This window comes from Pilimelia anulata (assembly GCF_014647895.1).
Lineage (GTDB): Bacteria > Actinomycetota > Actinomycetes > Mycobacteriales > Micromonosporaceae > Pilimelia > Pilimelia anulata.
This window is the reverse complement of sequence record NZ_BMQB01000011.1, coordinates 1-114,552: the sequence shown is the minus strand read 5'-3', so window position 1 is coordinate 114,552 and position 114,552 is coordinate 1. Positions and strand designations below refer to the sequence as shown.

Below are 114,552 nucleotides of genomic sequence, written 5' to 3'. Positions count from 1 at the left end.
TGCCGGTACTCCCGCTCCCGCAGGATCAGGACGTCACCAGGCGTCAGCACTGCTGTCCCGCTCCGGGCGCAGGGTCAGGGTCGAGCCGCCGCACGCGGGACACCATCGGTTCCTGATCTTGGTGAAGAGGAACCCGATCAAGAAGCCGACACCCAGTCCGATCACGAACGACCACCACATACCGAGAAAGGTAGGAGTGCCCCGGTCCGCGGATGAATAGTGTTGAGCGATATTGAGCTTGACTACAGTGGACCAATTGACCACGATGGGAGCGCTGGTGACTCCGCCGCGTGAACCGAGAACTCACGCCGCAAGAGTTCGTAGCGGCGATCGAAAATTTCGAACGGTCGCGCTGGCGTATGGAGTTTCAGCGATACTACGCGAGCGATACCGAGTCGGACGAGTTCAGCACGTGGGCCGCGGGCGGGCCGATCGACTGGGCGGCCGATGATGAATGGATTGCCCGCATCCGGAGCATGACCGATGAGGGGAAGGACATCCGACGCATCAAAGTCGTCGATGAACCCCTCACGAGTACTGGCGTTGGGTCCATCTCCAACAGCACAGGTTCCACGCTGCCGGCGACAGGACCCGGTGGAGTACCCGCAAGAATTTGATCGGCGAGCTGTTCCCGCCCACCGACTTCTACGTGCTCGACGGACGCCAACTGTTGTTCCGGCACTTCGACTCCGAGCTTCGCCCCGGCGGCTTCACCTTGACCGACGACCAAGATTCAGTAGAGAGGACTACTCGATCTTTTCTGCGGGCGTGGGAGTTGGCGACAGACCACGATGACTACAGACCCCCGATCGGCGGCTGAGGAAGGCCGCAGAGCACTGGGTGCCCGGCTTCGGCAGATCAGAAAGCCTGCGGGTCTGTCGGGCCGGGCGCTTGCTGCTGCCTCGGGTATCCATTTCACCTGGATCTCGAAGATCGAGCACGGGCACGTCGCTCCCACAGTGACCCATGTGCGGAACTGGTGCGATGCCTGCGGGGCAGCGGACCGGGCTGACGACCTGATTGCCGAGCTGCTGACGATCGAGGCTGCGTATGTCGAGTGGAAGAGTCGGGTCAAGCAGGGGATGCGCAACTCCGGGGACGCCGGGTACTCGGCACTCTGGGAGAGCACAGGGCTCGGGTTTACGCCAACTCCAACTGCGGGTTCTGGATGTTCGACGAGTCCTCGGTCTACGTCGAACTTCCCACGGCCGAGCTGAAGGTCACCCGACCCGGTGAGATCGCGCTGTATCGCAGAATCTTCGAAGATCTTCAGGCCGAGGCGCTCTACGGCACGGCGGCCAGAGATCTCATCATGGAGGTAGTCGGAGGTCTGGGTTAGTTGTCTTCTCGGCGGGCGTCCCGGCCCGCCTGCGCCGCGCCGCAGCGAGGTGGTGGGCGGCGATATCGGGCAGTCCGCGGGTTCGGTCAGCCGACGCCGGTCGGGGTGAGCGCCGCCGCGCCGAACGACACCGCGAACCGGCGGCACCAGATCGTGACGCTGGTCAGCGCCCCGAGGTCGGCGGACTCCGGGATCGGGTACACCTGGTCGCCGCGGTTGCCCTTCAGCGGGCCCAGCTCGAGCCGGCGCCCGTCGTCGAACACGCGCCAGCCCGCGACGCCCGGCAGCACCGGCCGGTCGGTCAGCCACACCCGCAGGTCCGGGCCGTCCGACGTGCGCAGCCCCACCAGCAGCAACTGCCGCCGGCCGTCGGCCAGCCGGACGGCGCGGACGCCGCCGCTCGTACCGTGCTCGTGGCTGACGAACGTGCCGGTCGCGAGCAGGTGGTTGCCCGTCGCCGCCGGGCCCGGGGAGCCGGTCGCGGCGACGCTGGGCAGCGCCTCGCGCACCTCGGTGTCCGTGACCAGCCGCCAGGGCTCGAACCAGTACAGGCCGAACGCGGCCGCGGCCGCCGTGGCGACGACGACCGGTACCACCACTACCGCGCGCAGCCGGACCATGCGACCAGTCTTCCACCGCGCCGCCGCGCCGGGGCGGATTCGGCGTACCGCGGAAGGTGTGACCCCGGGCCGGCCGGACGGACCGTAACCGATGGTCGGGTGGCCGGTCGGCCGCGCCCCGCGGTGCGGTCCACCCGGGCCGTCCGCCTCGAATGCGCCCCGACCACTCTCCGGAGTGGACGCCGGAGCCCGCGACGCCGGTAGGGTCGACGAGCATGTGGCGCGCGTACGGCCGGCGCCGGGGCCGCCTACCGGCGCTCCTGCGCGGGCTCACCCGGGTCCCGTGGGGGTTGCGGTGGGCACTGGCCCGGATCGGCACCGCGCCGTTCGGTGCGGCCCGGCGCGGGCGGCTCAGCCGGGCGGCGCAGCCGCTCGCCCCGCGGTGGTCCGCCGCGCGCACTCTCGACTGGTCGGCGCCGCCCGCACACGCGCACCGGGCGGCGCCGCCGCGGGCGCCCCGGGCACCCGGTCGGTCCCTCGGCCCGCTGCCGCTGCGCGGAGTCGCTACCCCGGCCGATGTCGACCGCACCGATGTCGACCGCACCGATCGGAGAGAGCCGTAGTGGCCGCCCCCCGCACCGACGCTCCCCACGCCACCGGCCGCGCGGGCGGGCTGCTCATCTGGCTCTCCGGCGCCGACCCCGAGGCGCTGGCCAAGGTGCCGCGGGAGCGGCGCAAGTTCGTCGGCGTCGGCGGCGTGGTCCTCACCACGGCGGCGATGGCGGCGATGTCGTTCGCGTTCGCGCTGACCATGGGCGCCGGGGCGGCGCTGCTGGCGGCCGTCCCCGCGGCGCTGCTCTGGGGCCTGGCGATCATGAATCTGGACCGCTGGCTGGTGACGGCCTCGCAGCGCCGGGAGCGCTGGTACCAGAATCTCGCCGTCGCCCTGCCGCGGGTGTTCCTCGCGCTGATCATCGGCGCGGTCGTGTCGACGCCGCTGGTCCTGTTCGTCTTCCAGAACGAGATCAACGCCGAGCTGAACGTGATCGAGCAGCGGGAGCTGAACGCGCACGAGGAGCGGCTGCGCACCGACACCCGGTTCGCCCGCATCCCCGGCCTGGAGACCGAGGTCGCCAAGCTCCAGCGGGTCGTCAACGGCGGCCCCACCGACGACGACACCGTCAAGGACCCGGCCGTCGCCGAGCTGGAGAAGCAGTACAACGCGCTGGAGAGCAAGGCCCGGGCCGCCGAGAAGGCCGCGTTCGCCGAGCTGGACGGCACCGGCGGCACCGGGGTCGAGGGCGAGGGCGCGGCGTACCGGCGCAAGCAGGCCGCCGCCGACGCGGCCAAGCGCGAGCGGGACTCGGCCAAGGCCCGGCTGGACGCCGCCGGCGCGAAGCTGGCCGCCGACCGGGCGGCCAACGCCGGCAAGGTACGCGCCACCGCCGGCGGGCAGCTCACCGCGACGCGCACCGAGCTGGACGGGCTCAAGCGGCTGCGCGACCTCGAATCGGCCAAGTTCACCGACGACAAGCGCAACGACCGCGGGCTGCTCGCCCGGCTGAGCGCGCTGCAGGAGCTGACCGGGCACAACGGCACGCTGCGGGCGGCGTACCTCGGGCTGTGGGCGTTCATCATCGCCATCGAGATCCTGCCGGTGGCGGTGAAGTTCCTGATGAGCCTCGGGCCGCCGACGCTGTACGACAAGGTGCTCGCGCACGCCGAGAAGCGGGACATCGACACGGCCGAGGCGGCGTACGACCTGGAACGGGCGCTGTCGGTCCGGGAGTTGGAGATCCGCCGGCAGCGCGAGGACGAGGCCGTGGACGGGCTCGTGGAGCGGATGGTCGCGGCCGAGGTGGACGTGTACGGGCGGGCGATCGACGACTGGCGGGCGGCGAAGCTGAACGAGGCGCCGGCACCGGCGGGGTACCCGGCGGCGCATCGGCCGCCGCCGCGGGCGGGGTGGTGGCGGGGGCTGCGCGGGGGTGGCGGGGTACCGCGGCCGCGGTACCGGGAGCAGGCGGGGGCGGACGGGTACCTGCCGTGGCCGACGGAGAACGGGGAGCTGCGGGATTCGCGCGGGTCGGACCCGGGGGCGCGGGCGGGCTGACCGCGGGGCGGCTCGATGGCTGGGGGCTGGTCGCGGGGGCGGTGGGAGGGGGCGGGTGCCCCGGCAGGGGCGGTCAGGCTTGATCCCCTGCCGGGGCACCCGCCCCCTCCCACCTCGGGCCGTACGCGCCCTCGCTCCCGCCGTTGCGGGTCGGCTGGTGCGGGCCGTTACGCGGTCGGGAGGAGCAGGATCACGCGGATGGTGGTCGCTGCCTGGCCCTCGGCGGCGGTGGGGTGGGCGACGACCGTGGTCCGGCGGTCCTCCAGCACGCCGCGCAGGCGGGCGACCGCGGGGGGCTCCTGGTCGAGCGGGGTGGGGTCGTCGTCGGCGGTCGTCCACAGCAGCAGGGCGGCCTGGACGCGCGGGTCGCCCAGGCGCCGCAGCCGGTCCAGCAACTGGTTCGCGGCGTCGGCGCCGGCGGGGAGGACGAACTCCTCGGGGCGGGTCGCCGGCGGCGCTGTGCGGGGCGGCGTGGTGGGCGGCGGCGTGCGGCCGGCGGGCGCGGCCGTGCGCGGGGCCGCGGTGCCGGCGGTCAGCGCCGCGCCGGCCAGTCCGCCGACCCCCAACGCACCCGCGACCGCGGCCGCCGTGACCCAGCGCGGCCAGGTGCCGGTGGCCAGCCGGGGCCGGGGCAGCCGGCGGCCCGGCTGCGGGTCGCCGGCGTCCGGGTGGTCGTGGAACGGCGTGCTGTCGAGGCCGTCGAGGCCCGCGCGGTCGGTGGCCGAGAACCGCTCGTCGTACTGCTCCTCGTGCCGGTCGTACGGGACCACGGTGGGCAGCGCGTCGGCGGTGGCGAGCAGGGCGCGGGCCGCCGCGGGGGCGTCGGGGCCGGCGCCGAGCTGCCGGTACACGGCGATCAACTGCGGGTCGGTCAGGGCGTCGAGCCGGTGTCCGTGGAAGGTGGCCAGCGCGCCGTACAGGAATTGCCGGGTCTCGCGCTGGCCGATCCCGCGGCGGCCCAGTCCGGCCAGTACCCCGGCGAGCCAGCCCTGTGCGCCGTGGGTGTCGGCGGCGCCGGCGGCCTCGGCCAGCACCGCGGCGAGGTCGCGGAGCGCCTCGTCGTCGTCGGCGGGGTCGAGCCGCAGCACGGCGGCGGTCAGCGCGGCGGCGGCGTCGGCGGCGAGGTGGCCGACGCCCGGCAGGAGGCCGACCAGGTCGCGCACCGGGGCGTCGGCGCGGCCCAGTTCGGCCGAGGCCGTGGGGGACAGGTTTCCGTCGGGGCCGATGCCGCCGGTGATGACCGCCGGGCGGATCGGGAACAGGGCCGGATGCCGGTGCGGGTCCAGGTGGGTGTCGTGGCGCAGCCAGTCGTGCAGGGTGGCGAGCGTGCCGGGGTCGGCGAGGACGCCGCCGGGCACGGTGAACCGGGCGATCACCGCGGCCCGGTCGTCCTCCGGGTACTCGGCGACGAGCAGGGCGGCGAGCTTCTTCGACGTGCGCGCCGGGGTGCCGGCCAGCGGCAGGCCGGCGACGTTGCGGCCGGTGTGGGCCTGCGCCTCGACCACGCCCATGGCCAGTTCGGCGCGGAGCTGTACGTCGCGTTCGCGGCCGTACCGGTCCAGGGCGGCGGCCGGCTCCTGCCGGGCCCAGTCGGCGACCAGGCCGGGTTCGTCGGCGAGGCGGCGCTTGCCGCCGGCGCTGTCCAGCGCGCGGGGCACGTCGGTCCAGTGCAGGGGCTGGACCTCCAGCGCGATCACGTCCAGCAGTTCGGGCAGGCCGGCGGCGGCGCTGCGGCGGACCAGCTCGCACGGCCGGTCGGGGTGGTCGGGTGCGCCCCGCTCGGCGTGCCGGGCCAGCCAGGTCAGGGCGTCCCGGTGGCGCTGGTCCGGCAGGACGTCGGCGACCCGCTCGGGCAGCGGGCGGTCGAGCAGGTCGTCGAGCTGGCGGCCGAGGCTGCTGCCGCTCTGCCGGAACTCCGCGGGCCAGCGGGCGGCGACGAGCGGGTGGTCCCGCGGCTCGGGGAGCTGCAACGGGCAGGTCGACCAGATCCGGTCGGCCGCCAGCGCGCCGGGCACGCCCCGCAGGACCGCGGCCAGCACGGTGGCCGCCGCGGCGGGCGTCCCCGGTAGCGGCACCCGGTTCGCGCCGGCGGCCAGCGCCGCCAGCACCCGGGGCAGCGTGTCGGCGAGGTCGGCCGGGCCGTCGGGGGCGTCGGGGTGGTCGGCCGCGGCCGACCGGGCGCCGGCCGCCCACACCTCGGCCGGGTGCCAGTCGGTGGAGACGAAGCTGAACCGGCAGGTGCCGGCCATGCCGAAGCTGCCCGAGCGGCCCTGCTCGGCGAAGCACCAGAAGTCGCCGAGGCCGTCCACGTCCACGATCCGCAGGCTCCAGATCGGATGGCCGAGGGTCGAGCGGAGGCTGGCCGGGGGCTGGACGACCTCCGCGCGCAGGAGCCGGTGGGCGGTGTCCCAGAAGGCCCGGCCCACCTTCGGCTCGTCCGGCGGTTCGTAGCGGCTGAAGCCCATGCCGACCATGTCGGCGTACTGCACCCGGATCACGTCCATCTCAGCTCCGCGCCTTCCCGAGCACCGACACCAACAGTTGCGTCAACGCGGCCGAGCGGGCCTTGGCCGGTTGGAAGCGGGTACCCGCCGCGAGCGGGGCCAGCCGGTTGCCCTCGGTCACCCGGGGGACCGTGCCGAGCGGGGAGCAGAGGAACACCCGCAGGTTCAGCCACGGCTCGCTGAGGACCTTGTACAGCGAGTCGTCGTGCCCCAGCCCGTACGCGATGCCGCAGCCGACCGTCGACATCACCAGGTCGCGCAGCAGCAGCCGCCCGGCGCCGCCGGGCTCGAGCGCGCGGTCGAGGTGGGCGGCGATCGACGGTACGGCGACGGTGCGGGCCGTCAGGCCGGGCTCGGCGTCGGGGTTGCCGATGCCGATCGTGTCCGGTTCGCCGCCGTGCACCAGGCGCCAGAACGCGGCCGGGTCGGAGTAGTGGTCCAGCAGTGCGGCCGCGACCTGGCGGGCCCGGCGCTCGCGGACCTCGTCGGCGGCGGCGACACCGGCGCGCAGGTACCCGAGCAGGCTCGCCGCCCCCTCGTCGGCCGCGGCGGCCGGGTCGGCGGCGCCGTCGGTCCGGTCGGCCCAGCGCTGGGCGGCGAAGGACAGGTACACCGCCGCGCCGTAGCCGACCGCGCCCGGCTCGCCGAGGTCGGCCAGCGGGTGCCCGGCGCCGCCGGGCCGGGGGAGCGCGGCGCGGATCAGGTCGCACTTGGTGATCGCCAGGTGGATGTCGACAGCCTTGCCCTGGTCGACGGCGAACATGTTGTCCACCAGGGAGAGTTGCTGGCCGATCTCCATCTGGATCAGGTCCCGGTTGGCCCGGGTGACGTCGGCGCCGAGGGCGGTGGTGCCGGGGCGGAGGCTGCCGTCGAGGATCTCGCCGTACGAGGCGTCGGTGCCGAAGCCGTCGCGCAGCCAGTGCAGCGCGTGGTCGGAGATCAGCGGGTCGACCACCCAGAGCAGGCCGTCGTAGTGGCGGAGCTGGACGGCCTCGCGGTCGGGGGCGTCCGGCGCGAACAGCTCGCCGGGCAGGTCGGCCAGGCCGGTCCAGGTCTGCCGGCCGGCGCAGTCGGTGCGCAGCACGAGCGGCTGGCGGAACCGCAGGCCCCAGTCGGCGGCCCGGTCCGGGCCGTTGACGACCGACACCCGGATCATCCGGCGGACCGCCTCCAGCGCGTCCGGCAGGTGCTCGGCCAGGATGCCGGCGGGCATGCCCTCGGTGTTGGTGCCGGTGGGCAGGATCGCCAGGCCCTCGCTGAGCGTCTGGGCGTACTCGCGGGCCCGGACGGTCAGCGGCACCTCCTCCAGCCGCCCCAGCGCCCGCCGCCGGACCCGGGCGTCGTCGCCGCGCGGGGCCAGCCGGTGCGGGTTGTCCAGGCTCTGGTTGAGCATGCGCAGGACCAGGTACGTCTTGCCGCTGGCCGGCGCCCCGAGCAGCGCGATCATGTTCCAGTCGGCCAGCTCGTCGGCGCCGGACCGGCGGCCCGCGGCGGCGGGGGCGTCCGGGTCGGGGAAGATGTGGCCGTCGCCGCAGAGCAGGTACACGAAGGACACCTCCCGCTCGTTGAACCGCGGGTTCGGCGACTCCTCGGGCTTGAAGTTGCGGCCCAGCGTGCGGACGCGCCAGGGCAGCCGGTTGTCCCGGTCGGCGTACCCGACCTCGAGCCGGAACGACGGCGGGTCGGCGAACATCGTGTGCCGCTCGCCGGACGGCCGCTGCACGGTCACCAGCCGCGGGTCGGCGCCCAGGCCGGAGCCGCAGACCGGGCAGTTCCAGCCGAACCGCTCGGCCTGCGGGCTGCCCTGGTCGGCCGGCGTGCGGCGGCGCCAGCGGGCGATCACGCGACCACCGCCCACAGCCAGCCGGCGGCGGCGATCAGCGCGGCCGCGGCCAGGCCGAGCACGACGCCGGCCGCGGTACCCCAGCGGCGGCCGGCCCGGGCGGCGGCGTCGAGGTACCCGGCCAGGCACGGCTCGACCTCGTCCACGATGGCGGCCGGGGCGCCCCGGCCGCGGGCCAGCCACTCGCCGAGCCGGTACCCGAGCAGGTCCAGCCTGCTCGCCGGCCCGCACGCGGCGGCGGCCCGGCGGCGGACGGCGGCCAGGCGCGGCAGCGGCGGGTGCCACTGATCCATCTACTTCCCCATTCCGACGGCGCCGATGGTGATCACGAGCGAGAGGGCGGCGAGGCCGCCGCACCAGGCGGCGGCGCGGCCGACCGCGGCCCGCACGGCCAGCTCCTCGGCGGTCTCGCGCAGGGCGTGGAACACCCGCTCGATCCGCTCGCGCTTGACCGCCCGGCCGGCGTTGGCGCGGTCCCGGATGCGCGCCAGGTGCCGCTCGTACGGGCCGACGTCCGCCCGCGGCAGCGGCACCGCGGCGCCGGCGGCGGGGCGGGGGACGCAGGCGGCCTCGGCGGCCCGGACCCGGTCCAGCCACGCCCGCGCCGACCAGCCGCCGGCCTCGATCGCCGGGGCGGTGCCGGCCCGGCTGAACGGCGCCACCAGCGCCTCGATCAGCGGCGCCCAGTGCCGGTCGGGGCGGTCCGGCCACAGCCGGCGCAGCGCGGCGGCGACCAGCGCGCGGTCGTCGGCGGGGCGGGCGCCGTTGTCCTCCTCGTCGGGTTGGAGCAGGATGCGGTCCACCCAGTCCCGGCCGGCGAGCGCGGTCAGCACGACGATCGCGAAGCCGAACCGGTCCTGGGCGCGCAGCAGGCCGGGGTCGATCGCCGGGCGGTCGGCGGCGGGCAGGGCGCGCCACTCGGCGACGCCGGCGTACTCGTACCACTCGGTCGTGCGCAGCATCGTCGGCGCCGGGTGCAGCCGGACCGCGGCGTCGGTGTCGATGAGCACGTACCCGGCGGCGCCGGCCCGGGAGTACCGGCAGACGTTCGCCGGCTTGACGTCGCAGTGGGCCAGCCCGACCCGGTGCATCGCGTCCAGGCCGGCGGCCAGGTCGACGAACTCGGCCAGGTGCTCGGTGCCCGGCGACGGGCGGTAGCCGTCCCAGTCCAGCTCCTCCATCCGCGGCGAGATGGCCAGCAGGCACAGCTCGGGCGCGGGCTGCTCGTCGCCGAACCAGGCCGGCAGCGGCGAGTCGGCCCGCTCCACCACCCGCTCGACCGGGGCGGCCAGCTCGGTCTGCAGGTCCTGCAGGCTCTCCTGCTGGCCGTCGCCGCGGATGATCTGGACCGGGACGACCGCCCACGGCGGCTCGATCGGGATCCGCGCCGGCCCCTCCAGGTCGGCGTTGGCGCGCTGCAGGTCCACGGCCTGTTGGCGCAGGTGCCGGCGCAGCGCGTCCACGTCGCCGGCGGTGTCGCAGCGGTACAGCTTGACGTGCCAGTCGGCCCAGCCGTCGGGCAGCCGGTTCTGCGCGCCGGTGTACCGGACCCGGGCGGTGACCGTGCGGTACCGGCCGGACTCCGCGCCCAGCGCCGGCACGGTGAACGTGGCCGTCCGCCCGGCCCCGCGCGGCGGCTCGACGGCGAGCGCGGCCCGCCAGCCCGGCCCGCGCAGCGTGATCACCAGCTCAGCCGGCATGGCCGTCCCCCTCCTCGGCCAGCGCGTACCGCAGCAGCGACGGCGTACCGCGGCCCTTGGCGTAGCCGATCGCGCCGGCCGGGCCGAGCCGGCGCCAGCGGCCGGGCGGCAGGTGCACGCCGTCCACGGTGACCAGCACCTCGGACCGGGCCCGGGTGCGGCCGAGCCGGACCTCGCCGCCGTCGTGCACGACGGCGAGCAGCGGCCCCCGCGGTACGGCCGACATGTAGTCCGGGATGCGCACGCTGGACACCGCGCCGCCGGCGACCGGGCCGCGGCCGACGACGACCGGGGTGGGGGTGGCGACCAGCGGGTACGACCAGGTCAGCTCGTCCCCGTAGGACAGCGTGAGCAGCACGGTCGCGGCGCGGGCCGGCGCGGCGACGGGCGCCCGGCCGGGCGGCGTCGCGTCCGGCCGGCGGATCGGCGCGGTGTCGGCGTCGGGGCCGGCGACGGGCGCGGTGGCCGGGCCGGTCCCGGTGGCGGTGGCCGGGCCGGTCGCGGTCGGGCCGGTCACGGGGGCGGTGGCCCGGGCGCGCAGCGGGACGGTCGGGTCGTCGCCGCGGGCGACGGCGTCGTCCGCGGGCGGCGACGGCGCCGGGATCGGGACGGTGGCCGCTCCGGCGCCGCCCGGCTCCGGCGGGGGGCCGGCGGGCGGCACCCGCGCGGCGCCGCGGCCGGGCGCGGCGCGCGGGCGGGGTTCGGGCGCGGCGCGCGGGCCGGGGTCGGGCGCGGTACCGGCGGCGGGGGACCGCGGCGGGGCCGGGCGCGGCGCCGGGACCGGGCGGGCCGGGGTGACCGGGTCGGTCGGCGGGCCCGGCGACCAGCGGCGGTCGTCGGTGGGCGGGGCGGCCAGCGGCGGGCGGATCTCCACCCGGAAGTGCGGCGGCGGCAGGGCCGGGTCGATGAGGAAGGTGATCCGGTGCAGGTGCGCGCCGCGCAGCTCGCGGTCCACCACCAGCCGCGCGTACCGGTACGCCTCGTCCCGCAGCGGCTCCGCCGCCGCCGCGTCGGCCAGCGTGATCACCGGCCGGACGCGCAGCGACGCCGGGTCCAGCGGCAGCTCGCGGGCGCACAGGCAGTAGTCGAGCAGCCGCTGCTGGAAGTCGCGCAGCGCGGCGGCGACGAAGCGCGGTGCCGGACTCATCGGGCCCTCCCCAGTGTCGTACCGATGACCTCGGCCAGCCGCCGCACCCGGGCGGCGCCGGCCGCCTCGTCCCGGGTCTCGGCGACGGCGGCGAACGCGACCGGGCCGCGCGCCGTGTCGACGAACCCGGCCAGCCAGGCGTGCTGCCGGACGAACTCCCCCGCCGGCAGCGGCTGCCCGGCGGGGACGACCTCGTGCGTGCCGGTCTTCACCCACAGCGGCGCGCCGACCCGGGCGGCCAGGCCGCGGGCGGTCCCGTCGACGGCCGTACCGGCGAGCGCCGCGCGCAGCCGCGCGGCGGCGGGCGCGGGCAGGGCGGCGTTGGTCCGCGGCGGCGCGGCGGCGGCCGGGCGGCCGCGGTCCGGCGTGGCGGCGGCCGTGACCAGCGTCGGCTGGACGGCCCGCCCGCCGTTGGCGACCGCGGCGAGCACCGTCGCCACGGCCAGCGGCGTGCCCTGGACGGCGCCGCCGCCGAGCGCGTCGTTGCCGATCGACACCCCGTCGCTGTCCGCCGGTACGCAGCTCGCCACGCCCCCGACCAGTGGCCCGTTGGCCCACGGCGGCACGTCCGCGCAGGCGCCGACGTGCAGCCCGAACGCGCCCGCCCGGGCGGCCACCCGGGCCCAGCCGAGCCGCCGGGCCAGCGCCACGAACGCCGTGTTGCACGACGTCGCCAGCGCCCGGGCGAGCGTGATCCGGCCGCCGGCCGCGCCGGTGCACGGGCCGCCGCCGGCGTTGGTGATCGTCCGGCCGGGGGCGAGGGTGATCGCGGTCGGGGCGGGCAGGGCGTCGTCCTCGGCGGTACCCGGCTCGCTGAGGTACTCGGCGGCGATGACCACCTTGAACACCGAGCCGAGCCCGTACCACTTGCCGAGCGCCCGGTTCACCCCCGGCTCGGGCAGCGCCACGGCGGGGTCGCCGTCGACCCACCGGCGCAGCTCCGCGGTCGCCGCGTCGGTGCCGGCGGGCGGGGTGACCGCGTCCCAGCGCCAGCAGTCGACCTGGCGGGCGCGGTCGCCGTCGCGGCGGCGGCAGCGTTCGTCCGGCCGGGTGCCGTCCGGGGTGCCGTCCGGGCCGAGCCGGCCGTAGTACGGGCGCTCGTTGGTCGCTCCGCCCGCGGCGCCGGCGGCGGCCGGGGGTGCGGCCGGGTCGCCCGGGGCGGAGGCGCTGGCCAGCACGTGCCCGGTCCGGGCGTCCACGGCGACGACGCCGCCGGCCAGCGGGCCGGTCGCGCCCGGCGCGGGCCGGCGCAGCTCCGCGGCGATCGCGTGCTGGAGCGCCGGGTCGATGGTCAGGTCCAGCCAGCCGTCCGGCCCGGTTGCCGCGGGCGGGGCGAGCCGGCGGGCCAGGTCGCTGCCGGCCGTACCGGCGACGACCCGCGGGTACGACCGCTCCAGCACCCCGATGTGCGCCGGCCCGACCCGGACCAGCCCGGCCAGGTCGGCCAGCTCCAGCCCGCCCGGCGGCGGCCCGGCCAGCGCCCACTCCCCGTCCGGCCGGACCTGGCGCAGCCCGGCCCGGCCGCCGAAGCGCACCTCGACGGCCGTCCGGTTCAGCGCGATCAGGTCGGTCGAGCAGCCGCGGGCGGCCGGCTGGGGCGAGGTCAGCCCGTCCCGGTCGGCGGCGCGCGCGGGGCAGGCGGGCCGGTGCTCGTCGTACGCCGCGGGCAGTCCGCCGGCCGGCAGCGGCGCCCGGTACGGCAGCACGGTCGCGACCGCGACCAGCAGCGCCGCGGCGGCCGCGCCCACGGCGACCCCCGACCACGCCGCGAACCGGCCGGGCGGCGGCGGGGCCGGCGCGCCCGGCGGGGCCAGCGCGACCACCGCCGCGACGGCGAGCAGGATCGCCAGCGTGCCCTGCCCGCCGCGGGACAGCAGCGGCGCCGGCACGCCGGAGTGCGGCAGCAGGTTGAGCGTGGCGGCGAGGACGAACAGGTACTGCCCGACCACCATCGCCGCCACCCCCGCGGCGAACAGCTCCGCCCCCGACGGCGCACCCCGGGTGGCGTGGTCGGCCGGGCGGGCGGCCCGCAGCAGCGCGGCGCCGAGCAGCAGCACCAGCACGGTGACGGCGAGCACGACCAGCCCGCCGAGCTTGTTCCAGGCGACCGCGAGGACGAAGTCGGTCGACCCGGCCGGCACCGCGCCCGACGCGGTGTCCCGCAGCCCGCGCCCCCACAGCCCGCCGTCGGCGATGGCCGCCAGCGCCCGGGCCACCTGGGAGCGCTCGCTCTCGGCGTCCGCGGCCAGCGAGCGCAGGCAGGCGACCGTACCGTCGGCCGCCGCGCCCGCCGCCGGCGCGGGGGCGCAGCCGGAGTCCCAGCGGAACGCCCACGGGTCCCGCCAGACGGTGATCCGCTCGCCGATGTAGTCGATCAGCCCCAGCGCCACCAGCAGCCCGGTCACGGCGGGGATCAGCAGGATCCGCCCGCCGCGCAGGAAGGACCAGTACCCGCCGAGCCGGTCCCGCCACTGCAGGCCGAACCGCAGCGGCCCGGTGTGCAGGGCGGCCATCCGGGCGGCGTTGGCCCGGATCGCCCCCGCGATCACCCCGACCGTCGCCGCGCACGCCGACACCAGCGTGCCGAAGTCCTGCCGCAGCCCGCTGGCCACGGCGACGAGGAAGAACAGCAGCAGCGGGTACAGCGCGAACCGGTTCGCCCGCCACTGCCGGGCCACCCACACCCGCCACCGCTCGCCGCCGCGCACCCGCACGCCGATCGCCGCGTACCGGTGGCTGTGGTACCCGACGACCACCGCGAGGGCGGCGATGAACAGCAGCTTGCCGTACTCCGGCGTCGCCACCCCGAGCACGGTCAGCCGGGCCGACCCGACCGACTCCCCGCCCAGCGGCAGCAGGAACGGCAGCGCCACGACCGCCGCCAGCCCGACCAGCGCGGCGGCCCGCCACCGCGTGTCCACCAGCCCGGCCAGCCGCCGCCCGGCCGCGCGCAGCCGCGCCGCCGCCGCGCCCCGGCCGGGCAGCCGGGCCAGCCCGAGCACCGCGGCCACGCCGAGCAGCGGGAAGGCCAGCGCGCCCCGCCCGGTCGCCAGCGCGTCGCCGCTCAGCCCGCCGGCGAACGGCGTGCCGGGGTCGGGGACGACCGCCAGCCGTACGGTCAGCAGCGCCCCCACCTCGAACAGCACGGCGGCCGCGAGCACCGCGCCCAGCGCCGGCCCGGCGGGCGCCCCGCGCCGGCGCAGCAGCCCCCGCGCGCCCGCGACCAGCGCCCCGACGGAACCGGCGACGAACACCAGCCACAGCGTGTCCACGGACCGGCTGAGCCAGAACCCCGCGGCCACCAGCGCCAGCGGCGGCCACAGCAGCCACGCCGGGGCGGCCGGGGAGCGGCCGAGCAGCCTGCCGACGCCGACGGCGGCCCAGGCGAGGCCGGCGAGGACCAGGAGGTTCGTGCTCGCCGGGCCGGTGAGCAGGGCGCTGATGATCGGTACCTCCGCCGGTTGGTCGCGGGGCGCACGGGCGCACGGGCGCGCGACACGGGGGAGCCGGGAACGGCGACAGGGACACTCCGAACAGGAGCGTCCCCGATGCTAGCGGCGGCGGGCGGGGCGGCGGGGGTGGTCCGCGGCGCCGGCCGCCCGGACCCGGGCGCCGGCCGGGCGCACCCCGCGGCCGAACGGCCATTCGGGCCGGGGTGGCCGCGTCGGGGGCCCGGCGTGGCTCGTTACGACGCCCGCTCGGCCGGCCGGACCGCGGCTTGCTCGGTCGGCCGGCTTGCTCGGTCGGCCGGCTCGCGCGGCTTGCTCGGTCGGGTCCGGGGGCGGCGGCCGCCCGCGGCCGGATCGCGGGGCGATCGGGGCGGGCGGGTGCCTGTCGGGCTCGGCGGCGGCCGGGGCGAGCGACGTCACCCGGTGGCGTCGATCAACCCACTGTGCCGGCGGGCGCCGGGGGCGTACACTCGCGATGACCTACTACTCCTAGCTGTTCGATAGGAAAACCAGGAGGCGTGCGATGGCGACCACGACACTCCGGGACGATCACCTCGAGATCGCCCGCCGGCACGCGCTGCCGGACGACTGGCCGAGCGCGCCCCGGTTCAACCCGGTCGACCGCTGGTACACCCGCCTCGCCGCGCACCCCGACCACGAGGTGTGGCTGCTCACCTGGCTCCCCGGCCAGGGCACCGACCTGCACGACCACGGCGGCTCGGCCGGCGCCCTGTACGTCGTCAGCGGCGCGCTCGCCGAGGAGGTCGCCGACCCCGCCCGCCCGGCCCGCCCGACGGCCCGCCACCTCGCCGCCGGGGACGGCCACCGGTTCGGCCCGCGGTACATCCACCGGATCACCAACCGGTCGCAGCGCCCGGCGGTCAGCGTCCACGTTTACGGCCCCGCGCTGACCACCATGACCCGGTACCGCGAGACCCCCGCCGGCCTGGCCGTCGCCGAGGTCGCCCGCGCCGGGGAGCAGTGGTGACGGCCACGCCGCCGCCCGGCTCCCGCGGCATCGACGAGCTGCTGGCCGGGGCCCGCGCCCGGCTGGTCCGGCTCGGCCCGCGCGACGCGGCCGCCGCCCACCGCGCCGGTGCCGTACTGGTGGACATCCGCCCGGCCGCGCAGCGCGGCGAGCACGGGGAGATCCCCGGCGCGCTGGTCATCGAGCGCAACGTGCTGGAGTGGCGGTTCGACCCGCGCAGCGACGCCCGGCTGGACTTCGCCGACCGGTACGACCTGCCGGTGATCGTGCTGTGCCAGGAGGGGTACACGTCGTCGCTGGCGGCGGCGGCGCTCCAGGACCTCGGGCTGTACCGGGCGACGGACCTCGCCGGCGGCTACGCCGCCTGGCGCTCCGCCGGCCTCCCGACCACCGCCTGACCGGCCCGCGCGAGCGGGAGCGCCCCGACGGATCAGCGCCCCGCCGGGGTGGTCGGGTCGGTGCGGACGGCCGGGGCCGGCGGGCGGGGTTCCGGGGTGCTGCCCGCGGTCTTGGTGCACGCCAGCGCGACACCCGCCCCGACGATGAGGCAGACGCCGATGATGCGCTCCTTGTTCGCCATCGCGCCCCCGTCCGCTGGTGGACCCCTATCGGCGCCCGGCCGCCCCGGCCGCCCGGAACCCCCGACAACCACCCGGTCGGCCGACAGCCGCGCCGGGGCGAGCCGCACCGCGGGGCCGGCGGGATCGTCCCCGGCGTCCGGTTCGGGACAGCGCGCGACGGGCGCGCACCCCCGTGGATGCACGCCCGTCGGATCTCGCGCCGACCCGGTGCGGGTCGGCCCCCTGACTACGAGGCCCGGCCGGCGGCCCGGCGGCGGGCCAGGAACAGTGCGCCGGCGCCGGTGCCGACCAGCCCCCCGGCCAGCAGGATCAGGGCGCTCAGCCCGGAGCCGGTGACCGGCAGTGAGGTCGAGGTGCCGCTGCTGCTCGGGTACGTCACCATCGGGACCGCGGTCGTCTTCGTCGGGGTCGGCGTGGGCTTGCCGTACGTGTGGGTCGGCTTGCTCGGCGTCGGCTTCACCGACGGCGGGCAGTCGGTCGGGGTGGGCTTCGGGGCGGACGTGGTCGGGGTGACGGTCGGCGGCGCCGTGGTCGGCGGGGCCGTCGTCGGGGGCGCGGTCGTCGGCGGCGTCGTCACCGGCGGCTTGGTGTACGTGGGGGTCGGGGTGGGCGGCGGGGGCGTGGTGCCGGGGCAGGTGAAGCCCAGGGTGAACTTCGGCGCCTTGCCGTTGATCTTGGCCGACGCGCCGGTCAGCTTCCAGCCGGCCGGGGTGACGATCCAGGCCCGGCTGGTGCCGCCGTGCTTGACGATGTCGTCGCCGTCGTTGGCGCCGTCGTCGATGACGATGGTCTTGTCGGAGTGGCGGTCGCCGTCGGTGTCGAACTTGACGGTCACCGAGCGGAAGTCGCCGTGGTGGCCGCGGTACGCGGGCAGCTCGAACACCCAGACGTCCTTGCCCTGGTACGGGCCGCCGCCGATGTCGGGCTCGCAGCGGTGGGTCGGGTAGTCGACGGCCTTGATCGGCAGCTTGCCGACGAAGGAGAAGCCGCAGGCGGCGGCCGGCATGGCGGTCGCGGCGAGGACAGCGGCGGTGACACCAGTGAGGACTGCTCCGGCGCGGATCAACAAGGCAGGACTCCAAGAAGTGAGGGGAGTTCAATACTCACTTCCGGGGTGAACCGGACGGATCCCGCTGACGGTCGGTCCGGGCCGAGCTGTCGACGCGCGTTGCCCGCCCGGCTGGCCGCCGTCAGACCGGACAAAGCGGCAACGCAAGCGCGATGCCTGATAAGTCGGACTCAGCCGAAATGCGTACGGTGATTGCTGGTTCGCACGGGGTGACGGTCGCCGGGGCGCGCCGGGTTCGGCGACTTGCCACCTCCCGCGCGGGTGACCCCACCCGGCACAGTGGATGCCCACCGGGCATGGACGACCGTTGCGGGTCCCGGCTACGGTCGGAGGGAGGTACGTACGGCGACCGCCACCGCACCTTCCGAAGCGAGGCACGCCCGCAACGGCACGGCCACGACACCGGCACAGCGCATCAATGGGGGATGCTGATGACCGAGCTGATCGACCGACCCGCGACCGACCCGCCCGCGACCGACCCCGCCCGGCCCGCGCTGCCGATGGCCCGGGGCTGCCCCTTCTCGCCGCCGGCGGAGTACGGCCGGCTGCGCGCCGAGGAGCCCGTCGCCCGGGTGAACCTGCCCAACGGCGAGTGGGCCTGGGCGGTGAGCCGGCACGAGGACGTGCGCACCGTGCTCGCCGACCCGCGGTTCAGCTCCGACCGGACGAACCCGCGGTTCCCGATGCTGGTCGCCGGCGACCGGCTCGACATCGACGCGCCGCGCCCGCTGATCAGCATGGACCCGCCCGAGCACGGGCCCGCCCGGCGGGCGGTGCTGGGCGAGTTCACCGTCCGGCGGATGCAGGCGCTGGAACCGCGGATCCAGCAGATCGTGGACGAGGCGATCGACGCGCTGCTGGCCGGGCCGCGGCCGGCGGACCTGGTCCGGATGGTGTCGCTGCCGGTGCCGTCGCTGGTGATCTGCGAGCTGCTCGGCGTGCCGTACGCCGACCACGAGTTCTTCCAGCAGCGCACCGGGCGCCTGATCAACCGGAACTCCACGCCGGACGAGCGGCGGACGGCGTTCGAGGACCTCCAGCGGTACCTGGACGACCTCGTCGCCGCGAAGGAGGCCGACCCCGGCGACGACCTGCTCGGCCGGCAGGTGCGCAAGCGCCGGGCGGACGGCACGTACGACCGCCCGGAGCTGGTCAGCCTGGCCTTCCTGCTGCTGGTCGCCGGCCACGAGACCACCGCGAACATGATCTCCCTGGGCGCGGTGATGCTGCTGCGCCACCCCGACCAGCGGGACCTGCTGCGCGCCGACCCCGCCCGGACCGAGGGCGCGGTGGAGGAGCTGCTGCGGTACTTCACCATCGCCGACCTGGCCACCAGCCGGGTCGCGGTCGCGGACGTCGAGGTGGGCGGGGTGCTGATCCGGGCCGGCGAGGGCGTGCTCGCGCTCGGCCAGGCCGCCGACCGGGACCCGGACGTGTTCCCGGACCCGGACCGGTTCGACGTCACCCGGGCCGCCCGGCACCACGTGGCGTTCGGGTACGGGCCGCACCAGTGCCTCGGCCAGAACCTCGCCCGGATGGAGCTGCGGATCACCGTGGACACCCTGCTGCGCCGGGTGCCCGGCCTGCGGCTGGCCGTGCCGGCCGAGGAGCTGCCGTTCAAGGACGACTCCTTCGTGTACGGGCTGCACGAACTGCCCGTCACCTGGTGACGGCGGTGCGGGTCGTCGTCGACCGGGACCGGTGCGTCGGCGCCGGGCAGTGCGTGCTGGCCGAGCCCCGCGTCTTCGACCAGGACGACCTCGACGGCACCGTCGTGCTGCGCGCCGAGCGGCCGCCGGCCGACGCGCTCCCCGCGGTCCGGATGGCGGTGGACCTCTGCCCGGGCCGCGCGCTGGCGCTCGACGAGGGGTAGCCGCCGGGCCCCCGATCGATGGACCGCGCCGGTGGAACTTTCAGGGCACGGTAGGCTGCGGGTGTATTCGCGGACATAACGGGAGTATTCGGTGGGGCGCAGGGCAGCAGTGGTGATCACCATGCTGGTGTCCGTGCTGCTCCTGCACCCCGTTGCCGCGCGGGCCGCGCTGCCCGCCGGGATCGCCGCCGCCGACACCCCGGCCGGGCTGGCCGGCGGGTGCGGGCTGTTCACCGGTACCGACCCGGCCGGGCTGCCGCCGCGCGGCACCCGGGCCGGCGCCCCGCCGGCGCACCGGACCCAGCCGGCGGCCGACGTCGTCCTGCTCGTGGTGGAGCTGCCCGCGACCCGCTGGGGTACCCGCGGCGCCGGCGCGTACGGCACGGACGTGCCCGCCACCCCGGTCCCGGTCCGAATACTGCGCTGCTGACGGGTACGCCGCGCCCGCGGACGGTCGACCACCACCGGTGACACGCCGGCGAACGCGCTCCCACGCCGGAGCGCGGGCCGCCACCTCCACCCGCGCACACCCCCGCACCGCAGAAGGGGAGACATGCTCCCGGCCCGCCTGCGCACGCTCCGCTACGACCTGCCCGCCTCGCTCGTCGTCTTCCTCGTCGCCCTCCCGCTCTGCGTCGGCGTGGCCGTCGCCTCCGGCGTCCCCGCCGAGCTGGGCCTCATCACCGGCATCGTCGGCGGCCTCGTCGCCGGCGCGCTGCCGGGCAGCGCGCTCCAGGTCTCCGGCCCCGCCGCCGGGCTGACCGTGCTGGTCTTCGAGTGCGTCCGTACCCACGGCCTCGACAGCCTCGGCATCACCGTGCTCGCCGCCGGCGTGCTCCAGGTGCTGCTCGGGCTGCTGCGGTTCGGCCGCTGGTTCCGGGCGATCTCGGTCGCCGTCGTCGAGGGGATGCTCGCCGGCATCGGCCTGGTGCTCATCCTCGGCCAGGTCTACGCGCTCGCCGACCGGCCGACGCCGGACGACACCGTCGGGAAGCTCGCCGGGCTGCCCGGCCTCGTCGCCGGCCTCGTCAGCTCGCCGGCCGCCGCCCGGGCGGGCGCCGTCGGCCTCGGCACGCTCGCCGTGATCCTGCTCTGGCCGCGGCTGCCCGGGCCGGTCCGCCGCGTCCCCGGCGTGCTCGTGGCCATCGCGCTCGCGACCGCGGTCACCGCGCTGGCCGGCGTACCGGTGGCGACGCTGGACGTGAGCGGCCTCTGGGCCGCGGTCCGGCTGCCGGACGCCGCCGCGCTCGCCGGGCTGGCGGACCCGGCGCTGCTCGGTACCGTGCTGGCGTTCGCGCTGATCGCCTCGGCGGAGAGCCTGTTCAGCGCGGCGGCCGTCGACCGGATGCACCGGGGGCGGCCCACCGACTTCGACCGGGAGCTGGTCGCGCAGGGTACGGGCAACGTGGTCTGCGGGGCGGTCGGCGCCCTGCCGATGACCGCGGTGATCGTGCGCAGCGCCGCCAACGTCCGGGCCGGCGCGCGGACCCGGGCGTCCCGGGTGCTGCACGGCGCCTGGCTGCTGCTGTTCGCGGCGCTGCTGCCGGCGGCGATCGGGCTGATCCCGATCGCGGCGCTGGCCGCCGTCCTGCTGCACGCCGGCGCCAAGTTGCTGCCCGTCGCCCGGACCCGGCAGTGGTGGCGGGAGCAGCGCGGCGAGGCGGTGATCCTGCTGCTGACCGCGGCGGCGATTCTCGCCACGAACATGTTCGAGGGCATCCTCGTCGGGCTCGCGGCGGCGGTCTTCAAGACCGCCTGGGACACCTCCCGGGTGCAGGTCGTGGTCCGGGACGAGGAGCCCGGGCCGGTCCGGGTGACGCTGGTCGGCAGCGCGACGTTCCTGCGGCTGCCGCAGGTGCTGGAGCGGCTGGAGACGCTGCCGAAGCGGCGGACGATCGACCTGCACCTGTCCACGCTGCGCCACCTCGACCACGCGACCCGGCTGGCGCTGGAGGAGTGGGCGGCGACGCACAACGCGGACAGCGAGCGCGTCCGCATCGTCCAGCCGATCTGAGCGCGTCGCCGCGGCAGTGCGTCGGCCCCTGCGGGCCGGCCGGCCGGCGGCCTCCGGCGCGCGCCGCGGGCCGTCCGCAGTGGACGCGCGGCCGGCGGCCTGCGACGCGCGCGGTCCGGCCGCAGTGGATCGCGGTCAGGGTGGCGGGTCGGCGGCGGCGCGCAGCCGGGTCGCGAGCTGCACCCGGGACCGGACGCCCAGCTTCCGGTACACCCGGGTCAGCGTCGCCTCGACCGTCTTCACGCTGACGCTCAGCGTCCCCGCGATCTCCACGTTGCCCGCGCCGCGGCCCACCAGGTCGGCGATCCGTTGCTCGGTGTCGGTGAGCGCGACCTCGCTCGCCCGGCCGCCGGCCGGGTCCAGCCGGCGCAGCGCCGCCGCCGCCCGCCGGGCCCACGGCCGGGCGCCGACCGCGTCGAACAGCTCGCCCGCTCGCCGGATCGCCGCCCGGGCCGCCGCCCGGCGGCGCCGCCGCCGCTCGACCGCGCCGAGGGCGAGCAGCGTCCGGCCCTGCTCGATCGGCAGGCCGCGGGCCGCGAACGCCCCGGCCGCGCCGGTGAGCAGCGCCGCCGCCGCGTCCGGGTCGCCGCGCCCGGCGGCGAGCAGCCCGGCCGCGCGGTCGAGCTGCACGGCCACCCCGGACCGGTCCAGCGCCGCCGCCTCGAGCCGGGTCCGGTCGATCAGCTCGGCGGCCTCGTCGGTACGGCCGAGGGCGGCTAGGTTCTCCGCCAGGTCGGCGTGCCAGCGCAGCACCGACGGGTCGGCCACCCGCTGCGCGGCCTCCAGGTCCCGGACCCGCTCCAGCGCCGCCAGCGCCTCCACCGGGCGGTCGGTGGTGAGCAGCACCTGACCGAGCGCGAACAGGTTCCGGGACAGGAACACCAGGTCCTGCTCCTGCTCGGACGCCGCCGCCCCGCGCCGGGCGAAGTCGGCGGCCCGGTCCGCGTCGCCGCCGGCCGCCTCGGCCAGCGCCGCCGTGTACCGGGCCGGGCCGGGGGACAGCCCCGCGTCGTCGGTCAGCCCGACCGCCCGGTGCGCGTACCGCAGCGCCGCCGCGCACGCCCCCGCCCGCGCCTCCACCTCGGCGAGGCTGCGCAGGACGTCCACCGTGTCCTCCACCGCGCCGGACCGCTCCGCCTCGGGCAGCAGCGCCAGCAGCGCCGCCCGGGCGTCGCCCAGCCGGTCGTCGAACAGCGCGTGCCGCACCGCCAGGTACCGCGGCGACCGGTGCACGTCCAGCGCCCCCGCCGGCAGCGGCAGCGCCAGCGCCCGGGCCAGCACCGCCTCGGCGTCCGGCCGGCCGAGCAGCCGCTCGGTACGGGCCTGCATGGTCAGCGCGAGCGCCCGGGTGGTGACGTCGCCGCCGCGGTCGGCCAGCTCGGCGGCCTGCGCGGCCAGCGCCAGCGCGCGGGCGGGGTCGCCGCCGTTGACGTTGGCCCGGCTGGACTCCCGCACCCGTACCCGGGCCAGCAGCTCGGGGTGCGGACCGGCCTCGGCGGCGGCCCGGGCGAACAGCTCGTCGCTGTCCGCGAGGTCCTGCCCGGCGGTGTCCAGCAGGGCCAGCAGCGCGGCCACCCGGTGCGGCGGCTGCTCGCTGCGGTCCAGCACCAGCCCCGCGGCGGCCCGGGCCCGGCCCGCGTCGCCGGCCCGGGCGGCGTCCCGGACGGCGGCGAGCGCCCGGTCCAGCGGCACCCCGCCGGCGTCGGGCGTGCGCTGCGCGGCGAGCAGACTCAGCTCGGCGGCCAGCGCCCGGTCGCCGCGCCGGTGGGCCAGGCCGGCGGCCCGCTCGGCCTCGGCCGCCACCGGCTCGGCCGGGGCGTCGGCGGCCAGCGCGGCGTGCCGGGCCCGGCGCACCGGGTCGTCGTCGGCCGAGGCCAGGTCGCCGTGCAGCCGCTGCCGCTTCGCGTGCGGCAGGCCGGCGACCAGCGCCGCCGGGACCACCCCGGCCGGGAACGCCACCCGCCCGTCCACCCCGAGCGTCGCCAGGCCGGCGGCCACGGCCGCGGCCAGGTGGCCGTCGACCGCGGGCCCGGCCAGCCGGTGCAGCAGCGGTACCGTCGCCGGCTCGGCCAGCGCCGCCAGCGTCAGCGTCCGCCGGGCGTCGGCGGGCAGCTCGGCCAGCCACTCCCCGACCAGCTCGCGGACGGCCGCCGGCAGCTCCGGTACCCCCGCCGGGAGCGCCGGCTCGGCGGCGTGCAGCGGTCCGTCGGGCGCGGCGAGGCGCAGCGCCAGGGCCGGGTTACCGCCGGTCAGCGCGTGTACCCGCCCGGCCCAGCGGTAGTGCACGCCCGCCCCGGCGAGCAGCTCGGCGACCCCGTCCACGGTCAGCGGCGGCACCCGCCACACCCGCGGCGCGTCCCCGCCGAGCGCCGCCGCCCGGCGCGGTACGTCCGGCGCCCGCTCGGCGGCGATCACCGGCAGGTCGGGTACCTGGCGCAGCGCCCAGCCCAGCACCCCGGCGCTCGGCTCGTCCAGCCACTGCGCGTTGTCCACGACCAGCACCAGCGGCGGCACCCGGCCGAGCAGGTGCGCGACGAGCTGGCGCAGGTGCAGGTCCCCGCCCGTACCGGCGGCGACCGCCGCGCCCACCGCCGCCGTCCCCGGCCCGGCCGGCAGCACGCCGGCCAGCTCGGCCAGCCCCGCGTACGGGACGTCCCGGTCGGCCCGCTGCGGCCGCAGCCACACCGCCGGCGCCGGCCGGCGGGCGGCCAGCGCCGCGGCCAGCGTCGACGTACCGATCCCGGCCGGCCCGACCAGCACCACCCGGCGGTCGCCGTCGAACCCGGCCAGCGCCATGCCGCGCCCGATCAGCTCGGTATTCACGGGAGTCATCGACGACGTCACCGTTCCATACTGCGCCATTGACCGGCGCCCAACGGCATGACCAGGGGTTTCCCCAATTCCGAATCGCCGGCGCCGGGCCTAGCGTCGGCGACACCCCTCCTTACCTCTCCCCTGGAGTTCCCATGCACCCCCGAACGCTGTGGCCCGCCCTCGCCGCGGGCGCGCTGTCCCTCCCACTCGCGCCCGCCGCCACCCCGGCAGTGGCCGCGCCCGCCGCCGCACGCGCCGCGGCCGTGCCCGCTGTCGCCGTGCCCGTCGCCGCCGTGCCCGGCGTCGCGGCCGGCGGCTCGCCGGTCGGTCCGGCCGGCGCGGGCGTCGAGCCGCCCGCCGCGCTCGTCGCCGCGCTGGGCCGCGACCTCGGCCTCGCCCCCGCCGCCGCCCGGGCCCGGCTCGCCGCCGAGGCCCGGGCCCAGCGGCTGGCCGCCGCGCTGCCGGCCGGGCCGGGCGTGGCCGGGCGCTGGTACGACGCCGCCACCGGCGACCTCGTCGTCGCCGTCTCCGACGCCGGTACAGCCGCCGCCGTCCGCGCGCTCGGCGCCCGGCCGGTGACCGCCGCGCGCTCGCGGGCGGAGCTGGACGAGCTGACCTCGGCCGTACGCGACATCGTCGGCGACGGTGAGGGCGTCACGGGCTGGGGTGCGGACCCGGCCACCGGCCGGGTCACCGTGCGGGTCGACCGGCAGACCCGTACCGCCGCCACGGCGGCGCTGCTGGACCGGCTGCGGCCGCTCGGCGACGCGATCACGATCGTGGCGGTCGACGGCGCGCCGGTCCAGCAGGGCGGCGCGGTGCAGCCGGGCAGCCCGTGGTGGCCGGGCGGGGAGACGAACTGCTCGATCGGCTTCCCGGCGACGGACGCGGACGGCGGCAAGCACTTCCTGACCGCCGGCCACTGCACCAACGACCGGGACCAGCCCGCGTACGGGCAGTCCGGCAAGCAGAACCGCATCGGCACCAGCAACGCCGGCGGCAGCCGCTCGGTGAACGCCCGCGAGGGCGACATGGGCGTGGTCGCGGTGACCGAGGCGGACTGGACGCTGTCCGCCGCGGTGAACACGTGGGGCGGCCCGGCGGTCGCGGTGACCGGCTCGGTCGAGCCGCTGACCGGCCGGTCCGTCTGCCACTCGGGCAACACGTCGAAGTGGCGCTGCGGCACGGTCACGGCCGTCGACCAGACCGTCGACTACGGCACGCTGAGGATCGAGGGCCTGGCGTACACGACGGCGTGCTCGATGGGCGGCGACTCCGGCGGCGCATGGCTGGCCGGCGACAAGGCGGTGGGCCTGCACTCGGGCGGCCGCTCGTCCTGCTCGCCGGGCGGCGCCGACGACCAGTCGATCCTCCAACCGGTCAACGAGTCCCTGAAGAAGTGGAACCTCACCCTGGTGACGGCCGCTCCCTGAGCCCCGCTGCGCCGCCCGGCGGGGCGCCGCCCGGCCGGCGGCCCGGGCGGCGCGGGAGTGGGTGCACTCGTGGCGGCCCCCGGCACCACGAACGCACCCGCTCCGGGGAACGCCCCGCGCGGGGCCGCGGCCGGGCCGGGCGCCGGCCATCGACTCCGGGTGGGGGGATCGGTGGCCGGCGCCCGGGACGTCAGGCGGGCGGCGGGTGGTGGTGGATCTCCTGGGTGCCGTACATGACGCCGTAGGCGGTGCCGGCGCCGGTCGCGGTGATCCGCTGGACCGGGCCGGGGGCGGCGGGGCGCAGCCCCGCGAGCAGATCGCGCAGCGGCCCGGCCGCGCCGGGGTCGTCGGCCAGCAGGTCCGCGAGCCGTACCTCCCGGGCGACCCGGGCCCGCTCCGCGCTGCCGCCCCGGGCCAGTTCGGCGGCGGTGGCGTCCAGCCGGGCGGCGGCGCGGCGCTCCCGGTCGGCGTCGCCGCACCCGAGGGCCCGGGCGAGCCGCGGCCGGACCGTCCGCCAGGTCTCCGTCAGCACCACCTCGACGATGGCCGCGGCGCCGGCGGCGGCCAGGGCGGGAATCCAATCCGCCTCCACGCCGTCCCCTAGCGCTGGCGGCGGTACGTGCCGCCGATCGGCTCGGGACCGGCGACGCGCAGGTCGCCGCCGACCATGGTGAACTCGGCAGTGACGGCCGAGCCCGGGTCGCCGGAGTTGGCGAACCGGCAGAGCAGCCGGACCCGCGGGCCCGCCCGCAGCTCGGCGGTCGGGCCCACGCAGATGCGATTGCCGACGTCGCCGCCGTTCGGGCCGTGGTGCACCGACTCCCCGTCGATCCGGAAGTAGTACTGCCGGCCGGGCTGCGTGCCGGTCATCCAGAAGCCGAGCAGGTCCCGCCACGGGCGCGGCGGCTCGCTCGGCCGGGCGACGGCGACCGGGAGCCCGAACCCGTCGTACCGGGCCGCGGTGTGCGCCGCCGTCCCGGCCCGGCCCAGCTCGATCGACGCCAGCCGCCCGCGCTCGTCGACCAGCGCGCTGAACGGCGGGTCGCCGCCGCCGTCCCCGGCCGTACCGGTCGGCGACGGCCGCGCCGCGGGGCTCGGGGAGGCGGTCGCCCCCGCCGGGCGCGGGCCGCCGGCCCGGTCCGCGGCGAGTGTCCCGCGGTACCGGCAGCCGTCCCGGCGGATGGTCCGGATCCGGTCCAGCGCCTCGGCCGGCGCCAGCGGGCGGGCGCCCAGCCGGCGCGGGTCGGCCGCGGCCAGCCCGGCGACGCTCAGCTTCGCGGTGGCGGCCCCGCCCGCGCCGACCAGGTACAGGTCGTCGCCGAGCACGGCGCCGTCGGCCGGCGCGGCGCCGCTGAGCCGGAACGTGCCGGCGGCGGCCGACCGCACGCCGTCCAGCCGGTGCGGGCCGGCGGTGATCGCGAACCGGAAGGAGTCGTTGGCGGTGCGCAGCGCGGCCCGGCGGACCGCCTCGTCGTCCGGCCCGTCGGCCGCCGCGGCGCAGGTCGTTCGGTCGTACGCGCGGTACCCGACGTACGCCAGGCCCCCGGCGCCGGTGGTGGCCAGCGTCGCGATCACGACGAGCTTGGTCGTACCGGCGAGGGCGGAGCCCGCGACCGACGCCGCGCCGCCCGCGACCGACCCGCCCGCGGCCGATGCGCCACCCGCAACGGCCGCCGTGCCCGCGCCGCCCGCGGCGGCCGAACCCGCGCCGCCCGCGGCAGCACCCGCGGCGGCCGATCCCGCCGCGGAGCCCGCGCCGCCGCCCAGCGCCCCGGCCGCGGGCGCGAGCGCACCCGCGCCGCCCTGCGCCGCCGCGATCCCGCCGCCGACCGCGCCCGCCCCGGCACCCGCGGCGCCGATCCGCCCGGCCCGCCGGCGGCGCCCCGCGGCCGGGTCGGCGGGAGGGTCCGCGGGCGGCGAGTGGTAGTGGACGGCGAGGTGGCCCTGGCCCAGCGCGAAGACGGTCCCGTCGTGCTCGGCGTGGATGTGCTGCGCGGGCGCGGCACCGGCGGGCGGCTCGGCGAGCTGCGCCCGGACCGCGGGCGCCCGGGCGGCCCACTCGGCGAGCAACTCCCGCCAGCGCTCCGGCCCGGGGCGCTCGTCGAGCGCGGCGAGGATCCCCGCGCGCAGTACGGGTTCGCGGTCGGCGAGGGCGCGGAGCCGGGCGCGCGCCGCGTCGGCCGCCGGCCCGGCGAGCCGCGCGGCCGCGGCGTCCAGCAGCTCGTCGGACACGTCGGGTCCTCCGTTCCCGCGCGGGCATCTCCCGTACGGGGAACGAGCGGGCGCCGACCGTCGACATCGGATGATCGGGCGGACCGGGAGGAAGGCGCGCCGCCGGGCTCCGGGGTGGTGGGGGCCCGACGGCGCGCGAACCGCGGCTACGGCCGGAAAGCGCCGATCCTCGCCGCTGTCTGGTTCAGCACCCTGGCGTTGTCCTCCGCGGCCGCCGTGCCGAGCGCCTGGCCCTCGTACTGCTTGCGCGGGTTGGACCAGTGCTGGATCCGCTTGCACTTCTTCGGGCACTCGTACGACATGATCGTGCGCCACTGCCCGTCGCGCTGGTACCCGTGCCCGTAGGCGTACTTGTTGTTCGTGCCCTGCGCCTTGTCGTGCGAGGCGCCCTGCAGGTGCCCGATCTCGTGGCCGAACGTGTAGTACCCGGTGGCGCACTTGCGGGTGGCCACCACGAACGCCGCGTCGGCCTGGACGTCGAGGCCCGGCGCGACGCCGCAGGCGTCGCCCTTCTCGGTGATCAGGGCGACCACGTCGGCGCGCAGCTCGTCCCGCTTGGCGTGCAGGTCGTCGAGCTTGCCGTCGTTCTTGCCCTTGAGCGCGTTGAGGTCGCGGGAGACCCCGCCGGTGTCGGCGTAGTCGGTGGGGACGTAGCCGGCCAGCTCCAGGTCGATGGCGATGTCGCCGTTGCGGTAGCTCTGGTTGGTCTCGGCGACGGCCAGCTCGACCAGGGACTTGAAGTCACCGGTGTGCGCGGCGATGGCGTCCTTGCTGGCGGCGACCATGACCCGGATGGTCGTGTTCGGCGCGGCGGCCGCGTGCTGCGGGGCGAGGTCGACCCCGCCCGGCTCGGCGTCGGGCGCGCCGACCGGGTGGTCGGGCGGCCGGGCGTCCTCGTTGACCCGGATCGCGGCGTGGCCGACGCCGGGTACGGGCTGGATGCGGTACAGCTCGGCGCCGACCCGGACCGAGCCGGTGATGCCGTCGGCGCGCCGGACGAGGGTGACCGCGTCGTCGCCGGCGCCGACCCGCCCGGCCCAGACGAGGCCGCCGTCGGCGGTGGGCGCGGTCCAGTCGCGGCGCAGCCGGACCGGCTCGCGGCCGTCGAGGTCGAGGTCGAGCCGGTCGGCGTCGGCCCGGACGGCGCCGGGGTCGGCCGTGCGCAGGGTGACGGCCGCGGTCATAGGGTCCGCGGCGAGCGCGGTCCGGGCGGCGGTGGCGGCGCGGGAGGCGTCGACCGGCGCGCCGAGCGGCCGCGGTACGGGGTGGGGGTCGGCCGCGGCGGCGGGGGTGGCCAGCAGCGGCAGGGACAGGACAGCGGCGAGCAGGGGGAGCCCGCGGGAAACCAGCATGGGGGAGCCGATCCTTTCGTCGGGTGGGACGAGATGACGGCGGCGGGGGTGGGGCAATTCTGGGGCAGTACCCCTGGATATTCAAGGTCTTCGATCAAAACCCCGAAAATCCCGCGGCGCTACCGGCCGGTATCCCGGGGCCGGGCTGTGGCGGCTGAATGCTGCCCGGGCGGCAGCGCCGCTGCCGCCCGGCGGCGATCCGGCCGAGGCGCGCCCGGCCGATCGGCGGCGGCGCGGCGGTCCGGTCGGGGGTGCGGGTCGCCGTTCGGCGGGCGCCCCCGACCGGGCGGGGCGGCCGGGTGACGGGACGGCGGCGGGCTGCGGCGGGCGGCCGATGCCGGCTGTGCGGGGCCCGTGGGCAAAGCCGCGTGAATCGGGCCAGTCGGGCCTATCCACACAGGTCGACGACAGGCGGGCGGGCAACGATCCGGCATCCGTTACCCGAGGTGAGAGGCAGCCCATGGGCAAGCTCCGCACACTGCTCGCGGCCACCGTCGGCCTGGCGCTCGGCGCCGGCCTGGCCCCCCTGGCGCCGAGCGCCGCGGGGGCGGCGGCGCCCGTCGGGCAGGGGTTCAACCTGAACCCCTCCGACCTGAAATTCATCCTGCAACAGATCAAGATCGCCGAGGCGCACGCGGCCGGCGGGTCGCTGCTCGGCAGCGGGCCGAACCAGATCCCGAACCAGGCCAGGCAGGGCGCCGAACTGCCGTTCGGCCTGCGGACCGTGGACGGGACGCTGAACAACCTCGTCGCCGGCCGGTCCAAGTACGGCGCGGCGGACCAGCCGTTCATCCGGCTCACCGACCCGTCGTACCGGGCGGCGCAGCCGTGGGCGGCCGACCCCGACGGCCCCGGCCCGATCCAGGTCGGCGACCCCACCTCGTACGCGCAGAAGAGGGGCCTGGTCAACGACGCCGAGCCGCGCGTGGTCAGCAACCTCGTCGTCGACCAGACGCCGGCCAACCCGGCCGCGGTCGCCGCCGCCGGCCCCGGCGCGACGCCGAACGCGCAGGGCTCGTTCGAGATCCCCAACGTGGCGCCGGACGCGGGCCTGTCCGCGCCGTACAACTCGTGGTTCACCCTGTTCGGCCAGTTCTTCGACCACGGCCTCGACCTGGTCAACAAGGGCGGCGGGACCGTCTACATGCCGCTGCAGCCGGACGACCCGCTGTACCGGCCGGGCAGCCCGACCAACTTCATGGTGCTGACCCGCTCGCAGAACCAGCCCGGCCCGGACGGCTTCCTCGGCGACAACCCGGCCACCCCGGCCGTGGACGAGAGCGCCGACGACGTCCGCGAGGCCACCAACCAGACCGCGACGTTCGTCGACCAGAGCCAGACGTACGCCTCGCACCCGGCGCACCAGGTCTTCCTGCGCCAGTACGAGCTGGTCGGCGGCCGCCCGGTGGCCACCGGCCGGCTCCAGACCGGCGCCGACGGCGGGCTGGCCACCTGGGCGTCCACCAAGGCGCAGGCGCGCACGATGCTCGGCATCGCGCTCACCGACGCCGACGTGGTGAACGTCCCGCTGCTGGCCACCGACCAGTACGGGAAGTTCGTCCGCGGCCCCAACGGCTTCCCGCAGATCGTGCGCCCCGGCGGCGTGCTGGTCGAGGGCAACCCGGCCGCCAACGGCGGCGCGGGCGTGGGTCTGCCGGGCGACACCGTGCGCACCGGGCACGGGTTCCTGGACGACATCGCCCACCACGCCACGCCCGGCGCGGTGGACCACGACAACAACCCGGGCACGCCCAGGATCCAGGCAACCCCGGACGCCGACCCCGGCACGGGCGACGACAACAACCCGGCCACGTACGACGACGAGATGCTGAACGCGCACTTCATCGCCGGCGACGGGCGGGTCAACGAGAACATCGGCCTGTCCGCCGTGCACCAGATCTTCCACTCGGAGCACAACCGGCTCGTCGGCGACATCCAGAACGTGCTGACCACCGAGGACCCGGCCAGCGTGGCCGAGTGGCAGCTCGGCGGCGGCGCGTGGAACGGCGAGCGGCTGTTCCAGGCGGCCAAGTTCGTCACCGAGATGCAGTACCAGCACCTGGCGTTCGAGGAGTTCGCCCGCAAGGTGCAGCCGCAGGTGAACATCTTCGCCGGCTACGACACCGCCGTGAACTCGGCGATCTCCGCGGAGTTCGCGCACGTCGTGTACCGGTTCGGCCACTCGATGCTGACCGAGCAGGTGGCCCGCAAGCGCGCCGACGGGTCCAGTGACGACATCGCGCTGCTGGACGCGTTCCTCAACCCGCCGGCGTACACCGCGGGCGGCCGGACGCCGGAGCAGGCGGCCGGGGACATCGTCCGGGGCATGACCGACCAGGTCGGCAACGAGCTGGACGAGTTCGTCACCGACGCCCTGCGCAGCCGGCTGCTCGGCCTGCCGCTGGACCTGGCGACGCTGAACATCGCCCGCGGCCGGGAGACCGGCATGCCGACGCTGAACGCCGCCCGCCGGCAGTTCTTCGCGGCGACCGGGCAGTCGGTCCTCAAGCCGTACGCGGACTGGAACGACTTCGGCGTGGCGCTGCGGCACCACGAGTCGCTGATCAACTTCGTGGCGGCGTACGGCACGCACCCGACCATCACCGGCACCGCGGCCCAGCGGCGCGCGGCGGCGGCACGGATCGTCGCGGCCGACCCGACCGTGGCCGGCACCCCCGGCGACGCGGTCGACTTCATGGACGGCACCGGCGCGTGGGCGACCGCGGCCACCGGCCTGGACCGGGTCGACTTCTGGGTCGGCGGCCTGGCCGAGAAGCAGACGCCGTTCGGCGGCCTGCTCGGCCCGACGTTCAACTTCGTGTTCGAGACGCAGATGGAGCGGCTCCAGGACGGCGACCGGCTGTACTACCTGAGCCGGACCGCGGGCCTGAACCTGCTCACCCAGTTGGAGGGCAACTCGTTCAGCGAGCTGATCGAGCGCAACACCGACGTCGACGGCCTGCCCGCCGACGCGTTCTCCCGGCCGGACTACGTGTTCAACATGGCGGCGCTCGGCACGTCCGGCGCGGTCCCGAACGACCCGGCCACGCCGTACAACGAGACGGAGCTGCTGACCCGGATGCCGAACGGCACCCTGCGGTACGCCGGCGACAAGCACGTCGTGTGGCTCGGCACCGCCGCCGGTGACAGGGCCAACTCCAGCGAGGGCGACGACACCCTGCGCGGCGGGGACGGCGACGACCGGATGGAGGGCGGCGCCGGCAACGACATGCACATCGGCGGCAAGGGCAACGACATCATGACCGACACGTTCGGCGACGACGACATCAAGGGCGGTGACGGCAACGACGCGCTGAGCGCCGGCGGCGGCCTGGACCTGGTCCAGGGCGGCCGCGGGAACGACTTCACCAACGGTGGGTCGGACCCGTCGGAGACGTTCGGCGGCCCGGGCAACGACATCATCTACGGCGGCGAGTCGGCGGACACCGTGTTCGGCGACGACGGCGACGACTGGATCCAGGGCGGCGACCAGGCCGACCTGCTCCAGGGCGACAACGGCGCCCCGTTCCAGGACGACCCGAACCAGCCCGGTGACGACGTCATCATCGGCGAGGGCGGCGCGGACGACTACGACTCGGAGGGCGGCAACGACGTGATGGTCGCCGGACCGGGCGTGGAGCGCAACGAGGGCATGCTCGGCTTCGACTGGGTGACCCACAAGGGCGACCCGCAGCCGACCGACGCCGACCTGCGCCGCACCGGCCTGGTCAACCCGGCGCTGGACGCCCTCAACGACCGGTACGACATGGTCGAGGGCCTCTCCGGCTGGAACGGCAACGACGTCCTCACCGGCGACGATGCCGCGGCCGCGGACATGCTCGGGCACGAGCTGGCCAACGCCGCGCAGATCGGCAAGGTCGGCGGGCTGCGCGAGCTGCTCGGCGGCGCGGACGAGTTCACCGGCGGCAACATCCTGATCGGCGGCGCCGGCGACGACCGGATCTCCGGCCGCGGCGGCAACGACGTCATCGACGGCGACGCGATGCTCAACGTCCGCCTGTCGGTCCGGACGAACCCGGCCGACCCGGCGACGGAGGTGCGCAGCGCCGACAGCATGCTGGAGCTGCAGCCGGACGTGCTCGCGGGCACGATCGACCCGGGCAACATCGTCATCGTCCGGGAGATCCTGCACTCGCCGACGCCTGGCAACGATGTCGCGGTGTTCAGCGAGACGCAGGCGAACTACGACATCGTCGCGGTTCCCGGCGGCGTCCGGGTGACCCACGCCCGGGGCAGCCTGGCCGACGGCGTCGACATCGTCCGCAACGTCGAGCAGCTCGTCTTCGACGGCGACGCCGTACCGGTGGTGCTGGAGCCCGACGCCCCGGCGATCGGCACGGCCGTGGCCGGCGACACGACGGCGACGGTCAACTGGACGGCGGCGGCGGCCCGCGGGTCGGACGTCACCGGGTACGACGTGCAGGTCCTGGCCGGCACCTCGACCGCGCCGGTCAAGACCGTCCAGGTCGGCGGCGGCGTCACCAGCACGGTGGTGCCGGCGCTGAGCAACGGCACGGCGTACCGGTTCCGGGTGGTCGCGCGCAGCGACGCCGGCCCCTCGACCGCCTCCGCGCTGTCCAACTCGGTGACGCCGGCCGGGGTACCCGGCACGGTCACCGGGCTCACCGCGACGGCCGGGCCCGCCTCGGCCACGGTCCGCTGGACGGCCCCGGCCGACACCGGCGGGGTGCCGCTGACCGGGTACGAGATCCGCGTGTTCACCGCGGGGAACCCGAACCCGGTGCGGGTGGTCGACGCCGCCGGCACGGCCACCAGCGCGGTGATCAGCCCGCTGCCCAACGGGGTCAGCCACACGTTCGTCGTGCTGGCCCGCAACGCCCGGGTGACCGGCCCGGCGTCGGCCCCGAGCAACGCGGTCGTCCCGCAGGTCGGACCGCCGTCGGCGCCGACGCTGACGTCGGCCGTGCGGGGCAGCACGACCGCGACGGTGCGCTGGACGGCACCGGCCAGCGACGGCGGCGTGGCCATCGGCGGGTACTACGTGCGGGCCTTCCAGGGCGCGACCGTGGTCAAGACGATGCGGGTCACGGCGGCGACGCGCGGGGCCCGGGTGACCGGGCTGGTGAACGGGCGGGCGTACACGTTCGATGTGCGCGCGTTCAACACCGTCGGCGTCGGAGCGGCCTCGGCCCGCTCGGCGGTGGTGATCCCGGCGACCGTGCCGGGCGCCCCGCGGATCGGTACGGCCAGCTCGGGCGCCGCCGGCGGGGCGGCCACGGCCGCGGTCCGCTGGACGGCACCGGCCGCGACCGGCGGGACGGCGATCACCGGGTACCGGATCACCGCGCTGCGGTACTCCGGCAGCCGGGTGATCGCGGTCCGGGCGCTGCCCCTGGCCCCGGCGACCAGCCGGGCCCGGACGGTGACCCTGCCGGCCGGCAGCTACCGGTTCATGGTCACCGCGGTGAACGCGGTGGGTGAGAGCCAGACGTCGGCCCAGTCGAACCTGGTCCTCGTCCGGTAGCCCGTCCCCACGTCGGTGGCCCCGGCCCGCTTCGGCGGACCGGGGCCACCGCGCGTCCGGGCCGGGGCCGTCGATGCCTCAACCGGCGCCCGCGGGGGCCGAAAGGGCGGACCGGAGGCGGTCCGCGCACGGCGGCCCGCCGAACCGGACACCCGCCGCGCGCGGGGCGGAACGACGCGGGAGGGAGGGCGCCGATGCCCGGCTTCCCCGCCGCCCTCGCCCGGACCGCCGCGTTCGCGCTCGCCTACCTGGCCGCCGCGTACGCGGGCCGGCTGACCGTGCTCGACGGCACCAACCTGAGCCTGGTCTGGCCGGCGGCCGGCGTGGCGGTGGTCTGGTTCGCCGCCCTGCGGCGCAGCCCGTGGCCGCTGCTGGACCCGCTCGCCCTCGCCGCCGTCACGCTGGTCGCGAACGTGGCCACCGGGGCGGCGCTGCCGCTGGCCACGGCGTTCGCGGTGGCGAACATCGTCCAGACCAAGCTGTGCGTGGCGATCCTGGAACGGCTCTGCCCGCACCTGTGGGGCGCCGGCGGCCGGGCCCCGATGGCCCGGCTGGGCGACCTGTGGGGCCTGGCCATCGCCGCCGCGGCCAGCACCGCCGCCGGCGCGGCCATCGGACCGACCGCGGTGTGGCTGATCGGCAACGGTTCGTACTCGCCGTGGACCACCGGCGTCTGGCTCACCCGCAACACCGTCAGCGTCCTGCTCATCGCCGCGATCGGCCTGCGGATCGGCGCCCGGCTCGCCGCCCGCCCGCCGGGCCGCCCCCGGCTGCCCCGGCTGCCGCACCCCCGGCGGCTCGTCGAGGGCGCGGCCCTGGTCGCGTGCTCCACCGTCGTGTACGTCGTGGGCTTCGCCGTCGCGGACCGCCTGCCGGTCGCGTTCCTGCTGCTCGGCGTGACGATCTGGGCGGCGCTGCGGTTCAGTACGTCGTTCGTCCTCGGGCACGACCTGGCCGTCGGGGCCATCGCCGTGCTGTTCACCCTGCGCGGCGACGGCCCGTTCGCCGCGATCGGCGACTTCACTGCCCGGGCGCTGGTCGCCCAGGCGTTCGTCGGCATGGTCGCCGTCGTCGGCCTGGCCCTGGCGCTCGGCCGGGACGAGAAGGCGGCCCTGGTCGCCCAGCTCACCCGGGCCCGGCAGGAGGCCGGCGCGCAGGCCGGGCTGCTCACCGCGATCATCGACTCGATGAGCGACGGCGTCGGCGTGCTCGACGCGACCGGCCGGTTCGTCGTGCGCAACCCCGCCGCCACCGCCCTGCTCGGCCGCCCCGGCGCGCCGCCCGAGCGGGTGGGCGACTACGACCTGTACCGCCCGGACGGCGCCCCGCTCGCCGGCGTGGACCTGGCCTACGTCCGCGCGCTGGCCGGCGAGGACGTGCCGGCGATGGACGTCCTGGTCCGCAATGCCCCGGCACCGGACCGCATCCTCAACGTCCGCGCGACGGCCCTGCCCGCCACCGCCGACCGGGACGCCCGCGCCGTGATCGTCTTCACCGACGTCACCGCCGACCGCCGGCACCGCGACGAGCTGACCGCCTTCGCCGGCGTCGTCGCCCACGACCTGCTCAACCCGCTGGCCACGATCGACGGCTGGACCGAGTTCCTGGCCGACGTCGTCGCCGAGACCCCCGACCACCCGGCCACCGCCGAGGTCCGGACGAGCGTCAACCGCATCCGCCGCGCCGGCGTCCGGATGCGCGACCTGATCAACGACCTGCTCGACCACAGCACCGCCACCGAGGCGGCCCTGGCCCCGACCGACGTGGAGCTGGCCGACCTGGTCGCCGACGTCCGGGCGACCCGCGGTGGCCCGGCGACGTACCACGTCGACGCCCTGCCGGCGGTGCACGCGGACCCGCGCCTGGTCCGGCAGTTACTGGACCAGCTCATCGACAACGCCGTCACGTACGCGACCCCGGGCACGACCCCGCACGTCGGCATCAGCGCGACCGCGGCCGACGACGGGCTGGTGGCGGTCCGGGTCAGCGACAACGGCATCGGCATCCCGGCCGGGCAGCACGGGGCGATCTTCGGCAACTTCCACCGGGCCCACCCGGACGTGGAGGTGGCGGGGAGCGGGCTGGGGCTGGCGATCTGCCAGCGGATCGTCGAGCGGCACGGGGGGACGATCAGCGCGGCGGACAACCCCGGCGGCGGCGCCCGCATCACCTTCACTCTCCCCGTCGCCGCATCCCGCTGACGGCTCCGGCGGTCGATAGTGGCGCGGTGACGGGTTCCCGCCGCGTGATCAGCCCCTCGACCGGGACGGCGGCCCTTCCCCACACCCGCCGCTTGGCGTCGAGAACGCTGGCCGCGCGAACCTCGATGAACCGGACGGCGGGTTCGTCGGTCCACCGCTGCTGGTGGGCCTTGACGCTCACCCATCGGACGCCGGCCTCCTCGCACGTGTCGCCGATCGCTGCCACCGTGACCAGAATCGCGCCGTCGCCCCGGCGATACTCCGACTCACGGAGAATGAGCAGGTCACCGTCGCGCGGCATGAACCCTCCTGGTGTATACGCCGTCGGGTGGGTTGGGGCCGGCTCGGATTGCCGACCCCAACCCCTGTTCACCGGACCCACCCACCTCCCGAAGGGGAGACGGTGGTGGAGATCCCGAAGCGCATGCTCCCGTACTTCCGGGGGCTGTAGACCAGTGCAGCAAGAGATCGACCTCGAAGGGTTCGAGAGTCTCTCCGCGGAATCCGGTCGAGCTGGTGCCATCTGGAACTGCGCGATGTCTACGGCGTGGACGACGAGAACACCGCGCTGCGCGCCTGGCATCGCGGCGAGCCCTACGAATTGCAGGGTCTCGACGACCTCTGCCGCTTCTTCGCCGACCTCGCCGCCACGGGCCGGGCACTGCGCCGGGTCAAGATCGTGTCGGAGCCGCTCAGCGACTATCAGCGCTGGTCGCTCGATGTCTCCAGGCGGGTGGTCAGCGCCGGGGAGGACATCCGGGTGGTGAACCGCAAGCACGTCGCCACCCTGCTGGTACCGCCCAGCGACTTTTACCTGCTGGACGGGGAGCGGGTGCTGTTCCTGCACCACGACGGGCACGGCGGGACGGCCATGTTCAGCATCACCGATGACACCGCCGTGGTGCGCTCCTGCGCCGAGAGCTTCGCCGCGGTGTGGCGGGCGGCCGAGCCCCTCGACATTTATCTTGGACGATCCGGGTAGCGCGGCCGAGCAGGGTCGACGCGAGCTGGGCGCCAGGCTGCGCGCGCTGCGTCGGCTCGCGGGTGTGACGGCTCGGTCGCTGTCGACCTCGATCGGCCTGCACGCCACCACTATCAGCAAGATTGAGAATGGTCAGCGCTTCCCCTCGGAGGCCAACGTCCTGGCCTGGTGTCATGCCTGTGGCTGCCCGGACAAGGCGCACGCGATCATCGAGCGCCTGCAGGCCATCGAGTCGGCGTACGAGGAGTGGAGCCGGGTTGTCCGGCGCAGTGGTCTGCGCGTGCGGGAGGGACTGCACTCGCAGGCGAGCTTCGAGCGCACCCGGCTGTTCCGCATCCACGAACCGATTGTCGTACCCGGTCTGTTCCAGGTACCGGCGTACACCCGGCAGATGCACCGGTTCATGTTTGATTTCCTCGGGCGGGCGGCGGAGGCGCTCGACGACGGGCTGGCGTTCTGGGCCGCGCGCACCGCGGCGACCCTGCACGCGGGGAAGCGGTTCGTCGCGGTGCTCGGCGAGCAGGTCCTGTGGAGACGCCGACGGCGTGCCTCAAGGTCACCAACGCGGCCGAGGTGGCGCTGTACGAGCGCATGTTCGCCAATCTCCAAGCGGCCGCGGTACATGGCCGCGGCGCGCGGCGGCTCATCGCCGCGGCAATGGACGAGGTCTACGACGGCGATCCACTTTGACGAGCGAAACGGTCCGGACATGGTTCATCCCGGAGCGTCCGTGCCGGCGAGTGGCCGCTTGCCGGCGGTGCGCTCCGGGATGAGACCGGAAGGGTGGATCAGTTGCGCTCGTCGTAATCCCGGTCGTTCCGGTTGTTGTCGTTCCGATCATTCCGGTCGTCGCGCCGGTTGTTGTCGTCCCAGTTGTCGTACCGGTCGTCCTCGGCGCAGACGAATACCAGCGCGCCGCCGCGTCGGACGATCTGGTGCAGCCGCTTGCCGCTGCCGCGCTCGGACACCCGGTGGCTCAGCCGCTGCTTTTTGTCGATGATCAATACGACGAGCTGGTTGTCGTCCCGGCGGTACTGGAGGCCCCGGTTGCCCCGGAAGTTCACCTGCTGGCAGCGCAGGTTGCCGTCGTCGTCGTACCGGTCCCGGTCCCGATCGCGGTTCCGGTTCCTGTCCCGGTTCCGATCGCGGTCGCGATTCCGGTCCCGGTCCTCGTTGACGCCGCCCTTGCCGGACTTATCGCCGTTGTCATAGTTGTCGTCGTTCTCGCTGCCGGGGCGGCGCGTCGTGTTCTTGCTGCCGTCGGCCTTTGCCGCGTACCAGGCACCGCCCACGCCCTGGCCGTTCCACTGCCCGGCTTCCTTGTCGCCGATGTACCGGTACAGCGGCCACCCGCCGAGGGTGAGTTGCTTGGACCCGTCGGACCGGGTCACGTTGCCGACCTTGCTGGCGTCGATGCCGTTCATCTGGGGATTGCCGTCGGTGTACGCCGGGGGCCACACCTTTTCGCAGTCGTCCGCGCAGTTGCTGCGCGGCGGGTTGGCGCTGTCCTTGTCGTACCGGTACAGCACCCAGCCCTTGTCGTCGGCGACGACCTCACCCATGCCCTCGACATTGCGCACGGTCAGCGTGCTGGTGAGCGAGCGGGCACCGGAGCCGTCGGCGCCGGTGCCGGTGTCAGTGCCGGTATCGGTCCCGGTGCCGGTGCCGGTACCTGTGTCGGTTCCGGCGCCCTGGTTGGCCACGGGCTGCTGGGCGGCGTTGTCGTTCGTGCCGCACGCCGTGAGCGACAGGGCGGTCACGACGGCCAGAGCACTGCCGGCGATCGCGTTTCGGGTCTTGGCTTTCACGAATCCTCCTGTTTTCCCCGGCGGGAGGAGTAGTCCCCGGTCGCCGTACACGGTGCCCATTCACCCCGAGGTACGGGCACTGTCCGCGAGCGGATCAAACAAAGTCGAGGAAACCTCGGATTCGGCTGTCGCTGGGGGTCCGCCGGCATTCCGGCGGACATCACCCGGCCGCGGTATAGGACCACTCGAAAGCCTTCGCCACGATTGCCGCACTCCGAATAAATCGGGCGAGGAGGACGATGCTCATGCCGGCATCACCGATCCCGAACTGCGCCGCTGCTACCTCGCCGTCACCGCACGCGGGCGGCCGGTGCTGACGTCCCGGGTGCGGGCGTGTGGGCGGTGGCTCTCGCTCGCCCGGCGGCGCTGCGCCCGTACGGCCGCCTCGGTGATCCCCGATTCACCCCTGTTTGAGGTGAACGTCGAGCTGCCCCTCCGCCCCCACCCGCCGCGGCACCTCGATCAACATGGGCTGAGGACCCTTTGGCCCCCGATGAGGTGCGTCAGCTCGTCCTTGCCGGGGGCGCTGGCGGTTCAGTTCAGGTCGGTCACCCGTGCGCGGTGCTGTTTGAACGCAATGGCGTCGCCCGGGTCGTCGGGCGCGTCGAAGAACTCGCGCCAGAAGCTCAGCACCGCGCGCATGTACGACCCGGTCTGCAGAATGCCGGGGACCACGTTCAGCTCGTGAATGCGGAAGACCCGGGCGCGTTCGTGGGCGGCGAGCGACCGCGGCCCGCCGGCGAGCTTCATGCCCGCGCGCAGTCGGGTGCGCCATTCGGTGTACGCGGAGTCGACGTGCCGGAGGGTGGCGCGCAATTCGGGCAGCGCGGCGGCGTTGTGCAGGCCGATGGCGGCCGACAGCGCCCCCCGTCAGGCCCGACTTTCGCCGGATCTGCCGGAGGCGGGCGCCGAGAGTGCGCCGACCGTCGGCGGCTGCGCTATACGGGTCGGTACTCATCGTGGTCGGTGGCGGCCGCCCAGCACTCGGCGAACGCCGTGCGGCACAGGGCGACGATGCCGGAATCCTCCGTGATCGTGTAGGCGACCGGGTTCAGGTCGCCGTCGAAGTGCAGGAACAGGGCCGCGCTGTCGTCCAGCAGGTAGTAGTCCGTGGCCGGGAACGCCACGTGCGGGACGTCGCGTCGACGGCACCACCGGGTGACCTCGCCCGCGCGATGGATCGGGCCCTGCGCGGAGTGGATCCACCGGTGGTACTCGCCCAGCGGCTCGTTGACCACCTTCAGCCGGCGGAGCCGCTTCCCGGCGGCCGTCATCGCCGACAGCAGCCCGCACCATGGGTCGAGGTAGCTCAGGTCGTCGGGCTCGTCGCGCCGCCAGGCTGCGAAGTGCGGCGAAGGGAGGTTCACGCCGTAGTGCGGCTGCAATTCGAGATGCGCCCACGAGTCGGCGACCGATTCGTACGCGCGGACGAACTCGGCGTACGTCAGCTCCCGCACGGCCGAGCCCGGAACAGCGGCATCATCCGCGCGGGGAACTCAGGGTGGGCGAGCCGTTGACCTGGCTGGCCGGGTCCTTGCCGAGAAACTCAATCCTCACGATGCCCCGTTCCGTTTCCTGGGTTGTCGCCATTGTCGGCGGAATCATCATCGGGCGAGGCAATGTGGATGGTCAATCTCACATACGCTCAAACAGCGGGAGTGTGGCAGGACTGCTGGTCGATCATTTCGGCGGACGGGCGCAGCGTGGTCTGGTACATCGGTACCGCCTTCGCGTACGCCGGCAGCGTGTTCTTGAAGTGGTTGTCCCACGTCCCGCTGTGGATCAATTCCTTCAGTGCCCCCGCCGCCGCCAGGCACAGCTCCCGGTCCTCCTTCCGGAAGGCGAGCCCGTACATGATCTGGCTCGCCAGCTCCAGCCCCGAGATCACCCGCAGGTCGGCGTTGGCCTTCAGGTCCGCGTACCCGTAGAGGATCGCGGCGTCCGTGGAGAACGCGTCGGTCTCCCCGCGGCGCAGCGAGCCGAGGCAGACGTGGTACGAGCCCTTGCGCACCGGGATCGCCCGCGGCGCCGCCTTGAGCAGCTCGGATTCGGCGAGCGAGCGGTCGGTGCCGCCCGGGTTGGCGTTCGGCTTCGCGCCGATCACGCAGACCCGGCGGCCGTTCAGGTCGGTCGGCTTGGCGATCCGCGGGCCGGTGCGAGCGACCATCACCCCCTGCGAGGTGATCAGGTACGGCCCGGCCAGGTCCAGGTTCGCGGACCGCTCGGCGGTCATCGTGTACGTGGCGGCGAAGTAGCGGACCGCGCCCGAGCGCAGGGCCGCCTCCCGGGTGTGCGAGGAGACGGGCAGGTAGTGGACCGCCTCGGTGTGCAGGGCCCGGTGCGCGACGTGCTGGGCGACCTCGACGTCGAGGCCGCTGTACCGGTAGTTCGCGGTGTCCAGGAAGCCCGTGCCGTACTGGTCCACCTTGACGCCCACGACCAGCGCGCCGGGCGTCGGCGCGGGTGAGCCGGACGCGCCCGGCGTCGGGGTGGCGCCCGGCGTCGCGGAGCCGGTGCAGGCCGCGGTGGCGGCGACGGCCAGTGCCGCCACTGTGCGACCGAACTGTCGACGCATCGGTTCTCCCTCCGGGCGGCGCGGGCTCAGTGGTGGAACCGCGCCGCCGTGATCGTGATGTTCTCGCTGCACGTGGTGAGCGGGGCCAGCGGTCGGTAGCCGACCCGCAGTTCGATGTCGGCGACCCGGTCCGGCAGGGCGATCGTCAGCTCCGCGCCGCCGCGCAGGCCGCGGCCGGGGGTGAGGTCGCGCTGGACGGCGCCGCCGGCGTACCGGAGGCGGACGAGCAGCTCGACGGCGTTCTCGCAGTACTGGTAGCCGGGTCCGCCGTCGTCGGCGACCCGGAACGCGACCGTGAGCCGGCGGCGGTCCGGCGGCACCTGCACCGCGAACGTGGCCGTGCGGTCGACGGTGACGGTGGCGTTGTCCGTGGCCCTGATCGAGTCGACGGCGTTCAGCGGGCGGCGCCGCTGGACCTCGTCGATGCCGCAGACGACCAGGACGACGGTGGCGACCGCGGCCGCGATCGGGCGGCCGACCCGGCCGACCGCGGCGAGGCGGCGCTGGCGGTCGGCCTCCGGCAGTACGCCGAGCAGGCCGGCGGCGGCGCCGGCCAGCGCGACCCAGTTCGGCAGGGCGGCCGAGTTGACGATCCAGTAGCCGACGAGTGCGGCGCCCACGGCGATGGAGTAGACGCGGACGGCCGGCGCGAGTCGCCGGAGTCGATCCCACCACCCGCTTCCCGGCATCGCCGCGACCCCCTCGTGTCTACCCGGGCCAACGGCTGGGGATCGACGGGGTTGCGCGGCGATCGGCCGGCATTTCCGGATGTAGGGCCGATATCGGCCGGCGGAGGGGGTCCGGCCGGACTCGACCGACCGCGACCCCGGCTACGCTGGAGGTGATGGTGCATCACCTGACGGTGTCCGGGATCGCGCGCCCGCTGCGCGGCGGCGCGTCCGGGGTGCTGGTCGCGCTGGTGCTGGTCGTCGGAGTGCTGTGGATGCACGGCGCCTCGACCGGGCACCGGGGCCTGCCGCCGGCCGGGCACGGCCCCGCAGCCGCGCACTGTCCCGAGGACCGCGGGCCGCACTGCCCCACCGAGCCCACCGGTCATGACGGTGCGGCGTGTCGGGTGAACCTCCCCGCCGCGTCGGCGCCGGTCGCCGACCCGGGCCCGGGGACCCACTGCCCGGCCTCCCCGGCCGGCGAGGTCCGGGCAACGGTGATCACCGCGGACGAGGCCGGCGCCGGTTCCGGTCGCGGTCCCCCGTCGCGCGCCGCCCTGTCGGTCCTCCGGATATAGGCCCTTCCTGCTCCCCGTCAGGAACAGGATCGGCCCACTTCCGGAAAGGACACCTTTGTGAACAGCAGCACGGTACAGCGCCGCACGCTGGCCGCGACCGTCCTGGTCGCGGTACTCGCACTCACCGCCTGCGGCGACGGCGACCCGCCGTCGCCGTCGCCGACCACGCCGGGCGCCGCGACGACATCGGCGACGTTCAACGCCGCGGATGTCGCGTTCGCCACGGACATGATTCCGCATCACCGCCAGGCCACCGCGATGGCCGACCACGCCGCCGGGCGGGCCGGCAGCGCGTCGGTCAGGCAGCTCGCCGCGCGGATCAGGGCGGCACAGGACCCGGAGATCCGGACGATGTCCGCCTGGCTTGCCGACCGGGGCAAGCCCGTCCCCTCGGCCGGCCCGACGGCCGGTCACGGCGACGGGCACGCCGGCACGCCGGGCATGGTGAGCGACGCGGACATGGCCCGGATGATGGCCTCCGGGGGCCCCGCCCTCGACCGCCTGTTCCTCACGCTGATGATCACCCACCACGAGGGGGCGATCACCATGGCCAAGGAGGAACTGGCCGGGGGTAGCGACCCCGGGGCCAGGCAGCTGGCCGGTCGGATCATCGACGCGCAGACCGCCGAGATCGCCACGATGAAGCGGATGCTCGCGACCGGCTGACACGCCCGGGCGGTCAGTGGGCGTGATGGTACCGGTGGGCCACGGCGTGACCCCTGCCCCTGGAGATCAGCCACCGGTTGACGGGGGTGGTCAGCACGAAAGCCACCGCCAGGGCGAGCGCCAGCGACCCCCAGAACAGCCAGGTGTCCGGGCCGGCGTCCATCGCGCCGGGCACAGCGAGCATGACGGCGTTGTCCAGGATCTCCATGACCGCGATCGACAGGGTGTCCGCGGCCAGGGCCACCGTCAGCGCGGTGCGGAGGCCGATGCCGGCGCGCAGCACTCCACGCATGCTGAGCGCATAGCCGAAGCCGAACGCCAACGCCACGGCCAGCGCGACCGTCGGCCACGCCGACCAGCCCAGAGCCGTCCCGATGACCATGCCCAGCACCTCGCCGATCGCGCAGCCGGTCAGGCAGTGCAGCGTGGCCTGCGCCGCGGTCCCCCACGACGTCCTGACGGGCGGGTGGTGCACGTGACCGCCGTGGTCACCGGGACCGGTGGTACCGGCCGCCCCGCCGGGGCCCGAATGTGTGCGGTGTTCCATGACAAGCTCCCTCCCACGGCCCCAGAATACCCCCCGGGGGTATCCTGGGGAAGGAGATGTGGCGGGCGGGGCCGGTGACCCCCGGCACCCCGTCCGCTGACATGGGAGGCAGTGGGGCGGTGACCGTGCCCGGTGGCGCCGCCGGTTACCGGCGCACGCCGGGCGGGCGGGCTGCCGCGCGGACTCCCGGGCGGGGGTGACCGGCGGTACGCCGGACCGGGCTCAGGGGGTCTCGGGCGGCCGGGCGGCGATGCGGACGACCGTGCCGGTCGGGCCGCTGTCGATCGAGACCAGCTCCGCCATCCGCCCCACGATCCACAGCCCCATCCCGCCGGTCGGCGACAGCGCCGGCCGGGTGGCGCGGTGCACGTACTCGTCCGCCGCGAAGCCCGCGCCCGTGTCCCGGACCTCGCAGGTCAGCCGGTCGGTGAGGGCCAGCGTCACGTGCCCGCTGCCGCCGCCGTGGCGCAGCGCGTTGACCATCAGCTCGTTGATCGCGGTGACCCAGTCGTCCAGCTCGGCGTCGTCCAGGCCGCCGGTGTGCCGGGAGACGGCCTCGATCTCGTGCCGGACGGCGCCGAGGCCGGCGGTGGTGAAGTCGACGGCGAGCAGCGGGTGGTCCGGGGTGCCGGCGGGGGCGGCCGGGTCCCGGCGGACGGCGAGCAGGGCGACGTCGTCGGTGGGCTGGTCGACGCCGATGGTGAGCATGATCCGCGCGCACAGCTCCTCGGCCGGGGCGGGGTCGATGACGTCGGTGAGCCGGGCCAGGCCGACGTCGATGATCTCCGCGCGGCGCTCGACCAGGCCGTCGGTGAAGCAGACCAGGGCGGCGCCGGGCGGCAGTTCGAGGACGGTGGTGCGGCGGCGGTACCGGGCCGGGCCGATGCCCAGCGGCGGGTCGACCGGGATCGGCGGCATGCCGGTCGGGCGGCCGGGTACGGCGAGGATCGGGCGCAGGTGGCCGGCGAGCGAGATGTGCACGGTCGACCGGTCGGGCGGGATCATCGCATACAGGGCGGTGGTGAGGTTGCCCGCCTCGAAGTGGTGGATCTTGCGGTCGAGCATGCTGAGGACGCCGGCCGGGTCGTCGTGGATCAGCGCGTAGGCGCGCAGCGCGCTGCGGATGCGGCCCATCACCACCGCCGAGCGCAGGCCGTGGCCGGAGACGTCGCCGATGACGGCGCCGATCCAGCCCGAGGGCAGGGTGAACACGTCGTACCAGTCGCCGCCGATGCCGAGGTCGTGGCCGGGCACGTACCGGGCCGCGAGGTCGACGCCGCTGACCTCGGGGAGCTGCGGCGGCAGCAGGCTGCGCTGGAGGGCGAGCGCGGCGGCCTGCTCCATGCCGTCCGAGCGGATCCGGCCGGCGACGCTGACCCGGTCCGCGGCGACCTGGAGCAGCTTGACGTCCGTCTCGGTGAACTCCCGCCGCTCGATCGTGCCGACGTGCAGCACGCCGACCAGGACGCCGGCGGCCAGCACCGGGACGCCGAGCAGCGACCGGATGCCCTTGTCGAGCAGGATCTGGCTGACCACGTCCGACCGGCTGACGTCGACGATCGCCAGCGGCTGCCGGGTCTGCGCGACCCGGCCGGCGAAGCCCTGGCCCATCGCCACCCGGAAGCCCTCCCAGACCTCCTCCTCCAGCCCCTTGGCGGCGGTGGCGACGAGCTGGCGGGCGTGCGCGTCCACGACGAGGATGGTGGCGGTGTCGACGGCCAGGGCCACCCGGACGTGGTCGAGTAGCTCATCGATGGCCGCGGGCGAGTCGAGCGGGGCGGCGGCGTCCGTGATCAGCTTGATCCGGTTCTGCCGGTCGCTCCCGGTCGTCGCATCCGTCGTCACGAGCCGAGCCTAGCCCCACCGCCGCGCCGGCTCGCCCGGCGCGGCAGCCCGGCGGACGCTCAGACGCCCTCGCGGGCCGCGTAGAACTCCCACTCGGCCTCGAGGTCCGGGGGCAGCGGGGTGGGCCGGGCAGCGGCCGTCGGCGCGGTGACGCCCCAGATGTGGGCGCCGTCCGGCGCGGTGATCGGGTACGTCCGCTGCTGAGCCTCTGCGGTCATCGCTGCTCCCCTCACGTCGGTCGTCCGGGCGATGCGCGCCCGGGGTCCGGTTACCCAACGTGCGGGCCGCCAATCGGGCTGTGCCGCGGACCGGACGAATCGCCCATCCGCGCCGGTATGTCAGCCGTCCGCCAGCGGGTCCGGTCGGTGCGCTCGACCGCACGGGTGCCGGGGCCGCGAGCAGGGCCGCCGCGGCGGCCGCCCGGCCGGCCCCGCGCGTGCGGGCTATGTTGGCCGGTATGCGGGTCGCCACCTGGAACGTCAACTCCGTCAAGCAGCGCCTGCCCCGCCTCCTGGGCTGGCTGGACCAGCGCCGGCCGGACGTGGTCTGCCTCCAGGAGACCAAGGTCGCCGACGACGCGTTCGCCGCGCTGCTCGACGCCGAGCTGGCCCCGCGCGGGTACGCGGCCGCCGTGCACGGCGAGGCCCAGTGGAACGGCGTGGCGATCCTGTCCCGGGTGGGCCTGGACGACGTCGTCCGCGGGCTGCCCGGCGAGCCGGGCTTCCCGCACCGGGAGGCGCGGGCCGTTTCGGCCACCTGCGGGGGCGTGCGGGTGCACTCGGTGTACGTGCCGAACGGGCGGGTGCCCGACTCCGACCACTACCGGTACAAGCTCGACTGGCTGGCCGCGCTGCGCACGGTCGTCGCGGCCGGGCCGGCGGACGTGCTGGTCTGCGGCGACCTGAACATCGCCCCGGCGGACGCGGACGTGTACGACCCGGCGGCGTACGTCGGGCAGACCCACGTCACCCCGCCCGAGCGGGCCGCGTACGGCGCGCTGCTGGCCACCGGCCTGCGCGACGTGGTCCGGGAGCGGTGGCCGGACGAGCGGGTCTTCACGTACTGGGACTACCGGGCCGGCATGTTTCACAAGGATCTCGGGATGCGCATCGACCTGGTGCTGGCCGGCGCGCCGGTGGCCGGGCGGGTGCGCGCGGCGTGGATCGACCGGCACGCCCGCAAGGGAACCGGCCCCAGCGACCACGCCCCGGTGATGGTCGACCTGGACGCGGCGCCGGACGGCGACCTCGGCCCGGTCGTCCCGCCCCCGTCGGCCGGGGCCCCGAAGCCGGTCCGCCACGCCCGCACCTAGCCCCGCCGGCCCGCCACCCGCGGGGGTCGGAGCCGGGGCGGTCGGAGCGGGTCAGTCGGGCAGCAGCGGGACCGGGTCGGACAGGCCCCGCCCCGCGCCCACCTGCGTCGCCCGGCTGATCGAGCGGGTGCCGAACCGGTCCCGGACCGCGTCCACCGCCGCGTCCAGCTCCGGCCCGCTGTCGGCGGTGAACGGCAGCGCGAGCTGCACGTACCGGTCGTCGCCCAGGTTGCTCACCGCCACCCCGACCAGCGTCAGCCCGCGCCGGCCGATCTCCCGCTCGGCGCCGGCGAGCAGCCGCCGGGCCGCGGCCAGCAGGGTCGGCGTGTGCGCGGTCGGCCGGGCGAGCGTGTGCGCCCGGGCCACCCGGGAGAAGTCGCCGTACCGCAGCCGCACCGCCACCGTCCGGCCGGTCCGGCCGGCCGCGCGCAGCCGCCGGCCCACCCGGTCGACCAGGCCGGCGAGGACGTGGTCGACCTCGTCGAGCGTGCGCCGGGGCCGCCCGAGCGCCGCCTGCGCGCCCATCGACGACCGGCGGCGGCCGGCGCGGACCGGGCGCGGGTCGCGGTTGTGCGCGAGCGCGTGCAGGTGCCGCCCGGCCGCCGGGCCGAGCAGGGAGACCAGCGCCGCCTCGCCGAGCCGGGCGACGTGGCCGACGGTCCGGATGCCGCGGGCGCCGAGCAGCTCGGCGGTGACCGGGCCGACGCCCCACAGCCGGCGGATCGGCAGCGGGTGCAGGAACGCCAACTCGCCGTCGGGCGGGACGACGAGCAGCCCGTCCGGCTTGGCCACGCCGCTGGCGACCTTGGCGAGGAACTTCGTCCGGGCGACGCCGACGGTGATCGGCAGGCCGACCCGCTCGCGGACGTCCCGGCGCAGCCGCGCGGCGATGCCCGGCGCCGGGCCGGCGATCCGGCGCAGCCCGCGGACGTCGAGGAACGCCTCGTCGATGGACAGGCCCTCGACCACCGGCGTGGTCGCCCGGAACACCTCGAACACCGCCTGGCTGGCGGCGGTGTACGCGGCCATCCGGGGCGGGACGACGACGGCCCGCGGGCACAGCGCGCGGGCCTGGCGGCCGCCCATCGCGGTCCGGACGCCGGCCGCCCTGGCCTCGTAGCTGGCGGCCAGGACCACGCCGGCGCCGACGATGACCGGGCGCCCGCGCAGGGCCGGGTCGTCCCGCTGCTCGACCGACGCGTAGAAGGCGTCGAGGTCGGCGTGCAGGATGTGCGCCTCGCCCATGATCGCGATCTTAGAACACCTGTACGAACGAGCGCCCCCGGCCGTTCGGGTCTTTGCGGCGGGGCGGTCCACCGGGCAGGCTGTCCCCGTGACCGGTGCCGCCGACCCCCGCCTGCGCGAACTCGCGCTGCTGCGCCGCGTCCGGGACCGGATCGACCGGGAGTACGCGCAGCCGCTGGACGTACCGGCGCTCGCCCGCGGCGTGCACCTGTCGGCCGGGCACCTGAGCCGCGCGTTCCGCGCGGTGTACGGGGAGTCGCCGTACAGCTATCTCATGACCCGGCGAATCGAGCGGGCGATGACCCTGCTGCGCCGCGGTGACCTGTCGGTCACGCAGGTCTGCTTCGCGGTGGGCTGCCAGTCGCTCGGCACGTTCAGCACCCGCTTCTCCGAGCTGGTCGGGATGTCGCCGAGCCGGTACCGCCGGCTGGCCGCCGCCGACGGCGCCGGCATCCCGAGCTGCATCGCCCGGCGGGTGATGCGACCGATCAGGAATCGAGAAGCCGCCCCGCCCGGGCCGCACCTAGCATGACCAGCATGAACCTGACGATTCACCAGACGTTCCTGCCGACCGACGACCCGGAGCGGTCGCTCGCCTTCTACCGCGACGTCCTCGGCTTCGAGGTGCGCAACGACGTGGGCTACGGCGACCTGCGCTGGATCACCGTCGGCCCGCCCGGCCAGCCGGACACCGCGGTCGTGCTGGAGCCGCCGACCTGCGACCCGGGGCTGAGCGACGACGAGCGCCGGACGATCCTGGAGCTGATGGCCAAGGGCAGCTACGCACACATCGTGCTGGCCACGCCGGACCTGGCCGGCACGTTCGAGCGGGTGCAGGCCAGCGGGGCCGACGTGGTGCAGGAGCCGGCCGACCAGCCGTACGGAATCCGGGACTGCGCGTTCCGCGACCCCGCCGGCAACCTGGTCCGGATCAACCAGAGCTAGCCCCAGCGGCCCTGGAGGCGCTTGACGTTGTCGCCGAACGTCCAGCCCTTCGAGCCGTCCCAGTTGATCGACCAGGTCATCAGGCCCTTGTAGGCGCCCTTCCACGCCTGCCCGACGAGCCCGGTGCCCATGTGTCCGCCGCCGGCGCCGGGCTGGGCGGGCAGGCCGGGGACCTGCTTGTCGTACGGCAGCCTGATCGTCGTGCCCTGGATCACCAGCCCGTTGGCCAGGCAGTCGGTCTGCGCGGTGAAGCCCTGTACGGTCCCGGCCTCGTAGGAGTCGCCGCGGCAGCCGTACATGCTGCCGTTGTAGTACTGCATGTTCAGCCACCACAGCCGGCCGTTGTCGGCGTACTTCTTGATGATCGGCAGGTAGGCGCCCCAGATCCCGCCGTAGGTGACGCTGCCGCCGGTGACGTACGCGGTCTCGGGCGCCATCGTCAGCCCGAAGTTCGCCGGCATCGCGGCCAGCACCCCGTCGATGATCCGGACCAGGTTGGCCTGCGACGTCGAGAGCTGGTTGATGTTACCGCCGCTGGTCAGCCCGGTCTCGATGTCGATGTCGATGCCGTCGAAGTTGTACCGCTTCAGGATCGGCACGATCGTGGCGACGAACCGGTCGGCGACGCCGGCGGAGTTGAGGTCGATGCCGGCGGTGGCGCCGCCGATGGACATGAGGATGGTGGCGCCGGCGGCCTTGGCCGCGCACATCTCGGCGGGGGTGGCGACCCGGACGGTCGCGTCCATCCCGTCCTCCCACAGCACGGTCCCGTCGGCGCGGATCACGGGGAACGCGGCGTTGATGACGTTGTACCCGTGCTGGGCCATCCGGGCGTCGGTGATCGGTATCCAGCCCATGCCGGGGTGGACGCCGTTGGCGGCGCCGTCCCAGTTCTCCCAGTAGCCGTGCAGGACCTTGCCGGCCGGGCGGGACTTGACCGGGCAGGTGTCGTCGGGCGCGGGTGGCGCGGCGGCCCGGGCGGGCGCGAGAGGGGTGGCGAGCGTCAGCGCGATACCGGCGGCGAGGGCGGTCATCCGGCGCAACGGGGGCATGCGGCACTCCAAACAGTCCGTTGGGTGCACGGGCATTAAACCACAATCTTCAATGTGTCCGCGGTCGGCGAATGCGGTATTCGGCCCCCATCCCGCCGAGTTTCGGGACTGTTTCGACTTAATTGACCGGATGGGGTGGCGTACTTGTGGGAAAGCCGGGACGGATGTGAATGGCTGAGTAGATTGTGGCGGTATGCCCGGCGAAGGCCGCCGGGGTGGGTACGGGGGTACCACCGATGCTGCGACGCCGTACGCCGGCTTCGTCCGCGCGCGCCCGCTGGGCCGCGTTCGCCGCCGGGCTGCTGCTCTGCCTGTCCGGCGCCACGGGCGCGCTCGCCGCCCCGCCGTCGACCAGCGGGGTCCTGGAGTACGTCGCGGGGACCGGCGTTACCGGCAACGTGGTGCCCGGCCCGCTGGCGAACTCGCCGATGCCCTCGCCGATGGCCCCGGTCTTCGACAGCCAGGGCAACATGTACATCACCACGTACGGCACGGGTAACTGCTACGTGCTCAAGGTGACCCCGGCCCAGCAGATGTCGATCTTCGCGGGTACGGGCGTCTGCGCCAACGCCAGCGCCGGCCCCGCGCTATCGGCCACCCTCAACAAGCCGACCAACCTGGCCGTCGACAGCCAGGACAACGTGTACGTGACCGAGGACGTCGGCAACAAGGTCGACAAGATCACCCAGGCCGGCCAGCTCACCCCGGTCGCCGGCAACGGCACCTCCGCCGGCTCGATCGTCGAGGGCCCGGCCACCGCGTCGCCCATGCGCGTCTCCGGGCTGGTGTTCGACAGCCAGGACAACTTCTACATCGGCGACTGGGTCCGCGGCTACATCATGAAGGTCGACACCAGCGGCAACATGACGATCGTCGCCGGCAATGGCACGACGACCGTCACGCCCGGCCCGGCCCGGCAGTCCGGCCTGCGCGGCCCGTACGGGCTGGCGCTGGACAGCCAGGGCAACCTCTACTCGACCGACTACTACCTGCACTACGTCTACAAGATCACCCCGGCCGGCAACCTGTCGATCTTCGCCGGCAACGGCGGGACCACGATGTCCCAGAACGGGCCGGCGACCAGCACCTCGCTGTACCGGCCGTGGGACGTCGACGTGGACGCCTCCGACAACGTGTACGTCACCCTCTCCGGCACCCCGGCCATCGTCGGCATCACCCCCGGCGGGACGCTGTCCGTCGTCGCCGGCACCGGCGTCTCCGGCACCGCGGTACCCGGGCCGGCGACCGCCAGCCCGCTGCGCAGCACCGTGTACCTGACGGTCCGCGGCACCGACATCTACTTCGGCGACCTCACCGGCAACCGAATCCTGCGGGTCGTCGCCGGCAACCCGCCCGACGCCCCGACCGGGCTCCAGGGCACGCCCGGCAACGGCAGCGCGGCGCTGAGCTTCACCGCGCCGGTCAACACCGGCAGCGGCCCGATCACCGGGTACCAGGTGTCCACCGACAACGGCAGCACCTGGCAGACCCTCAATACCAGCGGCACCGCGCCGGTCACCGGGACGGTCAGCGGGCTGAGCAACGGCACGTCGTACACGATCAGGGTGCGCGCCGTGAACAGCGCCGGCGCCGGCCCGGCCAGCGTCGCCGACGTCGTCGCGCTGCCGGTGCTGGCGCCGGGCGCGCCGACCGGCCTGCAGGTCACCGCCGGCAACCGCACCGCCGGGGTGAGCTTCACCCCGCCCGCCGACAACGGCGGCGCCGCGATCACCTCGTACGAGGTGTCCACCGACGACGGGAGCACCTGGGGGCCGCTGACCACCAGCGGGACCAACCCGGTCACCGGGACCGTGTCGAACCTGACCAACAACGTGCAGTACACCGTCCGGGTCCGGGCCGTGAACAGCGCCGGCGCCGGCACCCAGAGCGGCAACGCCACCGTCACCCCGCTGCCGGGCGCGCCCGGCGCGCCGGGCACGGTGACGGCCACCCGCGGCAACGCCAGCGCGTCGCTCAGCTTCGCGCCGCCCGCCGACGACGGGGGCAGCGCGATCACCTCGTACGAGGTGTCCACCGACGACGGCACGACGTGGGGGCCGCTGAGCACCACCGGCACCAACCCGCTCACCGGGACGGTGTCCGGGCTGAACAACGGCACGACGTACACCGTCCGGGTGCGCGCGGCGAACAGCGCCGGCCCCGGTACCGCGAGCGCCAGCACCACCGTGACGCCCGCGACCACGCCGGCCGCGCCGACCGGCCTGTCCCTCGGCTCGCTCAACGGCGGCGCCACGATCAGCTTCACCCCGGCCGCCGACGGCGGCAGCGCGATCACCGGGTACGAGGTGTCCACCGACAACGGCAGCACCTGGGCGACGCTGACCACCGCGGCCGGGACGGGCGGCACCCGGACCGCCACGGTGACCGGGCTGACCAACGGCAACCAGTACCAGGTCCGGGTCCGCGCGGTGAACGCCGTCGGCAACGGCACCGCCACCGCCGCGAGCGCGGTCACGCCCGCGCCGGTCGCGCCCGCCGCACCGACCGGGCTGTCCGCGACGCCGCGCAACGGCGGCGCCAACCTGACGCTCACGCCGCCGAACGACACCGGCGGCAGCCCGGTCACCGGGTACGAGTACTCGGTCGACGGCGGCACCACCTGGCAGACGCTGACCACCGCGGCCGGGACGGGCGGCACCCGGATGGCCGTGATCAGCGGCCTGCAGAACGCCCAGCAGTACACCGTGACCGTCCGCGCCCGCAACGTCGTCGGCCCGTCCGTCGCCTCGACCGGCACGCAGGTCACGCCGGCCGCGGTCGTGCCGGACGCGCCCACCGGGCTGTCCGCCGAGCGGGGGGCGGCCAGCGCGGTGCTGACGTTCACGCCGCCGGCCGACAACGGCGGCAGCGCGATCACGTCGTACCAGTACTCGACCAACGGCGGCAGCACCTGGCAGACGCTCGCCACCTCGGCGGGCACCGGCGGCATCCGCACCGGCACGGTCACCGGGCTGAGCAACGGCACCACGTACACGGTGACGGTCCGCGCGGTGAACGCCGTCGGCGGCGGCGCCGCCAGCGGCTCGGCCGCGGTCACCCCGGCGACGGTGCCGGGCGCGCCCACCTCGCTCGTGGTCGACGCGCACCACGAGAGCCTCACGCTCACCTTCCAGCCGCCCGGCAGCACCGGCGGCGACGCGCTCACCGGGTACCAGTACTCGCTGGACGACGGCCAGACCTGGGCCACGCTGCCCACGGCCGGCGGCACCGGCGGCGCCCGGGTCGGGACGGTGACCAACCTGGTCAACGGCACCACGTACACCGTGCGGGTGCGGGCCGTGAACAGCGTCGGCACCGGCGCCCAGTCGGCGGCCGAGCCGGGCACCCCGGCGACCACGCCGGACGCGCCGGGCGGGGTGTCGGCCGTCGCCGGCAACGCGCAGGCCACGCTGACCTTCATGCCGGCGACGGCGGTGGGCTCGCCGGTCACCTCGTACGAATACTCGCTCGACGGGTTCACCTGGCAGACCGCGGCGACCCAGGCCGGCACCGGCGGCACCCGCACCATGGTGGTGCCGGGGCTGGTCAACGGCACCGGGTACGACATCCGGGTCCGCGGGGTCAACGCGCAGGGCGGCGGAACGGCCTCGGCCCCGGTGGCCGTCGTGCCCGGCACGCCGGAGGCGCCGAGCGGGGTGACCGCGGTCGCCGGCACGTCGTCGGCGACGGTGACCTGGACGGCGCCGGCGGACAACGGCCTGCCGATCACCAAGTACGTGGTGACGGCCGCGCCCGGCCCGGCGACCTGCGTCACCGACGGCGCCACGAGCTGCGTGATCGGCGGCATCGCCGGCACCGCGTACACCTACACGGTCGTCGCGTACGCCGGGAACCTGCTCTCGCCGCCGTCGTCGGCCTCCACCGCGGTGACGCTGATCGCGCCGCCGGTGTCGACCGCGCCGCCGGTCACGTCGCTGCTGCTCACCACCGAGGGCGGGGACATCAGCACCGCCGAGCCGGGTGAGGAGATCGTGCTGCTCGGCGAGGGCTTCGCGCCGTACTCGACGATCACGGTCACGCTGTACTCGGACCCGGTGGTCCTGGGCACGGCCGTGGCGGACGCGAACGGCAGGTTCCGCAAGGCGTTCCAGATCCCGGACAACCTGCCGCCGGGCGACCACACGTTCGTCGCGGCGGGCGTGGACGCGGACGGCAACCCGCACTACATGAAGCTGGAGATCAGCGTCCCGGCGGCCGGCAACGGCAGCACCGGGGGCCTACCGGTCACCGGTCCCGGGACCGCCGCGGTCCTGGCCCTCACCGGCGCGGGCGCGCTCCTCGCGGGCGCCGGGCTGCTGGCGATGGGCTGGTGGCGGCGGCGCACGGAGCCGGCCGCCTAACCGGCGGCCAGTGGGGCGGGCGGCGGGACGGGGGTCCGCCGCCCGCCCGTCTCCGTCCGGCCGCCCCGGCGCGGTACCAGCCGGGCCGCCGCCAGCGCCAGCGCGGTACCGGCGATCAGGTCGGTCGCGTAGTGGCAGCGCAGGACGAGCGTCGAGGCCAGGACCGCGGCGGCGAACGGGGCCAGCGCCAGGGCCAGCCCGCGGCGCAGCCGCCAGGCCAGCACGACCGCGAGGACGCTCCACGCGGTGTGCAGGCTGGGGAAGGCGTCCACGCCGATCGCGGCGGCGCGGAAGGCGGGGCCGGTCACGTCGGCGCCGGTCGCCGCGGCGAGCGCCGGCCACGGGCCGACCGCGGGCAGGATCAGGTACCCGGCGTACCCGGCGTACTGGGCGGCGAGCAGGGTCGCCAGCGCGTCCCGGCGGAGCGGGCCGCGGGCGGCCACGACCACGGCCAGCGGGGCGAGCGGGGCGAGGAGGTACACCGCGTACAGCGCGGTCACCGCGCCCGGGCCGGCCAGCGCGCCGACCGCGGCGACCGGGTCGGTGCCGAACAGCGCCCGGTCGGCGGCGGCGAGCAGGCCGTCGTACCGGTGCGGGCGCAGCATCGGCACCACCCAGCGCAGCGCGGCGTACGTGGTCGCGCACATCGCCAGCGCGCCGGCGGCCCGGCCGGCGGCGGGCCAGCGGGCGAGCGCGCCGCGGCGCAGGGCGGCGGCGTACGCGGCGAGCAGGGCGACCGCGGCGGCGAGGGTGGCGAGCAGCGCGGGGTCGGCCGGGCCGCGCAGGGCCCGGGGGGCGAGCAGGGCGGCGCCGGCCGCGAGCGCCGCGAGCCCGGCGATCTCGACGCCGTCGAGCCGGTTGGCCGGGGTGTCCGCGGCGGCCGCCGCGGTGGCGCTGTCGGGGGCGGTCGCTCCGATCGGGCCGGGTGCGGCCGGGTGCGGGGGCGGCGCGGTCACCGGGCCGGCGGGCGGGGGTGGGCCGGCGGGCGGGTGCCGAAGACCACGTCCCAGTACGGGGCGCTCACCCCGAACGCGGTGCCGTCGTCGGCGTAGTGGTGCCGCAGGTGGTGCCGGCGCAGCCAGCGGCCGAGCGCGGTCCGCGGCCGGCGCCGGTGCAGGTGGTCGTGCAGCAGGTCGTACCCGACGTACCCGGCCAGCCAGCCCGCCCCGACCGGCGCCCACGCCGCCAGCGGCAGGGTCAGCGCGGCCGGCAACCACAGCAGCGCGACGATCGGCAGGCCGACCAGCGGCGGGACGACGAGCCGGTCCGGGTCGCGCGGGTCCTCGTGGTGCCGGCCGTGCAGGAACCGGTGCAGTGCCGCCGCCCGCGGGGTGCGCGGGGTGAAGTGGAACAGCAGCCGGTGCACCCAGTACTCGGTCAGCGTCCACAGCAGGTACCCGGCCGCGAGCAGGCCGGCGGTGGCGTACCAGGGGCGGTTCAGCAGGCCGGCGGCCGAGGCGGTGAGGATCAGCGGCACGTACGCCACCACCACGCTGCCGGGGCCGCCGCGGGTGAGGTCGTCGAGCCGCAGGGCGCGCGGCAGCGGCGGGGAGACGGGCGGTGCGGTCACGGGGTCACTCCTCGGGTACGGCGGCGGCCGGGCCACCAGTTGCGGTCGCCGAGCAGGGTCATCAGCGCGGGGACGAGCAGGCAGCGGACGATCGTGGCGTCCACGGCGACGGCGATCGCCATGCCGACGCCGAACTGCTTGATGCCGAGCATCGGGCCGTGCGCGAAGATTGCGAAGACGGCGATCGTCAGCACCGCCGCCGAGGTGATCACCCGGCCGGACCGCTGGAGGCCCAGCTCCACGGCGCGGTCGTTGGGGTGGCCCTCGTCGTACGCCTCCTTGACCCGGGCGAGCAGGAACACCTCGTAGTCCATCGACAGCCCGAACGCGAGGACGAACAGCACCACCGGTACCCAGAACTGCACCCCGCCGACGGTGTGCACGCCGAGCGGGCCGGCGAGGTACCCGTCCTGGAAGATCAGCACCAGCGCGCCGAACGAGGCGCCGAGCGACAGCACGTTGATCAGTACGGCCTTCAGCGGCACGAGCACGGCCCGGGTGAGCAGCAGCAGGAGCAGCAGCGTGCTGGCCACGACGACGGCGGCGGCGCGCGGCGCGTACGCCACCAGCTCGTCCCGGTGGTCGACCTGGAGCGCGGCGTTGCCGGTGACCCAGATCGGGAAGCCGCCGGGGCGGTGCGCGCGCAGGTGCGCGACGGCGCCGGCCGCGGCGGCGTTCGCCGGGTCCGCCGGCACCGCCACCGGCACCACCCACAGCCCCGGACCGGCGTCGGCGGCCCGCGTCGGCACCGCGGCCCCGGGCGCGGCGGCGGGCTCGGTCCCGCCCGGCGCGACCCCGCCCGGTGCGGCGGCCGGGAGCGGGGGTGCCGGGGTGACGCCGGGGCGCGGGGGCAGGGCGGCGAGCCAGGCGCGCAGGTCGGCGGCGGTCGCCCGGGCCACCACGACCACGTCGTCGGCGGCGGCCGGGAAGTGGGCGCGGACGGCCTCCCGGTACCGCCGTACCTCGGTCGCCGGCGCCACCTGGTCGGCCGCGTGCGGGTGCAGCAGCTCGACCCGCAGGAACGGCGCGACCGCCGCCGCCAGCGGTACGGCCGCCAGCAGCGCCACCAGCGCGGGCCGGCGGCGGACCAGCCGGGCCAGCCGGCTGAACGCGCCCTCGGGCGCGGGCGGGCGCGCGGGCGGGAAGCGCCGGCCGAGCACCGCGAGCAGCGCCGGGGTGAGGGTCAGCGCGGCGGCCAGCGCGATGAGCGTGACCGCCATCCCGGCCAGCGCGATGCTGGTGAAGAACGGGCTCGGGAACACCCACAGCCCGCCCAGCGCCGCGGCGACGGTCAGGCCGGAGAACGCGACCGCGCGCCCGGCCCGGGCGGTGGCGGCGGCGACCGCGTCGACCACGGTCCGGCCGGCGGCCCGCTCCTCCCGGAACCGGACCACGCCGAGCAGCGAGTAGTCGACGGCCAGGCCGAGCCCGCAGACGGTGGTCAGCGACAGCAGCGGCGCGTCCAGCACCCGCCAGCCGGACAGCGCGAGCAGCGCCAGCATCCCGCCGCCGACGGTGGCCAGCGCCGCCGCTGCCGGGATCAGCGCCGGGCGCAGCCCGCCGAAGATCAGCCAGAGCAGCAGGGCGACGGCCGGCAGCGCGACGAACTCGGCGGTCCGGCTCTGCGCCCGGGTCCGCTCGGTGACGGCGGCGACGGCGCGGGCGCTGCCGCCGATGGTGACCGTGGCGCCGGGCGCGCCGGCCCGGGCGAGGTCGGCCGGCAGCGCGCGCAGCCGGGCGTCCACCGCCGCCCGCAGCGGGCCCGGGTCGGCCCGGCCGGGGTCGAGGGTGACGGTCAGCAGGACGGCCGCGGCCGCCGGCACCGGCGGGTCGACCGCGGCGACGCCGGGGACCGCGGCGAGCGCGGCCCGGGCCCGGTCCAGCGCGGCGGCGACGGCCGGGTCGGCGGGGCGGACGCCGGCGACCAGCGCGCCGGTGCGCTCGCCGGGCGCCGCCGCCCGGTCCAGCAGCCGCTGCCCCTCGACCGACTCGTGCGGGGCGGCCGCCCAGTGCAGCGTCGAGGCCCGCTCGGCGACCGGACCGGCGGCGGCCGCGCCGCCCGCGGCGACGGCGGCCCAGAGCAGCAGGACGAGCCAGCGGTACCGGGCGCACCACCGCCCGAGCAGCGCGAGCCGCCCGGCCGGCGGCGGGTCGGGGGCCGGGCGCGGCGGCGCGGGGCGGGCGGGCGCCGCCAGGGTCATCGGGGCGGGCCCGGGGCGGCGGGAGCGGGGGCGGCGGTCATGGACGGGAACTATAACTACGCAAAACGGTCATCGCCCCCGACCCGACGGGGCCGCCCGTCCATCCGCCCGCCGCCGCCGTCACCCCATCGGGCGACCAGCGGCCCGGCCGCGCCGCCCGGCCCTCGCGCCGGGCGGCCGGGCGGTCAGGTGTCGCGGAAGGTCTCGGCCGTGTGCTGGAGGTCGGCGCGGTACCGCTGCCACCACGCCGCGTCGACGCCGGGCGGCAGGTTGGTGTTGCCGTCGCGGAGGCCGGCCGCGCCGTCGATCAGCTCGCGGACGATGTCCGCCTGCCCCGCGTGCCGCTGCGTCTCGGCGACCACGTGCGCCAGGACCAGGTGCAGCGTGACCGGGTTGCGCTCGGTCGGCCACCAGGGCACCCGGCCGGCGGCGTCCAGCGGCAGCGCCGCGATCGTCGCGTCGGCGTGCGCCCACGCCCGCCGGTACGCGGCCACGACGTCGGCGCGCGCCTCGTCGGCCGTCGCCCACATGTCGGCGTTGGGCTCGTCGCCGTACCGGGCGAGCGGCTCGTCGGATGGCCGGTCGAACGCCTCGCCGAAGTAGCCCAGCTCGACGCCGACGAGGTGCTTGACCAGTCCGAGCAGGTTGGTGCCGGTGGGCGTGAGGGGGCGGCGGGCGTCGTACTCGCCCAGGCCGTCCAGCTTCCACAGCAGCGCCTCGCGCGCCGTCCGCAGGTACCGGTGCAGGTCCGCCTTCTGGTCCGGTGTGGTCATGCCCGCAGCATGCCACCCGGGTCCGACGCCGCGCCGGACTTTCCCAATCGTCCGGCATTGCCGGACACCGGCCGGATCAATGTCCACATTGCGTGTTGGGTAGGCCACTTTCTTCGGCGGCAGTGGTTGTGATCAATGAGTACGTCGGCAACGATGCTGGCACACACCGGTGCTGGGGATGGCGCCGGTGGCGCGTCGCTGTCCGGCCCCCACCACCCGGCGCCGGCCGACGCGGTGGTGGCGGGGGCCCGTGCGCGGAGCCTCCGTCTCGATGCGTGAACGGATGGGATTCCGGTGCTCCTCGCGTGCCTTGCTGTCCTTTTGTCGGCGACGCTGTTCGTCGCCGCGACGATCACCCTCTGGTGGGCCCTGCACGCCTGGCGCACCCCGCAGACCCTGCGCGCCACCCGGTTCGCCGCGCCCGACGGCAGCCACGCGCTCACCTTCTCGCTGCTGCTGCCGGCCCGGCACGAGGAGGCCGTGCTCGCCCGCACGGTCCGGCATTTGCTGCACTCGCGGCACCGCGACTTCGAGTTGATCCTCATCGTCGGCCACGACGACCCCGGCACCGCCGCGGTCGCCGAGGAGCTGGCGGCGGCGCACCCGCAGGTGTCCGTGGTGGTCGACCACCACGAGGTCAAGAGCAAGCCCAAGGCGCTGAACACCGCGCTGCCGGCGTGCACCGGCGACGTGGTCGGCGTGTTCGACGCCGAGGACGTGGTGCACCCCGACCTGCTCACCCATGTGGACTACGCGTTCCGCCGGACCGGCGCGACCGTCGTCCAGGGCGGCGTGCAGTTGATCAACTTCCGGTCCAACTGGTACAGCGTGCGCAACTGCCTGGAGTACTTCTTCTGGTTCCGCAGCCGGCTGCACCTCCAGGCGCACCGCGGGTTCATCCCGCTCGGCGGGAACACGGTCTTCGTGCGGTCCGAGGTGCTGCGCGAGGTCGGCGGCTGGGACCCGCACTGCCTGGCCGAGGACTGCGACCTCGGGGTCCGGCTGTCCAGCCTGGGCCACCGGGTCGTGGTCGCGTACGACGCGCTGCTCGTCACCCGGGAGGAGACGCCGGACACCGCGCTGGCGCTGTTCAAGCAGCGGACCCGGTGGAACCAGGGCTTCCTCCAGGTGCTGCGCAAGGGCGACTGGCGGCAGTTGCCCACCCGGCGGCAGCGGATGCTGGCCCGGTACACGCTGGCCTCGCCGTTCGTCCAGGCGTTCACCGGCGTGGCCACGCTGGTCGGGTTCACCTCGGCGGTGCTGTTCGACCTGCCGGTCGGGGTGGCGCTGCTGACGTACCTGCCGCTGCTGCCGACGGTCGCCACGCTGTTCTTCGAGGTGATCGGGCTGCACGACTTCGGCCGCCAGTACGGCCTGCGGATCCGGGTGACCGACTACCTGCGGCTGGTCGTCGGCACCCCGGTGTACATGCTGCTGCTGGCCGGCGCGGCGGTCCGCGCGGTGCTGCGCGAGTGGCGCGGCCGGCGCGAGTGGGAGCTGACCCGGCACGTGGGCGCGCACCTGGTGCCCGAGCCGGCCGCGGTGCCCGCGGTCGCCGGCGTGGACCGCTGAGGCCCGCGATGACCGACGTCACGGTCCCGCCGACCCGCCCGGCCGCCGTACCCGCCCCGCGCACGCCCCCGGACGCCGACCTCCCCGGCCCGGTCGCGCCCGACCCGGTGGTGGCGGCCCCGACCCCCGCCGCGCCACCGGCGGCGGCGCGGCGGGTGCCGCGGCACCGGGCCGACCGGCCGCTGCTGCTCGCGCTGCTCGCCGTCGCCGCCGTCGTGCACGGCGTCAACCTCGCCGGCGGGCCGGCGTTCGGCGCCGACGAGGGGACGTACCTCGCCCAGGCGTGGGCCGTCCGCGAGGGCGTCGGCCTGGCCCACTACACGTACTGGTACGACCACCCGCCGCTCGGCTGGATCCAGCTCGCCGCCCTCGGCTGGCTGCCCGACCTGCTGCTGACCGGGTACCCGTCGCTGGTCGGCGGGCGGGTGGCGATGCTCGTGTTCGCGCTGGCCGGCGTCGCCCTGCTGTACGTGCTCGGCCGCCGGCTGCGGCTGCCCCCGTGGGCGGCGGCGACCGCGGTCGCGCTGTACGTCTGCTCGCCGCTGGCCCTGGCCCTGCACCGCCAGGTGTACCTGGACAACATCGCCGTCACCTGGCTGCTCGCCGCGCTGGTCCTCGCGCTCTCCCCGCGCCGGCACCTGTGGCACTACATCGCCGCCGGCGGGGCGACCGCGGTGGCGGTGCTGTCCAAGGAGACGATCGTGCTCGCGCTGCCGGCGGTCATGCTCGCCGTCTGGCAGCGCAGCCACCGCAGCACCCGGCCGTTCTGCCTGACCGGGTTCGTGGCGGCGTTCGTGCTGCCGCTGTCGGTGTACCCGCTGTACGCCGCGCTCAACGGCGAGCTGCTCCCCGGCGGCGGGCACGTCTCGCTGCTCGGCGCGCTGTTCCACCAGACCGCCGGGCGGCAGGCGTCGGGCAGCCTGCTCGACCCGGCCAGCGACGCCCGGCGGGTGGTCGACGACTGGCTGTACCAGGACCCGGTCATCGTGCTCGCCGGCACCGCGGCCGCGGTGGCCGCGCTGGCCGTGCGCCGGCTGCGGGTGCCCGCGCTGGCCGCGGTGGCGATGCTCGCGGTCGCGCTGCGGCCGGGCGGCTACCTGCCCGCGATGTACGTCACGCAGGCGCTGCCGTTCCTCGCCCTCTGCCTCGCCGGGCTCGCCCGGCTGGGTGTGCTGCGGCTGCGCCGGGCCGCCGCCGGGCGGCTCCGCCGCGCGGTCCGGCCGGCGGCGGCCGCGCTCGCCGCGGTGGCGGCGCTGGCGGTCGCCGCGACCTGGGCGGACGGCGTGACCCGGCTATGGCGGGTGGACGCGAACACCGCGTACGTCGACGCCGGCCGGTGGATCGAGCAGCGGGTCGGCGACCGCGCGCGCACCCGGGTCGTCGTGGACGACGCGCTGTGGCCGGACCTGGTCCGCGCCGGCTTCACCCCCGGCACCGGCGCGATCTGGTTCTACAAGCTCGACCTGGACCCCGCCGTCATGCGCCACCTGCCGGGCGGCTGGCGCGACCTGGACTACGTCGTGGTGAGCCCGATGATGCGCCAGCGCCCCGACAGCCTGCCCACCCTGACCGCGGCCATCGCGAACTCCGACGTGCTGGCCACCTTCGGCCCGGCCGCGGACCGGATCGAGATCCGCCGCGTCCGGACCGAGCCGAGAGAGGCGACATCATGATCCGTTCCCTGGTCGGGCCCACGCTCGGCCTCCTGATCCCCGTCCTGGTCCTGGCCGGGGTCGACGCCGGGCCCGGCGCGTCGGCCGCGCCCCCCGAGAACGCCGCCGCCCCCGAGAACCTGGTGGTCAACCCCGGCCTGGAGCGCCGCGCCGGGGACGAGCCGGAGTGCTGGCAGCTCTACCAGCGCGGCGGCAACACCGCCCGGATGGTCAGCAGCACCGACGCGCACAGCGGCCGCCGGGCCATGGCGCTGACGGTCGCCGACCTGACCGACGGCGACGCCAAGGTGATGATGGCGGAGCAGGCCGGCTGCGCCCCGGCGGTCACGCCCGGCGAGCGGTACGACCTGTCGCTCTGGTACCACAGCACCGCGCCCGCGTCGGTGACCGCGTTCCGGCACGACGGCGACAAGTGGGTGTACTGGACCGAGCTGACCACCCTCCCGGTCGCCGCCGGGTACCGCGAGGCCAGGGCCCGCACCCCGGTCGTCCCCGCCGGCACCACCCGGGTGCAGTGGGGCGTCGGGCTCGGCGCGGCCGGCACGGTCGTCACCGACGACTACGCGATGACGATCACCGGCAAGCCGCCGGCCAACCCCGAGTGCCGGCCGGGCAAGCGGTGCCCGAGCGGGGCGTGGGAGGTGCTGCCGTACACCTCGCCGGTGCGCGGCATCCACGCCGCCGTGCTGCGCAACGGCAAGGTGCTGCTGATCGCCGGCTCCGGCAACGACGTCGGCGAGTTCCAGGCCGGCCGGTTCACCTCGTCGCTGTACGACCCGGCGGACGGCAGCTTCACCCCGATCACCACGCCGGCGGACTTCTTCTGCGCCGGCCACGCCCAGCTCCCCGACGGGCGGCTGCTGGTGCTCGGCGGGAACGCCGCGTACCCGGCGCCGGACGGCTCGTCCGGGTACAAGGGCCTGCGGGTGTCGTACGTCTTCGACCCGGCGACGAACAGCTACACCCGGACCAACGACATGAACGAGGGGCACTGGTACCCGTCGGCGACCACCCTCGGCAACGGCGACATCCTCTCGGTCGGCGGGCTGAACGAGCGGTCCGAGGGCTCGGTGGCCACCGAGTACTTCTCCGCCGCCGAGGGGCGCTGGCTGAAGCCGGACGAGGTCGCGCAGACCTACCGGTTCTGGGGCCTGTACCCGTCGATGATCCTGACCGGCGACGGCCGGCTGTTCTACACCGGCAGCCACGTCTTCGGCGACGGGCAGCCGGGGTCGGGGGCGTCGCTGTACGACCACCGCACCGGCGCGGTCACCGACGTGCCCGGCCTGCGCGAGAAGGACCGGCGGGACCAGTCGATGAGCGTCCTGCTGCCCCCGGCGCAGGACCAGCGGGTACTCACCATGGGCGGCGGCAACGTCGGCAACAACCCGGACGCGATCCGGCTCACCGACGTGATCGACCTGACGGCGAAGGCGCCGAAGTACGCGGCCGGGCCGCCGCTGCCGCAGGGCTTCCGGGACGACGGCACGAAGCAGGCCGCGCACGAGGGCAAGATGTACGTCTCGGCGGTGATCCTGCCCGACGGCCAGGTGTTCGAGACCGGCGGCGCGCTGCACAACCGGGCCGACCCGGTGTTCGAGGCGTCGATGTACAACCCGGCGACCGACCGGTTCAACGCGGGCATGGCGCACGACCCGGTGCCGCGCGGGTACCACTCGTCGGCGTTCCTGCTGCCCGACGGCCGGGTGATGGCCGTGGGCGACAACCCCGGTGACGGGACGTTCGACAACCGGATCTCGGTGTACTCGCCGTGGTACATGTTCGAGCGCGACCGCCCGCGGATCACCGGCGTCGCCACGAGCACCTGGCCGGTCGGCAGCCGGCAGCGGATCAGCGTGGCCGCCGGGGACGACGTGTCCGAGGTGGCGCTGATCCGGCCCGCCGCGGTCACCCACTCCTCCGACCCGAACCAGCGGTACGTCGTCGCGCCGATCGCCCGCCGGACCGGCAACAGCATCGACGTCGACCTGACGGCGAACCCGAACATCGCCCCGCCGGGCTGGTACATGCTGGTCGTCTCCGACGACCGCGGCGTGCCGTCGGAGGCCCGCTGGGTGCGGGTCTCGGCGCCGGCCGCCGCCCCGGCCAGGGCCGGCAAGGGCGGCAGGGCGGCACCGCGCGAGCCGGCGCCGGCCGTGCCGGTCGCCGTGGACGGCTGCGCGCGCAGCTACGGCACGCCGTCGCAGTGCGTGCCGCGGGAGTTCCCGGCGGTGGTCGCCGACCGGTGCGCGTACCTGCGCGAGCGCGGGCTGGCGAACCTGCCGGTCCGGGCGGGCGACCCGCTGGGCCTGGACCGCAACCGCGACGCGGTCGCCTGCGGCCCGGGCGACTGACCGGACGCGCTCCCGGGGCGGCGACCCCGCCCCGGGAGCGCCGCCGCGGCGGGGTCGGGTCGACCCCGTTGTCCGGTATGGCGTCCGCCGGGCGTGCAGGGCGGTTGCGGTTGGGGTGCGCCCGATTACTTTCGGTATCCAGCGGGCAACTGCGGGCGATCGTCCCCACGTGCTGTTCACCACTTCCTCTCGCCGTACCGTCCTCGCCGGTGCCGCCGCCGTAGCCGGCGCCGCCGCCCTACCCGCCGTCGCCGCGCCGACCCCGGCCGCCGCCGCCACCGCCGTACCGGCGCTGTGGCACCTGCTGCGGCGCGCCACCTACGGGCCGACCCCGGCCGGCGTCGCCGAGGCCACCGCCCTCGGCGCGACCGCCTGGCTGGAGCGGCAGCTCGCGCCGGCCACCATCCCGGACGCCGCCTGCGACGCGCTCGTCGCCCGCCTCCCGCTCGCCGGCGCCACGCCGGCCGCCGTCGCCGCCGCGGTCGCCGCCGGCACGATGAAGAAGTACGGCTGGGAGGCGATGTACCAGGTCGGCAGCGCCGCCATCGCCCGGGCCGCGTGGAGCGAGCGGCAGCTCTACGAGGTGATGGTCGAGTTCTGGGGCAACCACCTCAACGTCACCAACCCGTTCGACGCCGGCTGGAACACCCGGCCGGACTACGACCGCCTGGTGATCCGCAAGCACGCCCTGGGCCGGTTCGCCGACATGCTCAAGGCCAGCGCCCGCCACCCGGCGATGCTCGCGTACCTGGACAACCAGTCCTCGGCCAAGGCCAAGCCGAACGAGAACTACGCCCGCGAGCTGCTCGAACTGCACACCGTCGGCACCATCCACACCGAGGCCGACGTGCAGGCCGCCGCCCGGCTGCTGACCGGCCAGACGACCGACCCGAAGACCGACGCGTACCGGTACGACGCGGCCCGGCACGCCACCGGCGCGGTGGCGGTCCTGAACTTCAAGCACGCCAACGCGACCGCGGCCGGCGGCGACGCCGCCGTGACGCTGCTGCTCGACCACCTCGCGATGCACCCGGCCACCGCGGCCCGGCTGGCCCGCAAGCTGTGCGTGCGCTTCGTCGCCGACGAGCCGCCGCAGGCGCTGGTCGACCGGCTCGCCGCGGTCTACCTGAAGGAGAAGACCGCGATCGTACCGGTGCTGCGCGCCCTGTTCACCTCGCCGGAGTTCGCCGCCTCGGCCGGGCAGAAGATCCGCACGCCGTACGAGGACACCATCGCCACGATCCGCACCCTCGGCCTGGCCCCGGAGACCACCGGTACCGCGGCGCTGCGGGCGCTGTACTGGATGGTCGACGCCGTCGGCCACGCGCCGATGGCCTGGGGCCAGCCGGACGGGTACCCGGACGTCGCCGCCGCCTGGGCCGCGCCGTCGGGCCTGCTCGGCCGCTGGAACAACCACCTCAACCTCGCCGCCGGCTGGTGGCCGGAGCAGCTCGTCCGGCCGGCCTCGCTGACCGCGCACCTGCTGCCGACGATCCCGACGACGTACGGCGGGCTGGTCGACGCGCTGACCCAGCGGCTCGTCGGCGTCCGGTTCGCCGACGCCCACCGGGAGGCGCTGACCGCCTTCTTCGGCAAGCAGCCGACCAGCCCGCTCAAGCCCACCGACGGCGCCGCCAACGGCTCGCTGCCGTACCTCGTCGCCCTCGTCCTCGACTCGCCCTACTTCCTGGAGCGCTGAATGACCGCCACGCCCACCACCACCTGCGGCTGCCCCGAGAACCAGCGCGCCGGCACGAGCCGCCGCGGCCTGCTGCGCGGCGCCGCCGCGGCCGGCGCCGCCGGCGCGCTCGGCGGCCTCGTCGCCGACGGCCTGGCCGGCTCGGTGGCCTTCGGCGCCGACGCGTACGCCGGGGACACGCTCGTCGTCCTGTCGCTGCGCGGCGGCTTCGACGGCCTGTCGGCCGTGGTACCGCACGGCGACCCCGCCTACTACACCGCCCGCCCCGGCATCGGCGTGCCGAAGACCCGGCTGCTCGGCGGCGACACCATGTTCGGCCTGCATCCGGCGCTCGCGCCGCTGCTGCCGCTGTGGCAGAACAAGCAGCTCGCCGCCGTCCACGCGGTCGGCCAGGGCAGCCCGAGCCGGTCGCACTTCGCGGCGATGGAGGAGCTGGAGCGCGCCGCCGCCGGTACGTCGATCCGCACCGGCTGGATCGACCGGATGCTCGGCGCGACCGCCGGCGGCACCCCGTTCCGCGGCGTCTCGGTCGGCGACTCGCTGGCCCCGCGCTCGATGCTCGGCCCGAACGTCGACCTGAGCATGCGCGCCCTGGACCAGTTCAACCTGGCCGGCGAGGGCACCAAGCGCCCGATGGCGGCGACCGTGCGGGCGCTGTACCAGGGCGCCGACCCGGTCCTCGCCGCCCCCGCGGCGGCGGCGATCGACGCGCTGGGCACCGCGGCCACGCTGAAGCAGGCGGGGTACGTGGCGGCCAACGGCGCGGCGTACCCGGCCGGCAAGCTCGGCACCGCGCTCAAGGACGTCGCCCGGCTGATCAAGGCCAACGTCGGCCTGGCCGTGGCCACGATCGACTTCGGCGACTGGGACCTGCACGAGGGCCTGGGCACCCCGGTGGCCGGGCAGGGCATGTACGACCAGCTCGCCGAGCTGGCCGGCGCGCTCGCCGCGTTCGCCGCCGACCTCGGCCCGGACGGGCTGAACAGGGTCACCGTGCTGACCCTGTCCGAGTTCGGCCGGCGGGTGGCCGAGAACGGCTCCCGCGGCGCCGACCACGGCCACGGCAACGCGATGCTGGTGCTGGGCGGCGGCGTGCGCGGCGGCCGGGTGTACGGCCGCTGGCCCGGCCTGGCGCCGGCCAAGCTCGTCGCGGGCGACCTGGCGGTGACCACCGACTACCGGACGGTCATCGGCGAGGCGCTGAGCCGCCGCTGCGGCGTGGGCTCGGTGGCGAGCGTGTTCCCGTCGCTGCCGGCGGCGGCGACGCTGGACATGTTCACGCCCCGCTGACCCACCCCGAACCCGGGCCCCGGCGCCGATCCCCAGCGGACGGCGACGGGGCCCGTTCGCGTGCCGGGAACTTTTCGGGCGTCGAGAATTTTTCGGGCGGCTGAAGTGGCGCTCCGGACGGCGGTGTCCGGATCCGCTGTCGGCCGTTCGGGGTGGCGGCGCATCGGCCACAGGGCTCGCCCGCGCGCCCCGGGTCCGCCCCGGGTCGCGCACACCGGGATGAGAGCTGTCCAGTACACCCTATTTATGTACGTCGGACCCCGGTGGAAGGACACCCCCCATGCGCATCCTGTCGGCTCTGCTCCGCCCGCTGGCCATGGTCGTCCTGGCGGCCGGCGTCATGATCGTCGGCGGCCTGCTCGCCGGCGCCCCGGGCGGCGCCGCGGTCGCGGCGTGCGCCACCACAGTCTGCCCCTGATCCCCCCCAGTGGAACGGCCCGCCCCGGAGTGATCCGGGGCGGGCCGTTTCGCTTGCTGATGGTCACCAATAGTGTCGGCGCCCGCCGACGCCGCGGCCGAGCGCTCCCAGGAGGAACAGTACGCCGCCGATGACCAGCAGGATGATGCCGATCGTGTACAGGATCGACACCTTGAGGACCAGGCCGAGGATCAGCAGAAGCAGTCCGAGGATCAGCACGTTCGACTCCGTTCGGGGGGGAGCAACAACCTGCGCCCCCGGTACCCGGGCCCGCCGCTTTTGAATCCCCCGCCGATCGATCGGCGGCTATCCCGCGGCGAACCGCCGCCGGACCACCTCCGCGGGGTAGGCCGGCGGCCGCCCGACCGGCCCGGCCACCCCGGCCGGCCCGAGCGCCCGCGCCCGGTCAGCGGGTACGCCCGCCCGGCGGCGGCCAGCTCGGCCGCCACCGCCCCGCCGAGTCGCCGGTCGCCCCGGTCACGGCGATCACGCCCGGCCCGCTCACCGCTTGCGCGCGCGCTTCGGGCCGGCGCCGACGTACTCGGCGAGGTGCTCGCCGGTCAGCGTCGGGCGGTCCGCGACCAGCTCGGCCGGCGTGCCGGCGAACACGATCCGGCCGCCGTCGTGCCCGGCGCCCGGGCCCAGGTCGATGATCCAGTCGGCGTGCGCCATCACCGCCTGGTGGTGCTCGATGACGATGACCGACTTGCCGCCGTCCACCAGCCGGTCCAGCAGCGCCAGGAGCTGCTCGACGTCGGCCAGGTGCAGGCCGGTGGTCGGCTCGTCCAGCACGTAGACGCCGCCGCTGGCGCCCATGTGGGTGGCCAGCTTGAGCCGCTGCCGCTCGCCGCCGGACAGCGTGGTCAGCGGCTGGCCGAGGCTGAGGTACCCGAGGCCCACGTCGGCGAGCCGGTCGAGGATGGCGTGCGCGGCCGGGGTGTGCGCGGCCCCGCCGCCGAAGAACCTCTCGGCCTCGGTCACCGACATCGCGAGCACCTGGCTGATGTCCTTGCGGCCGAACCGGTACTCGAGCACGGAGGACTGGAACCGCCGCCCCTCGCACTCCTCGCAGGTGGTCGCGACGCCCGCCATCATCCCCAGGTCGGTGTAGATGACGCCGGCGCCGTTGCAGGTCGGGCAGGCACCCTCGGAGTTGGCGCTGAACAGCGCCGGCTTCACGCCGTTGGCCTTGGCGAACGCCTTGCGGATCGGGTCCAGCAGCCCCGTGTACGTGGCCGGGTTGCTCCGCCGCGACCCGCGGATCGCGCTCTGGTCGACCGTGACCACCCCGTCCCGCCCGGACACCGAGCCGCGGATCAGCGAACTCTTGCCCGAGCCGGCCACGCCGGTCAGCACGGTCAGCACGCCGAGCGGGATGTCCACGTCCACGTCGCGCAGGTTGTTCGTCGCCGCGCCGCGGACCGCCAGCGCGCCGGTCGGCTTGCGCACCTCGTCCTTGAGCGTCGCCCGGTCGTCCAGGTGCCGGCCCGTCACGGTGTCGCTGGCCCGCAGCCCGTCGACCGTACCCTCGAAGCAGATCGTGCCGCCGGCCGTGCCGGCGCCCGGCCCGAGGTCCACGACGTGGTCGGCGATCGCGATCGCCTCCGGCTTGTGCTCGACCACGAGCACGGTGTTCCCCTTGTCCCGCAATTGCAGCAGCAGCTCGTTCATCCGCTGGATGTCGTGCGGGTGCAGGCCGATCGTCGGCTCGTCGAAGACGTACGTGACGTCGGTGAGCGAGGAGCCGAGGTGCCGGATCATCTTGGTCCGCTGGGCCTCGCCGCCGGACAGCGTGCCGGCCGGCCGGTCCAGGCTCAGGTACCCGAGCCCGATCTCCACGAACGAGTCCAGCGTGTGCTGGAGCGTGGCCAGCAGCGGCGCCACCGACCGGTCCTTGAGCCCGCCCACCCAGCCGGCCAGGTCGCTGATCTGCATCGCGCAGGCGTCGGCGATGCTGCTCCCCTTGATCTTGGACGACCGGGCGCCCTCGCTGAGCCGGGTGCCGGCGCACTCCGGGCAGACGCTGAACGTCACCACCCGCTCCACGAAGGCGCGGATGTGCGGCTGCATCGCGTCCACGTCCTTGCTCAGGAACGACTTCTGGATCTGCGGGATCAGCCCGGCGTACGTCAGGTTGATCCCGTCGACCTTGATTTTCGTCGGCTCCTTGTACAGCAGGTCGTGGAGCTGCTTCTTGGTGAACCTGCGGATCGGCTTGTCCGGGTCGAAGAAGCCGCAGCCGCGGAAGATGCGGCCGTACCAGCCCTCCATGCTGTAGCCGGGGATCGACAGCGCGCCCTCGTTCAGCGACTTGCTGTCGTCGTACAGCGCGGTCAGGTCGAAGTCGTTGACCGAGCCCCGCCCCTCGCAGCGCGGGCACATGCCGCCGGTGATGCTGAAGCTGCGCCGCTCCTTCACCGTCTGGCCGCCGCGCTCCATGGTCACCGCGCCCGCCCCCGAGATCGAGGCGACGTTGAACGAGAACGCCTGCGGCGACCCGATGTGCGGCTTGCCCAGCCGGCTGAACAGGATCCGCAGCATCGCGTTCGCGTCCGTCGCGGTGCCGACGGTGGAGCGCGGGTCGGCGCCCATCCGCTCCTGGTCGACGATGATCGCGGTGGTCAGCCCGTCCAGCACGTCGACCTCGGGCCGCGCCACCGACGGCATGAAACCCTGGACGAACGCGCTGTACGTCTCGTTGATCAGCCGCTGCGACTCCGCCGCGATCGTGCCGAACACCAGCGAACTCTTCCCCGACCCGGAGACGCCGGTGAACACGGTCAGCCGCCGCTTCGGCAGCTCGACGCTGACATCCCTGAGGTTGTTCACCCGCACGCCGTGCACGCGGATCATGTCGTGCCGGTCGGCGGGGTGCTGCCCGGCGGGCTGCGCGCCCTTCCGCGGGGCCCTGCTCATCGTCGCTTCCTCTTTCGGTCGGAGTCGTACGGGGCCGGGTGCGGGTTCGGTCAGCGGTCCTGGAGGAGGCCGAGGACGTTGCCGTCGAGGTCGGTCACGGTGGCCACGAGGCGGCCCTCGCCGACGTCGCGGGCGGGCTCGCGCAGGGTGGCGCCGGCGGCGGTCACCTCGGCCAGCTTCGCCTCGATGTCCGACACGTGCCAGTACGCCACCGGCGAGGGCGGGGACTGCGGCCCGCCGCCGGGCACCAGGCCGATCTGCTGGCCGGCGACGTCGAAGCCGACGTAGTACGGGCTGTCGGTCTGCGGCTCGGTGCCGAGCAGGGCGGCGTAGACGGCCTTGGCTTTGGCCAGGTCGGAGACGGGGTGCAGCACGGTCTTGATTCCCTCGGTGGACATGGGTACTCCTGGGGCTGTCGTGGCGAGTCGTCTGGGAGGTCGGCGGCGCTGATGGCCGGTCACCTCCCTGGCAACCACGCTAGCCGCGCGCCGAGGACCGTGCTTCTCGATTCATGATCGGTCGACCTGGAATCTGCTGATAGTCTATTCGTATATGTCAAATAACTGAGGGAGCCGTCGTCCGACTCGCCGACCGGAGAGTAGGTGTCGCTGGTGGCCCAACCGCCACGTCCGCGTGAAGGCTCTACCTGTGGTCACCCCGGGCCGGTCTTCGCAGCGGTGTAGTCGCTCGGCTGATCTGAGCTGGCGAAGTGGGTCGTGTCATTGCCGGAGCGTGGCTCGTTGCTGAGTGCTCTTACCGTCTTTCGGCTCACGCCGGACGCCGCGCAGTGGGCGGTACAACTGACGGCTGTCGACAATTCGTTAAGGCGACTTCGCCGACCAATAACTCTTGCTAGCCGAACGGGGATGCTGCTATTCGGCTGTGCGAGCAGCATCCCCGATTCGCTCACCGACTGTTTCGCTGACTGTCGATTGAGAGGAGCGTAATCATGAGAAGGAGGAGGAGACCGGCAGTTGGCGGAAATTCTTGGTCGGTTACGAATGCCTTGATGCATAGGATTGCGACAACTGCACCAGCAATTCCACTTGCAATCCTGATCATGATACTTGACATGGCTACTCGCAATCAATCAACCTGAAGGCTCCGCATGCGATTGTAGCGTGCCTGGTCCGCAACTGGCTATAAAAGTTTTTCGGCGGGCGGCGAGCCATCAGAACGGATTGCAGGCAAAAATTGGCGGGAAAGTAAGGGTGGAGATGTAGAAGTCACCCGATCCATTTTCGTGCTGACAAAGCGTAACGATCGCAGTAAGTGCGGTCGCTCCGGCCGCAATAATTGCCAGGAGTGCCTTATATGCGGGGTCTCCCTCATTCTTAGAAGCAATAGCGGTCATGAGACCAGCCACGCCGCCAATCGGACCGAGGCCATTCTTGATCTTGTCCATGACGTACTTGTCGAGCCAAATGTGCCAGCCGTACCACGTGCTGTCGGCCCAGCCATGCGAACCCTGAAGCGTATGCTTGTTGATTTGATCGGCGCCATCGCGGGCGGTTAGGAGCGCGTTCGACGCATCAATCTGCCTCTGTGCATCTCGCATCTTCTTGATGCCTACGCGCTGATGGATGGCAGCCGGCGCGTTCAGGCGGTAGCGACCGTTAGTCAGCTTTACATAAGGGTCGAGAATCGAAACAGTGTCGGTCTCGAGGTTAGTGATCCGCTGTGTCGAGACGTTCGGAGCGGAGGTGGTTCGAGGTGCATCGGCCGCCCCCGCAGGAGTACCGGTTAGAAAGGTGGCTAGAGCGGCACTGGATGCCAGTGCGGCAATGGCGGTGTTCCTATTCTGCATTCGCATGATTTCGCCTCCTGAAAATTCGGTGATAATCGTCGATTACGATTTGCAAGAAATTTGAGACAATCGGTCGATTGCCGTGGTCTGATGCTTGGATACCAGTTGCTTCGTGCGACAAGATGACTATTGCAGCGAGCTGCCATCGACCTCAATCTTTTGTCAGCTAGTAGACAGTTGGCTACTCGCGGAGCCGTTGAGGTTCTGTCTCGTGGATCATGGCCGTCGGGAACGGTGCGTAGCCAGTCGAGCATTTCGGCCAGGTCGAGGGTGGCTTGGTAGTGGGCGGCGAGTTTGCCGTCGCGGGTGGCCAGGCCGCGCCAGTGTTTGCGCCGGTTGAACCCTCGTTCGACCTGGTTACGGCGTCGGTAGGGGGCTTGGTCGAACTTCGGTGGTCGACCACCGAGACGGCCGTGGCGCTTCCGATTAGCGGTCTGGTCGTTGGGCTCTGGGATCACCGCACGGACGTGCTTGTCTCGTCGATGCTGCCGGTTGGCCCGTGATGAGTACGCCTTGTCCCCGGTCACTGATTCGGGTCGCTGTCGTGGCCGGCCGACACCGGTCGGTCGAGGCGCTCGAACCTGACCCAGCAGCGGTATCAACTGCCGGGTGTCAGCGGCCTGCCCCGGCGTGAGTAGAGACGCCAACGACCGGCCACGCCCGTCGGCCAAAGTGGGGATCTTGGTAGTCAGCCCGCCACGGGACCGGCCGAGCTTCACGTGCCTGCGTTTGGGCGACCGTGAGCCCCTTTTAGCTGCACCCGCAGCGTGCTGGTGGGTCCGCACGATCGTCGCGTCGACTTGAACGTGCCAGTCGATGTCGTCGTCCAGTTCAGCCAACGCGACGGCGTCGAAGATCCAGAAGCCGACCGCCGCGACTCCCCATCGTTCGGTCGACGCCGGTACGACGCCCAGCGACACCGACGGCAGGCGGGCCCCCGCAGCAGGTGGCCGAGTTGCTCCTTCTCCCACCTGGAAGTGGTGTTCCGGTTCCACCTCACCGACCCCGCCGACCTGCACTACGGCGCCCGCGCCGCCCGGGACAACCCCGCCTGGCCGAAGGTCGGCATCTTCGGCCACCGCAACATGCGCCGCCTGAACTGGCTCGGCGTCTCCCGCTGCCGGCTGCTCGCGGTCGACGGCCTCGACCTGCACGTCGAGGACCTGGACGCCGTCGACGGCACGCCGGTGCTCGACGTCAAGCCCTGGTTCGCGGAGTTCGGGCCGCGCGGCGAGGTCCGGCAGGCGCCCTGGTCGACGGAGATGCTCGGCGACTACTTCGCGCCGTCCCCGACGGCCTGACCCACCTCGCCGGCGGTACCGGCAGCAAGGGTTTTCCCGGTTTCGCGCGGGGTGGGGGCGTTGGCAGGCTGCCAGCGTGATGATCGAGAACGTCCTGACGGAGATCCACGCGGCCATCGTCCCCGACCCCCGCGCGGTCCCCGCCCGCTCCGGCGGTACCCCGCCCGGCTTCGGCCTCGCCCACGCCGCCCTCGACGGGACCGTCACCGGCGTCGGCGACTGGGAGCTGCCGTTCGCCGTGCAGAGCATCGCCAAGGTGTTCGGTCTCGCGCTGGTCCTGGCCGCGGACGGCGAGCAGCTCTGGCGGCGGGTCGGGCGGCAGCCGTCCACCGAGCGGTACGACGCGCTGGCCGCGCTGGACGGGCGGCGCGGCATCCCGCACAACCCGTTCGTCAACGCGGGCGCGCTGGTCGTGGTGGACCGGCTGCACGAGCTGACCGGGGACGCGATGAACGCCGTGCGCCGGTTCCTGCGGGCCGAGGCCGGCGACGACGGGGTGGACTTCGACCGTGCGGTCGCCCGGGCCGAGCTGGAGCACCGGCACCGGAACGCGGCGATCGCGCACGTGGTGGCCGACCACGGGAACCTGCGCAACCCGGTGGCCGAGGTGCTGCGGCACTACGCGTGGCAGTGTGCGCTGACGGCGAGCTGCCGGCAGCTCGCCGTGGCGGGGCTGTTCCTGGCCCGCGGGGGCGTGCGGGCGGACGGGGAGCGGCTGCTGTCCAGCGGGCTGACCAAGCGGTTGAACGCCGCGCTGCTGACGTGCGGCACGTACGACGCGGCGGGGGACTTCGCGTACACCGTCGGGCTGCCGGCCAAGAGCGGCGTCGGCGGCGGGATCCTGGCGGTCATGCCGGGGCGGGGGGCGCTGTGCGCGTGGTCGCCGGTACTGGACGCGTCGGGGAACTCGGTGGCCGGGGTCGACGCGCTGGGGCGGTTCACCACGCGGACGGGGTGGTCGGTGTTCTGAGCGCGGCCGTGGATTCGGTCGGGCGGGAGCTGGTCGAGGGGGCATCACCGCGCAGTGGGTCGACGCGATCGTCAACGCCGCCAAGCTGCTGGGCGGCGGGCGGCGGGCGGCGGGCGGCGGGTGGGCCGGCCGCGGCCGCGGGCCAGAGGGGTGGCCCGCGGCCGCGGCCGACCGGTCCCGCCGCGGCGCCCGCCCGGCTGCCCCGTGTCCAGCCGGGCGGGGCGGCTCAGCAGGCGTCCGGGTCGCCGGCGGTCGGCTTCTGGGTCAGGCAGATCGCGCCGTCGGCCTCGTTCTTGGCCAGCCAGCGGTAGAAGTGGAACTTCGTCCAGCTCGCCGAGGCGTCCCACGTGCGGGTGTGGATCCGGTCGAGGTACCAGCCGGGCTGCTTCCCCGAGTTGTCGTGCCGGATCTTGACCTTCTCGACCCTCGCGCCGATGTCCACCGGGGTCTTGACGACGAAGCCGTCGGTGTTGCCGCGCTCGAAGTCGTTGCGCTTCGGGTCGTCGAGCTGGATCTCGGCCGTCCGGCCCTTGCTGCCGTACAGCGTGAGGTAGACCCGGGCGCTCGTGCCGGCGTGCTCGTTGTCGCCGGTCTTGATCGACAGCTCCCAGTCGTACACCGCGCGGGGGGTGGCGGCCGCCGGTGCGGCCGGGGCGGTCAGTGCGGCGGCCGCGGCGAGCGCGGCGGCGGCGAGGCGGCGGGGGCCGGTCGCGGCGGCCATCAGTTGCCACACGCCTTCGGCTCGCCGGAGGTGGTCTTCTGCTCGTAGCAGAGGGTGTTCTCCCCCTCGCCGCGGGCGAGCCACTTGAAGAAGCCGAGTTCGACGGGGTTGGTGTCGCTGGGCTTCTTGCGGGCCACCCGGATCTCGTCCAGGAACCAGCCGGGCTTCTCGCCGGAGTTGTCGTGCCAGATCCGGACCTTGGTCAGCGTGCCGATGTCCACCGGGGTGTCGACGTCGAACCGGTCGACCCTGCCCCGCTCGAAGTCGTTGTGGCCGGGGTTGTCGAGCCGGATCGCGGACGTCTGGCCCTTGGTCCCGTACAGCCGGATCTCCACCCGCGCGCTGGTGCCGGCGTGCTCCCGGTCGCCGGTGCGGATGTCCAGTCGCCAGGTGTACGACGCGTTCGCGGCGGCGGGCGCCGCGGCGGTCAGTACCCCGGCCGCGCCGGCCCCGGCAAGGGCCAGTGCGGTGAGCGTGCGCTTCATCGTGCCTCCTTCGCTGTGGTGGCCGTGCGTGCCACCGGTGCGGTGCCGGTCTCCCCCGGCGCGCACCATCGTCGCGGGGGGCGCTCACCCCGAGCATCGGGCGAATCCCTAACGTCCGACGGTTCGCGTGCCACGGGCCGGGGGCGCGGATCGTAGTGGCGGCCGCGCGGCGCCGGAGCGTATTCCCTGATCCCGCGACTTGCCGCCGCCGCCCCGGCCCGCCCACTACTGTTCGAAGCGAGGACGACACGGGCAGTGACGAGCCGGGCCCCGTGGTGCGGCCCGCCGGCATCCCCCGCCGCGCGGTCGCGCTGCCGCGCCCGTCCGGCGGTGCTCGGTGAGGGCGTCCGACCGGACCCACCTGCCGGGAGTAACCTGTGGAACGAGCCGCTTCGCCGCGCTTCACCAGCACCGTCGTCGACGCCGACCCGCGCGACGGCTACTGGATCACCGCCGTCGACATCGACGGCGACGGCCGCACCGACCTCGTCGCCTCGGGCCTGACCCGGGGCGAGGTCGTCTGGTACAAAAACCCGGGCGGCGGGAGTCCGGGCTGGGACAAGCGGGTCATCACCACGCTGCCCAAGCCGGTCGCCGTCGACGCCGCCGACCTCACCGGGAACGGCCGCCCCGACCTGGTCATCTGCCATGACTACGGCAACTGCATGTTCAACTGCGGGCCGCGGGACGGCAAGATCTCCTGGCTGGAGAACCCGACCGCGGGCGGCCTCGACGGCGCGTGGCGGCAGTACCCGATCGCCGACCTGGTGGCCACCCACCGGATCCGGGTGGGCCGGTTCACCGGCGACCACCTCCAGCTCGCCGCGCTGCCCGTCGTCGGCCCCGAGGGCGGCGCCGCCGGCGTCAACGCCCCGATCCGGACGATGATCTACGACCGGCCGGAGGACCCGCGCACCGACGGCGGCTGGGCCGGCAAGGAGATCGACGGCGCCCGGTTCCGGATCATCCACGGCGTCGTCGCCGGGCACCTGCCGAACACCCCGCGGCCGGACCGGGACTCGTTCCTGCTCGCGTCCGCCGAGGGCATCACCTGGCTCGGGTACGGCGACGACGGCCGCTGGCGGCACCAGCGCCTCGGCACCGGCGTGCCGGCCAAGCGGTCGCACGAGTTCCCGGACCACGAGTTCTCCGGCAGCGGCAACCTGGCCGTCGGCCGGGTCGCCGGGCGGGAGTACGCGCTCATCCTCGCCGTCGAGCCGTTCCACGGCGACACCCTCGCGGTGTACGTGCGGCCCGAGGGCGAGGTCAGCTTCGCGACCGAGTGGCAGCGCCGCGAGCTGGAGGTGTACCCGCGGCCGGACGACACGCACGACGCGGTCGCCCACCACGTCGTCGCGGCCGACTTCGACGGCGACGGCGACGACGAGTTCCTGGTCGCGCTGCGCGGGCCCGAGCCGGTGCAGGGCGTCATGTACTACAAGTTCGGCCCTGGCGGCGAGGTGGTGGTCCGGGAGCGGGTGACCACCGGCTCGGTGGCCCGCCTCGCGGTCGCCGACTTCACCGGCGACGGCCGCCTCGACTTCGCCACCACCAGCTACGACACCGTCGGCTACTACGAGGTCGACGACCCGCGCATCGAGATCCACGTGAACGACTTCGGCAAGCCCGGTCCCGCGGCGGCGCCGCCCGGCGGCGACGGCTGACCGGCCCGTACCGGCTCCCTACCTCACCCTTCTCCGAAAGGAAGACCCATGGCAGACGAGACCATCCGCGTCGACGCCCTGATCGTCGGCTCCGGTCCGGTCGGGTCCACGTACGCCCGCGAGCTGGTGGCGGCCGGCAAGCGCGTCCTGATGATCGACGCCGGGGCGGCGCTCTCCGAGCGCGCCGGCGAGCACCTCAAGAACGCGTACCTGTACCAGCGCAACCTCGACCTGTTCTCCGGCGTCATCCGCGGCCACCTGAGCCTGCTGTCGGTGCCGCCGAACCCGAAGCCCGAGGTCACGCTCGACCCCGGCGCGTTCCAGTTCGACGCCGACAAGTACCGCGGCTTCACGCTGAACAACCAGAACCCCGACCAGGACCCGGCCTCGAACCTCGGCGCCGCGGCGGTCACCTACGGCGTCGGCGGCATGGCGACGCACTGGACCTGCGCCACCCCGCGGCACCACCCCGAGGTGGAGCGCTCGCCGCTGCTCGGCGAGGCCGAGTGGAGCAGCCTGTACGAGGACGGCGAGCGCCTGCTCAACACCCACGTCGGCGTGTTCGAGAACTCGGTCCGGCACCAGGTGGTGCGCGAGGCGCTCCTGCACGCGTACCCGGACCTGCCCAAGCCGTACGAGGTGCAGAGCCTGCCGCTGGCGGTCGAGCGGCGCCGGGACAACCCGGAGCTGGTCCGGTGGAGCGGCACCGACACGGTCCTCGGCGAGCTGGCCGAGCCGGACGCCGCGGCCCGCAGGGACGGCCGGTTCGACCTGCGCGCCCAGCACCTGTGCAGCAAGCTGGTCCGCTCGGCCGACGGCAGCCGGGTGGAGTACGCCGAGGTCCGCGACCTCAAGCAGACCCGCACGCTGCGGGTGGAGGCCGACAACTACATCGTCGCCGCCAACGCGTACCTGACCCCGCAGCTCCTCTGGGCGTCCAACATCCGGCCGCCGGCGCTGGGCCGGTACCTGACCGAGCAGCCGATCGCGTTCTGCCAGATCGTGCTCCGCCAGGACATCATCGACGGCATCCCGACCGACTCCCGGTTCGCCGAGCGGGTGCGCGACTACCGCGAGCGGCACCCGCACGACCCGGTGCCGATCCCGGCCGACGACCCGGAGCCGAACGTGTGGATCCCGGTCTCCGCCGACCGGCCGTGGCACTGCCAGATCCACCGGGACGCGTTCCACTACGGCGACCTGGCCCCGAACGTCGACACCCGGCTGATCGTGGACCTGCGCTGGTTCGGCATCGTCGAGCCGCGGTTCGAGAACCGGATCACGTTCTCCGACCGGCACCACGACACCCACGACATGCCGCAGCCGACGTTCTCGTTCAGCCTGACCGACCAGGACCGCGCGCGGCAGCACGCGATGATGAACGACATGCTCAAGGCGGCCACCGCGCTGGGCGGCTTCCTGCCGGGCTCGGAGCCGCGGTTCGTCGAGCCGGGCCTCGGCCTGCACGTCACCGGCACCACCCGGATCGGCGACAACCCGGACACGTCCGTGGTGGACACCGACTCCCGGGTGTGGGGCGTGGACAACCTTTACCTGGGCGGCAACGGCCTGATCCCGCGCGGCAACGCGAGCAACCCGACGCTGACCAGCGTGGCGCTGGCGCTCAAGGGCGCCCGGCACCTGATCGGCCGGCGCTCGTGAGCTTCCCGGCCGGCGCGGTGCGGGTCGGCATCACGCCGACCGTGTGGACGAACGACGACTTCCCGGGCATCGGCGAGGACATCCCGTTCGAGCAGTGCGTGAGCGAGATGGCCCTGGCCGGGTTCGAGGGGTGCAGCGTCGGGCACAAGTACCCGTCCGACCCGGCGACGCTCAAGGCCGCGCTGGACCTGCGCGGGCTGCGGGTGTCCGAGCCGTGGGCGAGCACGTACTTCACCGCCGAGGGGATGCACGAGCGGACGATCGCCGGGTTCCGCGACCAGATGGCCTTCATCAAGGCCGTCGGCGGGGACCGGGTCGTCGTCGCCGAGCTGGGGCACGCGGTGCACCAGCAGCCGGTCGCGCTGCTGGCCAACCGGCCGGTGTACGACGACGCGGCCTGGCAGCGGATGGTCAACGGCCTGCACGAGCTGGGCAAGCTGGCCGCCGACGCCGGGATGACCCTGTGCTACCACCACCACATGGGCACCGGCGTGCAGACCCGGGCGGAGGTGGACCGGCTGCTCGCCGACACCGACCCGAACCTGGTCCACCTGCTGCTCGACACCGGGCACCTGACCTGGGCCGGCGGGGATCCGCTGGCGCTGGTGCGGGAGCACGGGGACCGGATCGCCCACGTCCACCTCAAGGACCTGCGCAAGGACGTGCTGGAGCAGTGGCGCAAGGCCGACTTCAGCTTCCGCGAGGGGATCGTGCGCGGCATCTTCACGGTGCCCGGCGACGGGTTCATCGACTTCCCGGCCGTCCTGGGCGCGCTCGCCGAGCGCAAGTACCGGGGCTGGCTGGTGGTCGAGGCCGAGCAGGACCCGGCCCGGGCGCACCCGCTGACGTACGCGAAGCGGGCCCGGCAGTACCTGCGCGACGTAGCGGGAGTGTGAGGCGGCGGTGGGGTACCAGCGGATCGAGGACTACGGCGTCATCGGCGACCTGCACACGGTCGCGCTGGTCTCCACCACCGGCTCGCTCGACTACCTGTGCCTGCCCGACTTCGACTCGCCGACGGTCTTCGCCGCCCTGCTGGACGACGAGGCCGGCGGGCGGTTCCGGATCGGGCCGGCGGTCGAGGGGGCGCGGCTGCGCCAGCTCTACCTGCCGGACACCAACGTCCTGCTGACCCGGTTCCTGTGCGGCGACGGCGTCGCCGAGGTCACCGACTTCATGCCGGTGGGCTCGATGCGGCACGCGCACGCCGTCGTCCGCCGGGTCACCGGGGTGCGGGGGCGGTTCCGGTTCCGGGTGGAGTGCGCGCCCCGGTTCGACTACGGGCGGCAGCCGCACCGGGTCGAGCAGCGCGACAACGAGGTGCTGTTCATCCCGAAGGGCGGCGACGCGCCGACCCTGCGGCTGCACACCCCGGTCCCGGTCGAGGTGGTCGGCGACGACGCCGTCGTGGACCTCGTCGTCGAACCGGGCAGGACGCTGGACTTCGTGCTGGAGGTCGCCGAGCCGGGGCGGGCCAGCCCGGCCGCCGGGACGCGCTGGCCGGCCCGGGCGTTCGCGCACACCGTCGGGTACTGGCGGGACTGGGCCGGGCGGATCCGCAACGGCGGGCGCTGGCGGTCCGAGGTGGTCCGCTCGGCGCTGGCGATGAAGCTGCTGACCTCGCAGCGGTACGGCTCGATCGCCGCCGCCGCGACGTTCGGCCTGCCGGAGCTGGTCGGCGGCGAGCGGAACTGGGACTACCGGTACACCTGGATCCGGGACGCCTCGCTGACCGCCGCGACCCTGGTGGACCTCGGCTGCACCGACGAGCCGCGGGCGTTCCTGAACTGGGTCACCCAGCGGTACCGGGAGAGCCCCGAGCCGGGCGTCCTCCAGATCATGTACGGCATCGACGGCCGCCGCGACCTCACCGAGTCCACGCTGCCGCACCTGCGCGGCTACCTCGACTCCCGGCCGGTGCGGATCGGCAACGGCGCGTACGACCAGCTCCAGCTCGACATCTACGGCGAGCTGCTGCACCTGGTCGAGCGGTTCGACGCCGCCGTCGAGCCGGTGACCTACGAGCTGTGGTGCCACCTGCGCGACTCCGTCGACTGGGTGGCCGCGAACTGGCGCCGCCCCGACGAGGGCATCTGGGAGGTGCGCGGCGGCCAGCACGAGTTCCTGTACGCCCGGCTGATGTGCTGGGTGGCGCTGGACCGGGCCGTCAGGATCGCCCGGCGGCGCTCGCTGCCCGCGCCGGTGGCCGACTGGGAGCGGGTCCGCGACGAGATCCACGCCGACATCCACGCCGGCTTCTGGAGCCCGGCCAAGCGGGCGTTCGTCCAGTACCGCGGCGCCGACACCGTGGACGCGGCCAGCCTGCTGATGCCGCTGATGGGCTTCGTCTCGCCGGTCGAGCCGCGCTGGCTGGACACGCTGCGGGCGATCGACCGGGAGCTGGTCGAGGACTCGCTGGTGTACCGGTACCGCACGGCCGCCGGCGCCGCCGACGGGCTGGCCGGGACCGAGGGCACGTTCTGCATGTGCTCGTACTGGTTCATCCACTGCCTGACGCTGGCCGGCGACACCGACCGGGCGCAGTTCTACTTCGAGAAGATGCACAGCTACGCCAACCACCTCGGCCTGTACGCCGAGGAGATGGACGGCACCGGGCGGTACCTGGGCAACTTCCCGCAGGCGTTCACCCACCTGGGGCTCGTCGGCGCCGCCCGGGCGCTGGACGCGGCGCTGGCCGCCCGCGGCTCAGCCGCCGGACAGGTCGTCCACGACACTCTGGTAGCTGTCGGGGGCGACGCGTAGCGCGCCGGACAGCGGGTGGTTGAGCAGCACCACGAGCATGAGGTTGCTGGCCACCGCGAGCGCCACCCCGGTGATCATCGTGTAGTGCAGCCACCGGCTCTCCAGGCCGAACAGCGCGCAGAACACGAGCACCACCGCGCTGGCGAAGGCGATCAGCACCCACAGCGGCCACTCCAGGTGGGCCTGGCCGGCGCGGTGCAGCCGGTCCTCCCGGTCCCTGGCCACCTGGCCCAGCTCGGCGGTGGTCTCCCGGACGAACGCCCGCTGCGCCTCGTTGGTCACCTGCGCCTGCCCGGCCAGGGCGTACAGCGGCTCCAGGGTCTGCGCGTCCCGGGTCTCCTCCTCGGTCTCGGTGTGGCCCTGCTGCGGCCACCAGCGCAGCACGGCGCGGTTGTAGGTGAGCACGGCGTCGGCGTACCGGGCCTGCTGCTCCGGGCCGAGCACGCTGGACCCCTCGGCGATCGCGCCGAGGCTGAACGCCTCCCGGTACGTGCGCTCCTTGGCGTCGGTGAAGTTCTCCCACTGCTCGGCGATGATGAAGCCGACCGTGACCGCGTAGATGACGCCGATGACGGCGGCGAGGAAGCCGGCGACGTCGTTGTGCCGGGCGGACTGGATCTCGGGGAACCAGCGCCGGACGACGGCTTGTAGACCCACCGCGAAGCCGGTCAGTCCCGCGATGATGATGGCCATGACCGCCCACAGCGGCAGGTCCAGGAGGAAATTGTTCACAACGCCTCTTCCGTCCCCGTGCGGCTGATTGACTGCTGGTTGAGAGTGCCGCGGAGCCATTGTTTCGCGGTCTGATTCCGTACTGGACGAAAACGGGGGAACAGGTGGGCATCGAAGAGAACAAGGCGGTCGTCATCCGCGCCTACACCGACGGGATGAACAAGAAGGACATGAGCGTGATCCGGGAGTGCTTCGCGCCGGACTACGTGAACTACTTCCCGGCCGGCGAGGGCGAGGTCCGCGGGATCGAGGAGTTCACCCGGGTGCTGGGCGACTTCCTCAACGCGTTCGACGACCTGGTGTTCACCGTCGAGGACGTGCTGGGCGAGGGCGACAAGGTCGCGCTGCGCTGGTCGGCCACCGGCATCCACACCGGGAACTACACGGGCATCCCGCCGACGACGATCATCCCGCCGACCGGCCGGGAGATCAGCTTCAGCGCCACCGACGTGTACCACGTCGTCGGCGGCAGGATCATCGAAGAGTGGAACACGCTCGACGGCTGGGACATCATGAAGCAGATGGGCGCCGTGCACGGCCCCACGCCGGCGATGGCCTGACCGACCTCAGCGGCCCCGGCGGCCCGCCGCCGGGGCCGTGCCGCGCCGCCGGGCGAAGGCGTCGCGCTGCCCCCACCGGCCCGGCACGTCGTACAGCGCCAGGTGGCCGGCGCGGTCCGGCGGCAGCTCCGGGTCCACGACCAGGTTGTCGCCCTGCGGCTCCATGCCCAGCATGACCCGCAGCAGCAGCAGCGGGGCGCCGGTGGACCACGCCTGCGGGCTGCACGCCGTCGGGTACTGCACCGGGTAGCGGGTGAGCTGGCGCTCGTACCCGCCGAACGCCTCGGGCAGCCGGCCCTCGAAGAAGGTGGCGGCGTCCAGGATGCCGGCGGCGATCCGGGCGGCCTCCTGCTTGTACCCGTACCGGCGCAGGCCCCAGGCGATGAACGAGTTGTCGAACGGCCAGACCGTGCCGACGTGGTACCCGACCGGGTTGTACCGGTTCTCGCCCTTGGCCAGCGTGCGCACGCCCCAGCCGGAGAACAGCCGGTCGCCCATCAGGTGCTTGACCAGGGCCTTGGCCTTCGCCTTGTCGACGATGCCGCTCCACAGCAGGTGGCCGATGTTCGAGCCGAGCGCGTCGACCTGCTTGCCGTCGCCGTCGAGCGCCAGCGCGAAGTACTGGCCGTCGGCCACCCAGTAGTCCCGGTTGAACCGCCGCTTGAGCGCGGCGGCCTCGGCCTCGAGCTTGTCGGCGTACTCGGGGTCCTTCCAGGCGACCCGGGCCAGCCGGGCGCCGCGGATCTTCGCGTCGTACGCGTACCCCTGCAACTCGCAGGTGGCCCGGGGGAAGCCGGGCAGCCGGCCGTCCCGGTAGCTGATCGAGTCCCACGAGTCCTTCCAGCACTGGTTCTCCAGGCCGGTCTTCTCGTTGCGCCGCTGGTAGTGGATGTACCCGGTGCCGCGCAGGTCGGCGTACGTGTCGATCCAGGCCAGCGCCGCCCGGGCCTCGGGTTCGAGCTGGCGGGCCAGGGCCAGGTCGCCGGTCCACCGCTCGTACTCGTCGAGCAGGACCACGTACAGCGGGGTCGCGTCGGCGCTGCCGTAGTACGGCGAGTGCGGCTGCTCCTCGAACGCGGCGCTCTCGCCGAACCGCATCTCGTGCAGGATCCGGCCGGGGTCCTCGTCGCGGAAGTCGTCCAGCGTGGCGCCCTGCCAGTCGCCGAGGGCGCGCAGCGTGGTCCGGGCCAGCTCCGGCTCGAACGGCAGCGCCTGCAGGCTGGTGAAGATGCTGTCCCGGCCGAACATGGTCATGAACCACGGCAGGCCGGCCGCGGGCAGGCTGTAGCTGCCGGTCACCGGCGGGGAGAAGCGCAGCGCGGCCAGGTCGATCAGGCTGCGCCGGTACGTCACCCGCCAGTCGTCGTTGTCGCACTCCAACTGCGGCGCCCGGGCGAGCCAGGCGTCCAGGTTGCGCGACATCCGGGCCTCGGCGTGCTGGGCGTCGCGGGCGGCCGCGGGGCCGCGGCCGGTCCGGGGCTGCTCGGCGCCCGGGTCGCCGACGGCGGCGACGCTCAGCTCGACCTTCCACTCGCCGTGCGCGGGCAGCCGGGTGGTGAAGGTCAGCCCGGCGTCGTCGACGGCCACGTCGCGGTCGGCGGTGATCACCGTCTCCCGGACGAAGGTCTCGCGGGCGTACCCCAGCAGGAGCTGCCGCTTGTCCACCCGGGTGTAGTGCTTGCCCTTCTTGCCGACCGCGTTCTTGACCTCGAACAGGTCGGCGAAGTCGGCGGCGGCGTCCAGCCGGACGGTCAGGTCGACCGGCTCGCCGGCGTGGTTGAGGACCTTGATCTCCTCGCGGAAGCCGTCGGCGACGGCCCGCTGGCGGATGACCGAGAGGTTGGCGTCCACGTACACCGTGCCGGTGCCGGGCACCAGGAAGAACCGGGCCGCGTAGTACTCGAGGGCGTCCACCGACAGCGGGTTGAGCTGCTGCCCGTTGACGGTCAGCGACCAGGTCGACAGGAACCGGGTGTCGGAGGAGAACAGCCCGGAGGTGTCGGTGGGGGAGGCGTTGATGTCGCCGCGGTCGTCGCTGACGACGAACGTGTTCCCCTCCAGGATGGAGACGGTGTTGTCGGTCATCGGGTCGCTCCCCTGCGGGCGCGGGTCGCGCCGGTCGTGGTCGGCCGGGCGGGCCGCTGGCTGCGCGTGCTCCGCTGCTCCCGGGCGGCGGGCCGGGCTGCCGGCTTGCGCGCCGCTGCCGGCTTGCGGCCGGACTCCGGCCGGTTCGCGAGGGCGCGGGCGCGCAGGTACCGCTGGAACAGCACCAGCAGCTCCGGCTTCTCGCTGGTCGCGGCGATCCGCCCGCGCAGCATGGCCGCGACGGTGTTCGCCTCGCCGGTGACCACCTTGTCGAACAGTGCCGCGTCGGCCCGGACCACGCAGTCGGCCCGGCCCTTCTTGCGGGACACCGCCGGCACGCCGTGGTCGATGGCGACCATCCACTGCGTCACCCGGTCGTCCGATTCCAGATCGAACCGAATGGTGCCGGTGGCCCGGCGCAGCATTGGTTCGTACCCGCTCTCGGCCAATTCCTCGAAGAATGCCGTTGTCACGTCGCTCATTCAGCCCACCCCGTCGCTGCTCAACCGAAACCCTAGGCGGCCGGGGCGGGTTTCGCTGCCGGATGCGCTATTCCCGGCAGCCCCGCTAGCGCACCATTTCCACCGCGACCGGCTGCACCCCGCCGGGCGGCGCGGTGCGCACGGTGGCGGCGGCGAGGACGAGGAAGTGGGCGAGCAGCGCGGTCGCCGCCAGCACCCCGGCGGCGGTGCCGAGGCCGGGACCGGCCCGCCGGGCGCCGGCCCGCGGGCCCGGCGGCGTGACGGCCGGCCGGGCCGGCCCGAGCGTGAGCCGCAGCGCCTCCAGCGTGCCGAGCACGGCCACCGCCGCGCCGAGCGCGAGCGCCCCCGGGGCCAGGTCGAACACCGTCGGCAGCCGGACCGCGGCCAGCCCGCTGGTGTGCACCGCGAGCGCCCCGGCGCCGGCGACGACGCCGCCGAGCAGCCCGCGCCGGGAGCCGGGGTGGCTGTTCATGACCCAGGCGCCGACGGCGACCCAGGGCAGCCCGGCCAGCGCGCTGAACGCCGCCCCGGCCGGGTCCAGCCGGAGGCCGGGGGAGAGCAGGTCGTCGGCCAGGTGCGGGGCCCAGTTGGCCAGGCTGACGCAGGCGGCGCCGGCGAGCCACCAGGGGACGGCGGCGCGGCCGCCGGCCCGGCCGGCGCGGGCCAGGCAGGACAGGCCGAGCAGCGCGCCGGCGTACGCCGGGATCAGGGCCATCGCGGAGACGAAGGGATCGGGGGTGAGCTGGGCGGTCATCGGACGCCTTCCGGTGGGGACCGCCAGGCACGATATGTCCGACAAATGGTGACGACTGCATTCCCTACAAGGTCATTTCCCGCTCACTGTGGCAATTGTGTTGAATTGCTGGCGTCGGTCACCGGGTGCGCGTGGACAGCCGGTGCGCCAGGTCGACCAGGTCGCGGTACACCGCCGGGTCCAGCCCCGCGTCGTCCAGCGCGCCGACCGCCTGCTCCGTCCGCGCCGCGATCATCGCCTCCACCCGGCGCAGCGCGCCGGTCTCCACCGCGATCGCGCGCAGCCGGGCGGCCGCCGCGGCGTCCAGGTCGGCGGCGCCGTGCCAGCGGTCCAGCACCGCGCGCTGGGCGCCGTCGGCGTGCTCCCGGGCCAGCGCCATCAGCACCGTGGACTTGCCGTCGCGCAGGTCCGTCGTCGTCGGCTTGCCGGTCACCGCGTCGTCGCCGAACACCCCGAGCAGGTCGTCGCGGAGCTGGAACGCCTCGCCCAGCGGCACGCCGTACGCCGACAGCGTCGCCAGGTGCGCCGCGTCCGCGCCGGCCAGCGCCGCGCCGATCTGCAGCGGGCGCTCCACCGTGTACCGGGCCGACTTGTACAGCAGGATCGTCCGGCAGGCCGCCAGCCCGGCCGGGGACACCCCGCCGACCAGGTCGAGGTACTGGCCCAGCAGCACCTCGGCGCGCATCCGGTGCAGCAGCTCCAGCGCCCGGCGGACCCGGCGCGGCGGCAGCCCGCACGAGTGGAACAGCTCGTCGGACCAGACCAGGCACAGGTCGCCGCAGAGCACCGCGGTGTTGCGGCCGAACCGGGTCGCCGAGCCGCGCCAGCCGCGCCGCCGGTGCAGCCGGGCCAGCCCGACGTGCAGTGCCGGCCGCCCGCGCCGGGTGTCGCTGTCGTCCATCACGTCGTCGTGGATCAGCGCGAACGCGTGGAACAGCTCCAGCGCCGCCGCCGCGCGGATGACGCCCGGCTCCGGCGATCCGCCGTAGGAGCGCCAGCCGAGCCAGCAGAACGTCGGCCTGGTCCGCTTGCCGCCGGCCAGCGCCAGGTCGCGGATGGCCTCGACCGCGTCGCGCCACTCGGCCCGGCCGGCGGCGTCGAGCTGCCGGCCGAGGAACTCGTCCAGCACGCTGTGCACGCCGGCGCGGACCACCGCGCCGCCGTCCCGCGGTGGGGAGAGGGGGGTCGTACCGATCATGTGTGCGCTCCGCCCTGCGCTCGCGCGCCATCGCGGGCGATCGCTGCGGGTCGGGGCACGCGGCCGGGGCGGTCCGGGCGGCGTGGGTGGCCGCCGGGCGAAGACCGCACCAGCACCCCCGTGGTCGCCCTCTCGCGCGACTGTAGTTCACCGGGGCGGCGGCCCGCGCTCGCCGAAATGACCGTCCACATCGGCCGTACGGCGGCTTGACGGCGTCCCGCCGCCGATGCATGGTCGGCGGAACGGCTGGTGTGGCGGGGCGCCCGGCGCGGGCGCGCGGCCACCCGCGATCGGGGGCGCGGATGCGGTGCGGAACCACGGCGGCCCGGCGGCACTGCCCGCCCGTCGTGACGGTGCTGCTGCCGCACCGCGACATGGCCCGGTACCTCGGCGCCGCCGTCGGCTCGGTGCTCGGGCAGGACCTGGTCGACCTGCGGCTGGTCGTGGTCGACGACTGCTCGCCGCGCGACGACTGGCTGGCCGCGCTGCGCCCGTACGCCGCCGACCCGCGGCTGACCGTGCTGCGGACCGCGGACAGCGTCGGGCAGGCCCGGATCAAGAACGCGCTGCTGCCCGGCATCGCCTCGCCGTACGTGGCGTTCCAGGACGCCGACGACGTGAGCCTGCCCGGCCGGCTGCGCCGGCAGGTGCGCGTGCTCGAACGCGGCCGGGCCGACCTGGTCGGCTGCGCGATCGAGGAGGTGGACGAGGACGGCGCGGTGCTGCGCCGGCGGCGGCTGCCCCGGTACGGCAACCTCGCCCTGCGGCTCGGCCGGCTGACCGTCCTGCACCACCCGGCGACCGTGGTCCGGACGGCGGTGCTGGACCGGCTCGGCGGGCTCGACGGCACCACCACGCTCGGCGCGGACACCGACTTCCACCTGCGCGCCGGGCACCTGTTCCGGCTGCGCAACCTGCCCCGGGTGCTGTACCGGTACCGGATCTGGGGGCGGTCGCTGACCCGGGCGCCCGGCACCGGGTTCGGCTCGCCGGTCCGGGAGGCGTACACCGCCGCGATGCGCGAGCGCGAGCGCGCCCGCCGGCGGGCCCGGTCGCCGGGGGAGCTGGCGCCGCTGCTGCTCGCCCCGCCGAACGACCGGCCGGTCGAGCTGCTCCCGGTGGTGCTCCATCGCTGAGCCGGGGCCGCGGGCGGGCCGGGCCCGGTACCTCGGGTACGCGCGCGCCCGCGGCGGCTGGTTCCCGCTGCTGGCCGTCCTCGTCCCCGCCGACGTGCTGCGGCAGCTCGCGGCGCCGGAGCTGGCCCGCCGGTTCATCGACGCCGCCGTCGCGCACGGGCCGGTCGCCGAGCTGGCCGGGTACGCCGCCTGGTTCGTCGGGCTGGCCCTCGGCGGGCAGCTCCTCTCGGTGGCCGCCGCCGCGGTCGCCGCCCGGGTGGCGTGGGGCGCCACCAACGCGCTGCGCCGGGACCTCGTCGCGCACTGCCTGGACGCCGGGCCCGCCTTCCACCAGCGGCACCCGCCGGGCGAGCTGGTGGACCGGGTCGACGGCGACGTCACCCGGCTGGCCGGGCTGCTGTCCGGGCTGCTCCCGGAGATCGCCGCGCACCTGCTGCTGATCGTCGGGATCCTGGCCGCGCTGTTCCTGCTGGACTGGCGGTACGGCGCGCTGTTCCTGCCGTTCGCGCTGCTCATGCTGGCCCTGCTGCGCCGGCTCGCCGGCCGGGCGGTGCCGCTGCTCGCCGCCCGCCGGCAGGCCGGTGCCGCGCTGGTCGGGTACCTGGAGGAGGCGCTGACCGCGCGCGAGGACATCCGGGCCAACGGCGCCACCGGGCACGTCCTGGCCGGCCTGTGGGCGCGGATCCTGGCCCACTACGCGGCCGCCCGGCGGGCGGCCCGGGCCGCGGTGGCCTGGCCGGCTGCGGTGCAGGCGCTGGCCGCGGTCAACTTCAGCGCCGCGCTCGCGCTGGGCCTGTGGCTGTACCAGCACCGCGGCGCCAGCGTCGGCACCGTCTTCGCCGGCCTGTCCTACGCGGTGCTGCTGCGGCTGCCGCTGATCAGCATCACCACCCGGTTCCAGGACGTCGAGGACGTGCTGGTCAGCGTCCGCCGGCTGGACGAGCTGTTCGCCGCGCGCAACCCGGTCCGGGACGGCCCCGGCGCGCCGCCGCCCGGCCCGCTGGCGGTCGCGTTCGACCGGGTCGGGTTCGGCTACGGCGAGGGGCCGGTGCTGCGCGGCGTGTCCTTCGCCGTGCCGGCCGGGCGGCGGGTGGCGCTGATCGGCCGGACCGGCAGCGGCAAGTCCACCGTGCTGCGGCTGCTGTTCCGCCAGTACGACCCCGACGCCGGGGCGGTCGCCGTCGGCGGCGCCGACCTGCGCGGGCTGGGGGTGGCGGCGCTGCGCGCCCGGCTGGCGTACGTCACCCAGGACGTGCCGCTGATCCCCGGCACGCTGCGCGACAACCTGACCTTCTTCGACCGCCGGGTGCCGGACGCGGCGCTGGTCGCGGCGCTGGCCGACGTCGGGCTCGCCGACCGGTGCGCGGCGCTGCCCGCCGGCCTGGACACCGTCCTCGGGCCGGCCGGGGTCGGGCTGTCCGGCGGCGAGGAGCAGCTCGTCGCGCTCGCCCGGGCGCTGCTCGCCGAGCCGGACGTGGTGCTGCTGGACGAGCCCTCGGCCCGGCTCGACCCGCACCACGAGCGGCGGCTGCACGGTACCCTCGCCCGCTTCCTCGCCGGCCGGACCGCGCTGGTCATCGCGCACCGCCCGGCGACCCTGCGGCTCGTCGACGACGTGCTGGTGCTCGACGGCGGCCGGGTGGCCGCGTACGGGCCGCGGGACGAGGTGCTCGGCTCCGGCGCGGCCCGGCGGCTGCTGGCGGCGGGGGAGCGGTGAGCGGCGGGGCGGCGCCGGCCGGCGGGGACGACGCCCGGCGGCCGCCGCTGCGGGTGCTGGTGGCCGGGCGCGGCGGCCGGTACGCGGCGCTGGTCGCGCTGTGGGCGGTGCTGCGGCTCGGCATGCTCGCGCTCGGCCTGGTGCTCCAGTACGCGTTCGACGCGCTGACCGGCGCCCGCCCGGCCGGGCTGGACGCGTGGGGGGTGGCGGCCGTCGTCGCCGCGGTCGAGGCGGCCCGGATCGGGGTGCAGTTCGCGGTGGTGGTGCCGTGGCTGGAGCCGCGGATGCAGTACCACACGATCGCCGCGCTGCGGCTGACGCTGTGCGAGGCGGTGCTCGCCCCGCCGCGCGGCGCGCCGCCCGCGGCGGCGGGGGAGGCGCTGGCGTCGTTCGCGGGCGACTCCGACGAGGCCGGGTTCTTCGCCGTCTGGTCGCCGATCAACCTGGCCCGCTGGCTGTTCGCGGTGGCGGCGCTGGTGATCATGTACCGGATCGACCCGCGGGTGACGCTCGGCATCCTCGGCCTGTTCGCCGTCCTGGTGCTGGCGATGCGGCTGGTCCACCGGCGGATGCTCGCCTGCCGCGAGCGCAGCCGGGAGGAGGGCGCCCGGGTCGCCGGGGTGCTGCGCGACGTGCTCGGCGCCGCCGCGGGCGTGCAGGCGGCGCGCGCCGAGGCCGCCGTCACCGCGCACGTGGCCGCGCTGAACGACCGCCGCGGCGCCGCCGCGCTGCGCGAGGAGGTGCTGACCGCGGTCCAGCGGCAGGTGCTGCTCAACGCCGCCCCGCTGGGGATCGGCGTGGTGCTGCTGCTCGCCGCGCCCGCGCTGCACGGGGACGCGCTGACCGTCGGCGAGCTGGCCCTGTTCACCTTCTACGTGCAGTTGCTGGTGGACACGCTGGCGTCGCTGGGCATGTTCACCGTCCGGTTGCAGCGGGTCGCGGTGGCGCTGCGCCGGATGGGCGCGCTGGCCGGCGGGCGGCTGCGGGTGCGCCGGGGCGTGGACCTGGACCGCGGGCGGCCGGGGGAGCCCGGCGCCGCCGCGGCGCCCGCGCCCGGCGCGGCCGGCGGGGGCGCGCCGCGGATCGAGGTGCGCGGCCTGGCCGCCCGGTACGACAGCGGCGGCGGCCTCGAACCGGTCGACTTCGACCTGCCGGCCGGCTCGCTGACCGTGGTCACCGGGCGGGTCGGCGCCGGCAAGTCCACGCTGCTGCGGGCGCTGCTCGGGCTGCTGCCCGGCGCCGCCGGCGAGGTGCGCTGGGACGGCGAGCGGCTGGCCGACCCGGGGGCGCAGCTCGTCCCGCCGCGGTGCGCGTACACGCCGCAGGCGCCGCGGCTGTGCACCGGCACGCTGCGGGAGAACGTGCTGCTCGGCGTACCGGACGGGCCGGAGCTGGACCGGGCGGTCCGGCGCGCGGCCCTCGCCCCGGACCTGGCCGCGCTCGCGGCCGGCGCGGACACGGTGGTCGGGCCGCGCGGGGTGCGGCTGTCCGGCGGGCAGGCGCAGCGGGTGGCGGTGGCCCGGATGCTGGTCCGCCGCCCCCGGCTGCTGGTCTGCGACGACGTGTCCAGCGCGCTGGACCCGGCGACCGCCGCCCGGCTGTGGGACGGCGTGCTCGCCGACCGGTCGGCCACCGTGCTGGCGGTCTCGCACCACCCGGCGCTGCTGCGCCGGGCCGACCGGGTGTTGCTGCTGCGCGGCGGCGCCCTGGTCGGCGCCGGGACGCTCGCCGAGCTGCTCGCGACGTCGGCGGAGATGCGCCTACTGTGGGCCCGCGCCGGCGGGGAGCCGGACGCCGAGTGACGCGGCCCGCTCGGCGACCTGGGCGCGCAGCCCGGCCGCCAGCCCCGTCGCCGGCCGCCAGCCGAGCAGCCGGGCCGCCCGGCCGCGGTCGGCGTGGGTGGCCGGGACGTCGCCGGAGCGGCGGGCCCGGTGCCGGACGGCGACCGGGCGGCCGACCAGCTCGCCGATCCGGTCCAGCACCTCCGCCACGGACACGTGCCCGCCGGTGCCGACGTTGATCGCCTGGCTGGGCAGCGGCGCGGCCGCCGCCCGCAGGGTGGCCCCGACGACGTCGCCGACGTAGACGAAGTCGCGGCGGTGGCCGCCGTCGCCGTACACCTCCAGGGTGCCGCCGGTCAGCGCCGCGTCGATCGCGCGGCGGATCAGCATGTCCGGGCGCTGGCCGGGGCCGTACACGGTGAAGTAGCGCAGCGCGACCACGGTCAGGGCCGCGTCCAGCCGGGCGGCGTGGGCCAGCGCCAGCCGCTCGGCGGCGAGCTTGGTCACCCCGTACGGCGACAGCGGCCGCAGCTCGGCCTCCTCGGCGACCGGGCCGGCGGGCGCGGCGCCGTACACGCTGGACGACGACGCCAGCACCAGCCGGGGCACCCCGGCGGCCACCGCGGCGTCGAGCAGCCGGCCGGTGGCCAGCACGTTGTCGGCGACGTACGCCTCGAACCGCCGCCAGGACGGGTACACCCCCGGCAGTGCGGCCAGGTGCAGCACGGCGTCGGCGCCGGCGAGCAGGTCGGGGTCGGCGGCGCGCAGGTCGGCGGCCACCCACCGGTACGGCGGCTCGGCCGCGCCCGGCCCGGCGGCGAGCCACGCCCGGTCCACGCCGGTGACGGCCGCGCCGCCGGCGTGCAGGGCGGCGGCGACGTGCCGGCCGACGAAGCCGGCGGCGCCGGTGACGACGACGCGGCGACCGACGAGGGATTCCGGAATTCGATCTACAGCGGTCATTGCTCCTCCGCGAGCACTTACTCGCCCCCGTGCGGGCGGATCGGGCCACGGTAGCAGCGGGGCGCTGTCCATAAGCGAGCGATATGTCGGGCGCATGCGTCCGGCGCGGAAAGCGGAATATCGCCAACACTTTACATTGGACGGTCGATTCCCCTTGCGATCGACGGCCGCCGCTGCCTAGCCTGGCGGAAACAGCGTCTGCCGACGCCGTGGAGCGCGCGATATTCGGGGGATCGCCGATGCTCGGTTCTGTCGCCCTGCCCGTGCGGCGGTTGATCAGCCGGGGTTACCGCCCGGTGCCGCAGCCGCCCCCGCCCACCGACTGCCTGGTGGGCCTACCCGGTGCCCCGCTCGCGGGCGCGCCACCCGCGGCGGTCGCCGCGCTGCTCGGCGCGTCCGTCGCCGGCGGTGTGGGGGTCGTCCTGCCCACCTGCGTGGACCGCGCCGCGCCGGCCGCCCACCGCGCGGTCGTCGCCGACCTGCTCGCCCGGCTCGACGAGCTGCGCGCCGCCGAGCCCGGCCGCCCGGTCGTGCTGCTCCTCGGCATGCAGTGGGGCCCCGGCGAGGACGACGCGGCCCGCGACCGGCTGCGTGACCTGTGCGAACTCGTCGGCGACCGGCCCGTGCCGGTGGTCGGCATCGCGATGCCCCGGGTCGGCAAGGCGCCGATGCTGAACGCCGCCTTCCGGATCGCCACCGCCGCCGGCCTGGCCGGCGTCGGCTGGGTCGACGACGACGTGCGGCTCGGCCCGGGCTGCCTGGCCCGGCTCGTCGCGGCCTTCCGGCGGCGCGGCTGCCGCGGCTCGGCCGGCGCGCGCAAGGTGCCGCGGCCGCACCCGTACGCGGCCGCCCGGCTGCTGCACCGGGGCAAGCTGGTCGGCCGCACGCCGCGCTACGCGTACCCGCACGGCTGCTGCATGATCGTCGACGCCGCGCTGGCCGCGCGCGGCATTCCGGACCGGTACACGTGCGAGGACGACTACTTCTGTTTCGCGCTGATCGACCCCGCCCACCCCGATCCGCTGCACCGGATGCACATCGTCCCGGACGCGCTCTGCTATCACGCCGTCGGCGGCCCGGCCGGCGAAATCCGGCGCCGGGTGACGCGATCATTGCGGACCGCCGCGGTACTGCTCGCCGATTTCCCGGCGCCCGTAGCGGCGATCTATTTCTCGATGTATTTCCACGGCCTGTGGCCGCTCGCCGCGGCGGCCCGCGGGCACGGCGCCGCATTCGCGGCGCGGAAGTGGGCGGTGAAGTCCCTGCACTTCCTGTGGTTCGCCCGGGTCGCGCTCGCGCTGGCGGCGCGCGGGCTCGTCGGGCGGCCGCTGGCGGCGATCCCGTGGGCGGCGTACTCGCGCCACGACCGGCCGCCGCCCGCCCCGCTGCCCGTCGCCGCCGCTGCCCCGGGGGTGCGACAGTGACCGACATCGCCAGGTACATCCAGCAGCGGGTCCGCGGCAAGGGCGTGCTCAACGTCCTCAGCGGCGTGTCCCGCACGTACGCCGGCGGGGCCGGCACCCGGGCGCTCAGCGAGGCCGCCCGGCTGCGCCACCGGACCCGGCCGCCGCGGTACACGATGGTCGCCATCGAGACGATGAGCGGCTGCAACTACCGCTGCTCGTTCTGCCCGGTGGGGACGATGAAGATGCCGACCGGGCGGATGCCGCTGGCGCTGTACGAGAAGCTCCTCGACCAGCTCGCCGACTTCACCGGCGTGCTCCACCCGTACCTGTTCAACGAGCCGCTGCTCGACCGCCGGCTGCCCGAGCTGGTGCGGATGGCGGCCGAGCGGACCAGGGCGTCGATCTCGATCCAGACCAACGGCTCGAAGCTCACGCCGGAGCTGGCCGAGGAGCTGACCCGGTACGCGACAGTGGTGGTCAACGACTACACCACCGACAACTCGGTGCTGGACCGGCTGCGCCGGTACCCGGCCCGGCCGCGGCTGGTGCTCGTCGACCGGAATCCCGACGCCACCCTCACCAACCGGGCCGGCAACGTGCCGAACCGGCCGACGGTCCGGCTCAAGCAGTTCTGCGCCCGGCCGTTCACCGAGTTCTACGTCACCCACGACGGGCGGGCGGTGCTGTGCTGCCAGGACTGGGGTTACCGCGAGGTCATGGGCGACCTCAACACCGAGACGATCGAGCAGGTGTGGCACAGCGAGCGGTACGCCGCCGTCCGGGCCCGCCTGCTGCGCCGGGAACGGACGGGGCTGTGCGCGGGCTGCGACTTCCCGGGGATCTGAGCGCGCCGGCCGCCCGGCCGGGGGTGCTGGCCGCGCTGCGCGCCGCCGCGCCGGGGCTGCTGCACGTGGTCGACCCGTACAAGGTGCCGGTCGCCGAGGCGGCCGCCAAGGCCGCGGCGCTGGCCCGGCTCGGCCACCCGGCGCTGCTCGTGGGCAGCACCGACAACCCGGCGTTCGACGCGCACGTCGCGCCGTACGTCGCCGAGCTGCGCCGGCACACCGACCGGTACCTGGTCCTGCACTTCCCGCCGGTCCGCGGGCGCGGCGCGCCGGTCTGCCCCGGCGCGGACGCCGTGCTGCTGCACGTGGTGCTCGACTCGGCCGACCCGTACCCCGGCGCGGCCGCCGACACCGCGCGGGCGGTCGCCGAGCTGCCGGGGCCGCCGGTGGTGCTGCGGTCGGCCTCGTTCGCGTTCGGGCCCGACCCGAAGACCGCCGCGGCGGCCGGCGCCAACCCGTCCGCCGAGGACCCGGCCGCGCTGGCGCCGTACCTCGACGCGGTGGCCGGCGGGGACTTCGACCTCGCGTACCTGCTGTCCCGGCACGGCCGGGTGAGCCGCGCGGTGTGCCGGCTGTTCCGGGCCCGGCTGGGGTCGCGGCGGCTGCTGTTCGTGGGCGGCGGGGTGCGCACGGCGGGGCGGGTCCGGGCGTACGCGGACAGCGGCGCCGACTGGGTGGTCGCGGGCACGGCCCTGGAGCGCCCGGACTGGCGCCGCGGCCTGGCCGACCTCGCCGACCCGCGCCCGCCGACCCCGCGCCGCAGCGGGGCGGCCGGCGGTGGGGCGGTCCGGCGCCGCGCCGGTGGCCGGGCGGAGTTGGCGGCGGCGTTGCAGGACGGCCTGGCCCGGCCGGTCGGGGTCGGCGACGCCGAGCGGGCCGCCTACGCCACCAACGTCGGCGGCGTCGACCGGCGGCTGCCCGCCGTCGTCGCCCGGGCCGGCACCGCCGCCGAGGTCGCGCACGTGCTGCGCACCGCCCGCGCCGCCGGCGCCGGCGTCGGCCTGCGCGGCAGCGGGCACTCGTTCGGGGCGCAGGCGCTGTCCGACGGCGGGGTGCTGCTCGTCCTCGAACCGGGCGACCCGGACGTGACCGTCCACCCCGACGGGACCGCCGAGCTGAGCGCGCGGACCACCTGGCAGCGGGCCGAGGCCGCGCTGAACGCCCGTGGCCGGGCGGTGCCGGTGCTGACCAACCACCTGGCCGTGACCGTCGGCGGCACGCTCGCCGTCGGCGGGTACGGCGAGGGGACCGTCGCGCACGGCGGCCAGGTGGACCTCGTCGCCCGGCTGCGGCTGATCCGCCCGGACGGCGGCGCGGTGTGGTGCGGGCCGGGCGAGCGCCCGGAGCTGTACCGGTACGGGCTGGCCAGCCTCGGCGCGCTCGGCGTGCTGGACCGGGTGGTGCTGCGCACCGTGCCGTACGCGCCGCTGGCGACCATCGCGGTACGCCGGCTGCCGACCCTGCGGGCGCTGGTCGCCGCGGCGGGGCGGCTCGCCGCCGCGCCGGTGGACCTGCTGTCCGGGCAGCACTACGAGGGCGGGTTCCTGGCCACCTACGGGGTCCGCGGCGACCGGCCGCTGCCGCCCGCCCTGGCCCGCGGCGCGGCCGTGCGCACCGAGCGGGACCGGCCGCTGCGCTCGCTGCGCGAGGCCCGGCGCAACCCGGCCGACCCGGACCGGCACTTCCTGTGGACCGACTACTGCCTGCCGCTGGCCGCCGCCGACGCCTTCGCCGCGTTCGTGCAGGAGCGGGTGCTGGCCGACCCGGCCTACGCCCGGTACCGCGGCCGGGTCCTGCTGCTCGCCGCCGGCCCGGCGGCGGGCCGGCCGGGCCTGCCGTTCGCGCCGGCGACCGGGCTGGCCGCCGGGCCGGTGCTGGGGTTCGGGCTGTACTTCGCCGTACCGCGGGGCGACGCCGCGGGCGTGGCCCGGGTGCAGGGCCTGCACCGGGCGGCGCTGGCCGCGTGCCTGGCCGGCGGGGGCCGCCCGTACCTGGCCGGCTGGTACGAGCTGGACGGGCCGACGCTGCGCGCGCTGTACGGCGCCGACCCGGCCGCCCTGCGCGCCCTGCGCGCCGCGCTCGACCCGGCCGGCCGGTTCAACCCGGGGCCGCTGTCGTGACCGCCCCCCGGATCCGGATCGTCTCCATGCGCACCTGGGGCGAGCTGGGCAACCTGCTCGCCGGGCACACCCTCGCCGCGCACCTGCGCGCCGGCCTACCCGGCGCGGTCGTGGACGTGGTCGAGGGCGAGGAGCTGTACCCGCCGTTCGCCGGGGTCGGCGCGGCCATCCGCGACCTGGTCCGGGCGGGCCTGCCGCCGGACGGCGTGCGCGCCGGCTACCTGCGGATCATGGACGGGCTCACCCGCACCCTCCCGCCGGACTTCGAGGCCGAACCGCCGCCGGCGCTGCGCCGCGACCTCGGCGCGGTCGCCGCGCACCTGGACCGGGACCGGCCCGACCTGGTCATCGGCACCAAGGGCGTGCTGTCCCGGCTGTGCCACGCCGCGCTGCACCGGTCCGGCCGGGGTACGCCGGTGGTCAACTACGTCACCAACGAGGGGCTGCTGCGGCTGCCCGTGCACCGGTCCCGGACGCTGCCGGTGCACCTGGTGCAGTTCGAGCGGGCGCGGGCGTACCTGGTCGGGTGGCACGGGTACGACCCCGGCCGGGTGCACGCGGTCGGCCGGCTGCTCGCCCGGGACCAGGCCGGCCGGTTCTTCGAGGGCGGGGCGCCGGCCGCGGCGGTCGACCCGGCGCTCGCCGCCGCCGGCCGGCGGGTGCTGGTGCTGGCCAACCGGGGCGGCCCGGCGTACGGCCGGCTCGTCGCGGAGCTGGCCGCCGACCACCCGGACGCCGCGCTGGTCGTGGTCGCCCTGCACGACCCCGACCTGGCCGCCGCGGCCGCCGGCGCGCTGTGCGGGCGGCCCGGCCCGTGGCGGGTGTTCGAGGCGCTGCCGCAGGGCGACTTCCTCCGGTACCTGGACTGGCTCGCCGCCGCCGACGCGCCGCTGTTCCTGTCCAAGACCGGGCCCAACGCCATGCTGGAGGGCCTGCACTACGGGCTGCCGCAGTTGCTGCTGCGCTCGGGCCTGCCGATGGAGGAGTGGGTCGGCCCGTTCCTCGCCGAGCACGGCGTGGGCGCGGCGTTCGACCGGATGGCCGACCTCGCCGCCGCCGCGACCCGGTGGGTCGGCGACCCGGCCGGGCTGGGCCGGCGCCGGGACCGCGCCCGGCGGCTGTCGGCCACGCTGCTCGACCCGGCCGCCGCGCACCGGCGGACCGTCGCCGCGGTCGCCGCCGTCCTCGCCGCCGAGGGGGTGCCGTGCGCTCCGGAGTAGCCGCGCTGGACGCCGAGTGGCAGCGGGCCCAGGCCGAGCTGCACCGGCGCTGCGCCGCCAAGCTGGGCGCGGTCGGGATGAGCCCCGCCGGCCTGGCGTACGTGCGGCGGATGAAGGGGTACCCGCGGATCCCGTACTTCGCCGCGCTCTGGGTCCGCGACCCGGAGCTGCGCCGCGAGCTGGGCGTGGCCATCTGCACCCACGCGATCGGCATCAAGCTGATCGACGACCTGATGGACCGCGACCAGCCGATCGAACCGTGGGACCAGATCCTCGGCGTGTACCTGCTCCAGCACAGCACCGCCACGTTCGGCGCGCACGCGCGCCCCGCCGAGGTGCTGCGGGTGTTCGACGAGGACTACGACGTCATCTGGCGGGAGCAGGTCCACGAGGCGCAGCGCCCCGCCGACTCGCTGGCGAGCTGGGTGCACTACGCCCGGATCAAGTCCGGCCGGATGATGATGTGCTACGCCTCCGCCGCCTGCCTCGCCGCCGACGCCCCCGCCGCGCTGCCGGCCGCGCGCGCGTTCGCCGAGGCGTTCGGGGTGCTGTTCATGATCGGCGACGACCTGCGCGACTTCCGCCAGCTCGGCGAGGCCGGCGGCAACCTGGTCCACCTCGTCCGCACCGGCCGGGTCGACCTCGCCGACGCCGTGGCCGCCATCGGGCACTGGCGGGAGACGGCGCTGCGGGCGCTCGCCGACTGCCCGCCGGTGCACCCGGTCGCCGACTTCATGGCCGGCTTCGCCGACCGGCTCGTCACGATCGCAGGGGAGTGCGTGCATGCCGACGTTCGCTGACTTCAAGGCCGAGATGGCCGACAGCCACGCCCGGGTGGTGGCCCGCTGCCTGGCCGAGCTGGCCGAGCTGGGCATGTCGGCGGCCGGGCTGGCGTACGTGCGGGAGCTGCGCGGGTACCCGCGCACGCCGTACTACGCGACGCTCTGGGTGCGCGACCCGCGCGCCCGGCGGGCGATCGGCGAGGGCCTGGGCGTGCACGCGGTCGGGGTGAAGCTGCTCGACGACCTGATCGACGGCGACACCCCGCTCGGCCCGCGGGACCAGATCTTCGGCGCCCACCTGATCATGCTCGGCGCCGCGCTGCTCGCCGGCCGGGAGCGCCCCGCCGACGTGCTCGCCGCGCTGGTCGCCGACTACCGGGACATCTGGCGGCAGGAGGTCGTCGAGGTCACCGCCCCGCACCCGGCCACCCTGGACGCCTGGCTCGCCGCCGCCCGGATCAAGGCCGGCGTGATGATCGCCAACTACGCCGCGCTGGCCTGCCTGGCCGGCGGCGCCCCCGACGGGGTGCCGCGGGCGCGGTCGTTCGGCGAGGCCCTCGGCGTGCTGTACATGATCGGCGACGACGTCACCGACTTCGACGACGGCGAGCGCGCCGGCAACCTCGTCCACCTCGTCGCGACCGGCCGGGTGGACCGGGCGGCGCTGGCGGCGGCGATCGGCGGCTGGCGGGACCGCGCCGCCGCGGCGGCGGCCGGCACGGTCTGCGACCCGGTGCCGTTCCTGGACCACTTCGCGGCCAAGCTGCGCGACCTGGTCGCCGACCGCACCACCGCGCCCCCCGCTGCCGCTGCCGCGCTCCGGTGACCGGCGATCTCGCGCGGCGGCTGCGCGGGCGGGTGCTCAGCCCGGCGCCGCCGGCCTGGCACCGCGACTTCGGCCGCACCCGCTGCCGGGCGCCGGTCGCGGTCGTCCGGCCCGCGGACGCCGCCGATGTCGCCGAGACCCTCCGGTACGCCGCCCGGGCCGGGCTGCGCGTCGCCGCCCGCGGGCACGGGTGCAGCAGCGACGGGCAGAGCCTGTCCGACGGCCTGGTGCTGGACACCAGCGCGCTGGCCGGCTGCGCGCTCGGCGCCGACGGGACGGCCACCCTGGGCGCGGGGATCGGCTGGGGCGCGGCGCACCGCCGGCTGGCCGCGGCCGGGGCGGCGCTGCCGGTCGTACCGAGCAGCGAGCACGCCACGCCCGGCGGGACGCTGTCGGTCGGCGGGTACGGCCCGACCTCGCCGTTCGCCGGCTCGCTGGCCGACGCGGTCGAGTCGCTGGACCTCGTCCTCGGCACCGGCGAGGTGCTCCGGGCGACCCCGGACGGCCCGTACGCCGAAATTTTTCGGTACGCGCTGTGCGGGCTGGGGCGGATCGCGGTGATCGTCGCGGCCCGGCTGCGACTCGGCCGGCACCGCCCGCACCTGCTCCTGCGCCACGTCACCGACGACGACCCCGCGGCGGCCGGGCCGGGCGGGGCGCGGTCCGATCGGGCGGGGTCCGGGGCCGCGGCGGGCGACGACGAGGTCGTGCGGGCGGCGCTGCGCGGGGACGCCGGCGCGGCGCGGGCGGTGCTCGCCGACGGGCGGTGGGTGCTCTGGCGGCTGGCCCGGTCCACCGCCACCGGCCGCTGGCGGACCGAGCTGGGCCGCCCGGCGGACGTCGGCCCGCCCGGCGCCGGGCCGGGTGACCCGGCCGGCGCCGGCCCGGCCGCGCTCGGCGAGGAGGTGGTGGGCGACTACCCGGCCCGGTTGTTCGCCGCCGAGGCGGTGTTCAGCGACCGGATCGCCGCCGCGCAGGTCGCCGCCGGCCGGCTCGCCGACCCGGCCGCCGCGCGCCGCGTGTGGGGCGACTTCTTCGTACCGATCGACCGCGCGCCGGCATTCCTCGCCGCACTCGCGGAACTGTTCCCGGAGCCCGTTCACACGCCCGTGTGGAATAGCGCGATCCTGCCCGCCGCGGTAATGCGACACCGGCTGCCGCTGAGCCCGATGCCGCATTCCGCTCTCGTCCGCACGGTCGGCGTGTACAGCGTGGTACCGCCCGACCGGGTGAACGATTACCGGGACCGGTTCGACCGGGCGACCGCCCTGTGCCACGCGGCGGGGGGACGCCAGTACCTGCACGGATACCACCGCGGCGACGCCGACTTCCTCCGCGCGCAGTTCGGCGCGGCGACAATCGCGAGGTGGCGGGCGGTGAAAGCGCGGTGCGATCCGGGCGGCGTTCTCGGCCCGCCGCCGCCATTGTGAAGATCCATTCTCGGTACTGCGCCGAGAGTCGTACGCCCCCTGCACACATCGACCAACCGGATGGTCGGCGGCGTTGAGGCATTAAGGTGACAAGCATGGACATCACCGATAGTCCGGCGGCCCCCCGAACTCCCCCGGCAGCCGTCGTCGAACCGTCCGAACCCCGGCCCGTACGGCTGCGGGCGGCCGGCATCCACAAGCGCTTCGGCAAGCGCCACGTCCTGCGCGACGTCGACCTGACCGTCCGATCCGGAGAGGTCGCCGCGATCATCGGCGCCAACGGGTGCGGCAAGTCGACCATGCTGAAGATCTGCGCCGGCCTGCTGAGCCCGACAACGGGCACGGTGACGATCAACGGCAAGCTGTCGTACTGCCCGCAGCAGGCGGGGTTGATGGGCTTCCTCACCCCGGACGAGCACTTCGTGTTCTTCGGCGCCGGCCGCGGCCTGGGCCGCGGCCGGGCCCGGGCGGACGGCCGCGAGCTGGCCACCCACCTGGCCTGGAACGCCGCCCCGCCGATCCAGGCGCGGCACCTGTCCGGCGGCACCCAGCAGAAGCTCAACCTGGTCCTGGCGGCCCTCGGCGAGCCGGACATCCTGCTGCTGGACGAGCCGTACCAGGGCTTCGACCGCGGCAGCTATGTGGACTTCTGGGAGTGGGTGCTGCGCAAGCGCGACGCCGGCACCGCGGTCGTGGTGATCACCCACATGCTGAACTCGCTCGACCAGGTGGACACCGTCCTGGACCTGACCCCGAAGGCGGACTGCAACTCATGACCAAGCTGCTCACCGTGGCCGAGATGATGTGCCGGGACCTGGCCCGGCGCCGCACCGCGCTGGGCCTGCTGGCGCTGGTCCCGCTGACGTTCTACCTGGCCCGGCACACCGACCAGCCGGAGAAGGCCATCCGGTTCGCCGGCCTCGGCCTGGCCTGGGCGGTCAGCACCGCGGCGCTGTTCACCAGCAACACCACCAAGGCGGTGGAGTCGCGGCTGCGGCAGACCGGCTTCCGGGTCTTCCACCTGTACGTCGGCACGCTGCTCGCGCTGCTGTCGCTGGGCGCGGTGCTCGGCGGGGCGTACTGGGGCCTGATCGTGCTGGACCAGGACCTCGACCGGCCGCTGGCCGTCGGCCTGGAGTTCGGGCTGACCGTGCTGGTCGCCGCACCCCTGGGGCTGCTGATCAGCGCGCTGGCGCCGCGGGACCTGGAGGGCACGCTGATCCTGATCACGCTGACCGGCCTGCAGTTCCTGGTCGACCCGGCGGAGGAGCTGGCGAAGCTGCTGCCGTTCTGGTCCACCCGCGAGGTGGGGATCTACGGCGTGGAGATGGGCGCGGTGGACCATCTGCGCGACGGGGTCGTGCACGCGGCGATCTACGTGGGCGTGCTGCTCGCGGCGACGGCGGGCATGGCGGCGTACCGGCTGCGCCGCCGCTCGCACATCCGCCTGCAGGCCGCCGGCGCCTGACCGCGCCGCCCGCGCCGGCCCGCCGCACCGTGGGCCGGCGCGGACCGACCGCGGCGGCCCGGTCGCGTTGCCGGGGCCGGTTCAGGCGGCGTGCAGCGGGCCGTCGAGGTACTTCAGGCCGCTGTCCACCTGGACCGTCACCACGGTCCGGCCCGGGCCCAGCCGGCGGGCCAGGCGCAGCGCCGCGGCCAGGTTGATCCCGGTCGACGGGCCGGACAGGATGCCCTCGGCCCGGGCCGCCCTGCGGGCCAGCGCGAACGCCTCCGCCTGCGGTACGGCGAGCACCTCGTCGTGGGCGTCCGGCGCCAGCAGCGGCGGCCGGCGGCCGATGCCGCCGCCCTCGACCCGGTGCGCGCCCGGCGGCCCGCCGGACAGGACCGCCGACTCGGCCGGCTCGACCACCGCGCGGAGCAGGTCGGGGTACCGCTCGCGCAGCGCCGCGCTGGTGCCGAGGAAGCAGCCGCCGGTGCCGACGTACAGGCAGACCGCGTCGATCGGGCCGGGCACGCCGGCGAGCAGCTCGGCGCCGAGCCGGCGGTACCCGGCGACCATGTCGGTGTTGGTGAACTGGTCGGTCCAGTACGCGCCGGTCCGGGCGGCGATCTCCCGGACCCGGGCGGTCATCGCCGGGATGAGGTCCGGCGTCATGCCGGCCGGCGCGGGCACCAGCTCGACGTCGGCGCCGAACGCGCGCATCGTGGCGAGCTTGGCGGGGGCGACGCAGTCGGCGGAGACGATCCGCAGCGGGTACCCCTTGACCGCGCAGACCAGCGCCAGCGCCGACCCGGTGCTCCCCACGCTCGCCTCGACGACCGGCTGGCCGGGCCGCAGCCGCCCGGCGGCCTCGGCGCCCTCGATCATGGCCAGCGCCATCCGGTCCTTGTACGAGCCGGTGGGGTTGGCGCCCTCCAGCTTGACCCAGACGGCGGCGTCGGCCGGGCCGGTCAGGCGGCGCAGCGGCACGACGGGCGTCCCGCCGATCCCCGCGAACCCGCTCACCGCACCACCCCCTGCACCCACCGACGGCCCGGACCCGGGGTCGGTCCGGAACCCGGGCCCGGCCCGGCCCGGGTCGGGCCGGGCGCCGTCGTGGCACCGAGCCTGCCCGCCCGGCGGGCGGGGGGAAAGGGCCAACCGGCGGTCAGTGGCCGGGCGCCGGGCCGCGGGCCGCCCACCGGTCCGCCGGGATGACCACCCCGCAGTGCCGCTCGTACGCCGCCAGCAGCGCCGCGTCCCCGACCAGCTCCTCCTCGGCCCGGTCGTCCCCGCGGGTGACGATCAGCCGGCGGCCGGCGATCGTGACCCGGCCGTCCGGGGTGAGCCGGCTGCACACCGTCCGGCGGGTGAACGAGGACTCCGGCGCGGTCCGCTGCCACCAGCAGGTCGGCCCGAAGTCGGCGAGTGCCCGCTCGCGCAGCTCCAGCCGGTAGGCCGGCTCGTCGTCGCGGAGCACGTCCACGTCGCCGTCCGGGGTGTCGGCGAGCCGGAAGGTGCCGGCCGGGTCGCGCTGGTCGCCGCGGGCCGCCCAGCGCAGCGGGAACACGCTGTGCCGGCCGAAGCCGACGTCCGCCAGCCAGCCCTCGCCGCCCGGCGGGGTCACCAGGAGGGCGAGGTGGTCGAACGGCGGCCCGTACCGCTCGCCCGTCCAGACCCGGGCGGCCAGCCGGGCGACCCGGTAGCCGAGCGCCTCCAGCAGCCGGGCGAACAGCCCGTTCAGTTCGTAGCAGAAGCCGCCCCGGCGCCCGCGGACGATCTTGTCGAGCAGCGCGGCCGGGTCCAGCGGCGTGGGCGTGCCGAGGTGGATGTCCAGGTTCTCGAACGGGATCGCGAGCAGGTGGGCGCGGTGCAGGGCGGCCAGCGCGGCGGCGTCCGGCGGGTCGGGCGCGGCGGCGCCGATCCGGTCGAGGTACGCGGGGACGCCGTCCGGGTCGGTCATCCCCCCACCATGCCCGCCCGGCGCCACCGCTCGCCACCGATGCGCGATCCCGCCCGGCGCCGCCGCCCCCACCGCGGCCGGCGCCGCTGGCCGTCTCCGCGCCGCGTCCGGCGGTGAGGGGATACCGGCGCGGAGGTGCCGTTCGGGAAAGGTCGGACGTTCGCGGTGCGCGAACGCGATCCGGGCCGCCGGGCCCGCCCGATCCCGTTATCGTCGGTGGCGGGCGGCGTGCCGGCGCCGGGATCGACGAGGTGAGGCGCGATGAGCGGAACCACGATCTCCGTCGAGACCGCGCTGCCCGCCGCGGAGGTCGAGCCGCTGTACGCGCTGTACGCCGCCGCCCTCGCCCCGCTCGCCGACCGGGCCGCCTCCGGCCGGCCGCTGACCGCGGACGAGTTCGCCGCCGAGCTGGCCGACCCCCGGATCGAGAAGTACGTCGCCCGGGACGCCGCCGGCCGGCCCGCCGGCCTGGCCACGCTGGCCACCGACCCGGCCGCCGTGTCGTGGGTGAGCACCGAGTACCTGGCCGCCCGGTACCCCGGGCACGCCGCCCGCGGCGCCATCTTCTACCTCGGCCCGACCGTGGTCCGGCCCGACCTGCGGGGCTCGCGGCTCCCGCTGGAGCTGGCCGACCGCGCCGTACAGCGGTCCCGGCGGGCGGGCGCGGTCGTCGGCGTCGACGTGTGCGCGTACCTGGCCGACCGCGACGCGACCCGCGGCCTGGCCCTGGTCGGGCGCCGGCACGGGTACGGCCTCGGCGAGGTGGACCGGCAGACGTACTACGTCATGGACCCCGCGCTGCTCGGCCGCCCGCCCGGCACCGTGGTCGCGCCGGACGCCGGCGAGCTGCGGGTGGTCCGGCTCGCCGACCGGCCGGAGCTGCTCGCCGGGGTGGCCGCGGTGCTCGCCGCGCGGTGGCCGCACTTCCTGCTGTACGGCACGCCGGCGCACGGGCTGGACCTGCTCGACCTGCTCGCCCGGGTACCGCGGCACGTGGCCGTGCTGGTCGACGGCGCGGGCGCCGCGCACGGCGCCGGCCTGTCCGTGCCGCTCCGCTGGGACGGGACCGCCGCGGACCTGCCCGCCGGCTGGGACGGCACCCTGCTGCGCGCGCACGAGCTGCTGGCCACCGGCGGCCAGCCGAACGCCGTCGCCGCTCTGGCGGTCACCGCGGACCCCGGCGCCGGGGACGCCGCGGACGCGCTGCTCCCGGCGCTGCGCGAGGCCGCCGCGGAGATCGGCGCCGGCACGCTGATCGCGCCCGTCCGCCCCGCGGGCAAGGCCCGGTACCCGCTGCACGACCCGGCCGACTACGCCGAGTGGCGCGACGCCGACGGCCGGGCCTTCGACCCCGAGCTGCGGCGGCACCGCGCGCTGGGCGCCCGGGTCCTCGGCCCCGCCGCGCCGTCGCTGACCGTCACCGGCAGCGTCGCGCAGTGGCGGGACTGGACGGGCCTGGCCTTCCCGGCCAGCGGCGAGTACGTGATCCCGGACGGCCTCGTGCCGCTCGCGATCGACCGGCAGCGCGACGTCGGCACGTACCGCGAGCCCGGCGTCTGGGTGGCCCACTCCCTCAAGGAGTGAGCGCCCCCGGGGCGGGTGACCCGGGGTGACCCTGAGTGGACGAAACGTACAGTTCCGCGTGCTGGCGTCGGCCGCGCTCGGGGACCTGCCCGTGGGAGATGCCGCTCACCGAGGCCGGCGGGCGCCCGCCGGCCGGCATGACCATGGGCGTGCGGACCGAGGTCGCCATCGCGCGGGCCGTCGACAAGGGCGACCCGGACGCGCTGGCCGTCCAGCCGCTGCCGGCGCCGGCGGCCATCCCCGGCGCGCTGGACCGGCTCGGCTTCCGGTTCACCTCGGCCGACCCGGAGGCCGGGCATGTCCGCGGCAGCCGCCGGGCGCCGCCGTTCTGCCAGGAGCAGCCGGGCAGACTGGCCGGCATGAGGAGTGAACTGATCAGCGTCCGGACCGGCCGCGCCCCGGTCGTCCTCGACCTCACCGCCGAGGCGGAGGCGTTCCTGGCCGGCGCCGGGGACGGCCTGCTGCACGTGTTCGTCCCGCACGCCACCGCCGGGGTCGCGGTCATCGAGACCGGCGCGGGCTCGGACGACGACCTGCTGGCCGCCCTGGACGACCTGCTCCCGCGGGACGACCGGTGGCGGCACCGGCACGGCGCGGCCGGGCACGGCCGGGACCACGTGCTGCCGGCGTTCGTCAGCCCGTACGCGGTGCTGCCGGTCCTCGGCGGCCGGCTCGCGCTCGGTACCTGGCAGTCGGTGTGCCTGGTGGACACCAACGGCGACAACCCGGACCGGCAGGTGCGCTTCTCGTTCCTGCCCGGCTGACCGCGACGCCGGCCGGGGGACGGTGGGAAGCGTCCCCCGGCCGGCGTCCGGGTCGTCAGTGGGTGTTCGGGTGCGTGAGGTGCTGCGTCAGCCTGCGCAGCGGTCGTCGGGCAGGGCCGGCGGGGTCAGGTCGGACTCGCCGAGTACCCGGACCGAGGCCCGGGTGATGGCCCGGACGCCCTGCTCCTCGCGGTACGCCTGGACGGCGCTGGTGTACTTGTTCGCGCCCATCGGGTACAGCTCCAGCCGCACCCCGTCGATGAACGCGCAGGCGGCCTCGTCCCGACCCCAGCCGGTGATCTCGCGGCCGCGGTACTGCTCGCGGAAGTGCCCCGGCTGCGGGTCGGTGGCGGGCGCGGCGAACGCGCCGTCGACCGGGCGGGCGGCCGCGGCCGGCCCCGCCGCGGCGGCGGCGAGACCGGCGGCGGTCAGCACGGTCGTGAGCGCGGCGGTGAACCCTCGCATGACATCTCCTCCGAACTCCCCCGTCGTGGTCCGGCCCGGGAATCGGGCCGCGGCTACCCTCACACTGTGCACCGGCGGGCTATCACGGCCCTATCCGACGCGCGACGGGCCGGGTGCCGGGCGCCGCGACGGGGGTCAGCGGAGCCGGACCGAGCCCTGGTCGGCCTCCGGCGGGTCCGTGCGCAGGACCGCGGAGGCGGTGTACTCGAGCATGGTGATCATGCGGCCGTGCGGGGTCGCCCAGTACTGCGCCGACTCCGCCGCCACCTTGATCATGGTAAGGCCGGGGGTGTCGACGCCGTCCTTGAACCACGCTTCGAGCTGCTTGTGCCAGAGCCGCTCGGCGCGCGCCCGGTCGAAGCCGGTCTCGGCCCGGCCGCTGACCGAGATCCACTTGCCCTTGTCGCTGACCGCCACGTTGACCTGCGGGCTGTCCCGCACCTGCGCGACCAGGTCGGAGTCCTCGAACGCGAAGAATCACAGGTCGCCGTCGGCCTCCACCTCCTGCATGGACATGGGCCGGCTGAGGTGCCGGCCGTCCTTGGTCATCGTGGTGAACATGCACAGGTCGGAGTCCCGGAGCAGCTCGATCAGCTTGGCGCGGGTGTCGGTGTCGGTCATACCCGCGACGTTCCCGCCCCCACCGGCCGGCAAACGCCTGCCCTTTCGTACGGCCGGGTCGCGCCGGTGCGCTGTGATCAACCCGGGGCGGGGTACGTCGTGGAGGGGGTGAAAGGTGTCTGACGTCCTGTTGACGGTGGGAGCATGGCGGGATGGCTAGTCGGGTTGCTGTGGTGGCCGTTGACGCGGTGCGGCCGGATGCTGTTGCGGAGTTCTGGTGTCGGGTCCTGGGGTGGCGGGTCGTCGATCGGGACGACACCGTGATCAGCATCGCGGCGGCCGACGGGGCGTGGCCGGCGATCGACGTGGTGCGGGTGCCCGAGGAGAAGAAGGTCAAGAACCGGCTGCACCTCGACCTGCGGGCCGACGGGGTGTCGACCGGGGAGGAGCTGGCCCGGCTGCTCGACCTCGGGGCGCGGCGGGTCGACGTGGGGCAGGGGCCGGACGTGAGCTGGGTGGTGCTGGCCGACCCCGAGGGGAACGAGTTCTGCCTGCTCTCCCGTACGGTGCAGGAGGTCGACCACCCCTATTCGTGACCGCCCGGCGGGTGCGGCGCGCGCCTTCGATGGGGGCGTGCTGACGGCGCGGAAGACGAGCATCCGGCGGGACCGGTACGAGGTCGCGCGCGACGGTACCGTCCTCGCCACCCGGGACGCCGGCGCAGCGGCGGCGACTTCACCCTCGACGGGCGGGCGCACCGCGTGCGCGGCAACGTGTGGGGCACCCGGTACACGCTGACCGACGACGCCGGCGTCGAGCTCGCGGCGGCCGAGCGGGTCGGGCGCAGGCGGTGGACGGTCCGGGCCGGCGGGCGGGAGTACCGGTTCCGGCGGACGTCGTTCTGGACGGGCGGCCAGGAGCTGTACGACGACGCGGGGCCGGTCGGGTCGGTGCGGCGGACGAGCTTCTGGCGCGGCGACGTCGCCGCGGACCTGTCCGGCCTGCCGCTGCCGGGCCCGGCCGTGCGGGCGATTCGACCGACCCGGGCCACCACGGCGGCCACGACCGGCCGGCGCCGCGGCGGTCGTGGGCCGTCGGCGCCGGTCCCGGGCGGTGACGGATACATCGCGATGAATGTGTTGCCGGCCGGACGGCCGGTGACAACGTGCCGGCGGCCGCGCATGATGGGTGGTCGGCGCGGCCGTCCGCCGTGCCGAGCCCCGACCCGGAGGTGCCATGGCGGTCGACGCGACGCCCCCGGGCGGCCCCGGCTCCGCGGCGCGCGCCGACCTGCTCCGGGCCCTGCGCGCCGGACCGTTCCCGGCGGCCCTGGACCTGGCGATCGAGGCCGGCGGGCTGAGCCTGGAGGAGATCCGGGCGTACCTGGTCGAGCGGGGCGTACCGGTCAGCACCACCACGCTGAGCTACTGGCGGCGCGGCCGCCGGCGGCCGGAGCGGCCGGAGTCGCTGCGGGCAGTCCGGCTCGTCGAGGAGCTGCTCGGGCTGCCGGCCGACGCGCTGGTCGGGCTGCTCGGCCCGCGCCGCGCCCGCGGCCGGTGGGTGGGCCGGTCGTCGGGGGTGGTGGAGGCGGGCCGGCTGTTCGACGGCGACCAGGCCGGGCTGATGCTGGACCGGATCGGGGTGCCGCCGCGCGGGGCGCTGAGCCGGCTGAGCACGCACGTCCTGGTCGGGGTGGACGCGCAGCGCCGGGTGACCGGGGTGCGGATGCGGGAGATCCTGCGGGCGAACGCCGACCGGGTGGCCCACTGCGGGGTGCTGTACCTCGCCGACGAGGACCCGGCGAGCCCGCCGGCGCTGACCGACACGCGGTACTGCCGGACCGGGCGGGTGAGCGTGGACCGCACGGCGGGCCTGATCGCCTGCGAGCTGATCCTGGACCGGATGCTGATGGCGGGGGAGCCGGCGTACATCGAGTACTCGTGGAGTTTCCCCGAGCCGCTGCTGATGCTGAGCTACGAGTACCGCTTTCTCCAGCAGGTCCGCGAGTACCTGCTACAGGTGCAGTTCACCGCCGGCGCGGTGCCGGCCCGGTGCCACCGGCACGAGCGCCGCACGGTCGGCGCGCCCGAGGAGATCGGGCGGGAACTGTGGATCGGCGCGTCGAACACGGCGCTGCTGGTGGAGCACGACGTGCCGCCGGGCATTGTCGGCATGCGCTGGGAATGGCCCGATTCCTGAGCATTGCGCCGGGGCCCGGCCGAACGGTTTTCCACAGAGTCCCAACAGTATTACGACGTAATCATCGACGTCGATTTCAAAGCGGCTGCCGGAGTGCGTACGGGCGGAACTACCGTCCCCGGACACCACCCCGCACCGGCAAGTAACCCGCTCGCCGGGCTCCGCCGAGGAGTCGTCCATGTACCGATCGCTCGCATCCGTCCTGGCCGCCGTCGCGGCCGCCGCCGCCGTCGCGGCGCCCGCCGCGGCCGCCGACCCGGCCGGGACCGCCCGGGTCATCAACGGCACGCCGGCCACCGTGGCCGAGTTCCCGTTCATCATCTCCCAGCACCGGGTCGGCGGCGCGCGGCCGACCGAGCAGTCCTGTACCGGCACGGTCGTCGCCAGGCGCATCGTCCTGATCGCCGCCCACTGCAAGTACGCGCAGGGCGACAAGTACCTCGTGTACGGCCGGGACGACCTCGCCGACGCCACCGGCGCCCGCATCCCCATCACCGAGTACCGCCAGCACCCGAAGTACCAGGCCAACGACGGCTGGCGGACCGGCTTCGACGTGGCGGTCATCGTCGCCGGGTCGGACATCCCCACGCCGGCCGGAATGGCGTACCCGCCGATCGCGAAGTCCGGCGACCCGCTGCCGCTGGGCACCGAGGGGACGGCCGTCGGCTACGGCAAGTCCGACTCGCAGGACGCGAACAAGAACACCAAGCTCTACAAGACCACGCTGCCCACGGTCGACCCGAAGAACTGCAAGCAGATCAATTTCCAGTACGACGACAAGTACATGAGTTGCAGCGGTTTCGGCGACGGCAGCACCGGGCTGTGCCAGGGCGACAGCGGCGGCCCGTACCTGCACGACGGCAGGGTGTACGGCGTCTTCTCCTGGCTGCGCACCGACTGCGCCTCCTACAACGCCCACGGCCGGCTCAACGGCGTGCTGGGCGACTGGGCCAACGAGCAGGTCCGCACCATCGGCGCCGGCCTGCGCTGACCCGCGCCGCCGCCGCGGCGCGGGCACCCGCCCGCGCCGCGGTCCCCTTCCACCCCATTGGAGGAACAATGCGTTCACCGAACATCGCGCGCGGGATCGCCGCGGGCCTGGCCGCCGGCCTGGCGGCCGCCGTAGCCGGTACCGCCGGCCCGGCGTCGGCCGCGGTCGGCACGATCGTCGCGGCCGGGGCGCCGGGCGCGGTCCCGGGCCGCTACATCGTCGTCCTGCAGGACGGCGCGTTCGCCGCCGCGGGCGTGGCCGCGACCGCGCGGCGGCTGGCGGAGCGGCACGACGGCACGGTCCGGTTCACCTACGAGCACACGCTGCGCGGGTTCTCGGTCGCGATGGACGCCGCCGACGCCCGCCGGCTGGCCGCCGAGCCGGGCGTGAGGTACGTCCACGCCAGCGGGAACGTGCGCGGCGCCGGCGAGCAGCAGAACCCGCCGTCGTACGGGATCGACCGGATCGACCAGAAGGCCCTGCCGCTGGACAAGAAGTTCGTCTACGACACCACCGGCGCCGGCGTGACGATCTACGGCATCGACTCGGGCATCCGCAGGACGCACCAGGACTTCGGCGGGCGGGTCACCGACGGGTACGACTTCATCGACAACGACGCGACCGCGCAGGACTGCCACGGCCACGGCACGCACACCGCGGGCACGTTCGCCGGCAAGACGTACGGCGTGGCCAAGGAGGCGAGGATCGTCGCCGTCCGCGTCCTGGACTGCGCCAACAACGGCCCGGACGACGGCATCATCAAGGCGATCGACTGGGTGACCGAGAAGGCCAAGGGCACCCGGGCCGTCACGAACATGAGCTTCCGGGCCGACCTGTACCCGCACAAGGCGATGAACGAGGCCGTCGACCGGGGCTCGGCCGCGGGCATCGTCCAGGTCGCGGCGGCGGGCAACGAGGGCAAGGACTCGTGCACGTACTCGCCGGCCAGCGCCGCCAGCGCGATCACCGTGGGCGGGACGAACAGCAGCGACCAGTTCCAGTGGAACTGGGGCTCGTGCATCACCGTCCTCGCCCCGAGCGTGAACATCACCTCGGCCTCGCACAGCGGCGACAGCGGCAGCGCGGGCATGTCGGGCACCTCGATGGCGACCCCGCACGTCGCCGGGGCGGCGGCGCTGCTGCTGGAGAAGTTCCCGGCGTACCGGCCGGCGGACGTGAAGAAGTGGGTCGTCGACAACGCGACCCCGAACGTGATCAAGAACCCGGGCAAGGGCGTCCCGAACCGCCTGCTGTACGTGCGGCTGTCCTAGCCGGACGCCGTACCGGTTCGCCGGGCGGGCGCCGTCGGGGACGGCGCCCGCCCGGCGGCGTGTTCGCCGTACGGTCATCACCGCGGGTGGATCCGGCCACCGGCCGTTTCCTCTCCCGCCGACGGGGAAAGGGCT

Annotated in this window: 96 protein-coding genes and 5 pseudogenes (1 of these 101 only partly in view); 54 read left to right on the top strand and 47 right to left on the bottom strand. The window is 75.4% G+C overall.

Features of this window, described 5'->3' with window-relative positions:
* Both IEY94_RS20530 and IEY94_RS24055 read right to left on the bottom strand, forming a co-directional pair.
* Positions 1-50, bottom strand: the 5' portion of a protein-coding gene (locus IEY94_RS20530; RefSeq protein WP_189171871.1) for a hypothetical protein. Its footprint begins 178 nt before the window's first position; only the first 50 of its 228 coding nucleotides appear in the window; the start codon lies at positions 48-50; its stop codon lies beyond the left edge, outside the window.
* Positions 34-165, bottom strand: a complete 132-nt coding sequence (locus IEY94_RS24055) for a hypothetical protein (protein ID WP_268244865.1) — start codon at positions 163-165, stop codon at positions 34-36. Before IEY94_RS24055 ends, IEY94_RS20530 begins: the two co-directional genes overlap by 17 nt.
* 194 nt (positions 166-359) lie before the next feature.
* On the opposite strand from IEY94_RS24055, the pseudogene IEY94_RS24415 reads away from it, so the two are divergent.
* The 3 genes and pseudogenes from IEY94_RS24415 to IEY94_RS23765 all read left to right on the top strand — a co-directional run bounded on the left by IEY94_RS24415 (position 360) and on the right by IEY94_RS23765 (position 1,339).
* A pseudogene (locus tag IEY94_RS24415) lies at positions 360-820 on the top strand (DUF6879 family protein).
* A complete protein-coding gene (locus tag IEY94_RS20515) occupies positions 792-1,217 on the top strand; it encodes a helix-turn-helix domain-containing protein (protein WP_229784297.1) in 426 nt (141 codons plus the stop codon). The pseudogene IEY94_RS24415 and the gene IEY94_RS20515 overlap by 29 nt, the downstream one beginning before the upstream one ends.
* Positions 1,169-1,339, top strand: coding sequence for a Scr1 family TA system antitoxin-like transcriptional regulator (locus IEY94_RS23765; RefSeq protein WP_229784296.1), 171 nt, complete (start codon positions 1,169-1,171; stop codon positions 1,337-1,339). Before IEY94_RS20515 ends, IEY94_RS23765 begins: the two co-directional genes overlap by 49 nt.
* 86 nt (positions 1,340-1,425) lie before the next feature.
* Here IEY94_RS23765 and IEY94_RS20510 read toward each other — a convergent pair whose 3' ends face one another.
* A complete protein-coding gene (locus IEY94_RS20510; RefSeq protein WP_189171869.1) occupies positions 1,426-1,959 on the bottom strand; it encodes a DM13 domain-containing protein in 534 nt (177 codons plus the stop codon).
* Between the two features lie 562 nt (positions 1,960-2,521).
* Between IEY94_RS20510 and IEY94_RS20505 the strand changes: the two genes are divergently transcribed.
* Entirely contained in the window at positions 2,522-4,012 is a 1,491-nt protein-coding gene (locus IEY94_RS20505; protein WP_189171868.1) for a DUF4407 domain-containing protein, read from the top strand.
* Between the two features lie 167 nt (positions 4,013-4,179).
* On the opposite strand, the gene IEY94_RS20500 is transcribed toward IEY94_RS20505, so the two are convergent.
* From IEY94_RS20500 to IEY94_RS20475, 6 genes are read right to left on the bottom strand one after another with little or no spacing between them, the layout of a single operon-like run.
* Positions 4,180-6,516: a hypothetical protein gene (locus IEY94_RS20500; RefSeq protein ID WP_189171867.1), complete on the bottom strand. Its 2,337-nt coding sequence runs from the start codon at positions 6,514-6,516 to the stop codon at positions 4,180-4,182.
* Between the two features lies 1 nt (position 6,517).
* The gene (locus IEY94_RS20495) at positions 6,518-8,359 is read right to left on the bottom strand and encodes a hypothetical protein (protein ID WP_189171866.1); all 1,842 of its coding nucleotides are present in this window, start codon (positions 8,357-8,359) and stop codon (positions 6,518-6,520) included.
* Complete coding sequence (locus IEY94_RS20490) at positions 8,356-8,652, bottom strand: hypothetical protein (RefSeq protein ID WP_189171865.1); 297 nt, start codon at positions 8,650-8,652, stop codon at positions 8,356-8,358. Before IEY94_RS20490 ends, IEY94_RS20495 begins: the two co-directional genes overlap by 4 nt.
* Entirely contained in the window at positions 8,653-10,059 is a 1,407-nt protein-coding gene (locus tag IEY94_RS20485; RefSeq protein ID WP_189171864.1) for a serine/threonine-protein kinase, read from the bottom strand.
* The gene (locus IEY94_RS20480) at positions 10,049-11,206 is read right to left on the bottom strand and encodes a hypothetical protein (protein ID WP_189171863.1); all 1,158 of its coding nucleotides are present in this window, start codon (positions 11,204-11,206) and stop codon (positions 10,049-10,051) included. The genes IEY94_RS20485 and IEY94_RS20480 overlap by 11 nt, the downstream gene beginning before the upstream one ends.
* Positions 11,203-14,508: an FtsW/RodA/SpoVE family cell cycle protein gene (locus tag IEY94_RS20475; RefSeq protein WP_189171862.1), complete on the bottom strand. Its 3,306-nt coding sequence runs from the start codon at positions 14,506-14,508 to the stop codon at positions 11,203-11,205. The genes IEY94_RS20480 and IEY94_RS20475 overlap by 4 nt, the downstream gene beginning before the upstream one ends.
* Positions 14,509-15,178: 670 nt before the next feature.
* On the opposite strand from IEY94_RS20475, the gene IEY94_RS20470 reads away from it, so the two are divergent.
* Positions 15,179-15,643 carry a cysteine dioxygenase gene (locus IEY94_RS20470; protein ID WP_189171861.1) on the top strand — a complete coding sequence of 155 codons (465 nt, stop codon included), beginning with the start codon at positions 15,179-15,181 and terminating at the stop codon, positions 15,641-15,643.
* Positions 15,637-16,041 carry a rhodanese-like domain-containing protein gene (locus IEY94_RS20465; RefSeq protein WP_373291339.1) on the top strand — a complete coding sequence of 135 codons (405 nt, stop codon included), beginning with the start codon at positions 15,637-15,639 and terminating at the stop codon, positions 16,039-16,041. The genes IEY94_RS20470 and IEY94_RS20465 overlap by 7 nt, the downstream gene beginning before the upstream one ends.
* A 32-nt stretch (positions 16,042-16,073) precedes the next feature.
* On the opposite strand, the gene IEY94_RS20460 is transcribed toward IEY94_RS20465, so the two are convergent.
* On the bottom strand, positions 16,074-16,223 hold the full coding sequence (locus tag IEY94_RS20460; RefSeq protein WP_189171859.1) for a hypothetical protein: 150 nt from the start codon (positions 16,221-16,223) through the stop codon (positions 16,074-16,076).
* A 227-nt stretch (positions 16,224-16,450) separates the two neighbouring features.
* Complete coding sequence (locus IEY94_RS20455) at positions 16,451-17,293, bottom strand: hypothetical protein (RefSeq protein ID WP_189171858.1); 843 nt, start codon at positions 17,291-17,293, stop codon at positions 16,451-16,453.
* A 431-nt stretch (positions 17,294-17,724) separates the two neighbouring features.
* On the opposite strand from IEY94_RS20455, the gene IEY94_RS20450 reads away from it, so the two are divergent.
* The 4 genes from IEY94_RS20450 (at position 17,725) to IEY94_RS20435 (ending at position 21,180) form a co-directional block, all read left to right on the top strand.
* Entirely contained in the window at positions 17,725-18,963 is a 1,239-nt protein-coding gene (locus tag IEY94_RS20450; protein ID WP_189171857.1) for a cytochrome P450, read from the top strand.
* A 5-nt stretch (positions 18,964-18,968) separates the two neighbouring features.
* On the top strand, positions 18,969-19,166 hold the full coding sequence (locus IEY94_RS20445; RefSeq protein ID WP_189171938.1) for a ferredoxin: 198 nt from the start codon (positions 18,969-18,971) through the stop codon (positions 19,164-19,166).
* A 121-nt stretch (positions 19,167-19,287) separates the two neighbouring features.
* Complete coding sequence (locus tag IEY94_RS20440; protein ID WP_189171856.1) at positions 19,288-19,596, top strand: hypothetical protein; 309 nt, start codon at positions 19,288-19,290, stop codon at positions 19,594-19,596.
* A 123-nt stretch (positions 19,597-19,719) separates the two neighbouring features.
* Complete coding sequence (locus IEY94_RS20435) at positions 19,720-21,180, top strand: SulP family inorganic anion transporter (protein WP_189171855.1); 1,461 nt, start codon at positions 19,720-19,722, stop codon at positions 21,178-21,180.
* Positions 21,181-21,315: 135 nt separating this feature from the next.
* On the opposite strand, the gene IEY94_RS20430 is transcribed toward IEY94_RS20435, so the two are convergent.
* Positions 21,316-24,012 carry a helix-turn-helix transcriptional regulator gene (locus tag IEY94_RS20430; RefSeq protein WP_189171854.1) on the bottom strand — a complete coding sequence of 899 codons (2,697 nt, stop codon included), beginning with the start codon at positions 24,010-24,012 and terminating at the stop codon, positions 21,316-21,318.
* 134 nt (positions 24,013-24,146) lie between these two features.
* Here IEY94_RS20430 and IEY94_RS20425 point away from each other — a divergent pair, with 134 nt between their 5' ends.
* Positions 24,147-25,427: a S1 family peptidase gene (locus tag IEY94_RS20425; RefSeq protein WP_189171853.1), complete on the top strand. Its 1,281-nt coding sequence runs from the start codon at positions 24,147-24,149 to the stop codon at positions 25,425-25,427.
* Positions 25,428-25,617: 190 nt separating this feature from the next.
* Here IEY94_RS20425 and IEY94_RS20420 read toward each other — a convergent pair whose 3' ends face one another.
* From IEY94_RS20420 to IEY94_RS20410, 3 genes are all read right to left on the bottom strand, one after another.
* The gene (locus IEY94_RS20420; protein ID WP_189171852.1) at positions 25,618-26,019 is read right to left on the bottom strand and encodes a hypothetical protein; all 402 of its coding nucleotides are present in this window, start codon (positions 26,017-26,019) and stop codon (positions 25,618-25,620) included.
* Positions 26,020-26,027: 8 nt separating this feature from the next.
* Entirely contained in the window at positions 26,028-27,659 is a 1,632-nt protein-coding gene (locus IEY94_RS20415) for a hypothetical protein (RefSeq protein WP_189171851.1), read from the bottom strand.
* 146 nt (positions 27,660-27,805) lie between these two features.
* Positions 27,806-29,011, bottom strand: a complete 1,206-nt coding sequence (locus tag IEY94_RS20410) for a M12 family metallo-peptidase (protein ID WP_189171850.1) — start codon at positions 29,009-29,011, stop codon at positions 27,806-27,808.
* A gap of 460 nt (positions 29,012-29,471) precedes the next feature.
* Here IEY94_RS20410 and IEY94_RS20405 point away from each other — a divergent pair, with 460 nt between their 5' ends.
* Both IEY94_RS20405 and IEY94_RS20400 read left to right on the top strand, forming a co-directional pair.
* The gene (locus tag IEY94_RS20405) at positions 29,472-34,517 is read left to right on the top strand and encodes a peroxidase family protein (RefSeq protein ID WP_189171849.1); all 5,046 of its coding nucleotides are present in this window, start codon (positions 29,472-29,474) and stop codon (positions 34,515-34,517) included.
* A 194-nt stretch (positions 34,518-34,711) separates the two neighbouring features.
* On the top strand, positions 34,712-36,718 hold the full coding sequence (locus IEY94_RS20400) for a sensor histidine kinase (protein WP_229784295.1): 2,007 nt from the start codon (positions 34,712-34,714) through the stop codon (positions 36,716-36,718).
* On the opposite strand, the gene IEY94_RS23760 is transcribed toward IEY94_RS20400, so the two are convergent.
* Positions 36,690-37,019, bottom strand: a complete 330-nt coding sequence (locus IEY94_RS23760) for a hypothetical protein (RefSeq protein WP_229784294.1) — start codon at positions 37,017-37,019, stop codon at positions 36,690-36,692. The two genes, IEY94_RS20400 and IEY94_RS23760, sit on opposite strands and share 29 nt — an antisense overlap.
* Before the next feature lie 192 nt (positions 37,020-37,211).
* Here IEY94_RS23760 and IEY94_RS23755 point away from each other — a divergent pair.
* From IEY94_RS23755 to IEY94_RS23750, 3 genes and pseudogenes are all read left to right on the top strand, one after another.
* A pseudogene (locus IEY94_RS23755) lies at positions 37,212-37,700 on the top strand (DUF6879 family protein); the annotation flags it as partial.
* Positions 37,606-38,178: pseudogene (locus tag IEY94_RS24410) on the top strand (helix-turn-helix domain-containing protein); the annotation flags it as partial. The pseudogenes IEY94_RS23755 and IEY94_RS24410, both read left to right, overlap by 95 nt.
* A 50-nt stretch (positions 38,179-38,228) precedes the next feature.
* Complete coding sequence (locus tag IEY94_RS23750; RefSeq protein WP_229784292.1) at positions 38,229-38,390, top strand: hypothetical protein; 162 nt, start codon at positions 38,229-38,231, stop codon at positions 38,388-38,390.
* A gap of 98 nt (positions 38,391-38,488) precedes the next feature.
* Here the strand turns inward: IEY94_RS23750 and IEY94_RS23745 are convergent, their stop codons facing one another.
* The 5 genes from IEY94_RS23745 to IEY94_RS20365 form a co-directional block, all read right to left on the bottom strand.
* Positions 38,489-39,508, bottom strand: coding sequence for a hypothetical protein (locus IEY94_RS23745; protein WP_229784291.1), 1,020 nt, complete (start codon positions 39,506-39,508; stop codon positions 38,489-38,491).
* Positions 39,509-40,042: 534 nt separating this feature from the next.
* Positions 40,043-40,324: a Scr1 family TA system antitoxin-like transcriptional regulator gene (locus IEY94_RS20380; RefSeq protein ID WP_189171846.1), complete on the bottom strand. Its 282-nt coding sequence runs from the start codon at positions 40,322-40,324 to the stop codon at positions 40,043-40,045.
* Between the two features lie 122 nt (positions 40,325-40,446).
* Positions 40,447-40,965, bottom strand: a complete 519-nt coding sequence (locus IEY94_RS20375) for a DUF6879 family protein (protein WP_189171845.1) — start codon at positions 40,963-40,965, stop codon at positions 40,447-40,449.
* Between the two features lie 188 nt (positions 40,966-41,153).
* Positions 41,154-42,083 (bottom strand): transporter substrate-binding domain-containing protein, encoded by a 930-nt coding sequence (locus tag IEY94_RS20370; protein WP_189171844.1) that lies wholly within the window; start codon positions 42,081-42,083, stop codon positions 41,154-41,156.
* A gap of 26 nt (positions 42,084-42,109) precedes the next feature.
* Positions 42,110-42,703, bottom strand: a complete 594-nt coding sequence (locus IEY94_RS20365; RefSeq protein WP_189171843.1) for a hypothetical protein — start codon at positions 42,701-42,703, stop codon at positions 42,110-42,112.
* A gap of 224 nt (positions 42,704-42,927) precedes the next feature.
* On the opposite strand from IEY94_RS20365, the gene IEY94_RS20360 reads away from it, so the two are divergent.
* Both IEY94_RS20360 and IEY94_RS20355 read left to right on the top strand, forming a co-directional pair.
* Positions 42,928-43,329 (top strand): hypothetical protein, encoded by a 402-nt coding sequence (locus IEY94_RS20360; RefSeq protein WP_189171842.1) that lies wholly within the window; start codon positions 42,928-42,930, stop codon positions 43,327-43,329.
* Positions 43,330-43,386: 57 nt separating this feature from the next.
* A complete protein-coding gene (locus IEY94_RS20355) occupies positions 43,387-43,995 on the top strand; it encodes a DUF305 domain-containing protein (protein ID WP_189171841.1) in 609 nt (202 codons plus the stop codon).
* A 13-nt stretch (positions 43,996-44,008) separates the two neighbouring features.
* On the opposite strand, the gene IEY94_RS20350 is transcribed toward IEY94_RS20355, so the two are convergent.
* The 3 genes from IEY94_RS20350 to IEY94_RS20340 form a co-directional block, all read right to left on the bottom strand.
* On the bottom strand, positions 44,009-44,470 hold the full coding sequence (locus tag IEY94_RS20350) for a DUF4396 domain-containing protein (protein ID WP_229784290.1): 462 nt from the start codon (positions 44,468-44,470) through the stop codon (positions 44,009-44,011).
* Between the two features lie 294 nt (positions 44,471-44,764).
* Positions 44,765-46,387, bottom strand: coding sequence for an ATP-binding SpoIIE family protein phosphatase (locus IEY94_RS20345; RefSeq protein ID WP_189171839.1), 1,623 nt, complete (start codon positions 46,385-46,387; stop codon positions 44,765-44,767).
* Between the two features lie 59 nt (positions 46,388-46,446).
* The gene (locus tag IEY94_RS20340; protein WP_189171838.1) at positions 46,447-46,605 is read right to left on the bottom strand and encodes a hypothetical protein; all 159 of its coding nucleotides are present in this window, start codon (positions 46,603-46,605) and stop codon (positions 46,447-46,449) included.
* Between the two features lie 239 nt (positions 46,606-46,844).
* On the opposite strand from IEY94_RS20340, the gene IEY94_RS20335 reads away from it, so the two are divergent.
* Complete coding sequence (locus IEY94_RS20335; protein WP_189171837.1) at positions 46,845-47,699, top strand: exodeoxyribonuclease III; 855 nt, start codon at positions 46,845-46,847, stop codon at positions 47,697-47,699.
* A gap of 51 nt (positions 47,700-47,750) precedes the next feature.
* Here the strand turns inward: IEY94_RS20335 and dinB are convergent, their stop codons facing one another.
* On the bottom strand, positions 47,751-48,947 hold the full coding sequence (dinB, locus tag IEY94_RS20330) for a DNA polymerase IV (RefSeq protein ID WP_229784305.1): 1,197 nt from the start codon (positions 48,945-48,947) through the stop codon (positions 47,751-47,753).
* Positions 48,948-49,032: 85 nt separating this feature from the next.
* Between dinB and IEY94_RS20325 the strand changes: the two genes are divergently transcribed.
* Together IEY94_RS20325 and IEY94_RS20320 are read left to right on the top strand one after the other, a co-directional pair.
* Positions 49,033-49,476 (top strand): helix-turn-helix transcriptional regulator, encoded by a 444-nt coding sequence (locus IEY94_RS20325; protein ID WP_229784289.1) that lies wholly within the window; start codon positions 49,033-49,035, stop codon positions 49,474-49,476.
* A 5-nt stretch (positions 49,477-49,481) separates the two neighbouring features.
* A complete protein-coding gene (locus IEY94_RS20320) occupies positions 49,482-49,889 on the top strand; it encodes a VOC family protein (protein WP_189171834.1) in 408 nt (135 codons plus the stop codon).
* Here IEY94_RS20320 and IEY94_RS20315 read toward each other — a convergent pair.
* Positions 49,886-50,941: a chitinase gene (locus IEY94_RS20315; protein WP_189171833.1), complete on the bottom strand. Its 1,056-nt coding sequence runs from the start codon at positions 50,939-50,941 to the stop codon at positions 49,886-49,888. The genes IEY94_RS20320 and IEY94_RS20315 overlap by 4 nt on opposite strands.
* Before the next feature lie 236 nt (positions 50,942-51,177).
* Here IEY94_RS20315 and IEY94_RS20310 point away from each other — a divergent pair, with 236 nt between their 5' ends.
* Positions 51,178-55,302: a fibronectin type III domain-containing protein gene (locus IEY94_RS20310; RefSeq protein WP_189171832.1), complete on the top strand. Its 4,125-nt coding sequence runs from the start codon at positions 51,178-51,180 to the stop codon at positions 55,300-55,302.
* On the opposite strand, the gene IEY94_RS20305 is transcribed toward IEY94_RS20310, so the two are convergent.
* The 4 genes from IEY94_RS20305 to IEY94_RS20290 form a co-directional block, all read right to left on the bottom strand.
* Complete coding sequence (locus IEY94_RS20305) at positions 55,299-56,258, bottom strand: phosphatase PAP2 family protein (protein ID WP_189171831.1); 960 nt, start codon at positions 56,256-56,258, stop codon at positions 55,299-55,301. The genes IEY94_RS20310 and IEY94_RS20305 overlap by 4 nt on opposite strands.
* A complete protein-coding gene (locus IEY94_RS20300; RefSeq protein ID WP_189171830.1) occupies positions 56,255-56,872 on the bottom strand; it encodes a sterol desaturase family protein in 618 nt (205 codons plus the stop codon). The genes IEY94_RS20305 and IEY94_RS20300 overlap by 4 nt, the downstream gene beginning before the upstream one ends.
* Positions 56,869-59,073 carry an MMPL family transporter gene (locus IEY94_RS20295; RefSeq protein WP_189171829.1) on the bottom strand — a complete coding sequence of 735 codons (2,205 nt, stop codon included), beginning with the start codon at positions 59,071-59,073 and terminating at the stop codon, positions 56,869-56,871. The genes IEY94_RS20300 and IEY94_RS20295 overlap by 4 nt, the downstream gene beginning before the upstream one ends.
* A gap of 185 nt (positions 59,074-59,258) precedes the next feature.
* A complete protein-coding gene (locus IEY94_RS20290) occupies positions 59,259-59,846 on the bottom strand; it encodes a DinB family protein (protein ID WP_189171828.1) in 588 nt (195 codons plus the stop codon).
* Between the two features lie 321 nt (positions 59,847-60,167).
* Here IEY94_RS20290 and IEY94_RS20285 point away from each other — a divergent pair, with 321 nt between their 5' ends.
* From IEY94_RS20285 to IEY94_RS20260, 6 genes are all read left to right on the top strand, one after another.
* Positions 60,168-61,418, top strand: coding sequence for a glycosyltransferase (locus IEY94_RS20285; protein ID WP_229784288.1), 1,251 nt, complete (start codon positions 60,168-60,170; stop codon positions 61,416-61,418).
* 8 nt (positions 61,419-61,426) lie between these two features.
* On the top strand, positions 61,427-63,091 hold the full coding sequence (locus IEY94_RS20280) for an ArnT family glycosyltransferase (protein ID WP_189171826.1): 1,665 nt from the start codon (positions 61,427-61,429) through the stop codon (positions 63,089-63,091).
* Complete coding sequence (locus IEY94_RS20275; RefSeq protein WP_189171825.1) at positions 63,088-65,445, top strand: galactose oxidase early set domain-containing protein; 2,358 nt, start codon at positions 63,088-63,090, stop codon at positions 65,443-65,445. The genes IEY94_RS20280 and IEY94_RS20275 overlap by 4 nt, the downstream gene beginning before the upstream one ends.
* A gap of 169 nt (positions 65,446-65,614) precedes the next feature.
* Positions 65,615-67,144: a DUF1800 domain-containing protein gene (locus IEY94_RS20270; protein WP_268244862.1), complete on the top strand. Its 1,530-nt coding sequence runs from the start codon at positions 65,615-65,617 to the stop codon at positions 67,142-67,144.
* A complete protein-coding gene (locus tag IEY94_RS20265; protein WP_189171824.1) occupies positions 67,145-68,434 on the top strand; it encodes a DUF1501 domain-containing protein in 1,290 nt (429 codons plus the stop codon).
* A gap of 280 nt (positions 68,435-68,714) precedes the next feature.
* The gene (locus tag IEY94_RS20260; RefSeq protein WP_189171823.1) at positions 68,715-68,852 is read left to right on the top strand and encodes a hypothetical protein; all 138 of its coding nucleotides are present in this window, start codon (positions 68,715-68,717) and stop codon (positions 68,850-68,852) included.
* A gap of 63 nt (positions 68,853-68,915) precedes the next feature.
* Here the strand turns inward: IEY94_RS20260 and IEY94_RS20255 are convergent, their stop codons facing one another.
* From IEY94_RS20255 to IEY94_RS24405, 5 genes are all read right to left on the bottom strand, one after another.
* Positions 68,916-69,071 carry a hypothetical protein gene (locus tag IEY94_RS20255; RefSeq protein WP_189171822.1) on the bottom strand — a complete coding sequence of 52 codons (156 nt, stop codon included), beginning with the start codon at positions 69,069-69,071 and terminating at the stop codon, positions 68,916-68,918.
* Positions 69,072-69,353: 282 nt separating this feature from the next.
* Positions 69,354-71,768: an ATP-binding cassette domain-containing protein gene (locus IEY94_RS20250; RefSeq protein ID WP_189171821.1), complete on the bottom strand. Its 2,415-nt coding sequence runs from the start codon at positions 71,766-71,768 to the stop codon at positions 69,354-69,356.
* A 50-nt stretch (positions 71,769-71,818) separates the two neighbouring features.
* On the bottom strand, positions 71,819-72,166 hold the full coding sequence (locus IEY94_RS20245) for a VOC family protein (protein WP_189171820.1): 348 nt from the start codon (positions 72,164-72,166) through the stop codon (positions 71,819-71,821).
* Between the two features lie 773 nt (positions 72,167-72,939).
* Positions 72,940-73,581 carry a hypothetical protein gene (locus tag IEY94_RS20240; RefSeq protein WP_189171819.1) on the bottom strand — a complete coding sequence of 214 codons (642 nt, stop codon included), beginning with the start codon at positions 73,579-73,581 and terminating at the stop codon, positions 72,940-72,942.
* Positions 73,524-74,495 carry an IS5 family transposase gene (locus IEY94_RS24405; RefSeq protein WP_373291336.1) on the bottom strand — a complete coding sequence of 324 codons (972 nt, stop codon included), beginning with the start codon at positions 74,493-74,495 and terminating at the stop codon, positions 73,524-73,526. Before IEY94_RS24405 ends, IEY94_RS20240 begins: the two co-directional genes overlap by 58 nt.
* On the opposite strand from IEY94_RS24405, the gene IEY94_RS20230 reads away from it, so the two are divergent.
* Both IEY94_RS20230 and glsA read left to right on the top strand, forming a co-directional pair.
* Positions 74,382-74,876, top strand: coding sequence for a TrmO family methyltransferase domain-containing protein (locus IEY94_RS20230; protein WP_189171936.1), 495 nt, complete (start codon positions 74,382-74,384; stop codon positions 74,874-74,876). The genes IEY94_RS24405 and IEY94_RS20230 overlap by 114 nt on opposite strands.
* Before the next feature lie 79 nt (positions 74,877-74,955).
* Complete coding sequence (gene glsA / locus IEY94_RS20225; protein WP_189171935.1) at positions 74,956-75,846, top strand: glutaminase A; 891 nt, start codon at positions 74,956-74,958, stop codon at positions 75,844-75,846.
* A gap of 226 nt (positions 75,847-76,072) precedes the next feature.
* Here glsA and IEY94_RS20220 read toward each other — a convergent pair whose 3' ends face one another.
* Complete coding sequence (locus IEY94_RS20220; protein WP_189171817.1) at positions 76,073-76,567, bottom strand: PLAT/LH2 domain-containing protein; 495 nt, start codon at positions 76,565-76,567, stop codon at positions 76,073-76,075.
* Positions 76,567-77,052 (bottom strand): PLAT/LH2 domain-containing protein, encoded by a 486-nt coding sequence (locus IEY94_RS20215; RefSeq protein ID WP_189171816.1) that lies wholly within the window; start codon positions 77,050-77,052, stop codon positions 76,567-76,569. The genes IEY94_RS20220 and IEY94_RS20215 overlap by 1 nt, the downstream gene beginning before the upstream one ends.
* A gap of 377 nt (positions 77,053-77,429) precedes the next feature.
* Between IEY94_RS20215 and IEY94_RS20210 the strand changes: the two genes are divergently transcribed.
* Genes IEY94_RS20210 through IEY94_RS20195 form a run of 4 tightly spaced genes read left to right on the top strand, consistent with a single transcriptional unit; the run spans position 77,430 to position 83,141 of the window.
* Positions 77,430-78,716 (top strand): FG-GAP repeat domain-containing protein, encoded by a 1,287-nt coding sequence (locus tag IEY94_RS20210; protein WP_189171815.1) that lies wholly within the window; start codon positions 77,430-77,432, stop codon positions 78,714-78,716.
* 48 nt (positions 78,717-78,764) lie between these two features.
* Positions 78,765-80,378: a pyranose oxidase gene (locus tag IEY94_RS20205; protein WP_189171814.1), complete on the top strand. Its 1,614-nt coding sequence runs from the start codon at positions 78,765-78,767 to the stop codon at positions 80,376-80,378.
* A complete protein-coding gene (gene iolE, locus IEY94_RS20200) occupies positions 80,375-81,274 on the top strand; it encodes a myo-inosose-2 dehydratase (protein ID WP_189171813.1) in 900 nt (299 codons plus the stop codon). Before IEY94_RS20205 ends, iolE begins: the two co-directional genes overlap by 4 nt.
* 7 nt (positions 81,275-81,281) lie before the next feature.
* Positions 81,282-83,141: a glycoside hydrolase family 15 protein gene (locus IEY94_RS20195; protein ID WP_189171812.1), complete on the top strand. Its 1,860-nt coding sequence runs from the start codon at positions 81,282-81,284 to the stop codon at positions 83,139-83,141.
* Here IEY94_RS20195 and IEY94_RS20190 read toward each other — a convergent pair.
* Positions 83,085-83,873, bottom strand: coding sequence for a bestrophin-like domain (locus IEY94_RS20190; protein ID WP_189171811.1), 789 nt, complete (start codon positions 83,871-83,873; stop codon positions 83,085-83,087). The two genes, IEY94_RS20195 and IEY94_RS20190, sit on opposite strands and share 57 nt — an antisense overlap.
* A gap of 104 nt (positions 83,874-83,977) precedes the next feature.
* On the opposite strand from IEY94_RS20190, the gene IEY94_RS20185 reads away from it, so the two are divergent.
* On the top strand, positions 83,978-84,433 hold the full coding sequence (locus IEY94_RS20185) for an ester cyclase (protein ID WP_189171810.1): 456 nt from the start codon (positions 83,978-83,980) through the stop codon (positions 84,431-84,433).
* A gap of 6 nt (positions 84,434-84,439) precedes the next feature.
* Here IEY94_RS20185 and IEY94_RS20180 read toward each other — a convergent pair whose 3' ends face one another.
* The 4 genes from IEY94_RS20180 to IEY94_RS20165 all read right to left on the bottom strand — a co-directional run bounded on the left by IEY94_RS20180 (position 84,440) and on the right by IEY94_RS20165 (position 88,952).
* Entirely contained in the window at positions 84,440-86,518 is a 2,079-nt protein-coding gene (locus tag IEY94_RS20180) for an amylo-alpha-1,6-glucosidase (RefSeq protein ID WP_189171809.1), read from the bottom strand.
* A complete protein-coding gene (locus IEY94_RS20175; protein ID WP_189171808.1) occupies positions 86,515-87,000 on the bottom strand; it encodes an SCP2 sterol-binding domain-containing protein in 486 nt (161 codons plus the stop codon). The genes IEY94_RS20180 and IEY94_RS20175 overlap by 4 nt, the downstream gene beginning before the upstream one ends.
* Positions 87,001-87,085: 85 nt before the next feature.
* A complete protein-coding gene (locus tag IEY94_RS20170; protein WP_189171807.1) occupies positions 87,086-87,754 on the bottom strand; it encodes a hypothetical protein in 669 nt (222 codons plus the stop codon).
* 118 nt (positions 87,755-87,872) lie between these two features.
* The gene (locus IEY94_RS20165) at positions 87,873-88,952 is read right to left on the bottom strand and encodes a polyprenyl synthetase family protein (RefSeq protein WP_189171806.1); all 1,080 of its coding nucleotides are present in this window, start codon (positions 88,950-88,952) and stop codon (positions 87,873-87,875) included.
* Between the two features lie 302 nt (positions 88,953-89,254).
* Here IEY94_RS20165 and IEY94_RS20160 point away from each other — a divergent pair, with 302 nt between their 5' ends.
* The 3 genes from IEY94_RS20160 (at position 89,255) to IEY94_RS20150 (ending at position 93,607) form a co-directional block, all read left to right on the top strand.
* Positions 89,255-90,088: a glycosyltransferase family 2 protein gene (locus IEY94_RS20160; RefSeq protein WP_189171805.1), complete on the top strand. Its 834-nt coding sequence runs from the start codon at positions 89,255-89,257 to the stop codon at positions 90,086-90,088.
* 94 nt (positions 90,089-90,182) lie between these two features.
* Positions 90,183-91,805, top strand: a complete 1,623-nt coding sequence (locus IEY94_RS20155) for an ABC transporter ATP-binding protein (RefSeq protein ID WP_189171804.1) — start codon at positions 90,183-90,185, stop codon at positions 91,803-91,805.
* Positions 91,802-93,607 carry an ATP-binding cassette domain-containing protein gene (locus IEY94_RS20150; RefSeq protein ID WP_229784286.1) on the top strand — a complete coding sequence of 602 codons (1,806 nt, stop codon included), beginning with the start codon at positions 91,802-91,804 and terminating at the stop codon, positions 93,605-93,607. Before IEY94_RS20155 ends, IEY94_RS20150 begins: the two co-directional genes overlap by 4 nt.
* Here IEY94_RS20150 and IEY94_RS20145 read toward each other — a convergent pair.
* Positions 93,566-94,549 (bottom strand): NAD-dependent epimerase/dehydratase family protein, encoded by a 984-nt coding sequence (locus IEY94_RS20145; RefSeq protein WP_189171803.1) that lies wholly within the window; start codon positions 94,547-94,549, stop codon positions 93,566-93,568. The two genes, IEY94_RS20150 and IEY94_RS20145, sit on opposite strands and share 42 nt — an antisense overlap.
* 239 nt (positions 94,550-94,788) lie before the next feature.
* On the opposite strand from IEY94_RS20145, the gene IEY94_RS20140 reads away from it, so the two are divergent.
* The 9 genes from IEY94_RS20140 (at position 94,789) to IEY94_RS20100 (ending at position 104,646) form a co-directional block, all read left to right on the top strand.
* Positions 94,789-95,973 carry a glycosyltransferase gene (locus tag IEY94_RS20140; protein WP_189171802.1) on the top strand — a complete coding sequence of 395 codons (1,185 nt, stop codon included), beginning with the start codon at positions 94,789-94,791 and terminating at the stop codon, positions 95,971-95,973.
* Positions 95,970-96,800 (top strand): radical SAM/SPASM domain-containing protein, encoded by an 831-nt coding sequence (locus IEY94_RS20135; protein WP_189171801.1) that lies wholly within the window; start codon positions 95,970-95,972, stop codon positions 96,798-96,800. The genes IEY94_RS20140 and IEY94_RS20135 overlap by 4 nt, the downstream gene beginning before the upstream one ends.
* Positions 96,770-98,920: a geranylgeranylglyceryl/heptaprenylglyceryl phosphate synthase gene (locus IEY94_RS20130; RefSeq protein WP_189171800.1), complete on the top strand. Its 2,151-nt coding sequence runs from the start codon at positions 96,770-96,772 to the stop codon at positions 98,918-98,920. The genes IEY94_RS20135 and IEY94_RS20130 overlap by 31 nt, the downstream gene beginning before the upstream one ends.
* The gene (locus IEY94_RS20125; protein WP_189171799.1) at positions 98,917-100,140 is read left to right on the top strand and encodes a glycosyltransferase family protein; all 1,224 of its coding nucleotides are present in this window, start codon (positions 98,917-98,919) and stop codon (positions 100,138-100,140) included. The genes IEY94_RS20130 and IEY94_RS20125 overlap by 4 nt, the downstream gene beginning before the upstream one ends.
* On the top strand, positions 100,125-100,940 hold the full coding sequence (locus tag IEY94_RS20120) for a hypothetical protein (protein ID WP_189171798.1): 816 nt from the start codon (positions 100,125-100,127) through the stop codon (positions 100,938-100,940). The genes IEY94_RS20125 and IEY94_RS20120 overlap by 16 nt, the downstream gene beginning before the upstream one ends.
* Positions 100,924-101,748 carry a polyprenyl synthetase family protein gene (locus IEY94_RS20115; protein WP_189171797.1) on the top strand — a complete coding sequence of 275 codons (825 nt, stop codon included), beginning with the start codon at positions 100,924-100,926 and terminating at the stop codon, positions 101,746-101,748. Before IEY94_RS20120 ends, IEY94_RS20115 begins: the two co-directional genes overlap by 17 nt.
* Positions 101,745-103,178, top strand: coding sequence for an FAD-binding oxidoreductase (locus IEY94_RS20110; protein ID WP_189171796.1), 1,434 nt, complete (start codon positions 101,745-101,747; stop codon positions 103,176-103,178). The genes IEY94_RS20115 and IEY94_RS20110 overlap by 4 nt, the downstream gene beginning before the upstream one ends.
* A gap of 95 nt (positions 103,179-103,273) precedes the next feature.
* A complete protein-coding gene (locus IEY94_RS20105; protein WP_189171795.1) occupies positions 103,274-103,954 on the top strand; it encodes an ATP-binding cassette domain-containing protein in 681 nt (226 codons plus the stop codon).
* On the top strand, positions 103,951-104,646 hold the full coding sequence (locus tag IEY94_RS20100; protein ID WP_189171794.1) for a hypothetical protein: 696 nt from the start codon (positions 103,951-103,953) through the stop codon (positions 104,644-104,646). The genes IEY94_RS20105 and IEY94_RS20100 overlap by 4 nt, the downstream gene beginning before the upstream one ends.
* An 81-nt stretch (positions 104,647-104,727) precedes the next feature.
* Here the strand turns inward: IEY94_RS20100 and IEY94_RS20095 are convergent, their stop codons facing one another.
* The gene (locus tag IEY94_RS20095; protein ID WP_189171793.1) at positions 104,728-105,645 is read right to left on the bottom strand and encodes a PLP-dependent cysteine synthase family protein; all 918 of its coding nucleotides are present in this window, start codon (positions 105,643-105,645) and stop codon (positions 104,728-104,730) included.
* A gap of 142 nt (positions 105,646-105,787) precedes the next feature.
* Positions 105,788-106,582 (bottom strand): arylamine N-acetyltransferase family protein, encoded by a 795-nt coding sequence (locus IEY94_RS20090; protein ID WP_189171792.1) that lies wholly within the window; start codon positions 106,580-106,582, stop codon positions 105,788-105,790.
* A 261-nt stretch (positions 106,583-106,843) separates the two neighbouring features.
* On the opposite strand from IEY94_RS20090, the gene IEY94_RS20085 reads away from it, so the two are divergent.
* The 3 genes and pseudogenes from IEY94_RS20085 to IEY94_RS23735 all read left to right on the top strand — a co-directional run bounded on the left by IEY94_RS20085 (position 106,844) and on the right by IEY94_RS23735 (position 108,930).
* Positions 106,844-108,166 (top strand): hypothetical protein, encoded by a 1,323-nt coding sequence (locus IEY94_RS20085; RefSeq protein WP_189171791.1) that lies wholly within the window; start codon positions 106,844-106,846, stop codon positions 108,164-108,166.
* A gap of 35 nt (positions 108,167-108,201) precedes the next feature.
* Positions 108,202-108,492, top strand: a pseudogene (locus IEY94_RS24050) (sporulation protein); the annotation flags it as partial.
* Between the two features lie 33 nt (positions 108,493-108,525).
* Positions 108,526-108,930 carry a YjbQ family protein gene (locus IEY94_RS23735; protein WP_229784303.1) on the top strand — a complete coding sequence of 135 codons (405 nt, stop codon included), beginning with the start codon at positions 108,526-108,528 and terminating at the stop codon, positions 108,928-108,930.
* An 87-nt stretch (positions 108,931-109,017) separates the two neighbouring features.
* Here the strand turns inward: IEY94_RS23735 and IEY94_RS20075 are convergent, their stop codons facing one another.
* Together IEY94_RS20075 and IEY94_RS20070 are read right to left on the bottom strand one after the other, a co-directional pair.
* Complete coding sequence (locus tag IEY94_RS20075) at positions 109,018-109,395, bottom strand: tyrosinase family oxidase copper chaperone (protein WP_189171789.1); 378 nt, start codon at positions 109,393-109,395, stop codon at positions 109,018-109,020.
* Between the two features lie 135 nt (positions 109,396-109,530).
* Positions 109,531-110,016, bottom strand: a pseudogene (locus tag IEY94_RS20070) (pyridoxamine 5'-phosphate oxidase family protein).
* A 173-nt stretch (positions 110,017-110,189) separates the two neighbouring features.
* On the opposite strand from IEY94_RS20070, the gene IEY94_RS20065 reads away from it, so the two are divergent.
* The 4 genes from IEY94_RS20065 (at position 110,190) to IEY94_RS20050 (ending at position 114,417) form a co-directional block, all read left to right on the top strand.
* A complete protein-coding gene (locus IEY94_RS20065; RefSeq protein WP_306341612.1) occupies positions 110,190-110,552 on the top strand; it encodes a VOC family protein in 363 nt (120 codons plus the stop codon).
* A gap of 640 nt (positions 110,553-111,192) precedes the next feature.
* A complete protein-coding gene (locus IEY94_RS20060; RefSeq protein WP_189171787.1) occupies positions 111,193-112,155 on the top strand; it encodes a hypothetical protein in 963 nt (320 codons plus the stop codon).
* Between the two features lie 178 nt (positions 112,156-112,333).
* A complete protein-coding gene (locus IEY94_RS20055; RefSeq protein ID WP_229784285.1) occupies positions 112,334-113,146 on the top strand; it encodes a S1 family peptidase in 813 nt (270 codons plus the stop codon).
* 68 nt (positions 113,147-113,214) lie between these two features.
* On the top strand, positions 113,215-114,417 hold the full coding sequence (locus IEY94_RS20050; RefSeq protein WP_189171786.1) for a S8 family peptidase: 1,203 nt from the start codon (positions 113,215-113,217) through the stop codon (positions 114,415-114,417).
* The last annotated feature ends 135 nt before the right edge of the window (positions 114,418-114,552 follow it).

Excerpts from the sequence above, each read along its gene's own strand:
- IEY94_RS20515 (WP_229784297.1), top strand. The coding sequence starts at position 792 with ATGACTACAGACCCCCGATCGGCGGCTGAGGAAGGCCGCAGAGCACTG.
- IEY94_RS23765 (WP_229784296.1), top strand. The coding sequence starts at position 1,169 with ATGTTCGACGAGTCCTCGGTCTACGTCGAACTTCCCACGGCCGAGCTG.
- IEY94_RS20510 (WP_189171869.1), bottom strand. The coding sequence starts at position 1,959 with ATGGTCCGGCTGCGCGCGGTAGTGGTGGTACCGGTCGTCGTCGCCACG.
- IEY94_RS20500 (WP_189171867.1), bottom strand. The coding sequence starts at position 6,516 with ATGGACGTGATCCGGGTGCAGTACGCCGACATGGTCGGCATGGGCTTC.
- IEY94_RS20490 (WP_189171865.1), bottom strand. The coding sequence starts at position 8,652 with ATGGATCAGTGGCACCCGCCGCTGCCGCGCCTGGCCGCCGTCCGCCGC.
- IEY94_RS20485 (WP_189171864.1), bottom strand. The coding sequence starts at position 10,059 with ATGCCGGCTGAGCTGGTGATCACGCTGCGCGGGCCGGGCTGGCGGGCC.
- IEY94_RS20480 (WP_189171863.1), bottom strand. The coding sequence starts at position 11,206 with ATGAGTCCGGCACCGCGCTTCGTCGCCGCCGCGCTGCGCGACTTCCAG.
- IEY94_RS20470 (WP_189171861.1), top strand. The coding sequence starts at position 15,179 with ATGGCGACCACGACACTCCGGGACGATCACCTCGAGATCGCCCGCCGG.
- IEY94_RS20460 (WP_189171859.1), bottom strand. The coding sequence starts at position 16,223 with ATGGCGAACAAGGAGCGCATCATCGGCGTCTGCCTCATCGTCGGGGCG.
- IEY94_RS20450 (WP_189171857.1), top strand. The coding sequence starts at position 17,725 with ATGACCGAGCTGATCGACCGACCCGCGACCGACCCGCCCGCGACCGAC.
- IEY94_RS20440 (WP_189171856.1), top strand. The coding sequence starts at position 19,288 with ATGCTGGTGTCCGTGCTGCTCCTGCACCCCGTTGCCGCGCGGGCCGCG.
- IEY94_RS20435 (WP_189171855.1), top strand. The coding sequence starts at position 19,720 with ATGCTCCCGGCCCGCCTGCGCACGCTCCGCTACGACCTGCCCGCCTCG.
- IEY94_RS20430 (WP_189171854.1), bottom strand. The coding sequence starts at position 24,012 with ATGACTCCCGTGAATACCGAGCTGATCGGGCGCGGCATGGCGCTGGCC.
- IEY94_RS20425 (WP_189171853.1), top strand. The coding sequence starts at position 24,147 with ATGCACCCCCGAACGCTGTGGCCCGCCCTCGCCGCGGGCGCGCTGTCC.
- IEY94_RS20410 (WP_189171850.1), bottom strand. The coding sequence starts at position 29,011 with ATGCTGGTTTCCCGCGGGCTCCCCCTGCTCGCCGCTGTCCTGTCCCTG.
- IEY94_RS20405 (WP_189171849.1), top strand. The coding sequence starts at position 29,472 with ATGGGCAAGCTCCGCACACTGCTCGCGGCCACCGTCGGCCTGGCGCTC.
- IEY94_RS20400 (WP_229784295.1), top strand. The coding sequence starts at position 34,712 with ATGCCCGGCTTCCCCGCCGCCCTCGCCCGGACCGCCGCGTTCGCGCTC.
- IEY94_RS23760 (WP_229784294.1), bottom strand. The coding sequence starts at position 37,019 with ATGCCGCGCGACGGTGACCTGCTCATTCTCCGTGAGTCGGAGTATCGC.
- IEY94_RS20370 (WP_189171844.1), bottom strand. The coding sequence starts at position 42,083 with ATGCGTCGACAGTTCGGTCGCACAGTGGCGGCACTGGCCGTCGCCGCC.
- IEY94_RS20360 (WP_189171842.1), top strand. The coding sequence starts at position 42,928 with ATGGTGCATCACCTGACGGTGTCCGGGATCGCGCGCCCGCTGCGCGGC.
- IEY94_RS20340 (WP_189171838.1), bottom strand. The coding sequence starts at position 46,605 with ATGACCGCAGAGGCTCAGCAGCGGACGTACCCGATCACCGCGCCGGAC.
- IEY94_RS20335 (WP_189171837.1), top strand. The coding sequence starts at position 46,845 with ATGCGGGTCGCCACCTGGAACGTCAACTCCGTCAAGCAGCGCCTGCCC.
- IEY94_RS20320 (WP_189171834.1), top strand. The coding sequence starts at position 49,482 with ATGAACCTGACGATTCACCAGACGTTCCTGCCGACCGACGACCCGGAG.
- IEY94_RS20315 (WP_189171833.1), bottom strand. The coding sequence starts at position 50,941 with ATGCCCCCGTTGCGCCGGATGACCGCCCTCGCCGCCGGTATCGCGCTG.
- IEY94_RS20310 (WP_189171832.1), top strand. The coding sequence starts at position 51,178 with ATGCTGCGACGCCGTACGCCGGCTTCGTCCGCGCGCGCCCGCTGGGCC.
- IEY94_RS20295 (WP_189171829.1), bottom strand. The coding sequence starts at position 59,073 with ATGACCCTGGCGGCGCCCGCCCGCCCCGCGCCGCCGCGCCCGGCCCCC.
- IEY94_RS20290 (WP_189171828.1), bottom strand. The coding sequence starts at position 59,846 with ATGACCACACCGGACCAGAAGGCGGACCTGCACCGGTACCTGCGGACG.
- IEY94_RS20280 (WP_189171826.1), top strand. The coding sequence starts at position 61,427 with ATGACCGACGTCACGGTCCCGCCGACCCGCCCGGCCGCCGTACCCGCC.
- IEY94_RS20275 (WP_189171825.1), top strand. The coding sequence starts at position 63,088 with ATGATCCGTTCCCTGGTCGGGCCCACGCTCGGCCTCCTGATCCCCGTC.
- IEY94_RS20265 (WP_189171824.1), top strand. The coding sequence starts at position 67,145 with ATGACCGCCACGCCCACCACCACCTGCGGCTGCCCCGAGAACCAGCGC.
- IEY94_RS20260 (WP_189171823.1), top strand. The coding sequence starts at position 68,715 with ATGCGCATCCTGTCGGCTCTGCTCCGCCCGCTGGCCATGGTCGTCCTG.
- IEY94_RS20250 (WP_189171821.1), bottom strand. The coding sequence starts at position 71,768 with ATGAGCAGGGCCCCGCGGAAGGGCGCGCAGCCCGCCGGGCAGCACCCC.
- IEY94_RS20245 (WP_189171820.1), bottom strand. The coding sequence starts at position 72,166 with ATGTCCACCGAGGGAATCAAGACCGTGCTGCACCCCGTCTCCGACCTG.
- IEY94_RS20240 (WP_189171819.1), bottom strand. The coding sequence starts at position 73,581 with ATGCGAATGCAGAATAGGAACACCGCCATTGCCGCACTGGCATCCAGT.
- glsA (WP_189171935.1), top strand. The coding sequence starts at position 74,956 with ATGATCGAGAACGTCCTGACGGAGATCCACGCGGCCATCGTCCCCGAC.
- IEY94_RS20220 (WP_189171817.1), bottom strand. The coding sequence starts at position 76,567 with ATGGCCGCCGCGACCGGCCCCCGCCGCCTCGCCGCCGCCGCGCTCGCC.
- IEY94_RS20215 (WP_189171816.1), bottom strand. The coding sequence starts at position 77,052 with ATGAAGCGCACGCTCACCGCACTGGCCCTTGCCGGGGCCGGCGCGGCC.
- IEY94_RS20205 (WP_189171814.1), top strand. The coding sequence starts at position 78,765 with ATGGCAGACGAGACCATCCGCGTCGACGCCCTGATCGTCGGCTCCGGT.
- IEY94_RS20180 (WP_189171809.1), bottom strand. The coding sequence starts at position 86,518 with ATGACCGACAACACCGTCTCCATCCTGGAGGGGAACACGTTCGTCGTC.
- IEY94_RS20175 (WP_189171808.1), bottom strand. The coding sequence starts at position 87,000 with ATGAGCGACGTGACAACGGCATTCTTCGAGGAATTGGCCGAGAGCGGG.
- IEY94_RS20170 (WP_189171807.1), bottom strand. The coding sequence starts at position 87,754 with ATGACCGCCCAGCTCACCCCCGATCCCTTCGTCTCCGCGATGGCCCTG.
- IEY94_RS20165 (WP_189171806.1), bottom strand. The coding sequence starts at position 88,952 with ATGATCGGTACGACCCCCCTCTCCCCACCGCGGGACGGCGGCGCGGTG.
- IEY94_RS20160 (WP_189171805.1), top strand. The coding sequence starts at position 89,255 with ATGCGGTGCGGAACCACGGCGGCCCGGCGGCACTGCCCGCCCGTCGTG.
- IEY94_RS20145 (WP_189171803.1), bottom strand. The coding sequence starts at position 94,549 with ATGACCGCTGTAGATCGAATTCCGGAATCCCTCGTCGGTCGCCGCGTC.
- IEY94_RS20140 (WP_189171802.1), top strand. The coding sequence starts at position 94,789 with ATGCTCGGTTCTGTCGCCCTGCCCGTGCGGCGGTTGATCAGCCGGGGT.
- IEY94_RS20115 (WP_189171797.1), top strand. The coding sequence starts at position 100,924 with ATGCCGACGTTCGCTGACTTCAAGGCCGAGATGGCCGACAGCCACGCC.
- IEY94_RS20105 (WP_189171795.1), top strand. The coding sequence starts at position 103,274 with ATGGACATCACCGATAGTCCGGCGGCCCCCCGAACTCCCCCGGCAGCC.
- IEY94_RS20100 (WP_189171794.1), top strand. The coding sequence starts at position 103,951 with ATGACCAAGCTGCTCACCGTGGCCGAGATGATGTGCCGGGACCTGGCC.
- IEY94_RS20090 (WP_189171792.1), bottom strand. The coding sequence starts at position 106,582 with ATGACCGACCCGGACGGCGTCCCCGCGTACCTCGACCGGATCGGCGCC.
- IEY94_RS20085 (WP_189171791.1), top strand. The coding sequence starts at position 106,844 with ATGAGCGGAACCACGATCTCCGTCGAGACCGCGCTGCCCGCCGCGGAG.
- IEY94_RS23735 (WP_229784303.1), top strand. The coding sequence starts at position 108,526 with ATGAGGAGTGAACTGATCAGCGTCCGGACCGGCCGCGCCCCGGTCGTC.
- IEY94_RS20075 (WP_189171789.1), bottom strand. The coding sequence starts at position 109,395 with ATGCGAGGGTTCACCGCCGCGCTCACGACCGTGCTGACCGCCGCCGGT.
- IEY94_RS20060 (WP_189171787.1), top strand. The coding sequence starts at position 111,193 with ATGGCGGTCGACGCGACGCCCCCGGGCGGCCCCGGCTCCGCGGCGCGC.
- IEY94_RS20055 (WP_229784285.1), top strand. The coding sequence starts at position 112,334 with ATGTACCGATCGCTCGCATCCGTCCTGGCCGCCGTCGCGGCCGCCGCC.
- IEY94_RS20050 (WP_189171786.1), top strand. The coding sequence starts at position 113,215 with ATGCGTTCACCGAACATCGCGCGCGGGATCGCCGCGGGCCTGGCCGCC.